The 115,343-nt window shown below is 42.3% G+C and carries 100 protein-coding genes, 1 pseudogene and 1 riboswitch (1 of these 102 running past the window's edge); of the genes and pseudogenes, 54 read left to right on the forward strand and 47 right to left on the reverse strand.

Annotated elements, in window-relative coordinates; translation table 11 throughout:
- Window positions 1-247: 247 nt before the first annotated feature.
- Window positions 248-553, reverse strand: a complete 306-nt coding sequence (locus ABMY41_RS01985) for a hypothetical protein (protein WP_062566667.1) — start codon at window positions 551-553, stop codon at window positions 248-250.
- Window positions 554-755: 202 nt separating this feature from the next.
- On the reverse strand, window positions 756-2,579 hold the full coding sequence (gene typA, locus ABMY41_RS01990; RefSeq protein ID WP_063529660.1) for a translational GTPase TypA: 1,824 nt from the start codon (window positions 2,577-2,579) through the stop codon (window positions 756-758).
- Between the two features lie 507 nt (window positions 2,580-3,086).
- Here typA and glnA point away from each other — a divergent pair.
- From glnA to ABMY41_RS02015, 5 genes are all read left to right on the forward strand, one after another.
- A complete protein-coding gene (gene glnA / locus ABMY41_RS01995; protein WP_175078879.1) occupies window positions 3,087-4,493 on the forward strand; it encodes a glutamate--ammonia ligase in 1,407 nt (468 codons plus the stop codon).
- Window positions 4,494-4,626: 133 nt separating this feature from the next.
- Window positions 4,627-5,148, forward strand: a complete 522-nt coding sequence (locus ABMY41_RS02000) for a DUF4124 domain-containing protein (RefSeq protein WP_287243217.1) — start codon at window positions 4,627-4,629, stop codon at window positions 5,146-5,148.
- A gap of 80 nt (window positions 5,149-5,228) precedes the next feature.
- Window positions 5,229-6,299, forward strand: coding sequence for a nitrogen regulation protein NR(II) (gene glnL / locus ABMY41_RS02005; protein WP_062566671.1), 1,071 nt, complete (start codon window positions 5,229-5,231; stop codon window positions 6,297-6,299).
- A gap of 18 nt (window positions 6,300-6,317) precedes the next feature.
- A complete protein-coding gene (ntrC, locus tag ABMY41_RS02010; RefSeq protein WP_062566672.1) occupies window positions 6,318-7,703 on the forward strand; it encodes a nitrogen regulation protein NR(I) in 1,386 nt (461 codons plus the stop codon).
- A gap of 25 nt (window positions 7,704-7,728) precedes the next feature.
- The gene (locus ABMY41_RS02015; protein WP_054563446.1) at window positions 7,729-8,187 is read left to right on the forward strand and encodes a cyclic nucleotide-binding domain-containing protein; all 459 of its coding nucleotides are present in this window, start codon (window positions 7,729-7,731) and stop codon (window positions 8,185-8,187) included.
- On the opposite strand, the gene ABMY41_RS02020 is transcribed toward ABMY41_RS02015, so the two are convergent.
- Window positions 8,184-8,846: a hypothetical protein gene (locus tag ABMY41_RS02020; protein ID WP_349274020.1), complete on the reverse strand. Its 663-nt coding sequence runs from the start codon at window positions 8,844-8,846 to the stop codon at window positions 8,184-8,186. The two genes, ABMY41_RS02015 and ABMY41_RS02020, sit on opposite strands and share 4 nt — an antisense overlap.
- 53 nt (window positions 8,847-8,899) lie before the next feature.
- Complete coding sequence (locus tag ABMY41_RS02025) at window positions 8,900-9,187, reverse strand: hypothetical protein (protein ID WP_062566674.1); 288 nt, start codon at window positions 9,185-9,187, stop codon at window positions 8,900-8,902.
- Window positions 9,188-9,422: 235 nt separating this feature from the next.
- On the opposite strand from ABMY41_RS02025, the gene ABMY41_RS02030 reads away from it, so the two are divergent.
- From ABMY41_RS02030 to ABMY41_RS02050, 5 genes are all read left to right on the forward strand, one after another.
- Window positions 9,423-9,797, forward strand: coding sequence for an RNA-binding S4 domain-containing protein (locus ABMY41_RS02030; RefSeq protein ID WP_054563502.1), 375 nt, complete (start codon window positions 9,423-9,425; stop codon window positions 9,795-9,797).
- Window positions 9,798-9,867: 70 nt separating this feature from the next.
- Window positions 9,868-10,287 (forward strand): hypothetical protein, encoded by a 420-nt coding sequence (locus tag ABMY41_RS02035; protein WP_054563443.1) that lies wholly within the window; start codon window positions 9,868-9,870, stop codon window positions 10,285-10,287.
- A 220-nt stretch (window positions 10,288-10,507) separates the two neighbouring features.
- Window positions 10,508-13,258 carry an aconitate hydratase AcnA gene (gene acnA, locus ABMY41_RS02040; protein WP_349274021.1) on the forward strand — a complete coding sequence of 917 codons (2,751 nt, stop codon included), beginning with the start codon at window positions 10,508-10,510 and terminating at the stop codon, window positions 13,256-13,258.
- 187 nt (window positions 13,259-13,445) lie between these two features.
- Window positions 13,446-14,333, forward strand: coding sequence for a hypothetical protein (locus tag ABMY41_RS02045; protein WP_349274022.1), 888 nt, complete (start codon window positions 13,446-13,448; stop codon window positions 14,331-14,333).
- Window positions 14,334-14,414: 81 nt separating this feature from the next.
- Window positions 14,415-14,660, forward strand: a complete 246-nt coding sequence (locus ABMY41_RS02050; protein WP_058584005.1) for a hypothetical protein — start codon at window positions 14,415-14,417, stop codon at window positions 14,658-14,660.
- Here the strand turns inward: ABMY41_RS02050 and ABMY41_RS02055 are convergent.
- The 5 genes from ABMY41_RS02055 to ABMY41_RS02075 all read right to left on the reverse strand — a co-directional run bounded on the left by ABMY41_RS02055 (window position 14,657) and on the right by ABMY41_RS02075 (window position 20,380).
- Window positions 14,657-15,199, reverse strand: coding sequence for a DUF4124 domain-containing protein (locus ABMY41_RS02055; protein WP_287243212.1), 543 nt, complete (start codon window positions 15,197-15,199; stop codon window positions 14,657-14,659). The genes ABMY41_RS02050 and ABMY41_RS02055 overlap by 4 nt on opposite strands.
- 12 nt (window positions 15,200-15,211) lie before the next feature.
- Complete coding sequence (locus ABMY41_RS02060) at window positions 15,212-15,940, reverse strand: transporter substrate-binding domain-containing protein (protein WP_289096881.1); 729 nt, start codon at window positions 15,938-15,940, stop codon at window positions 15,212-15,214.
- 100 nt (window positions 15,941-16,040) lie between these two features.
- Entirely contained in the window at window positions 16,041-16,781 is a 741-nt protein-coding gene (locus ABMY41_RS02065; protein WP_062566680.1) for a phosphoadenylyl-sulfate reductase, read from the reverse strand.
- 38 nt (window positions 16,782-16,819) lie between these two features.
- Window positions 16,820-18,517 carry an assimilatory sulfite reductase (NADPH) hemoprotein subunit gene (gene cysI, locus ABMY41_RS02070; RefSeq protein ID WP_289096882.1) on the reverse strand — a complete coding sequence of 566 codons (1,698 nt, stop codon included), beginning with the start codon at window positions 18,515-18,517 and terminating at the stop codon, window positions 16,820-16,822.
- Window positions 18,518-18,565: 48 nt separating this feature from the next.
- On the reverse strand, window positions 18,566-20,380 hold the full coding sequence (locus ABMY41_RS02075; RefSeq protein WP_349274024.1) for an assimilatory sulfite reductase (NADPH) flavoprotein subunit: 1,815 nt from the start codon (window positions 20,378-20,380) through the stop codon (window positions 18,566-18,568).
- A gap of 347 nt (window positions 20,381-20,727) precedes the next feature.
- On the opposite strand from ABMY41_RS02075, the gene ABMY41_RS02080 reads away from it, so the two are divergent.
- Window positions 20,728-22,368 carry an endonuclease gene (locus ABMY41_RS02080; protein ID WP_349274026.1) on the forward strand — a complete coding sequence of 547 codons (1,641 nt, stop codon included), beginning with the start codon at window positions 20,728-20,730 and terminating at the stop codon, window positions 22,366-22,368.
- Window positions 22,369-22,428: 60 nt separating this feature from the next.
- On the opposite strand, the gene ABMY41_RS02085 is transcribed toward ABMY41_RS02080, so the two are convergent.
- The 5 genes from ABMY41_RS02085 to ABMY41_RS02105 form a co-directional block, all read right to left on the reverse strand.
- A complete protein-coding gene (locus ABMY41_RS02085; protein ID WP_252950650.1) occupies window positions 22,429-22,743 on the reverse strand; it encodes a hypothetical protein in 315 nt (104 codons plus the stop codon).
- A 67-nt stretch (window positions 22,744-22,810) separates the two neighbouring features.
- Complete coding sequence (locus ABMY41_RS02090) at window positions 22,811-23,533, reverse strand: hypothetical protein (RefSeq protein WP_289096884.1); 723 nt, start codon at window positions 23,531-23,533, stop codon at window positions 22,811-22,813.
- A 269-nt stretch (window positions 23,534-23,802) separates the two neighbouring features.
- On the reverse strand, window positions 23,803-25,218 hold the full coding sequence (locus tag ABMY41_RS02095; protein WP_349274028.1) for a mannose-1-phosphate guanylyltransferase/mannose-6-phosphate isomerase: 1,416 nt from the start codon (window positions 25,216-25,218) through the stop codon (window positions 23,803-23,805).
- Between the two features lie 65 nt (window positions 25,219-25,283).
- Complete coding sequence (locus ABMY41_RS02100) at window positions 25,284-26,057, reverse strand: amidohydrolase (RefSeq protein ID WP_287245678.1); 774 nt, start codon at window positions 26,055-26,057, stop codon at window positions 25,284-25,286.
- Window positions 26,045-27,184 (reverse strand): methionine aminotransferase, encoded by a 1,140-nt coding sequence (locus ABMY41_RS02105; protein ID WP_349274030.1) that lies wholly within the window; start codon window positions 27,182-27,184, stop codon window positions 26,045-26,047. The genes ABMY41_RS02100 and ABMY41_RS02105 overlap by 13 nt, the downstream gene beginning before the upstream one ends.
- Before the next feature lie 99 nt (window positions 27,185-27,283).
- Between ABMY41_RS02105 and ABMY41_RS02110 the strand changes: the two genes are divergently transcribed.
- The 6 genes from ABMY41_RS02110 to ABMY41_RS02135 all read left to right on the forward strand — a co-directional run bounded on the left by ABMY41_RS02110 (window position 27,284) and on the right by ABMY41_RS02135 (window position 30,239).
- Entirely contained in the window at window positions 27,284-27,913 is a 630-nt protein-coding gene (locus ABMY41_RS02110) for a methylthioribulose 1-phosphate dehydratase (protein WP_349274031.1), read from the forward strand.
- Window positions 27,910-28,596: an acireductone synthase gene (gene mtnC / locus ABMY41_RS02115; RefSeq protein ID WP_289096888.1), complete on the forward strand. Its 687-nt coding sequence runs from the start codon at window positions 27,910-27,912 to the stop codon at window positions 28,594-28,596. Before ABMY41_RS02110 ends, mtnC begins: the two co-directional genes overlap by 4 nt.
- Window positions 28,593-29,135: an acireductone dioxygenase gene (locus ABMY41_RS02120; RefSeq protein ID WP_289096889.1), complete on the forward strand. Its 543-nt coding sequence runs from the start codon at window positions 28,593-28,595 to the stop codon at window positions 29,133-29,135. The genes mtnC and ABMY41_RS02120 overlap by 4 nt, the downstream gene beginning before the upstream one ends.
- A 1-nt stretch (window position 29,136) precedes the next feature.
- On the forward strand, window positions 29,137-29,478 hold the full coding sequence (locus ABMY41_RS02125; RefSeq protein ID WP_055020559.1) for a gamma-glutamylcyclotransferase family protein: 342 nt from the start codon (window positions 29,137-29,139) through the stop codon (window positions 29,476-29,478).
- 213 nt (window positions 29,479-29,691) lie between these two features.
- A complete protein-coding gene (locus tag ABMY41_RS02130) occupies window positions 29,692-29,856 on the forward strand; it encodes a hypothetical protein (protein ID WP_349274032.1) in 165 nt (54 codons plus the stop codon).
- Window positions 29,853-30,239 carry a hypothetical protein gene (locus tag ABMY41_RS02135; protein WP_289096890.1) on the forward strand — a complete coding sequence of 129 codons (387 nt, stop codon included), beginning with the start codon at window positions 29,853-29,855 and terminating at the stop codon, window positions 30,237-30,239. Before ABMY41_RS02130 ends, ABMY41_RS02135 begins: the two co-directional genes overlap by 4 nt.
- 1 nt (window position 30,240) lies before the next feature.
- Here the strand turns inward: ABMY41_RS02135 and mtnA are convergent, their stop codons facing one another.
- Window positions 30,241-31,269, reverse strand: coding sequence for an S-methyl-5-thioribose-1-phosphate isomerase (gene mtnA, locus ABMY41_RS02140; protein ID WP_349274033.1), 1,029 nt, complete (start codon window positions 31,267-31,269; stop codon window positions 30,241-30,243).
- Window positions 31,270-31,414: 145 nt separating this feature from the next.
- Here mtnA and mtnK point away from each other — a divergent pair, with 145 nt between their 5' ends.
- A complete protein-coding gene (gene mtnK / locus ABMY41_RS02145; RefSeq protein WP_175082604.1) occupies window positions 31,415-32,632 on the forward strand; it encodes an S-methyl-5-thioribose kinase in 1,218 nt (405 codons plus the stop codon).
- 51 nt (window positions 32,633-32,683) lie between these two features.
- On the opposite strand, the gene ABMY41_RS02150 is transcribed toward mtnK, so the two are convergent.
- Window positions 32,684-34,168: an FMN-binding glutamate synthase family protein gene (locus tag ABMY41_RS02150; protein ID WP_055020563.1), complete on the reverse strand. Its 1,485-nt coding sequence runs from the start codon at window positions 34,166-34,168 to the stop codon at window positions 32,684-32,686.
- A 112-nt stretch (window positions 34,169-34,280) separates the two neighbouring features.
- Entirely contained in the window at window positions 34,281-36,059 is a 1,779-nt protein-coding gene (locus tag ABMY41_RS02155) for a DUF885 domain-containing protein (RefSeq protein WP_349274034.1), read from the reverse strand.
- 366 nt (window positions 36,060-36,425) lie between these two features.
- Here ABMY41_RS02155 and ABMY41_RS02160 point away from each other — a divergent pair, with 366 nt between their 5' ends.
- From ABMY41_RS02160 to ABMY41_RS02215, 12 genes are all read left to right on the forward strand, one after another.
- Window positions 36,426-37,412, forward strand: a complete 987-nt coding sequence (locus ABMY41_RS02160; protein WP_269407842.1) for a GGDEF domain-containing protein — start codon at window positions 36,426-36,428, stop codon at window positions 37,410-37,412.
- Window positions 37,413-37,533: 121 nt separating this feature from the next.
- Entirely contained in the window at window positions 37,534-38,289 is a 756-nt protein-coding gene (gene ubiE / locus ABMY41_RS02165; RefSeq protein ID WP_349274035.1) for a bifunctional demethylmenaquinone methyltransferase/2-methoxy-6-polyprenyl-1,4-benzoquinol methylase UbiE, read from the forward strand.
- Between the two features lie 28 nt (window positions 38,290-38,317).
- Entirely contained in the window at window positions 38,318-38,923 is a 606-nt protein-coding gene (locus ABMY41_RS02170; protein ID WP_349274036.1) for an SCP2 sterol-binding domain-containing protein, read from the forward strand.
- A gap of 17 nt (window positions 38,924-38,940) precedes the next feature.
- Window positions 38,941-40,542: a ubiquinone biosynthesis regulatory protein kinase UbiB gene (gene ubiB / locus ABMY41_RS02175; RefSeq protein ID WP_349274037.1), complete on the forward strand. Its 1,602-nt coding sequence runs from the start codon at window positions 38,941-38,943 to the stop codon at window positions 40,540-40,542.
- A 78-nt stretch (window positions 40,543-40,620) separates the two neighbouring features.
- Window positions 40,621-40,860, forward strand: a complete 240-nt coding sequence (gene tatA / locus ABMY41_RS02180) for a Sec-independent protein translocase subunit TatA (protein WP_054562924.1) — start codon at window positions 40,621-40,623, stop codon at window positions 40,858-40,860.
- 5 nt (window positions 40,861-40,865) lie between these two features.
- Window positions 40,866-41,198, forward strand: coding sequence for a Sec-independent protein translocase protein TatB (tatB, locus tag ABMY41_RS02185; RefSeq protein ID WP_054562925.1), 333 nt, complete (start codon window positions 40,866-40,868; stop codon window positions 41,196-41,198).
- A gap of 50 nt (window positions 41,199-41,248) precedes the next feature.
- Window positions 41,249-41,989 carry a twin-arginine translocase subunit TatC gene (tatC, locus tag ABMY41_RS02190; protein WP_287242723.1) on the forward strand — a complete coding sequence of 247 codons (741 nt, stop codon included), beginning with the start codon at window positions 41,249-41,251 and terminating at the stop codon, window positions 41,987-41,989.
- Window positions 41,990-42,529: a hypothetical protein gene (locus tag ABMY41_RS02195; protein ID WP_287242720.1), complete on the forward strand. Its 540-nt coding sequence runs from the start codon at window positions 41,990-41,992 to the stop codon at window positions 42,527-42,529.
- The gene (locus ABMY41_RS02200; protein ID WP_349274039.1) at window positions 42,529-43,311 is read left to right on the forward strand and encodes a TatD family hydrolase; all 783 of its coding nucleotides are present in this window, start codon (window positions 42,529-42,531) and stop codon (window positions 43,309-43,311) included. The genes ABMY41_RS02195 and ABMY41_RS02200 overlap by 1 nt, the downstream gene beginning before the upstream one ends.
- Window position 43,312: 1 nt before the next feature.
- On the forward strand, window positions 43,313-45,169 hold the full coding sequence (locus ABMY41_RS02205; RefSeq protein ID WP_349274040.1) for a diguanylate cyclase: 1,857 nt from the start codon (window positions 43,313-43,315) through the stop codon (window positions 45,167-45,169).
- Window positions 45,170-45,182: 13 nt separating this feature from the next.
- Window positions 45,183-46,193, forward strand: coding sequence for a porphobilinogen synthase (gene hemB / locus ABMY41_RS02210; RefSeq protein ID WP_287243011.1), 1,011 nt, complete (start codon window positions 45,183-45,185; stop codon window positions 46,191-46,193).
- Between the two features lie 132 nt (window positions 46,194-46,325).
- A complete protein-coding gene (locus ABMY41_RS02215) occupies window positions 46,326-49,112 on the forward strand; it encodes an ExeM/NucH family extracellular endonuclease (RefSeq protein ID WP_349274043.1) in 2,787 nt (928 codons plus the stop codon).
- A gap of 85 nt (window positions 49,113-49,197) precedes the next feature.
- Here the strand turns inward: ABMY41_RS02215 and ABMY41_RS02220 are convergent, their stop codons facing one another.
- The 13 genes from ABMY41_RS02220 to ABMY41_RS02280 all read right to left on the reverse strand — a co-directional run bounded on the left by ABMY41_RS02220 (window position 49,198) and on the right by ABMY41_RS02280 (window position 63,863).
- Entirely contained in the window at window positions 49,198-49,614 is a 417-nt protein-coding gene (locus ABMY41_RS02220) for a hypothetical protein (RefSeq protein WP_349274044.1), read from the reverse strand.
- Between the two features lie 433 nt (window positions 49,615-50,047).
- On the reverse strand, window positions 50,048-52,135 hold the full coding sequence (fusA, locus tag ABMY41_RS02225; protein WP_349274045.1) for an elongation factor G: 2,088 nt from the start codon (window positions 52,133-52,135) through the stop codon (window positions 50,048-50,050).
- A 209-nt stretch (window positions 52,136-52,344) separates the two neighbouring features.
- A complete protein-coding gene (locus tag ABMY41_RS02230; protein WP_054552333.1) occupies window positions 52,345-53,073 on the reverse strand; it encodes a response regulator in 729 nt (242 codons plus the stop codon).
- Between the two features lie 37 nt (window positions 53,074-53,110).
- Complete coding sequence (locus tag ABMY41_RS02235; protein WP_349274046.1) at window positions 53,111-54,733, reverse strand: sensor histidine kinase; 1,623 nt, start codon at window positions 54,731-54,733, stop codon at window positions 53,111-53,113.
- 14 nt (window positions 54,734-54,747) lie between these two features.
- Entirely contained in the window at window positions 54,748-56,286 is a 1,539-nt protein-coding gene (locus ABMY41_RS02240) for a tripartite tricarboxylate transporter permease (protein ID WP_054552331.1), read from the reverse strand.
- Window positions 56,287-56,289: 3 nt separating this feature from the next.
- Entirely contained in the window at window positions 56,290-56,754 is a 465-nt protein-coding gene (locus tag ABMY41_RS02245; protein ID WP_054562934.1) for a tripartite tricarboxylate transporter TctB family protein, read from the reverse strand.
- A gap of 9 nt (window positions 56,755-56,763) precedes the next feature.
- Window positions 56,764-57,723, reverse strand: coding sequence for a tripartite tricarboxylate transporter substrate-binding protein (locus tag ABMY41_RS02250; RefSeq protein WP_349274098.1), 960 nt, complete (start codon window positions 57,721-57,723; stop codon window positions 56,764-56,766).
- 18 nt (window positions 57,724-57,741) lie between these two features.
- On the reverse strand, window positions 57,742-58,983 hold the full coding sequence (locus tag ABMY41_RS02255) for a porin (RefSeq protein ID WP_175079423.1): 1,242 nt from the start codon (window positions 58,981-58,983) through the stop codon (window positions 57,742-57,744).
- Between the two features lie 227 nt (window positions 58,984-59,210).
- The gene (locus tag ABMY41_RS02260; protein ID WP_054562936.1) at window positions 59,211-59,870 is read right to left on the reverse strand and encodes a 3-oxoacid CoA-transferase subunit B; all 660 of its coding nucleotides are present in this window, start codon (window positions 59,868-59,870) and stop codon (window positions 59,211-59,213) included.
- An 11-nt stretch (window positions 59,871-59,881) separates the two neighbouring features.
- Window positions 59,882-60,589, reverse strand: coding sequence for a CoA transferase subunit A (locus ABMY41_RS02265; protein WP_063527828.1), 708 nt, complete (start codon window positions 60,587-60,589; stop codon window positions 59,882-59,884).
- Between the two features lie 9 nt (window positions 60,590-60,598).
- The gene (locus ABMY41_RS02270) at window positions 60,599-61,360 is read right to left on the reverse strand and encodes a 3-hydroxybutyrate dehydrogenase (protein ID WP_349274047.1); all 762 of its coding nucleotides are present in this window, start codon (window positions 61,358-61,360) and stop codon (window positions 60,599-60,601) included.
- A gap of 4 nt (window positions 61,361-61,364) precedes the next feature.
- On the reverse strand, window positions 61,365-62,552 hold the full coding sequence (locus ABMY41_RS02275; protein WP_349274048.1) for a homoserine O-acetyltransferase: 1,188 nt from the start codon (window positions 62,550-62,552) through the stop codon (window positions 61,365-61,367).
- 9 nt (window positions 62,553-62,561) lie between these two features.
- Window positions 62,562-63,863 (reverse strand): GntP family permease, encoded by a 1,302-nt coding sequence (locus ABMY41_RS02280; RefSeq protein ID WP_054562937.1) that lies wholly within the window; start codon window positions 63,861-63,863, stop codon window positions 62,562-62,564.
- Window positions 63,864-64,158: 295 nt separating this feature from the next.
- Between ABMY41_RS02280 and ABMY41_RS02285 the strand changes: the two genes are divergently transcribed.
- The 7 genes from ABMY41_RS02285 to ABMY41_RS02315 all read left to right on the forward strand — a co-directional run bounded on the left by ABMY41_RS02285 (window position 64,159) and on the right by ABMY41_RS02315 (window position 74,576).
- Window positions 64,159-66,450, forward strand: a complete 2,292-nt coding sequence (locus ABMY41_RS02285) for a TonB-dependent receptor (RefSeq protein ID WP_349274049.1) — start codon at window positions 64,159-64,161, stop codon at window positions 66,448-66,450.
- A gap of 112 nt (window positions 66,451-66,562) precedes the next feature.
- The gene (locus ABMY41_RS02290) at window positions 66,563-67,225 is read left to right on the forward strand and encodes a response regulator transcription factor (RefSeq protein ID WP_054562939.1); all 663 of its coding nucleotides are present in this window, start codon (window positions 66,563-66,565) and stop codon (window positions 67,223-67,225) included.
- A 153-nt stretch (window positions 67,226-67,378) separates the two neighbouring features.
- A complete protein-coding gene (locus ABMY41_RS02295; RefSeq protein ID WP_349274050.1) occupies window positions 67,379-68,656 on the forward strand; it encodes an HlyD family efflux transporter periplasmic adaptor subunit in 1,278 nt (425 codons plus the stop codon).
- Entirely contained in the window at window positions 68,653-69,405 is a 753-nt protein-coding gene (locus tag ABMY41_RS02300) for an ABC transporter ATP-binding protein (RefSeq protein ID WP_130050224.1), read from the forward strand. Before ABMY41_RS02295 ends, ABMY41_RS02300 begins: the two co-directional genes overlap by 4 nt.
- Window positions 69,405-71,855: an ABC transporter permease gene (locus tag ABMY41_RS02305; RefSeq protein WP_349274051.1), complete on the forward strand. Its 2,451-nt coding sequence runs from the start codon at window positions 69,405-69,407 to the stop codon at window positions 71,853-71,855. Before ABMY41_RS02300 ends, ABMY41_RS02305 begins: the two co-directional genes overlap by 1 nt.
- A gap of 63 nt (window positions 71,856-71,918) precedes the next feature.
- Window positions 71,919-73,295, forward strand: coding sequence for a sigma-54 dependent transcriptional regulator (locus ABMY41_RS02310; protein WP_349274052.1), 1,377 nt, complete (start codon window positions 71,919-71,921; stop codon window positions 73,293-73,295).
- Window positions 73,296-74,576: a HAMP domain-containing sensor histidine kinase gene (locus ABMY41_RS02315; RefSeq protein WP_252950588.1), complete on the forward strand. Its 1,281-nt coding sequence runs from the start codon at window positions 73,296-73,298 to the stop codon at window positions 74,574-74,576. It abuts the gene before it with no gap.
- A gap of 1 nt (window position 74,577) precedes the next feature.
- On the opposite strand, the gene ABMY41_RS02320 is transcribed toward ABMY41_RS02315, so the two are convergent.
- Window positions 74,578-75,102, reverse strand: coding sequence for a DUF2569 domain-containing protein (locus ABMY41_RS02320; protein ID WP_349274054.1), 525 nt, complete (start codon window positions 75,100-75,102; stop codon window positions 74,578-74,580).
- 132 nt (window positions 75,103-75,234) lie between these two features.
- Here ABMY41_RS02320 and ABMY41_RS02325 point away from each other — a divergent pair, with 132 nt between their 5' ends.
- Complete coding sequence (locus ABMY41_RS02325; RefSeq protein ID WP_252950584.1) at window positions 75,235-76,404, forward strand: DUF547 domain-containing protein; 1,170 nt, start codon at window positions 75,235-75,237, stop codon at window positions 76,402-76,404.
- Window positions 76,405-76,549: 145 nt separating this feature from the next.
- A complete protein-coding gene (locus tag ABMY41_RS02330) occupies window positions 76,550-79,522 on the forward strand; it encodes a DUF3857 domain-containing protein (protein WP_349274055.1) in 2,973 nt (990 codons plus the stop codon).
- On the opposite strand, the gene ABMY41_RS02335 is transcribed toward ABMY41_RS02330, so the two are convergent.
- Both ABMY41_RS02335 and ylqF read right to left on the reverse strand, forming a co-directional pair.
- A complete protein-coding gene (locus tag ABMY41_RS02335) occupies window positions 79,519-82,968 on the reverse strand; it encodes a PAS-domain containing protein (RefSeq protein WP_349274056.1) in 3,450 nt (1,149 codons plus the stop codon). The two genes, ABMY41_RS02330 and ABMY41_RS02335, sit on opposite strands and share 4 nt — an antisense overlap.
- A 421-nt stretch (window positions 82,969-83,389) precedes the next feature.
- A complete protein-coding gene (ylqF, locus tag ABMY41_RS02340) occupies window positions 83,390-84,334 on the reverse strand; it encodes a ribosome biogenesis GTPase YlqF (protein ID WP_054562949.1) in 945 nt (314 codons plus the stop codon).
- A 91-nt stretch (window positions 84,335-84,425) separates the two neighbouring features.
- On the opposite strand from ylqF, the gene ABMY41_RS02345 reads away from it, so the two are divergent.
- Both ABMY41_RS02345 and ABMY41_RS02350 read left to right on the forward strand, forming a co-directional pair.
- Complete coding sequence (locus tag ABMY41_RS02345) at window positions 84,426-84,962, forward strand: YaeQ family protein (protein ID WP_054552313.1); 537 nt, start codon at window positions 84,426-84,428, stop codon at window positions 84,960-84,962.
- Window positions 84,963-84,970: 8 nt separating this feature from the next.
- Window positions 84,971-85,573 (forward strand): alpha/beta hydrolase, encoded by a 603-nt coding sequence (locus ABMY41_RS02350; protein WP_289096904.1) that lies wholly within the window; start codon window positions 84,971-84,973, stop codon window positions 85,571-85,573.
- A gap of 7 nt (window positions 85,574-85,580) precedes the next feature.
- Here ABMY41_RS02350 and ABMY41_RS02355 read toward each other — a convergent pair whose 3' ends face one another.
- The gene (locus ABMY41_RS02355) at window positions 85,581-85,790 is read right to left on the reverse strand and encodes a hypothetical protein (RefSeq protein WP_054562952.1); all 210 of its coding nucleotides are present in this window, start codon (window positions 85,788-85,790) and stop codon (window positions 85,581-85,583) included.
- A gap of 365 nt (window positions 85,791-86,155) precedes the next feature.
- Here ABMY41_RS02355 and ABMY41_RS02360 point away from each other — a divergent pair, with 365 nt between their 5' ends.
- Complete coding sequence (locus tag ABMY41_RS02360; protein WP_167658259.1) at window positions 86,156-86,629, forward strand: Dps family protein; 474 nt, start codon at window positions 86,156-86,158, stop codon at window positions 86,627-86,629.
- A 58-nt stretch (window positions 86,630-86,687) separates the two neighbouring features.
- On the opposite strand, the gene ABMY41_RS02365 is transcribed toward ABMY41_RS02360, so the two are convergent.
- From ABMY41_RS02365 to ABMY41_RS02385, 5 genes are all read right to left on the reverse strand, one after another.
- On the reverse strand, window positions 86,688-87,089 hold the full coding sequence (locus ABMY41_RS02365) for a hypothetical protein (RefSeq protein ID WP_175082623.1): 402 nt from the start codon (window positions 87,087-87,089) through the stop codon (window positions 86,688-86,690).
- A 66-nt stretch (window positions 87,090-87,155) separates the two neighbouring features.
- Window positions 87,156-89,234, reverse strand: a complete 2,079-nt coding sequence (locus ABMY41_RS02370; RefSeq protein ID WP_289096905.1) for a S9 family peptidase — start codon at window positions 89,232-89,234, stop codon at window positions 87,156-87,158.
- Between the two features lie 275 nt (window positions 89,235-89,509).
- Entirely contained in the window at window positions 89,510-90,079 is a 570-nt protein-coding gene (locus tag ABMY41_RS02375; protein ID WP_055020585.1) for a hypothetical protein, read from the reverse strand.
- A gap of 104 nt (window positions 90,080-90,183) precedes the next feature.
- Window positions 90,184-90,267, reverse strand: a riboswitch (cyclic di-GMP riboswitch).
- Window positions 90,268-90,402: 135 nt separating this feature from the next.
- Window positions 90,403-93,540, reverse strand: a complete 3,138-nt coding sequence (locus ABMY41_RS02380) for an efflux RND transporter permease subunit (protein ID WP_175080684.1) — start codon at window positions 93,538-93,540, stop codon at window positions 90,403-90,405.
- 9 nt (window positions 93,541-93,549) lie between these two features.
- A complete protein-coding gene (locus ABMY41_RS02385) occupies window positions 93,550-94,722 on the reverse strand; it encodes an efflux RND transporter periplasmic adaptor subunit (protein WP_054562957.1) in 1,173 nt (390 codons plus the stop codon).
- A gap of 265 nt (window positions 94,723-94,987) precedes the next feature.
- On the opposite strand from ABMY41_RS02385, the gene ABMY41_RS02390 reads away from it, so the two are divergent.
- The gene (locus ABMY41_RS02390; protein ID WP_349274060.1) at window positions 94,988-97,498 is read left to right on the forward strand and encodes a zinc-dependent metalloprotease; all 2,511 of its coding nucleotides are present in this window, start codon (window positions 94,988-94,990) and stop codon (window positions 97,496-97,498) included.
- 50 nt (window positions 97,499-97,548) lie between these two features.
- Here the strand turns inward: ABMY41_RS02390 and ABMY41_RS02395 are convergent, their stop codons facing one another.
- Window positions 97,549-98,163, reverse strand: a complete 615-nt coding sequence (locus ABMY41_RS02395; protein ID WP_062566326.1) for a PQ-loop domain-containing transporter — start codon at window positions 98,161-98,163, stop codon at window positions 97,549-97,551.
- Window positions 98,164-98,434: 271 nt separating this feature from the next.
- Between ABMY41_RS02395 and ABMY41_RS02400 the strand changes: the two genes are divergently transcribed.
- Window positions 98,435-99,574 (forward strand): hypothetical protein, encoded by a 1,140-nt coding sequence (locus tag ABMY41_RS02400; protein WP_287244367.1) that lies wholly within the window; start codon window positions 98,435-98,437, stop codon window positions 99,572-99,574.
- 1 nt (window position 99,575) lies between these two features.
- On the opposite strand, the gene ABMY41_RS02405 is transcribed toward ABMY41_RS02400, so the two are convergent.
- From ABMY41_RS02405 to ABMY41_RS02425, 5 genes are all read right to left on the reverse strand, one after another.
- Window positions 99,576-102,398 carry a hypothetical protein gene (locus ABMY41_RS02405; protein WP_349274062.1) on the reverse strand — a complete coding sequence of 941 codons (2,823 nt, stop codon included), beginning with the start codon at window positions 102,396-102,398 and terminating at the stop codon, window positions 99,576-99,578.
- Window positions 102,399-102,749: 351 nt separating this feature from the next.
- Window positions 102,750-102,989 carry a hypothetical protein gene (locus tag ABMY41_RS02410; RefSeq protein WP_158685563.1) on the reverse strand — a complete coding sequence of 80 codons (240 nt, stop codon included), beginning with the start codon at window positions 102,987-102,989 and terminating at the stop codon, window positions 102,750-102,752.
- A 79-nt stretch (window positions 102,990-103,068) separates the two neighbouring features.
- Window positions 103,069-104,601, reverse strand: coding sequence for a PH domain-containing protein (locus ABMY41_RS02415; RefSeq protein WP_349274064.1), 1,533 nt, complete (start codon window positions 104,599-104,601; stop codon window positions 103,069-103,071).
- Window positions 104,594-105,127 carry a PH domain-containing protein gene (locus ABMY41_RS02420; protein ID WP_175079641.1) on the reverse strand — a complete coding sequence of 178 codons (534 nt, stop codon included), beginning with the start codon at window positions 105,125-105,127 and terminating at the stop codon, window positions 104,594-104,596. Before ABMY41_RS02420 ends, ABMY41_RS02415 begins: the two co-directional genes overlap by 8 nt.
- A 68-nt stretch (window positions 105,128-105,195) precedes the next feature.
- Window positions 105,196-106,047 carry a D-hexose-6-phosphate mutarotase gene (locus ABMY41_RS02425; RefSeq protein ID WP_289096908.1) on the reverse strand — a complete coding sequence of 284 codons (852 nt, stop codon included), beginning with the start codon at window positions 106,045-106,047 and terminating at the stop codon, window positions 105,196-105,198.
- A gap of 329 nt (window positions 106,048-106,376) precedes the next feature.
- On the opposite strand from ABMY41_RS02425, the gene ABMY41_RS02430 reads away from it, so the two are divergent.
- The 7 genes and pseudogenes from ABMY41_RS02430 to ABMY41_RS02460 all read left to right on the forward strand — a co-directional run bounded on the left by ABMY41_RS02430 (window position 106,377) and on the right by ABMY41_RS02460 (window position 111,793).
- The gene (locus ABMY41_RS02430) at window positions 106,377-106,862 is read left to right on the forward strand and encodes a MarR family transcriptional regulator (RefSeq protein WP_054562966.1); all 486 of its coding nucleotides are present in this window, start codon (window positions 106,377-106,379) and stop codon (window positions 106,860-106,862) included.
- 105 nt (window positions 106,863-106,967) lie between these two features.
- Entirely contained in the window at window positions 106,968-108,287 is a 1,320-nt protein-coding gene (locus tag ABMY41_RS02435; protein WP_289096909.1) for a porin, read from the forward strand.
- Window positions 108,288-108,644: 357 nt separating this feature from the next.
- The gene (locus ABMY41_RS02440) at window positions 108,645-109,223 is read left to right on the forward strand and encodes a biliverdin-producing heme oxygenase (protein WP_063529003.1); all 579 of its coding nucleotides are present in this window, start codon (window positions 108,645-108,647) and stop codon (window positions 109,221-109,223) included.
- A pseudogene (locus ABMY41_RS02445) lies at window positions 109,223-109,612 on the forward strand (YbaN family protein); the annotation flags it as partial. The gene ABMY41_RS02440 and the pseudogene ABMY41_RS02445, both read left to right, overlap by 1 nt.
- Window positions 109,613-109,808: 196 nt before the next feature.
- Complete coding sequence (locus tag ABMY41_RS02450; RefSeq protein WP_058586042.1) at window positions 109,809-110,441, forward strand: PepSY-associated TM helix domain-containing protein; 633 nt, start codon at window positions 109,809-109,811, stop codon at window positions 110,439-110,441.
- Complete coding sequence (locus tag ABMY41_RS02455; protein WP_055198551.1) at window positions 110,441-110,941, forward strand: DUF2271 domain-containing protein; 501 nt, start codon at window positions 110,441-110,443, stop codon at window positions 110,939-110,941. Before ABMY41_RS02450 ends, ABMY41_RS02455 begins: the two co-directional genes overlap by 1 nt.
- 9 nt (window positions 110,942-110,950) lie before the next feature.
- Entirely contained in the window at window positions 110,951-111,793 is an 843-nt protein-coding gene (locus tag ABMY41_RS02460) for a DUF4198 domain-containing protein (protein WP_175079643.1), read from the forward strand.
- Window positions 111,794-111,819: 26 nt separating this feature from the next.
- On the opposite strand, the gene ABMY41_RS02465 is transcribed toward ABMY41_RS02460, so the two are convergent.
- Window positions 111,820-112,356 carry a hypothetical protein gene (locus ABMY41_RS02465; protein ID WP_287244359.1) on the reverse strand — a complete coding sequence of 179 codons (537 nt, stop codon included), beginning with the start codon at window positions 112,354-112,356 and terminating at the stop codon, window positions 111,820-111,822.
- A gap of 128 nt (window positions 112,357-112,484) precedes the next feature.
- On the opposite strand from ABMY41_RS02465, the gene ABMY41_RS02470 reads away from it, so the two are divergent.
- Genes ABMY41_RS02470 through ABMY41_RS02480 form a run of 3 tightly spaced genes read left to right on the forward strand, consistent with a single transcriptional unit; the run spans window position 112,485 to window position 114,779 of the window.
- Window positions 112,485-112,910: a DoxX family protein gene (locus ABMY41_RS02470; protein ID WP_054562973.1), complete on the forward strand. Its 426-nt coding sequence runs from the start codon at window positions 112,485-112,487 to the stop codon at window positions 112,908-112,910.
- A 60-nt stretch (window positions 112,911-112,970) separates the two neighbouring features.
- Window positions 112,971-113,837, forward strand: a complete 867-nt coding sequence (locus tag ABMY41_RS02475) for a pirin family protein (RefSeq protein WP_289096910.1) — start codon at window positions 112,971-112,973, stop codon at window positions 113,835-113,837.
- Window positions 113,838-113,891: 54 nt separating this feature from the next.
- A complete protein-coding gene (locus ABMY41_RS02480; RefSeq protein WP_054562975.1) occupies window positions 113,892-114,779 on the forward strand; it encodes a LysR family transcriptional regulator in 888 nt (295 codons plus the stop codon).
- Here the strand turns inward: ABMY41_RS02480 and ABMY41_RS02485 are convergent.
- A protein-coding gene (locus tag ABMY41_RS02485; protein ID WP_239962205.1) for an SMP-30/gluconolactonase/LRE family protein crosses the window boundary here: on the reverse strand, window positions 114,774-115,343 show its 3' portion. 315 nt of this gene lie beyond the right edge of the window; 570 of the gene's 885 nt are visible here — the last part of the coding sequence; its start codon lies beyond the right edge, outside the window; it ends in the stop codon at window positions 114,774-114,776. The genes ABMY41_RS02480 and ABMY41_RS02485 overlap by 6 nt on opposite strands.

The following is a 115,343-nucleotide window of genomic DNA, read 5'->3' on the forward strand; positions in this document are numbered from 1 at the left end:
ACTTGAAAGACTGTTTTGGCTAAATCAATCGTTATAGTGCTAGACTGTGTCATGGTATGGGCTCCTTTTTGTTTGTCACTTTCACCTTAGTCGATTTTGACAAAGGTGGGGAGTCCATACCATTGAGTTGCGAGTTGCGAGTTGCTCAATAAACTAATTAACTAGGTTAGAAATACAAACAAAATAAGTAAAGCTACAATTCTGATAGCAATGTTGGAACAATTTTTTCCTAGAAAATTAGCTTAGGCTAAATTCCAGTGGTATTAACTTTGTTATGGAAATATTTTCCTAAAATTCCTGTGGGTAGCAATAAAACATTAATCACTATAGTACGAAATATTACGCCAACGAGAAAAATAATATCAAGGTCAGGATTACCATCCCACTCAGGTTGGGACATTAGTTGCGACACATAGCGTAAGTCACTAGCAAATACACTCACAAAAATGATGCAATGCGCAATGAACAAGCCTAGATAGCCATATTTCTTTGCAGCAAGAACTGTTATCGCTAACCATCCGAGCCAGTAATAAAACTCATACCCAAAAAACATTTAATCTTCCATTCGATCTGACAGCTGAGAGCTAACGGCTGAGAGCTGACGGCTGAGAGCTGACGGCTGACGGCTGACGGCCGACGGCTAACGGCTAACGGCTAACGGCTAACGGCTAACGGCTAACGGCTAATCATTACAACAAAAAACCGCCGTATTTTTCAATACGGCGGTTTTAATTTTGTGAAACTAAAAGACCTTATTAGTCTTTAGCTTGACGGCTCGCACGCTTACGCTCACTTTCAGTTAAGTGACGCTTACGGATACGGATGTTTTCAGGTGTCACTTCCACTAACTCGTCATCATCGATGAACTCAATCGCTTGTTCAAGCGTGTAGTTTAGTGGTGGAACAAGCGTTTGTGCTTCATCTGTACCAGATGCACGAACGTTTGTAAGTTGCTTACCTTTAAGCGCGTTTACTGTTAGGTCATTGTCACGGCTGTGGATACCGATAACCATACCTTCGTAAACTTCAACACCGTGACCGATGAATAACTTACCACGGTCTTGTAAGTTGAATAATGCGTTAGTAAGTGCTTTACCTGTTGCGTTAGCAATCATTACACCATTCTTACGAGCACCGATAGTACCGCCTTTATGTGGACCGTAGTGATCGAATGTGTGGTAAAGAAGACCAGAACCAGACGTTAACGTCATGAATTCAGTTTGGAAACCAATTAAGCCACGGCTTGGGATCATAAAGTCCATACGTACACGGCCTTTACCATCTGGAGACATGTCTGTTAGTTCACCCTTACGAAGACCAATTTGTTCCATGATAGAACCTTGGTGCTCTTCTTGACAGTCGATTGTAAGTGTTTCGTATGGCTCTTCTTTTTGACCATCAACTTCACGAAGGATTACTTGTGGACGAGATACAGCAAGCTCGTAACCTTCACGACGCATGTTCTCGATTAAGATACCTAAGTGTAACTCACCACGACCAGAAACACGGAAGCTATCTGGGTTGTCAGTTTCTTCAACACGTAATGCAACGTTGTGAACAAGCTCAGCTTGTAAACGCTCAAGGATGTTACGTGAAGTTACGAATTTACCTTCTTTACCAGCAAATGGTGATGTATTTACAGAGAACGTCATTGTTACTGTAGGCTCATCAACACTTAGCGGTGGTAATGCTTCAACGGTATTTACATCACAGATAGTGTCTGAGATTTTCAGCTCACCAAGACCTGTGATAGCAATGATGTCACCCGCGCCTGCAGATTCTGCTTCATGACGCTCAAGACCTAAGTAGCTCATTACTTGGCCAACTTTACCGTTACGCTTAGTACCATCTGCACTAACAATTGTTACTTGTTGGTTAGGGCGAACAGTACCACGCTTGATACGACCTACACCGATAACACCGATGTACGAGTTGTAGTCAAGCTGAGAAATTTGCATTTGGAAAGCACCTTCAGGATCTGCATCCGGTGGAGATACTTCGTCAACGATCATCTGGAACATTGGTTCCATGTTATCTGATGGCTCGTCTAAATCCATTGTTGCCCAGCCGTTGATAGCTGATGCATAGATTACTTTAAAGTCTAACTGTTCGTCAGTTGCACCTAGGTTATCGAATAAATCGAAAACTTGGTCCATAACCCAATCAGGACGTGCACCAGGCTTGTCGATTTTGTTGATTACAACAATCGGCGTTAAACCTTGTGCGAATGCTTTTTGCGTTACGAAACGCGTTTGCGGCATTGGACCTTCTTGAGCATCAACAAGTAGTAATACTGAGTCAGCCATCGAAAGTACGCGTTCTACTTCACCACCGAAGTCGGCGTGTCCTGGGGTGTCTACGATATTGATATGGTAGTCGTTCCAAGAGATAGCTGTGTTCTTAGCTAAAATGGTAATACCACGCTCTTTCTCAATGTCGTTTGAGTCCATTACGCGCTCTTCGTTACCGCCGCGCGTTTCTAATGTGCCTGATTGCTCAAGCAGTTTATCAACCAAAGTTGTTTTACCGTGGTCAACGTGGGCGATAATCGCTATATTTCTTAACTTTTCGATGCTCATATTTTTTCTCAGAGAAATTGAATCTCATTGATCCTGCAAGATCTACGCACTCACCTGCGTTTTCACCAGATGTCCCAGCATAGGATTTAAAAGGGCGCATATTATCCCTTAATAATGGCATGGATGAAAGTTTATCCAATATAAATTTATAAACTTTCTTCAGGCTTTTTATAAGTATCTGTTTTATAAATGACAAATTTATGAAAATTAAAGTGAATCTGAGCTCAAAACTGGCGAAATTTTAGTTTTTGAACCATATTTTGGCACTAAATCGTGTTCATAACAGAAAAATTGGCACGCTCAATAATTGTGCAAAATAAGGTCGCACTTTTTACGCACCAGAATGATCCTTTTACGCACCAACTTAGTGCAATAGAAGTTAACAAAACAAAGCCTTGTTTGTTTTTTGCAAGTCTAAACAAGGTGTTAAAAACATGGCACGAAACCAGCTTATATAAGCGAAAAGCAATAATGCAGCAAAAATAAAACCCAACAATTGGAGGACACATGTCACAATCGGTTTTAGATTTTATCAAAGAAAATGACGTTAAGTTCATTGATTTACGCTTTACTGATACCAAAGGTAAAGAACAGCATGTTTCTATTCCTCATCATCAAATTGATGAAGATTTCTTCGAAGACGGCAAAATGTTTGACGGTTCTTCAATTGCTGGCTGGAAAGGTATCAACGAATCAGACATGGTACTTATGCCTGTTCCTGAGTCTGCGAAAATGGACCCATTTTCTGAAGAAGCTACACTAATCGTACGTTGTGACGTAGTTGAGCCTTCAACACTTCAAGGTTATGAGCGTGATCCACGTTCTGTTGCAAAACGCGCTGAAGAGTACATGCGCTCTACTGGTATTGCTGACACTGTATTATTCGGTCCAGAGCCAGAGTTCTTCCTTTTTGATGACGTTAAATACAAATCAGACATGTCTGGTTCTATGTACAAAATCGATTCTGTAGAAGCTGCTTGGAACTCTGATAAAGATTACGAAGGTGGCAACATGGGTCACCGTCCAGGTGTTAAAGGCGGTTACTTCCCGTGTTCACCTGTTGATTCATCACATGACTGGCGTTCAGCGACTTGTTTAGTTCTTGAAGAACTAGGTCAAGTAGTAGAAGCTCACCACCACGAAGTAGCAACTGCAGGTCAAAATGAGATCGCAACTCGCTTCAATACAATGGTATTAAAAGCTGACGAAATCCAAGAGATGAAATATGTTATCCATAACATGGCTCACCTATACGGAAAAACAGCGACATTCATGCCTAAGCCAATCGTAGGTGATAACGGTTCTGGTATGCACTGTCACCAATCTCTAGGTAAAGATGGCGTAAACATCTTCGCTGGTGACAAATATGCAGGTCTATCTGAAGAAGCACTTTACTACATCGGTGGTATCATCAAGCACGCTAAAGCAATCAACGCATTTGCTAACGCGTCTACTAACTCATATAAGCGTCTAGTACCAGGCTTCGAGGCGCCAGTAATGCTTGCATACTCTGCACGTAACCGTTCTGCTTCAATCCGTATCCCAGTAGTACCGTCTGCAAAAGCACGTCGTATCGAAGTACGTTTCCCTGATCCAACAGCGAATCCATATTTAGCATTCTCTGCAATGCTTATGGCTGGCCTTGACGGTATCAAAAACAAGATTCACCCTGGCGATGCAATGGACAAAGACTTATACGATCTACCTGCTGAAGAAGCAGCTGAGATCCCACAAGTTGCATCTTCTTTACAAGAAGCACTTGCATCACTAGATGCTGACCGTGAGTTCTTAACGCAAGGTGGTGTGTTCACTGATGACCTAATCGATGCATACATCGCGCTTAAAGGTCAAGAAGTTGAAAAACTTAACATGACAACTCACCCAGTTGAGTTCGAAATGTACTACAGCGTGTAACACACGCTGTACCAGAATTATCTGAAAGATAATAAATGTGTGTTCTCAAGCCCGCTCTGCGGGCTTTTTTAATGGTAATTGAGCGGGTTCTACTCTACAGTTTTATTTAGATTAAAAAATGCAGGGTTGCAGGGTGAAAAGCACAACTTTATTGGTACTATCGCTGATTTTTATAAGCTTTTTTGGCTATAGCGCAGCGCAGAAAGTGTATTCTTGGAAAGATAAAAACGGCGTTTTAGTATTTTCTGATACACCGCGCCCTGGCGCTACCGAAGTAAAGATGAATACCCAAAACCTGACCATGCCAGCTACCGACACCAGCATACTTGATAGCGCACCAAGTGCGACACCTGTCAAATTTAAAGTCAGTATTTCTTCTCCTGCTAATGAAGCGACAGTACGAGAAAACACGGGGTCAGTGTATGTCACTGCCCGTATTAGCCCACGCTTCGAAACCGGGTTTAAAGTACAGCTTTTATTTGATGGCACACCTCATGGTGCACCAAGTAATAGCACGACCTTTGCACTAAGAGAGGTCGAGCGTGGAGAACACACATTACAAGCTAAACTTTATGATGCTAATAATAAACTCGTTTCGGTTAGCCCAGTCAGCACCTTTTTCATGCACAGAACCTCAATTTATGGCGGAAACTAAGGTTTTTGACATGACTTCTCGCAAAGTAAAAAGAGTATGCTAAGCTGCACTAAATTGAAACGCACTAAAATGGTGCAACCATGCTCAGTGAAACACATTTTAACTCTGAACTGCTCGACAGTATTTGGAAAAATTTAAGTACTGCTGTCATTTTACTCGACCGAGATTTTAAACTGGTTTATGCAAACGATAGCGCCAGTGAGCTTTTAGGTTTAGGGCCCAAGCGCATTATCAACCAACCGTTCGATAACCTATTCAATTACCACTCGATAGACTTAAAACGCATTGCTCAGTATTCGTTGTTCGATGGTGTTGATTGCCACCAGCATAGAGCTGACGTGGTTTTCGTCGATTCACGCCATGCCAAACTGACCATTAGCACGCGCCGAATAAGCAGCCATGATGAAAATTATATTTTGTTTGAATGCCGCCAAATGGATGATGAAATTCGCCACGATCAAGCTTCGAATCAAATGCATCAGTACCAAGCAGCACGTAACCTAATTCGCGGTTTAGCACACGAAATTAAAAATCCTTTAGGGGGTATTCGCGGAGCGGCGCAATTATTGCAATATGAGGTTGATCAGCAAGAACGTGATCAATGTGCCGAATTAATCATTGAACAAGCAGACCGTTTACGCGAGCTTGTAGACCGCTTACTTGGTCCGAATCAATTGCCGCATAAATCTTATGGCAACATTCACCAAGCGTTAGAGTCTGTGATTAAACTGAGCATGTTAGATAACAATGCCAATATCACTTTAGTGAAAGACTATGATCCAAGTATACCGAGTGTGTACATTGACCAAAGTAAAATTCAACAAGTGGTACTGAATATTATTCGTAATGCACAACAGGCACTGGTTGATGGTGGCGAGATAAGAATAAAAACCCGCATCAATCATCAACACAGGCGCCCAGGTAAGGCGCCGAAAAAAACCTTGCTGATCCAAATTTCGGATAACGGCCCAGGTATAGACAAGAGCTTACGTGAAACCTTGTTCTACCCAATGATCACCAACAAAGAAAATGGATCAGGGCTTGGTTTATCGATAGCGCAAACCTTGGTTGACCAACATGACGGCCACATTGATTGTGACAGTTGGCCAGGCCATACAGAATTTAATATCTATTTGCCTTTTACGGATTAATGGTTTTTTGGAGTAGTCATGAAAACAGTCTGGTTAGTTGATGATGATGCCTCAATTCGCTTTGTACTAGAGAAAGCGTTGGCACGTGCAGGATTTGAAACTGAAAGCTATGCGAACGCACAAGATGTGCTTAATGCATTAAAGTTTAGCCAGCCAACGGTATTAGTATCTGATGTACGAATGCCGGGTATGGACGGTATGGCGTTACTTGAGACTATTGCTGAGCAAAACCCTGGCCTGCCAGTGATCATCATGACCGCTCACTCAGACTTAGATTCGGCGGTAAATGCTTTCCAAAAAGGGGCATTTGAGTATCTCGCTAAACCGTTCGATTTAGATGAAGCTGTCGCGCTGGTTGAAAGCGCATGCCGTGCTAATTCAACGAAAAAAACTAAACGTAAGCAAGCACCACAAACCAATGCGCATATCATAGGCGAAGCGCCTGCTATGCAAGAGGTGTTTAGGGCAATTGGTAAATTATCAGCATCAAGTATGAGCGTGCTGATTAATGGTGAGTCAGGGACAGGTAAAGAGCTAGTGGCAAGTGCCCTGCATAACCACAGCCCTCGTAAAGAAAACCAATTTATAGCTTTGAATATGGCTGCCATTCCAAAAGAATTGGTCGAGTCAGAGTTATTCGGTCACGAAAAAGGCGCGTTCACTGGAGCCGACAGTATTCGTAAAGGCCGTTTTGAACAAGCGAATGGCGGCACCTTATTTTTAGATGAAATAGGTGATATGCCACTCGATGTACAAACGCGTTTATTACGCGTGTTAGCCGATGGTGAGTTTTACCGTGTTGGTGGCCATCAAAGCATTAAAGTTGATGTACGTATTATTGCTGCAACACACCAAAACCTCGAAGACTTGGTAAAACAAGGTAAGTTTCGTGACGACTTATTCCATCGCTTAAACGTTGTGCGTTTACGCTTACCCGCGCTACGTGAGCGTACTGAAGATATTGAACGACTAGCACAACACTTTTTACATAAAAGTGCCAAAGAGCTGCAGGTTGAAAGCAAAATTTTAAGCCCTAAAGCTACTGAGCAACTGCGCTTATTCAATTGGCCAGGTAACGTGCGCCAATTAGAGAATACTTGCCGCTGGTTAACGGTTATGGCACCGGGTGAGCTGATCAGCGAGCAAGATTTACCACCAGAGATTGTTGCTGTTGCACCGACTGAGCAAGAAGGTGATTGGCTGGATGCATTTCAACAATGGCTTAACCTTGAACTTAAACAAGGCAAAGAAAATATTTGGCCTGCCATTCAAGCACAACTCGAAACTCGTTTGATTAAAACCGCCCTTGCCAACTGTGCTGGCCACAAGCAAGAAGCCGCAGTGAAGATTGGTTGGGGCCGCAATACATTGACCCGCAAGCTAAAAGAGCGCAATATTAGCTAATTTCGCGCTATACCTATGTGAGTCAATGAAGTTAATCGAGCACATTCCACTAATTAAACAAATGGAAATTATTAACAGATTGTCGTTCTTTAGAGAGTTTACTCTCAGTGAACGACAAGTGTTATTAGAGTCATTCAGTCATTTGTATTTGGTCAAACAAGGCCGTGCTGTTTTCAAACAGTATGATGCTGATAAACGACTTTATATCGTGCTTAGCGGCTCACTGATGGTATTCAAACAAAGTCATTTACTCGAACTTGGCACCATTGAGCCCGGTGAATTTATCGGGGAAGGCGCATTTATCAATAACCGAGAGCACAGTACCAGTGCACGCGCTAGAGTCGATACCATTTTGTTAGCTATTTCCCCTGAAGCACTCACCCGCTTACCTAATGTGATCCGTGAGAAAATTAAAGATCGCATAATCGAAGGCATGAGTGAGCGTATTACTAAGCTTAGTAATTACCTTGAGTCGCGAAGCTAGTCCATATAGACAATTTGTAATGAGCAATTTAACCAACTTGGGCTATTAACACGTGCCGTGTAACGGTAAGTATCTGATGGTTTCATACCAAAAGGAGTGCTCACTTCTGGCGTTAAATGACTGTATGTTTGCGAATAATTTTTATAATAAATGACTAGGTAGCCATATAAATAATCCCAATCTAGGGAGACTTTTCTACCACTTGTAAGGGTAAAGTGCGCCTGCTTATCATTAAATGTAACTGCAAGATCATTATACTTGTCTTCAACGCACCCAGTGGTGAGTACACGAGCCGGCATAGTAAAACTGGTGGTGGTATTTTTAGCTCTTAAGTAAAAGCCAATATTGCCATGATTGTAAAAGTGATTGGCATCTGTGGTGTACTTAATTTCAGCTTGATAACCCAGTCCCTGCATAATTTCAGCTAGTTGCTCGGCTTCATGAGTAAGAATTGTATCGCTCGATAGCATTAAGGTTGCATCAGTAAACTCTCTTGGCACAGGAAGCTGGGTATATTCATAGGGTAAGCTTTGTTTATTTAATGCTTGCTCTAATGATTGCAACTGAGACTGCTCAAGGTTTTCTGTGTATACGTAGACTGTTGCTTGCTGACAACCAGCCAAAATTAAAAATATGGCTGCTGAAATTATCCTTTTCATGTTCTTTCTCACTTTAGATTACATATGTAGTCTAAAGTGAGAAAAACAATAAATCAATTAAGATGTTTTTTTAGCCAACTATTAACACTTTGACGGGTATATAGAATATCTTTAAATAGACGGTGAGTTTGATGCTGAAGCAGCTTTTCTTTATTTGTTTCACCTGAACTTAACTGGCTATGGTTATCATTAAAGCGCGAAATTAACGCAAAACCTTGTTCTGATTTTTCAGGCTGAGACTTAATTGTTTGCGTTAACAAAGCTCGCACATCATCTGCAGCAAGCAATGACGAATCTTGCAAACCCATTAACTCTTTTCTTAGCGCTGATCTTACGCCCATTACAACTTCTCCTGAACGAATAAAAAATGAAACGGACATGCATTTAGCAATTTGTACACCAATTCCAAACGCGCGCAGTGTACCCAGTAAATACTGCAGTTTTTTTACTGTTTATAAAAATGTCAGATTATTTATTGCTGCAAATTTTAACCGCTTGAAGAGCTTAAAAATTTAATCTTGGTTCAATTGAGTGCTAGGCTTTATAATGGCTGCGATTGAATTAAGAGAGACCAACATGAACGAAGATTTCATCGAAATTGAACTAGAAGAAGAGCCAATAGAGTTATGTAACTTGCTAAAAGTGCTCGACCTAGTCGAAACAGGCGGCCAAGCAAAAGCCTTAATTGGTGAAGGTTATGTTGGGGTTAACTATGAAATTTGTACAATAAAACGGAAAAAATTATACAGTGGTGACGTGTTGGCATTCGATGGTGAGTTGTTCCAACTGACACTAAGCGAAGATGCAACACCAAATCCTCGCCCACCGGAACCTGTACAAAAAGCACAACCACAAAGCGCTGAAGAAGCGCCAAAAAAATCAAAGCGTAAACGTACTAAAAAGCCAAAAGTAGACGAAAAAACCGGTCGCCGCCCTATCTCGTTTGGTTAACTAGAGCTTGCTTAGTTAGCATAAATCACCTTTAATTGAATGCGATTATAACAACAATAAAAGGTGATTTATGAACCCTCCAGCTTGGCTCAAGCCACTTGCTTGGGCAGCCCTTGTATGGAATCTTTTAGGTGTCATTGCGTTCGTAATGCAACTGTTGATCACACCCGAAATGATTAACCAACTCCCCGAAGCACAACAAGCCGCATACCGCGACATACCGCTCTGGTCAACGGCTGCCTTTGCGATAGCCGTGTTTGCAGCAAGCTTCGCGAGCATCTTATTACTGGCAAAAAAAGCCCTTGCGCGCGAGTTATTTTTAATCTCGTTTATCGCCGTATTAGTCCAGCAATATTATAATTTTGTGGTGATAGATAGCCTTGCTATGTTTGGTACTAGCGCATTAGCAATGCCATTGTGTGTTATCGTTATTGGTTTACTATTACTGTTTATTAGTCATAAAGGTAAACAACAAAACTGGCTTAACTAAAAACACTTATTTCTGAGGGTAGTTTAAAGTGACTACCCTTTTTATCTGCCTCCTTCCCTTGAAATAAATCACATCAGCAGCAACTATATTAGGTAGCATATTTTTTCATCAGCTAGATGAATTTCTCAGCTGGTATTAAGTTTGCAATAACACTGTGTCTATTTCGAAAAGGAAACAACAAAGCAAGCCAAATTGCTTGCTCAAACCACAGGGGCAAATAATGAATAACAGTTTTGATACCCAAAAACAGCTTACGATTAATGGTGAGCAATACCATATTCACTCTTTACAAGGTTTAGGTGACAAAGCAAAACGTCTGCCATTCTCTCTAAAAATCTTACTTGAAAACCTGTTGCGCAATGAAGATGGCGTTAATATTAAAAAGCAAGATATCGATGCTTTACTAAACTGGGACCCTCAAGCGAAACCATCAGCAGAAGTAGCGTTTACGCCTGCTCGCGTTGTAATGCAAGATTTTACCGGCGTACCCGCCATTGTCGATTTAGCCGCGATGCGTGATGCCATGGAAAAACTTGGCGGCGACCCTGCAAAAATTAATCCGCTGTCACCTGCTGAGCTTGTTATTGACCACTCAGTGCAAGTTGACGGCTACGGTGAAGATGGCTCATTCGACTTAAATGCGAAACTTGAATATGAGCGCAACAAAGAGCGTTACGAATTTTTACGCTGGGGGCAAACTGCCTTCGATAACTTGAAAGTCGTGCCACCAGCAACTGGCATCGTACACCAAGTTAACTTAGAATATTTAGCCCGCGTGGTATTTAACGATAGTAAAAATGGTAAATCACTCGCCTACCCAGATACCCTAGTCGGAACCGATTCGCACACCACCATGATCAATGGTCTTGGGGTATTAGGCTGGGGTGTGGGTGGTATTGAAGCCGAAGCCGCAATGCTTGGTCAACCGATCAGTTTACTCATTCCACAGGTCATTGGCTTTAAGCTCAATGGTCGCCTGCCAGAAGGCACAACTGCAACCGACCTGGTACTAACCGTAACAGAAATGCTGCGTAACCATGGCGTAGTGGGTAAATTTGTTGAGTTTTATGGTGATGGTCTTGCTGATTTACCGCTTGCAGACCGTGCAACTATTGCAAACATGGCGCCTGAGTATGGTGCAACCTGCGGTATTTTCCCAATTGATGATGAAACCATTAACTACCTACGTTTAACAAACCGCGATGACAAGCAACTTAAACTCATCGAGGACTATGCAAAGCACCAAGGCTTATGGCGTAACCCTGGCGATGAAGCTCATTATACCGACACACTAGAGTTATCACTTGATGATGTTGTGCCAAGCCTTGCTGGACCTAAGCGCCCGCAAGATAGAATTGCCCTTGATAAAGCAGGTAGCATTATTGGTGAGCACTTAAAAGGCTTTCAAGAAGAGCGTATGCAACATCGCGATAAAAGCGATGTTCAAGAGGCGCGCATTGAAGATGAAGGCCCAACAACTAACCCTGATGAGCCAGTGAACGAAGCTCAGTTTATGGGCGCAGCTAAGGTTAACTTTAAAGGCGAAGAGTTTGAGCTTAATGATGGTGCCTGTGTCATTGCTGCAATTACAAGTTGTACAAACACGTCAAACCCAAGTGTTATTTTAGCTGCTGGCCTGGTGGCTAAAAAAGCTAAGCAACTGGGCTTAAAGGTTAAACCATGGGTTAAAACCTCACTTGCTCCAGGCTCACAAGTGGTGACTGATTACTTGAAAAAAGCCGACTTAATGGATGATTTAGATTCATTAGGCTTTAACCTTGTCGGTTATGGTTGTACAACCTGTATCGGTAACTCAGGCCCACTAGCTGATGAAATCACCGATGCAATTCAAAAGCATAAACTGGTTGTAAGCTCTATTTTATCGGGTAACCGTAACTTTGAAGGGCGTATTCACCAAGATGTGAAAATGAACTTCTTAGCGTCACCACCCCTTGTGGTTGCATACGCAATTGCGGGTCGTACAGATATCGACGTTTACAATGAGCCGCTTGCGCAAGACCCTAATGGTAATGACATTTATCTAAAAAATATCTGGCCAAGTGTTAGTGAAGTAAACGAGCTCGTCCGCGAAACTGTAACCAAAGAAATGTTCGCATCAAGCTATGGCAATGTGTATCAAGGTGATGATCGTTGGCAGAAAATTCAAATTCCTGATGGCAAACTTTATGATTGGGATGATGCGTCAACCTACATCAAAAAAGCACCTTTCTTTGATGGCATGGAGATTGAGCCTCCTGGTATTCCGAGCATTAGTGGTGCGCGCTGTTTAGCAAAATTAGGTGACTCAGTAACCACTGACCACATCTCGCCAGCAGGTGCAATTAAAGCAGATGCCCCAGCAGGTCTTTACTTGCAAGAGCACGGCGTGCAAAAAGCACAATTTAACTCGTATGGTTCGCGCCGTGGTAACCACGAAGTGATGATGCGTGGTACTTTTGCTAATGTGCGTTTACGTAATCTATTAGCACCGGGTACCGAAGGCGGTGTGACCCGTATGCAGCCAAGCGATGAGCTTGCCAGCATTTATGATGCTGCGATGCAATATCAGCAAGATGGCACGCCTCTGATTATTTTAGCGGGCGCCGAATATGGCACAGGCTCATCACGCGACTGGGCTGCTAAAGGTTCACTTTTACTTGGTGTTAAAGCCGTTATTGCACAAAGCTATGAGCGTATTCACCGTTCAAACCTGATTGGTATGGGTGTTTTACCCCTACAATTTAAAGAAGGTGAGAGCTATGAGTCATTGGGTCTAACCGGCCAAGAGTCATTCGACTTTGAAGGCTTATATGACAAAACCAATGAAGTCAGTGTGATTGCGACCAACAGTGAAGGCAAACAAATTAGCTTTAGTGTTGATGTGCGTATAGATACCCCGAAAGAGTGGGATTACTACAAACACGGCGGTATTTTACAGTATGTACTGCGTAATATGCTGGCTGAGCAGTAATTGCTGTTAAGTTAACTAAGGGGCTGAATTTTCAGCCCCTTTTTTGTTTAAAACACTAATAAATTGCAGTTTAGACCAACACACTTATTTACAAAAAATGAAAAGCACATAAAAATCAGCATGTTAAAATTGGATCATAGTTTGCAAATGCTGGCCAGATAAAAATCACAATAATTTTGGAATCCTTATGACTATTGCATCATTCAAACGCGCAATTTGCGCAACGGCCATCTCATCAAGTTTATTATTAACAGGCTGTGTTATTCATGTCTCTCCGGGTCAAATCGCAGAACAAAAACAACAAGACTTAAGCGTGTCGGCTGCAAATATCAACGAATTAAAAGTTGATGTCGAAGCCGGTTCACTGATCATCAAAGGCGACAGCAACGCCACGGCTATCACTGTGAATGCTAATATCTATGCGGCTAAAGGCGATGAGACCTATACATTAACCCTCGAAAAGCACGGCGACACCGCAGAGCTTATCAGTAAGCTCAATAATGGTAGCTTGTCGTTTTACAGTGGTTCATCACCTCATATTGATTTAATTGTCTCTGTGCCTAGCAACCTTAACCTGGATATCGATGATGACTCAGGTGATATCGTGATACGTGCAATGCAAAACGATATCAGCATTGATGATGATTCAGGATCAATTGTGATCGAAGGGGGTCGCACTATTAATATTAATGATGACTCGGGGGATATTCGCATTAGCAATGTCAGCGGCAATATTAGCATTGGTGACGATTCTGGCTCAATTATGATAGACCAAGGGCAAGGGCGTATTGATATTGAAGATGACTCTGGTGATATCCGCATCGAAAACAGCCAAGGACCTGCACGTATTATTGATGAATCAGGTAGTATCAGCATTAAAACATTGGCTGGTGCGCTTACTATTGAAGATGGCTCTGGCGATATCGATGTAAGACAAATCAAAGGGCCGGTTACCATAACCGATGGCTCTGGCAGTATTTATGTGGATGACACACTCGGCCTAACTATTATCGAAGCGGGTTCAGGTGATTTAAGCATCGATAACATCAACGGCCCAGTAAAATTGGATAGATAATCAACAATTGCTTGATTTAGAACAATCCCATTAATTACAACAGCACCTACACTTTAATTAAGGCTAAAGTGAGGTGCTTGTATGACTGAACAAACCATCATTCGAATCTTAAAAACCTTTATTATTTTAGGTATTTGCCTAATTATATTGGGGCACTCTTTATTAGCCGGCAATTACTTAAGTGATAGCATGGGTATACATGGCATTATGATCAGCGCAGCGTGTATTGCTGTTGGTGTGCTATTCTCTTTGCCCACTAAAATTTATCTCACTATTTTACTTATGAAAATGGAAAGCGATCTAAAAGCACATAACAAACAGAGCTAATTTCCACCTTGCTCTTTGAGCTGCTGTTCAAGTTGCTTGTTACGTTGCTCCATAAGCTGTTTTACTTGCTCAGCGTCTTGCATCATCTTTTGTACATTTTTAGGGTCGTATACGCCAAGCGCTGAAGGTGCTTCGTTAGCTTTAACGGTTGCTGGTTGCTCTTCATCAGCTTGAAATGTCTCTGCGGGTAACACTGTTATGTCGTTAGGATCTAAACTTACCGCAGTACTTACGTAATTAGGGTGAGGGGTATCAGCATAGTGCCACTGACCATGTTCATCTTGCCATTTATACACGACGACAGATGAGTTTGCGTCTTTGCTCAAGCTCAACTTCTCAGTGAGCTTTTTTGCTTGGCTGGTAAGTGTATCGGCACTTTGCGAAGCAAAATCACTCACATCACCACTTACTTTGTCTGAGTAACGCTCGAACATGCTCAGCTCTAGGTAAGGTTTACCGTCTGGCTTTTTAATATAAAACAGCAGGGCAACACTGGTCAGTAGCAACATAACCGCAAGATAACAAAAACGCTTAATCATTCGATTTACCGATTATTGGTAGTTACTCTCAATCTTAGCAAATTCACCGGATGATTTAAGATTTTTCATAAATTCGTTAAATTGCTCGCTCATACGCTTACCCTTTTCATTGTAAGCAAACTGTAATTGCATCGACGCCTTACCAACACTGTAATCACTCACCGTGAATTTTTTAAAAGCATTATTTTTTGAGGCATACCACTGCAGTGTGTTTTTTGCGATAACAGCAACACGTTGATTTTGCTGCATATCAACTAAAGCCTTCAGCATATCTATTTCAGAGTAAAAGTCTTCACGGTGCAACTTGCCAGCAGTAAACAATGCTTCAAATTGCGGGTAGGTATAACCAAAGCGGGCCATCAACACATAGCCACCTAGCTCATCAATAGCTGGAATATGACAACCTCTCGGCATAACTAAAATATCTTCAACAACTGCGATGCTATCACTCCAATAGTATTGATTACCTCCGCGATACCACTGCTCAGACTCTAAGCGCACATCAACCTTGCCTTCATCAAGTAAATGCTGTGAACGTACTTCAGGAACTAAAATATAGTCAGTTTTCAGCTTGTACTGTTCAGCAAATCGCTCAAGTAGCTCATCAACTAACCCCTTTTGTTTGCCACTAACTAAATGGTATGGAGGGTAATCTGTGTCATAAAGCGCAACCCTCAAAGTTTCTGCTCGCACTAAGGGCGCAATTAATAACAACAATAAAAAAACAACAGCACGACTCATGATTTTCTCTCATAGAATTAAGCCTGAGATTGTATATAAATAACACAAAAAAAGCGCAGGCTAAGCTGCGCTTTAAGAAAATTCTGATAGGAATTTAGGATTAGATACCATCACCGTCAATATGTAAGCCACATTCACGGTTTAAACCAAAGAAACGCGTCTCTTCTTCTGTCATGCCAGGCTCAAGTTTACGGGTTGTGTGTACATCACCCATAGACACATAACCTTGTTCCCAAAGTGGGTGATACGGTAAATCATGCTTAGTTAAATACTGATAAATATCGCGGTTGTTCCACTCAATAAGTGGATAGACTTTCACAGTACCACGGCTAATTTCAACAATTTGCTTGTCAGCACGGCTTGATGATTGATCACGGCGCAAACCACTAAACCAGGTGCCTGCACCCAGCTCGTTTAAGGCACGAGTCATTGGCTCAACTTTATTCAGTTGATTGTACTGCTTAATGCCTTCTTCACCTTGCTCCCAAAGCTTACCAAACTTCGCTTCTTGCCACGCAGGGCTAAGCTCAGCTTTATAAACTTTAAGATTAAGCGATAGTCGCTCCGTCATTTGCTCGATGAACTGATAAGTCTCAGGGAACAAATAACCAGTGTCAGTCAGTACCACAGGAATATCTGGCTGCTGCGATGTTACTAAGTGCAACATCACCGCCGCTTGAATACCAAAGCTCGACGACAAAAAGTGTGTGCTTGGTAAGTTTTCAAGTGCCCATGCAACACGCTCTTCTGCGCTTTTATCAGCCAGAAGACCATTTATATCAGCCAGCATGGCTGTTTGGTCTTCTTTGCTCATCGTTAAGATGTTTTTAAATTCACTCATGGTTAATTCCAAACCTTAAAGCGGTGTCGCTTATAAAATTATGCGTGAAAATCAGTTACTGAAACTTTAACTTCAGCAACAATGCCTTTGCGAATTACAAAATCACCAAAACACTCGCCTTCATTTCGCTCATTTGCCCATTGGCCAATTAGCTTATCGAATGCCTCTAGGTATACGTCTTCGCCAACATTTTCTAAATACAGTTTTGGAATACGCGTGCCTTCACGGTTACCACCTAAGTACACGTTGTATTTACCCGGACCTTTACCAACCAGACCCGCTTCTGCCAACATGGCGCGGCCACAGCCATTCGGACAACCCACAACACGCATAATGATGTTGTCATCGCCAATACCATGCTTCGCTAATAGCGCTTCAGTTTTCTCAATTAAGCTTGGTAAATAACGCTCTGCTTCAGCCATCGCTAACGGACACGTTGGTAATGCCACACACGCCATTGAGTTTTTACGCTGCTCTGTATGGCTGTCATCAATTAAGCCATGGTTGCGAGCAATTTCTTCGATTACCGCTTTTTGATCAGCTGGAACACCTGCGATGATCAAGTTTTGGTTTGCAGTCATGCGGAAATCACCTTTGTGAATTTCAGCAATTTTACGACAGCCTGTTTTAAGAGGTTGATTTGGGTAATCTAAAATACGGCCACTTTGGATAAACAGTGTTAAGTGGTGCTTACCATCAATACCTTCAACCCAACCGATACGGTCACCACGGTGAGTGAACTCATACGGGCGGCTTTGCTCAAATTGAACACCGGCACGTTTTTCAACTTCTGCTTTAAATACATCAGAACCTACACGGTCAAGTGTGTATTTAGTTTTTGCATTTTTACGGTTTGAGCGGTTACCCCAATCACGTTGTACAGACACCACGTGTTCAGCAATTTTTAAGGTGTGCTCAAGTGGGATAAAACCAAAGTCATCCGCTTTACGAGGATACGTTGCTGTATCACCGTGAGTCATCGCAAGACCACCACCCACTAACACGTTAAAACCAACTAACTTGCCGTTTTCTGCAATTGCCACAAAGTTTAAGTCGTTCGCATGCACATCCACCTCATTGTTCGGTGGAATTGTTACTGTGGTTTTAAACTTACGTGGTAAGTAAGTTGAACCTAAAATTGGCTCTTCTGTGGTTTCACTCTTTTCACCATCTAACCAAATTTCAGCGTATGCTTTAGTTTTTGGTAATAGGTGCTCAGAGATCTTCGCTGCCCACTCGTACGCTTCTTGGTGAAGCTCAGATTCAACTGGGTTCGTTGTACATAATACGTTTCGGTTTACATCGCCCGCCGTTGCAATTGAGTCAATGCCCACGCTATTGAGCATTTGATGCATGCCTTTAATATTTGGCTTAAGCACACCATGGAACTGGAACGTTTGACGCGTGGTTAAACGAATACTGCCATAGCTGGTTTTCTCTTCAGCAAACTTATCAATCGCTAACCATTGCTCTGGCTTGATGATACCGCCAGGCATACGAGCACGTAACATTACATTATGTAACGGCTCTAATTTTTGTTTAGCGCGCTCAGGGCGAATATCACGGTCATCTTGCTGGTACATGCCGTGGAAACGGATCAGTTGGAAGTTATCAGCAGTGAAACCACCGGTGATCTCGTCTTTTAAATCTTGCTCAATTGTGCCACGTAAAAAGTTACTTTCTCTTTTCAAACGCTCGTTATCAGAAAGCTTTACGTTTTTGTCTTGTTCGCTCATGGTATTTCCTAAATTTGTTACAGTGACGGCTGTTAGCTTTAAACGTGATTAGTACACGTCTTTCTGATAGCGGTTTGCGCTACGTAAATCTTTTAAATATTGCTCAGCTTGTTCATCATCTTTGCCGCTATTTTCTTTGATAATGTCTACAAGCGCCTGATGAACATCTTTCGCCATGCGGTTTGCATCACCACAAATATAGAAATGAGCACCCGCTTCTAACCAAGCAAATACTTCTTGGCTGTTTTTGCGAAGTTTGTCTTGAACATATACTTTTTCTGCTTGATCACGGCTAAACGCCACATCAACTTTAGTCAGTAAACCTGACTTCAAGTAACCTTGAATTTCTACTTGGTATAAGAAGTCTTGAGTAAAGTGTGGGTTACCAAAGAATAACCAGTTTTTACCGCTTGCTTCACGGGCATCACGCTCTTGTAAAAACGCACGGAATGGGGCAATCCCCGTACCCGGACCTACCATGATAATTGGCGTTTCATCATTAGCCGGTAAACGGAAGTTATCGTTATGCTCGCTGAATACTTTTACTTTACAGCCTTCTTCAGCACGACGTGCTAAATAGCCAGAACAACCACCTAAATGCTCGCTACCGAATGCATCAAACTCAACCAGACCCACAGTTAAGTGAACTTCTTCTTCAACTTCTGCTTGGCTAGATGCGATCGAATATAAACGTGCTTGTAGTTTACGTAAGCAGTCTACTAAGGTTTGTGCTTCAAGCTGAGCTGGGTTTTGACGAATAATATCGAAGATTTGGCGAGGTTCGATGTAATCACGCATTGCCGCTTTATCTTCAACTAACTTTAATAATTCAGGGTTGCCAGTTGCTGTTGCATATTTTTCAACAAAGCCTGGATATGACTGAGTTAATTCTAATTTTTCGATTAATGCATCACGAATAGTTAGCTCTTCGTCGCCGAGCTTAACCGTGCTAGATGCATCGATTTGTGTAAGCGTAAGTACTTCATCAACAAGCGCTTCGTCATTTAAGAAGTAAACGCCTAGCGAATCACCCGGTGTATAGGTGATGTCTGAACCTTCTAATGAGATTTCTACATGACGCACGTCTTTGGTTGAATCACGGCCCGTAATTTTTTGCACAACACTTAGCTCTGCAGCAAATGGGTTTTGCTTGGTGTATTGGCTTGCTACTGGTGCCGCTGCACCAAATGGCATCGCCACAACTTGACCACCACTTGCTTGCTGCTGCGCTTTAAGATCAGGTTCAAACGCATCAAGTGCACCATCAATCCACTTAGCTGCTTCATCATCGTAATCAACGTCTAAGTCAGCACGCTGGAAAATAGTTTCTGCGCCAAGCTTGTTAAAACGTTCTTCAAAACCTTTTGCTGTTTGGCAGAAGAACTCGTAGCTTGAATCACCTAAGCCGATCACAGCCACTTTAACACCATCTAGTTTTGGTGCTTTTTTAGTTGTTAAAAACTCATGCAGGCTTTCAGCGTCTTCTGGTGGCTCGCCCTCACCGTAAGTTGAAACAACAACCGTGATGAATTTTTCTTTTTTCAGGGCAGTTGGTTTGTAGTCAGCCATGTTTACTAGCTTAACAGTTAGACCGCGCGACTCTGCTTGCTCTTTTAACTTGCTCGCCACGCCTTTTGCGTTACCCGTTTGCGAGCCGTATAAAATAGTTAGCGGCGGTGCATCACCTGCAGCTGGAGTGGCAGCAACACCACCGGTTAATGCACCTGCGTTGGCATTAGCAGCTAAGTAACCACTTACCCACGCTTGCTGAATTGGATTAAGTTCAGCCACTAAGCCTTGCAGCTTTTGTACTTGCTCTTGCGATAGCGGGCTCGCCGCTGCATTTAGTTGACTTAACAACATGAATTTATTCCTCGTAACCCTGAAAAGTTAACTGCGAAACGAACTTGCTACTGTCATTTCGCGAACAATTTTTTCGACTTTAAAGACTCAATAGAAATGCTTTAAAGGTTTATCTGAGCGTGAAGAATAACGAGGTCTGAGGCGATTAAAAAAGAATAGAATCTGCTTTGATATTCCATTTAGTTATTAATTTAGTATTTATCCAAAAAAAACATATTAAAAGCAAAAATTCCCAAATAAGAAACTTTTATTAATTAACATTATTGCAACATAAGCCAATTAGCCTATACTCGCTGTGTTCATTTTGAGAACAGCAAAAACTATTAAAATATAAAAAGGAAAATACAATGTCACACGGGACATGTAAAAAATATATGCTAGCCAGTAGCTTACTTTGTTTAGCAAGTTCAGCATTGGCAAATGTTAGTAACGCCGACTTCGAAAGCTGGTCAGCAAATACCCCTGCAAGCTGGAGCACTATTGATAGCGGTATTAGTCTTAGCGCTAATACTAATGTGGTTTACTCAGGTAATTACTCAGCACAAGTCGTGGTTAATACTGGCACCCAAAGTAATACCGATTTACAACAATTAGTAGAGGTAGTGGCGGGTGAAAGTTATGAGTTTTCTGCTTGGGTTTACCATACAGAAGGTGGCGTAAAAGCTCGCTTAGTAGTTGATGGCTATCAAGGCTATTCTAACTCAGCATTAACGAATCAATGGCAACAAATCAGTTATCAGTACACAGCCTCTGCGACCACATCAATTAATGTTGGCCTGCGCTTTTACGATGTAACTGGTTTTGATGGCAGCGAAGTCGTTTATGTAGATAACTTTGCACCAAACACAGGCTCAACCCCACCACCTACGGGCAGCTGCGCCGATAACCAAGTATCTTTGACCCTCACTACCGATAATTATGGGGAAGAAACCAGTTGGCAAATCACCAATAGCCAAGGTAGTGCAGTAGCATCAGGCGGCAGCTATGCAGCAAATACTCAATACAGTGAGCAAGCATGTTTAACTGATGGTGACTATACCTTTACTATTTTTGATAGCTATGGTGATGGCATATGCTGCTCTTACGGTAACGGTAGCTATAGCCTTTCATTCGGTCAAACAGTACTTGCCAGTGGTGCAAGCTTCCAAAGCTCAGACGCTACGTCGTTTAGTTTAGGTGATAGCTCAGGTGGCGGTAACGGCGGTGGTACAACCCCAACAGAGCCAACGGGGTACTATGTAACAACCCAAGGCCTTAGTGGTTATGCACTGAAAACAGAACTATACAACATTATCAAAGGTCACAACTCGCAGGGCTATTCAGCTATTTGGAGTTTTTATGATGTTGCTTCACGCGATAAGTATTTTGAAAACGACAACTCTATTTTAGACCGTTATTCAGAAAACCCTGCAGGCCAAGACAGCTACAACTATGTTGCTGTGAGCGACCAATGTGGTACATACAACAGCGAAGCAGATTGCTACAACCGTGAGCATTCTTTCCCAAAAAGTTGGTTTGGTGGAACAGTTGAGCCAATGAATTCAGACGTACATCACATTTTTGCCACTGATGGTTATGTCAATTCAAAACGCAGTAACTACCCATTTGGTGAAGTAGCTAGTGCAAGCTATACCTCTAGTAACGGCAGCAAATTAGGCAGCGCTGCTAGCTCATTAAATTACTCAGGAACGGTTTTTGAACCTATTGATGAATTTAAAGGTGACTTTGCAAGAGCCTATTTCTATATGGCAACACGCTATGAAAACGTGATTGGCTCATGGCAAAACAACACAACTTACAGTAACGCAGTACTGAATGGTTCATCTGATCAGGTCTTTGAGAGCTGGGTCGTTACTATGTTATTAAAGTGGCATAACGAGGATCCAGTGAGCCAATTAGAGCTTGACCGTAACCAAGCTGCTTATGAACATCAAGGTAACCGCAACCCATTTGTGGATCACCCAGAATTTGTAGAAATGATTTGGTAACTTCGTTAAGCCAAGGCACTTAGTTTCGGCTAAGTGCCTTTTTATACGGTAAAGCATGACTTAAGCCTCATTAGAGTTTAACTGCTCGACAAGACGAATGTCATGTAACAAATGGTTATGCCTTACCGACAAAGTATTTTCTTCTGTTGGCTTTATTTTATAACCGAGCTGCTGTAAAACCAGCGTAAATAGGGCGGCATGTTGATAACTAAGAGGTTGTCCGCTTAATTCAAATTCTTCGATTACGCTATTTGCATAACTAGAACTATTTTGTAATGACTGCCAAATACGCATTTGTACTTGAGAAACCTGTATCACTGATGTGTGATAGCAATTGATTTGTAGGCTTAATAAATAGTTTTCTAGTGAGTTCATAGCGATATCCATTACAAAAAACGCTACTTTAAAAGCTCAAGTTAAGTTGAGGTAAAGTGTTTTGTTATTACTTTTTACTCCACTTATTCATTATTTCTTTAAATAGTTTTGCTTCTTTATCTTCACAGGGTCTGGGCGATCCACTTGGCACTCCAGATTTACCAAACACCGAATTAAAATCTATGCCGTAACACATGCCATTTAGCACCTCGATACGCTTGCTGCCATCGCCATTTTGCCAAACGACAGTTGCTTTATCAGAGACGGTTAATTGTGCAGGCACTGTAACCCTACCTGTAGGCGATTTATCATTAGCGGCTTCATCCTGCCCAAATAAAGACGCATTAGCAGAACCATTTTCAAAATTAAGCTGTGGGATTGGCGCATAAGGGTTGAGCTTTTTAAAAGGCTCTTCGGCTATTTTTAAATTCTCAGCTGTCTGAATAGGCTTTACTATCTCAGTGATAACTTTTTTCGTCCCATTTATTGTGGGATTAATTACTTTAGTATCACTTATCTGCTGAGAGCTATTATGCGAAGTTTCTTCTTTTTTCGGCAAAGAATTAACCTCATCAGGCATTCCTTCTGTTTGCTCAGGTGAAGGTTTTTCTTGGATTTTTTGCAAGCTAGGTAATGAAGTTAAATCAACACTCACATACGCGTTGATTACTTTTGGCGGTTCAGCGACTGCGGGGAGTTTCACAAGCTTTCCATATCGAGCAAATAGCAATAAAAGCACAGCATGTAGCGCAATCGAGATGATCCATGCTTTGTAATTCCCTTTTAACACCCAAGCGCCTCGTTTTATTTTTAAGAGTATTAGATGCGTGAATTAGTTCATAGGAAAGTTAGCGAGGGTAAAGGCTCTAGATCAGGCGTAATCTTTGGAGTGCTTTATGGTGGTTTGGATTTACCAAAGAAAAGGTTTACATGGATTGTGTTGGGTTTCGCTACGCTCAAACCAACCTACCCGAAGAATGAACAGGGCAAAGTTGAGTGAGACACCGCACTAAACAACCCCACCAATCTAATCTGACGTCTGACAGCTGATAGCTATGTCTACTCCCTCCCATACCTATCATCAAATCGCTCGATGTCAGTTTCATCAAGTATCGCTCCGGTTTGTACTTCGATAACGATCAGAGGTGTAGTTTGTTGATTAGCAAGACTGTGCAATTGCTTAGCCGCAATATAACAAGATTGATCAGCTGTTAATTCAAATTCATCATCGCCAACTCGCACGCTTGCCACGCCAGATACGACGACCCAATGCTCTGCACGGTGCTGATGGCGTTGAGTTGAGAGTTTTGCACCGCTGTTTACGATTATTTTCTTTACTTTAAAGCCTGTACTTTCAATTAAAGTTCGATAGTTGCCCCAAGGTCTAAATACGGCTTGATGGTGGGTTAGTTTATCGCTATCAATAACAGCAAGCTGTTTAATTAAATCTGGGAGCTTATCGAGCGCACTTTTGTCTGCCACTAAGGTGGCATCATGAGTATGTATAATTGCCTGATTACTCACGCCGAGCGCTGCAATAGTGTGGTCAGCTTCGCTTATAAGTAGATTATTTTCACTATCTAAACTCACCCCTTGTGAAGCTAAATAATTGCCATGCTGGTCTTTTTCTGCGATTTTCGACAATGCTGAAAAGCTGCCAACATCGCTCCAATTTAAATCAACAGGAATAACAGCAACGTTAGCGCTACGCTCCAAAATAGCATAATCAATAGAATCACTTGGGCATGCTGTGAGCGCATCCGCAACGGGTCTTTGAAAACCTAAATCTGCGGTGAAGCTAGCCGCCTTTGCGATACTGTCAGCAATCTTTGGGGCAAAACGATTAAGCTCACTTAAATACACATCCGGCAAAAATAAGAACATGCCGCTATTCCAGCCATACTCACCACTGGCAAGGTATTTTTCGGCTAATTGCAGGGCTGGTTTTTCTTTGAACTCAGCCGCCTTAAAACAACCTTCATGAGCTAACTGCTCGCCTTGGCGAATATAACCATAACCGGTATGTGGCTCAGTGGGAGTAATGGCAAAGGTTACTAATTGTTGTTGCTGACAAAGCGCTATCGCATTATCTAAGCAGGCAATAAGCTTATCAAAATCACTTATGTGGTGATCAGCAGGCATGACTAGTAAGGGGTCGGTTAGACCATTTTGCAATGCAAATTCAGCGGCCAAGGCAATCGCTGGCGCGGTATTTTTACCTTCAGGCTCAAGCAATAAAGTATAGTTATCTGTGATTTCTGCAATTTGCGTTTTAGCAATAAAACGATGCTCTTCATTACACACTAAAATTGGCGCATTAAATCGTGAGTCAGCCACTCGTAACAACGTGTTCTGTAAGAGTGATTTTTCGCTAAGTAAAGATAAAAACTGCTTAGGCATCGCTTTACGCGACAAAGGCCATAAACGAGAACCTATGCCACCAGCAAGAATAACGGGGGTGATTTTGCGACTCATGATTGCTTAAAGTAAATAATCCAACCATGAGTTTAACAAATTTTTGAGTATGCGGCTTCGAGCAATTACAGTAACTGAAATTGATCAGCATCTAAGTGAGCAGGAAACGCTCTTCGAAAGTCATCAAGCGGTGATTTTTCTAAGCGCTGAATAATGATACCCGATTGGTCATCTTCAAGCTTCGCCAAGGTGTCGCCTTTAAAATCATAAACGGCAGTACCACCACTGTGGGCAACATCATTACCATCAGCACCAATGCGATTCACACCCACGACATAACACAGGTTTTCCATCGCGCGTGCTTTTAGAAGAGTATCCCAGACATGGCGACGAGCTGCTGGCCAATTAGCTACGTTGATCATCACATCGTAGTCGTTGCAATTACGCTGAAACACAGGAAAGCGTAAGTCGTAACACACTTGCGGCAAAATGCGAAAATCATTGATAGCGAATATCTCGCGCTGCTCGCCTGCTGCAACGAAATTGCCTTCGTTACCTAAACAGAATAAATGGCGTTTGTCGTAATACTTCACTTCACCATTTGGCCAAACCCAATAAAAGCGATTAGCCTTTTTGTCGCCTTTTGCAACTAAAACAGAGCCTGCAACCACAGCATTTTTTTGCTTAGCTGTGGCTTCTAACCAGCTAAGTACCTCGCCTTGTTCTGGTTCGCTGCAATCTAGATTAATCGCAAAACCGGTGGCAAATGTTTCTGGCAAGACAATTATATCAACTTGCTCGTTTAAACTGTTAAGCTGCTCTGTAAAGTGCGCAAGGTTGGCGCTTTTATCAAGCCAATGCAGTGATGACTGCACTAAAGCTAAGGTTAAAGTTGGCATAAAATCTCCGCGGCACATTTTAATGTGTCATCATTTTTAGCAAAACATAAACGAATCACTTTGTCGCAGCTTGCACTGTTATAAAACACACTGAGTGGTACAGCTGCAACACCCGCTTGCTCAACCAACCATTGGCAAAACTCAACATCATCAAGATCAGACACATCACTGTAATCGAGTAATAAAAAGTAGGTGCCTTCACTTGGTAATATTTTAAAGCGGCTTTGTGCTAATGCTTCGCTGAGCAAGTCGCGTTTTTGTTGATAAAAACCACTAAGTTCATCAACATGTTCTGGCTCTAACTCGAGCATATCGGCTAGTGCATGCTGGGCAGGCGTAAAGCTTGAAAAAGTCACATATTGGTGAATTTTACGAAACTCCACCATGAGCTGAGCGGGTGCAGCACAATAACCCATCTTCCAGCCGGTGCTATGAAAAGTTTTGCCAAAGCTTGAGATCACAAAACTGCGTGCAAATAACTCAGGGTCGGTCAGCGCACTTAAATGCAAAGCGCCATCAAAGGTAATGTGCTCATACACTTCATCGCTAATTACATATAAATCATGCTTAGTAACAAGCGCTTTAAGGGCATTAATATCTTCTGTTTTAAAGATTTTACCGCTTGGGTTATGTGGCGTGTTGATGATGACACGTGTTTTGTCTGTTATAACATCAGCTACAGCTTGCCAATCGATTTTGTAGTCTGGCGCATGCAAAGCAACATGAACTGAGCGACCGCCAGCAAGCTCAATTGCCGGTTGATACGAGTCATACGCGGGGTCAAATACCACAACTTCATCACCCTCTTTAACAAGCGCTTGAATTGCTACGAATAATGCCTCTGTTGCCCCTGAGGTGACGGTAACTTGTTGCTCGTAATTTATGTTGTTATGGTATTTTCTAGCAATCAAAGCCGCTATTTGCTGTTGTAGCTTTGTAACCCCACTTGAAGGCGCATATTGATTTACCCCCTCAAGTACATAATGATTGAGCTGTTTTTTTAGTAATTCTGGTGCATCAAATTCAGGAAAACCCTGAGATAAATTAAGCGCTTGGTGCTTATTTGCTAGAGCGGTCATTTGACTAAAAATACTGGTGCCTAAATTCGGCAATTTACTTTCAAACACAGAGGTTCCTTAAAGATGGTTTTGCGCCCGAAGCGATGCTATCATTGCTTAAAACAGATGTATAGCCGTCTAAATAACTTTTAGAATGTCGAGGAATATATGCATAACAATACCGCTATTTCAGAACTAATTGAAGCTGGTAAATGGGTAAGCCAACGTGGCTGGGTCCCTGCTACTGGTGGTAACTTTTCAGCCCGCACTGCAAGCGGTTATGTCGTCACAGCAAGTGGCTTCGATAAAGGTCAACTCGGCACTCATGCATTTATTGAATTTGATCATGAAGGCAATCGTACTAAAGGCTCTGGCAATCCATCAGCTGAAACTGAGCTACATTTGAATATGTATAAGCTGATCCCATCAGCTAAATTTGTTTTGCATACCCATTCTGTTGCAGCAACCGTGTTATCGCGAGTGATCAAAGGCCACGCTATCAATTTACATGGCTACGAAATGCAAAAATCTTTAAGTGGTGTTAAATCGCATTTAGATACGCTAAGTATTCCAATTTTTGATAATGACCAAGACATTGACCGCTTAACCTTACTGGTCAGTGATCATCACCTTCACACCCCTATTGAGCATGCCGTATTAATTCGTGGCCATGGTTTATATGTCGTTGGCCGAGATATCAAAGAAGTACTTCGCCATTTAGAAGGATTAGAGTTCCTATTTAGCTGTGAGCTTGAGCGCCTAAAACTAGAAGGTATTCAAGCTGGAGTTCAGCCATGATCAAAGCAATTTTAACCGATATTGAAGGCACAATTACCCGCATTTCTTTTGTTAAAGACGTATTATTTCCTTACGCGGCAGGGCAATTACCTGAGTTTGTAAAGTCACATCAAAGTGACCCAGAAGTAGCAGCCCAAATTGAGGCTGTTAAGGCACATATAGAGCAACCAGAAGCCGATATCGACACGGTTATTAGCCATTTAATTCATTGGATTGAAACGGATCAAAAAATTACCCCACTTAAGCAGTTACAAGGGTTAATTTGGCAAACAGGCTACGAAAATGGTGATTTTACTGGCCACCTTTACCCAGATGCTTATGACTTTTTACAACTCCAAAAACAAGCTGGTAAAAGTTTATATGTCTACTCATCAGGCTCAGTAAAAGCCCAACACCTGATTTTTGAATTTTCTGACTACGGTGATGTTAGACCTTTATTTAGTGATTACTTCGACACCAAAGTCGGTGCAAAACAACAGCAAAGCTCTTATGAGAATATTATCGCCGAGCTGCCATTTGACGCTGCCGAAGTATTGTTTTTAAGCGATGTGGTGGCAGAGCTTGATGCTGCCAAAGCTGCTGGTCTTGGTACTTTGCACCTTGTTCGCGATGGCCAAGCAGTAAGCGACGCTCACCCATACATTAACGATTTCACAGCATTTAGTGCGGAGCTTTTAGCATGAGCCAATTAACTATTTATAACGATAACAACGCAAACGACATACTGTTTCACAGTGAAGACTTAAACGCGATTGCCAATGAACTAAAAACAGTTGGCGTTCGCTTTGAGCAATGGCAAGCAACAGCACAGATTGACCAAGAGACCAGTCATGACGCAATTTTAACAGCTTATGCTAAAGATATAGAGCGCTTAAAAGCTGAAGGGGGCTATCAAACAGTGGACGTTATTTCGCTTGCTAAAGGTAATCCAAATGCAAGCGAATTACGCAGCAAGTTCTTATTTGAACATACACATAGCGAAGATGAAGTTCGTTTTTTTGTGAAAGGCCAAGGTTTATTTTGTTTACACTTAGGCGATAAAGTGTATCAAGTGCTGTGCCAACAGGGCGACCTAATTTCAGTACCAGAACTCACACCACATTGGTTTGATATGGGCAACGACCCTGAATTCACAGCAATTCGCTTATTCAATAATACCGAAGGTTGGGTCGCTAAAAGCACTGGGTCAACTATTGCTACCAACTTCCCACTGCTGGACTAACATGGAAAAGCTATTCTCTTACGGTACTTTACAGTACCCGCAGGTTCAGCTTGATACCTTCGGGCGTTTGCTCGAAGGTCAACCTGCTACGCTAACTGGGTATGTCATTGGTGAAGTCGAGATCACCGACGAAGCCGTACTTAAAAGTAGTGGTCAACGCTTTCACCCGGCTTTAATCAAAACAGGCAAACAAACTGATATTGTTAATGGCACTATTTATTTAATCACCGAACAAGAGCTTGCTCAGGCAGATACTTACGAAGTAGATGATTATCAGCGAATTGCAGAAACATTCCAATGTAACAACCAAGCTTGGCTATATGTTGCAAAAAACAGCCTTTAATTTACAAATATAAAAAACCCGAGCCGCATCATCTTTGAGCGCCATAATGTTGGCCAAGTAGAGATATACATGGCCAATTTAGATGGCAGCTCGTTAAAGCTTTTAACTACCAACGATTACCGTGCATAGGTAGCCACATATGATGAGCAGACCAACTCACTAATTTGGTATAGCCGCGGCACCTCAACTATTGAATCATTCTCTTTTGATAGTATGAGTCGACAACCCGCTATAACAGCGCCAGTAAAACGAGCAAATTATGCTTACCCTTTAAGCAAAGAAAGTGTGTTGATCAGTACTGACCTTCACGATAAAGATGCCGCAGTCTTTGACCTTAATTCAAAAACAATGAGTTACATCGCCACAGCGATGAAGTGATTAAAAGCACTATAGATACACCCCTAGCTATTGCATGGTATGACGATACACAGCTGATTGTGCATTCTAAATACGATAAATACCTGCTTTTAGACAGCGATAACAACACCTATAGTGAGCTGACTACACCAGACAAACTAACTGAGTTAAAGCCTTCTATTGTGTCGATGGCAAGTAACCTACATAGTTTGTATATCGCCACTGATACTGAAGTTTTCAGCATTAATTTAGCCACAATGCAGGGCGTTGAGTCAGTACTTCAAATGAAGCCTTCTCACTATATATCGCGCCTTGATGCTAAAAACGACAAGCTGGCAGTGACCTTCTTAACTGCCAACAATCAAAATAGCATTGAGCTCTACACTAAAAAAAGCGCAGAGTAATTTACGACTTTAACTGTTTTAGAATACCTTGCTCGATATCGGACTGGTTATAAACGCCGCTATCGAGCACCCAGCCTGTGACTAGGCTCGCCGGTGTCACATCAAATGCCGGGTTATAAACCTTCGCGTTAGTCGGTGCCCACATCGCTTCACCAAAACTACCACTAACACCGCGCACTTCATTAGGACTGCGTTGCTCAATTTCGATATCTGCACCACACAACGTTTGTGTATCAAGTGTCGTAAGTGGCGCAACGACATAAAATGGAATGTTATGGAAATGCGCTAACACAGCGAGATTATAAGTGCCGACTTTATTGGCGAAATCACCGTTTGCAGCAATACGGTCTGCCCCTACAAATATTTTATCTACTTTGCCCGCAGCCATTAAAATCGCCGCCATGTTATCGCAAATCAAGGTATAAGGAATTTGCCAGCGCTCAAGCTCAAAAGCCGTTAAGCGGCCGCCTTGCAGTAACGGCCTTGTTTCATCAACCCAAACATGAATGTCACCATGGCGTTGCTGAGCTTTATAAATAACCCCTAATGCAGTGCCGACACCCGCAGTCGCTAAAGCACCGGTATTACAGTGGGTTAAAATGTTATCGCCTTTATCAACCAAAGCAGCACCACGTTCTGCCATGCTATCGCAAAGGGCAATATCTTCTTTAAATAACTGCTCAGCAGTCGCGACAACAGCAGTTACAAAGTCAGTCTCTGCAAGCGCTACGCGTAACTTGGCCATGCAGTGCATAAGGTTTACCGCTGTTGGGCGTGTTGCTTCAAGCTCACCTATAGCAACCGCAAGTGCTGATTGACTTATGCCTTGCTCAGCTAGGTGTGCAACCAATAAGCTCGCACCTAAGCCGATTAAAGGCGCTCCCCGGATTTTCAAAGTCAAAATCAAATCTTTCATCGTTTCAACATCGTTACATACATGCCAATGCTGTTGATGTGGCAACAAATACTGATCAAGCACGGTTAGCGTACCTTGCTGATATTTAATACTGCTGGCGATGAGATCTTGCATACTGAATCCGAATAACTAATGAATAACTAATTTATGTGAATAGTTATTTTACATCAGTTTTGACAACTAACAAGCTAGATGTATGGACATCTAAACGGTTACAGGTATAGAATGCTCAAAGTTAATTGTATTACGAGATAGAGCCATGGCTAAATACACTGCCTTTAATGCAGTTCATGCTGTTGATTACATTAAAGAACTTGTTAAAAGTGAACTAATTTCAGTCTTCCCTGCTGATGCAGCACTGACTGCATACGAGTTTGGAGACGGAAACTTAAACTTAGTTTTTCGGGTTGCTGATCAGCACAACAACAGTGTAATTCTAAAGCAAGCACTGCCTTATGCCCGCTGCGTAGGTGAGTCATGGCCATTATCGTTAGACCGCGCCAGAATCGAAGCTGAAGTATTGATTAATCATGGTAAGTTATGCCCAGAGCATACCGTGGCGATATTGCATCACAATGTAGAGCTGGCATTAACGGTGTTAGAAGATTTAGGTGAGTTACAAATTTTACGTGGCGCACAAATCAACGCAGAGCAATTTCCATTATTGGCCAGCCATGTTGCGCTCTACTTAAGCCGAACAGGCTTTTATAACTCAGACTTTTACTTATCTGCTGAAGATAAAAAAGCCAAAGTCAGTCAATTTATTAATCCTGATTTATGTAAGATCACAGAAGACTTATTCTTTACTGATCCGTACATTGAGCATGAGCGCAATAATTTCCCAACTGAGCTTAATGAGCACGTCGAAAGTATTCGTAATAATGATGCTTTAAAACTGGCCGCAGCGAAATTAAAAGCTAAATTTTTATCTTGCCCACAAACTTTATTGCATGGCGATATGCATAGTGGCAGCATTTTTGTTGATAGCAAAACCACTAAAATGATCGACCCAGAGTTCGGCTTTTTTGGCCCTGTTGGCTTTGATATCGGCTCATTTATGGGTAACTTGCTTCTAAATTACTGTGCCCAAAACGCCCGTATTACAGAGCAAGCAAAGCGCCGTCAGTATCAAACTCATTTATTAACCTGCTTACAAGACTGTTATAGCCAATTTGAGCAACATTGGTTAAACCTAGCAAGCAGCGAAGCAACTGATATTAGCTTTGCAAACCGCACCTTTAGCGAAGATTACTTACAACACGTATTGCGTGATGCGATTGGCTACTGTGGCGCTGAACTTATTCGCCGTACTATTGGTTTAGCCCATGTTGCAGATATAGACGGTATTGAAGATGCACAAGCTCGTTTAGCAGTACAACAGCAAACACTCGTACTTGGCGAGCAACTGATGCTTAATGCCACAAGCTGTAACAATAAAGACGAGTTCTTTTCGTTGTTAATCAGTTTATTAAATTAACTAGCAAAAAGTAAAAAGGCGCTTAACGCGCCTTTTAATTATTCAACTAGATTATTTATTGTAGTGCTCATACATTTTATCGAGCGGCTCTGATAAACCATTTTCTTGTACCACTCGCACATGCTGGCGAGCTAACTCGCGGGCACTTGATACACCACATGAGTGAGCAATCAGCCCTGCACCATAATGAATAAACTTATTATAATTGGCGACACGTTGTGCCTTATCGGTCACATCGAGGCCTCGCTGTAAGCGTTCATTATGAGTCGTAATACCGGTCGGGCAGGTATCTTTATTACATTGTAGAGCCTGAATACAACCAAGCGAAAACATATGACCACGCGCCGACACAATAAAATCAGCACCCAATGCAAGTGCCCAAGCCACTTTTGACGGTACGATTAGCTTACCCGACGCAATCACTTTCACTCGTTCTCTGAGACCATGTTTTTTTAGCAGATCAACAACCAAAGGCAGGCTCTCTCGTAGCGGTAAACCAACTGAATCCATCAAGGGTTGAGGGGCAGCGCCCGTTCCACCGTCGGCACTATCTATAGTGATAAAGTCAGGAGCAGATTCAATGCCTCGGTTATTGATTTCACTGAACAAGGTTTCGAGCCAAGTGTATTCACCAATCACCGCTTTAAAACCGGTTGGTTTACCTGTGGTACTGCGTACCGTTTCAATCATATCGAGTAAATCTGCTGGGCATTTAATCTCTGGATGACCATTTGGACTAATAGAGTCATGCCCTTCAGGAATACCCCGAATTTTTGCAATTTCAGCAGTCACTTTGCGCCCTGGTAACATACCTCCTTTACCGGGTTTAGCACCTTGACTCATTTTAATTTCGAACATTTTAACTTGTTCGTGCTCAGCAATCGCTTTGAGTTTTTCGGTGCTTAATTTACCGTGCTCATCTCGTACACCATATTTTGCCGTGCCAATCTGAAACACAATATCAGCGCCACCTTCAAGATGGTAAGGGCTGAGCCCTCCTTCACCGGTATTCATCCAACAACCCGCTAACTTTGCACCTCGCGATAGTGCGCGAACAGCGGGCTTAGATAAGGCACCAAAGCTCATGCCAGAAATATTAAATAACGAGTTTGTTGTATAAGGAGCTTGGCAATAAGGCCCTAACGTAACTTCGCTCGGATCGAGTGCATCTTCATCTAAAGTTGGGAACGCACAGTTCATAAACATCACCGTTCCCGTTGCTTCAAGACTTTGGGTTGAACCAAAGGCCGTAGTACGGTCAACATTTTTTGCAGCGCGGTAAACCCAGCTTCGCTCAGCACGATTAAATGGTAGCTCTTCCCTATCCATGGCAAAAAAGTATTGTCTGAAGAATTCACCTTGGCGTTCAAAAAAATAACGAAAGCGGCCGATCACCGGGTAATTACGGCGAATCGCCTGCTTAGATTGCGTCACATCACTAATGTAAAAGCACACAATCACCAGCAAACCTATGCCGAGTGCAAAAATAAACAAGCTGGCAAAAACATCGATACTAAAAATTATAAAATCACTCATCCAAGGCCCCTTTGTGAAATGACATCCTTCAAAGCATATAAGGTGTTTATATTACGTGCAATAAACAAAAAAGGCGTGATGTAAGTCACGCCTTTTCGTTTCTTTTATGCCGCTATGCTGCTCGTTTGGCTAATTCAGCTTTAATATAAAGTTGAATTTGCTCTTCAAGCACTGACATTGGCACTGAGCCATGACGTAATATTTGATGGTGGAATTCGCGAATATCGAAATCTTGACCAAGTGCTTGCTCAGCTTCGTGGCGTAAACGTTTAATTGTTAGCTCACCAATTTTGTATGACAACGCTTGTGCAGGCCATGAAATATAACGGTCAGTTTCGGTCTTCACGTTATGTAATGAAAGCGCGGTGTTTTCGCTCATGAATTTCATTGCCCGTTCGCGGCTCCAGCCATACATATGCATACCTGTATCAACCACTAAACGCGCGGCTCGCCACATTTCATAGGTTAAACGACCAAAATCACTGTATGGGTCTTGATAAAAGCCCGCCTCGATACCTAAAAACTCCGAATATAAGCCCCAACCTTCACCAAATGCCGACAAATATGCATTACGGCGATAACTTGGTAATGACTCAAGTTCTGCATTAAGTGAAATTTGTAAATGATGCCCTGGTACAGCTTCGTGCAAAGTTAATGCTTCAAGAACATACAACGGGCGCTTATCTAGCGCATAGGTATTAACCCAGTAATAACCTGCTTGGTCATCACGGCGAGAACCTGAGTAACGGCCGGTTGTATATTTAGGGGCAATACTCTCTGGCACTGGCGCAACACCATACGGCATTCTTGGCAAGGTGTGGAATAACTTAGGTAACTGCGCATCCATTTTCTTGGCGATGTAAGACGCTTCTTTTAGCAAATCTTTTGGTGTTTTTGCGTAAAATTGCGGATCAGTACGTAAAAAGTGCACAAAATCAGCAAACGAGCCTTCAAAGCCTACTTTCTCGATAATTTTTTCCATTTCTGCACGAATACGCGCAACTTCTTGTAAACCCAGTTCATGGATTTCTTTTGGCGTCATATCTGTGGTGGTGTAGTACTTAGCGCGATTTTCGTAAAACGCTTTGCCATTCGGCGTACTTGAAATACCAATATCTGTACGTGCACCCGGTTGATACTCATTGTTAAAGAAAGTTAAGTAACCTTGATATGCCGGAATAACTTGTTCTTTGATAATGGTTTGCGCTTGCTTTTGTATCGCTGCAAACTCGCTATCACTTAAACCTGCCGTGTTATTTAAAAATGGTTTGTAAAATTCAGACTGTGTCGCATCATCAACAATATAAGCCGTGATTGAGTCTTGATAGCCTTCTAAAACAGCCTTTGGTTGGGTTAAACCTACTTCAAGACCTTTACGCATCCAGCCGATATTTTGCGAAAAATAGCGGGGAATTTGCTGTAATTTAGCAAGATATAGCTGGTAATCTTGTGGTTTTGTGTAATCTGAACTTGATATCATAAATGATAGGCTAGAATGGAAGCCATACTCAGATGTCAGCGGCATATAGTGCGCATTAAACACATATTCATCGACACTATTTTGCACTTGGCCACGCAAAATAGTCAGGTTAATGCGATTTTCTTCCGATAACTTATCACGGTCGATAGCGTCTAGCTCGGCAAGTAGCTCAGTATTCTTCTTGTATTTTTGTTCTAAAAATTCAGCCGATAGATTTTCTAATAAATAACCATCAACGCCATTTTCTTTACCATAAGGGCTGATGCTTTGGCGGTAATTAACAATATTTTCGGCTACTTGAGTAAATTGCTGATCAGCATCAATATTTGTTACTTGGCAAGCGCTTAAAGTACAAGCTAAAGCAACCGCAATAACAGAACGGTTTAAAGTTCGCGACAGTGTTTGTTTCATAGCATTCTTTTTAGTTTTAATCAGTATCGCTAAAGTAGCGCAGCACTGGCTAAAACCCAAGCAAATGCGACCAAGCTCAGGTTAAATACGCTCAAATTAACAGCGTTGTGTAAATAAGAATGAGCAAGGTTTAAGCAATTTTTAATTACACTTGTTAAAGTTGTTGAGAAAATCAGCTAATAGACACAAACGAAACAAATTTAAGTTCCAAAATTAGCGATTTTGCTTTTAAATAGACTGATTACTGATTACTGATTACTGTAGACTCGGTATTTATGCTTGGAAGCAAATAAACTTTACGGAAGAGATGATTAATTGGTTGATATGCGTATTTAGTGGTATTGAAAAATGATGTTCCATGATCCCATGGCTATTGCTCAAGAAAAAATGACAAAGGTATGTATCTTTTTAGAACATCATGCATTACCGCCGTCACCACTTAACTACCAAGTTGTTTACACCTACGTCAGTCAGTCTAACCCAAAACTTAACGCCGCTATTGACCGTGCCATCGCACAAAGAAAAACCATCGATTGTGTCTATGTAGAACAGCTTTATTTCGATTTTATTGAGCAAGGCCATAAAATGAAAACCGCCATTGTTCGCAACGTTGACTCAGTAATTAACACTCTTTCGCGTAATGCTAGCAATAACGAACAAAATATTGTCCGCTTTGCTGATCAAGTTAGTGACTGTGTGCATTCAATCGATGAAAACAATATTGAGCAAACGCGTCACGCATTAAAAATGCTCAGTAAACAATCAGAAGTACTGCTCAGCCAGCATCGTCAATTTAAGCAAGAAATAGCAAAAGCCAAATCGCTGCAAGAAAAAACTCAAAAACAACTCACTCAATTACGCAAACAACACATTACCGACCAACAAACTGGCTTATATAAGCGCCACTATTTGAATCAACAAACCCAACTCTGGGTCGGTCAAAATAAAGCGGTTTGTGCTATCTCCATTCACATTGAGAACTTAAACCATTTTATTGAAAACTATGGCGATGTAATTGGTGAAGTCATTTTAAGTAAAGTCGCCAAGCAAGTGCAAAAATACGTACAAGAAAGCGGTTTACCTGGGCGCACAAGTAAAGATGAATTTACCATCTTACTTGCTGATATAGAGCCTGAAACTGCAAACTTAATTGCCGAAAAAGTACGAAATGGCGTAGAAAAACTGCGCTTTGTCAGCTCAAAAAATGGCACCAAACTTCCTGCTATCACCTTGGCCCTAGGTATCGCTAAACATGAAGGCGATGGTGACTTTAACAGTTTAGCTCGTAAAGCCTCTTTAGCAGCCGCTAAAGCCAAGTCACTTGGACAAAGTAGTTTTATTGCCGGCCAATAAAGTTCAAAACTGCGCTAAGTCATGAAAAGCCATGCTAATCTGATGATTTAGTTATAATCAAATTGCACCCCACAGCTACAATCAAGTACACTAGTCTTTATTGCCACGATAGAGATTAATCATGAACGAGAATCAAGAAAAGACCACGCATTTTGGCTATAAAACCGTTGCTGAAAACGACAAAGCATCAATGGTTGCAGATGTATTCCACTCAGTCGCTGCAAAGTATGACGTAATGAATGATCTTATGTCGTTCGGTATTCATCGTTTATGGAAACGCCAAACTATTGCAAGTTCTGGTGTTCGTAAAGGTCACTATGTATTAGACCTTGCTGGCGGTACAGGTGATTTGACCGCTAAATTTAGTCAGTTAGTTGGTGAAACAGGTCAAGTTATCTTAGGCGATATCAACTCTTCAATGCTGAAAGTTGGCCGCGAGAAACTGCGTAATCTTGGTCGTGTTGGCAATATTGAATATGTACAAATGAATGCCGAAGCATTGCCATTTCCTGACAACAGCTTTGATTTAATTACGATTGCCTTTGGTCTTCGTAACGTGACCGATAAAGATAAAGCTCTGCGTTCAATGTATCGTATTCTTAAACCAGGTGGCCGCTTACTTGTACTTGAGTTCTCGAAACCAGAACACGAAGCGCTAAGCAAAGCCTACGACTTCTATTCATTCAATATCTTACCTAAGATGGGTCAGTTAGTGGCAAATGACAGCGAGTCTTACCAATACCTTGCTGAATCAATCCGTATGCATCCAGACCAAGAAACATTGAAAGGGATGATGGATGATGCCGGTTTTGAACAAACGAGCTATCAAAATCTAACTGGCGGTATTGTTGCCCTTCACCGTGGTTTTAAATACTAGAAATTCTGTAAAGTAAGTAGGTAACGCGATGTTAGCAAACGCTCTGTTATCACTCGTCGAACGAATCATTAATCAATTGCTGCCGCTAGACACCCAGTTAAAGGGCAAGCTTGCAGCAATTGCTGATAAACAGCTGCTGATTGAAGTTCGTGATTGGCAACAATCCATTTTGTGCGTTTACAGCGACGAGCAAATTCACTTATACAGCACGCAAGAGCGCAGTTTTGACTGCATGATCAGCGCCGATATTAACACCTTGTTGGCCCTTAAAGATCCATCAATGCTGACGCAACTCATTCGCCAAGATAAGCTTGACCTACAAGGCGATTTAAATCTTGCGCAAGGTTTCAGTAATGCCTTTGCTGAGCTTGATATTGATTGGCCAGAACATTTTTCTCGGTACATTGGCGATGCGCCAGCCCAGCAGTTATGGCTTTCTTTCCAAGCCCTAAAACGTCGTGGTTCACAAACAAAAAGTAAGTTAGAAAATACCCTAACAACACTTTGCCAAGATGAGCTATCAGTGACCATTCACCCATTAGAACTTGCTGAATTTAAACAGCAAAATCGCCAATTAAAAAGCCAAGTATCTCAGTTAGAGATGCGAATTAACGCGCTGTTACAGTCTCGCTAATGCGCTAAGGAACTTGTGTGTCGTCTGCTCGCCTTTATTACATCACTAAAACACTCCTGAGCTATGGCTTAGACGAATTAATTCCACGTAAACGAGTGCCTTGGTTTGCCAAACTCGCCCGTGGCAGCTTATTTTGGTTACGTAACCAACATAAAGATAAACCTGCAGGTATGCGCTTACGACTTGCTCTGCAAGAGCTTGGCCCTGTATGGATCAAGTTTGGCCAAATGCTTTCAACACGCCGTGATTTACTCCCTCATGATGTCGCTTTAGAGCTTGCACTACTACAAGATCAGGTTGAACCTTTTGAAGGTGAACTTGCCCAGCAGCTTATTGAAAAGGCGCTGGGTATTAATGATATTAGTGAATTGTTTAGTGATTTTTCGCAAACACCTTTAGCATCAGCCTCGATTGCACAAGTCCACACGGCAACCTTAATTGATGAGCATGGCGCACCACAAGATGCAGTGATTAAGGTCATTCGCCCTAACATTAAAGAGCAAATTGATGCCGACTTAATGCTAATGCAAAAAGTCGCACGCTTAGTGGCTAAGTTATTAAAAGAAGCGAAACGTTTACGCCCTATTGAGGTAGTAAACGAGTACAAAAAAACCTTGCTCGATGAGCTCGACTTAATGCGCGAAGGGGCGAATGCAATTCAGCTACGCCGTAACTTTGAAGACTCAGATTCGCTCTACATTCCTTTTGTTTACAGCGACTACAGCCGCAGTAACGTATTAGTAATGGAGCGAATTTACGGTATTCCAGTATCTGATACCGAAGCATTGCTGGCACAAAATACCAATATGCAGCTGCTAGCTGAGCGCGGTGTCGAAGTGTTTTTCACGCAAGTATTCCGCGATAGTTTCTTCCACGCTGATATGCACCCGGGTAATATCTTCGTGTCTCGTGAAAACCCTCATAATCCAAAATACATCGGCATTGATTGCGGCATTGTCGGCACCCTTAACCGTGAAGATAAACGCTATTTAGCAGAGAACTTTATTGCCTTCTTCAACCGTGATTACCGCCAAGTAGCACAGCTACACGTAGATTCTGGCTGGGTGCCAGCCGATACCAGTATTGAAGAGTTTGAGTTTGCGATTCGTACGGTTTGCGAACCCATTTTCAATAAACCGCTTGCCGAAATCTCGTTTGGCCATGTGTTAGTAAACCTGTTTAATACGGCTCGTCGCTTTAATATGCAAGTTCAACCGCAATTAGTGTTACTGCAAAAGACGCTGTTGTATGTTGAAGGCCTTGGCAGACAACTGTATCCGCAGCTTGATTTATGGAAAACCGCTAAACCTTTTCTAGAAGATTGGGTCAAAGAACAAGTTGGTCCGCTTGCAGTAATGAAAAAAATGTATGCGAACTTGCCATTTTGGGCAGAAAAAATGCCTGAATTACCTGATTTAATTTATCAAAACTTAAAACGTCAGCAACAACCTGTAAAATTGCCAGCGCCGCAATCAGCTAAACCTTTGTTACTTAGCATCTTTGCGGGTAGCTGTTTGATTGTTTCAGGCTTATGTTATTTACAGCATGACTTAGTCGCCAGTGCAATTACCGCAGGCTTTGCTGTAGCAGGCTTTATCGCAGCATGGCGTAGCGCATAAACTAAGTGCTATTTATGTTTTGGTGAGTATAATCGAGACAAGTCTATTCAAAAAATTTGATAAAAAACGGAGTAACCCATGGGTTTTGGTGGTATCAGTATTTGGCAATTAATCATTATTTTAGCAATCATCGTTTTGTTATTTGGCACAAAAAAACTTCGTGGCATCGGCGGTGATTTAGGTAGCGCAGTAAAAGGCTTTAAAAAAGCCGTGTCTGATGATGACCAAGCTAGCGCTAAAAGCGAGCAAATAGAACAAGCTTCTAACACGCAAAACAAAGAAACCGTAGAGAAAAGCAAAGACGACCATAAGGCTTAATCAACATGGGGATGTGGGAACTTGTTGTCGTACTGATCGTGGGTCTAATTGTATTAGGTCCAGAGCGCTTGCCTGTGGCAATTCGCACGGTTAGCCGCTGGGTAAAAACCTTAAAGTCAGTCGCCAACTCAGTGAAAGCAGAAGTGAACGAAGAACTCCGTATCCATGAGCTTCACGAAAACTTAAAAAAAGCAGAGCAACAAAACTTGCAAGAACTATCTCCAGATCTGCAAGACTCTGTAAACGAACTTCAAAAGGCTGCTCAGTCAGTCACCCACAGTTACAAAAAAGACACGCCTGAAAAAGCAGAAAGTAACAATAATGACGAAAAAAAGTGAATTTAATCTCTGCTTTTGTGGTCAATAACAATGATGATGAATAGTAAACTATGACCGAGCAAGCTCACACAGGCTTTGTTGGCCACTTAATTGAGTTACGAAATCGACTCATGAAAGCTTTGTTAAGCATTTTGCTAATATTTATCGCCTTGGTGTACTTTGCCAACGATATATATAGCTTTGTTGCAGCACCACTTATTGCAAACTTGCCTAGCACTGCCACCATGATCGCAACGGATGTAACGGCACCTTTTTTTGCACCGTTTAAACTCACCTTATTTGTGGCGTTATTTGCTGCTATTCCTATGATACTGCACCAAGTTTGGAGCTTTATAGCACCTGGCTTGTATCAACATGAAAAGCGTATGCTAATGCCAATTTTGGCCTCTAGCATTTTGCTATTTTATAGTGGTATCGCATTTTGCTACTTTGTGGTGCTACCCATTATTTTAGGGTTTTTCACTAACACCGGCCCTGATATGATGACATTAGCGCCTGATATTAGTAGCTACTTAAGTTTTGCTTTAAAGCTATTTTTTGCTTTTGGTATTGCCTTTGAAATACCAGTTGCCATCATGCTGTTATGCTGGAGTGGCGCAACAACAACAAAAAGTTTAAAAGAAAAACGACCTTATATCGTGGTTGGTGTATTTGTGGTTGCCATGCTCTTAACACCTCCTGATGTACTGTCACAAACATTACTAGCATTACCCATGCTGTTATTATTTGAATTAGGTTTAATTTTGGCTGCATTTTATACCGCCAAACCTCAACAGGAATCAGAGGAATAAATGAAAAAACAACTCATTCCATTCGTTACACTGTTAACGATTACTGGCACTGCACAAGCAAACGAAGTTAACTTACAAGCACTACAAGCGTGTACTTTTGTTGAAAATGATTTTAACCGCTTACTTTGTTACGACAACGTGATGGCAGGTAAATCACTATCAAAGCCTGCGACAAAAAAACAAATAGAACAACCTGTTGCAAGCTCAGCTACAGCTGCTTCCTCAGCACCTGTTGCCGCAGCAGGAGCAACAAATGAACAAATCGTAAGAACAAAAAATGAGAACTTTGGTCTAGAGCACCAAGAAGCTACAAAATTAAACGATGACCAAATTAGCGCTATTGTAAAAAGCGTGAAAAAAGCCCCTTACGGTGAACTCATCATCGAACTTGAAAATGGTCAGCAGTGGCGTCAAGTTGGTTCTGATAGCTTGCGTCTAAAAGAACAAGATGTTGTCGTTATTGAACGTGGCGTTTTCAATTCTTTCCTTTTAAAAATTGAAGGTCAAAACCGTTCGATCCGTGTAAAGCGCACTAACTAATGAGCATTTCGCTGGTTGATGCTGGCGTCAACTTAAGCAATCATCAATTTGATGATATTCATGAAGCTGTGTTACAACGTGCCGCTGAGGCAAATGTAACGCAGCTGCTTCTTATCGGCTGCGATCTACAAAGTAGCCAAGCCTCTCTTAACCTCGCCAAACAATTTAAGCAATTTTGCACTGCGGGGGTTCACCCTCATGATGCAAAAACCGCAGATGACCACCTTGAAAAACACTTAACAGTGCTTAGCCAAAACCATGAAGTAGTTGCTATTGGTGAATGTGGCCTCGATTACAATCGTGACTTTTCTCCTCGGGACGTTCAGCGCAGCGTTTTTAGACGCCAACTGCAGCTAGCTGAGCAGCTGAATATGCCAGTGTATTTGCATGAGCGAGATGCTAGTGAAGATATGCTCGCAATTTTAAGTGACTTCAAAGTACGAGGCGTATTGCACTGTTTTACGGGGGATGAAAAAGCGCTCAAAAGTTACCTAGCAATGGGGCTTTATATCGGTGTTACGGGCTGGGTCTGCGATGAGCGCCGCGGTGAGCAATTACAAGCCTTAGTGCCATCCATCCCTTTAAATCGCTTGTTAATCGAGACTGATGCGCCTTTTTTAATGCCAAGAAATATTAGACCAAGACCGAAATCTCGTCGCAATGAACCTCAGAACCTTCCTTATGTGTGTCAGCAAATTGCTGATTTAAAAGGCTGCGAATTTACTGAAGTAGCAAAACAAACTACACTAAACTTTCAGCAATTATTTTCCATAAAGGGTTAAGATGAAGCGCCTATGGTCACTTTGTGGCGTACTCTTCGTTTTTTTATTTACTCCTTATTTATTGGCTAACCCACTTATTGTTAGCTCACAATTTAAGTCTCAACATACGCTAAATGTTGAGTACACCCTTGATCCTATTACTCAACAACAAGCTTTTAACAATGCTAATGTAAAATGGCTTAAAAACCGAGGTGAAACCTTAAATCTAGGCATGACTTTAAAGCCTCTGTGGCTCAAGCTATCGATAAAAAACACCTCATTAAATGATGTCCCCCTGATATTATCGATAGATAACCCTTTACTCGATGAAGTGAGCGTCTTTCATCTGCAAGGTGGGCATGTGTTATTTAACACCAAAATAGGTGATGCCGTTCCTTTAGCTAGTCGGCAAATTAAAAATGAATCGCTGCTAGCCTCATTAACTATTCCAAAAGCCAGCCATTCCGAAATCTTCCTCAAAGTTAAAAACAATGGTGGTTTAAGAGTGCCCCTAAGCCTTTGGAGCCCCTCTGAATATCTAAAACATAAAAGTAAGTTCAATTTATTGTACGGCTTATTAGTCGGTTTTATTTTATCGCTGGCACTCACTAATTTAGTACTTTATGGCTTTTCTAGACGCCGCTATTTCGCCTACACAGGGTTATTACTTACCTTACTTTGGTTGTCGCTAGCCTACCTTTATGGCTATGGTTATCGTTACTTACAACCGAGCGGTTCATCGTTTCAACAATTGACTATTCCGACTCTATTTTTTATCTGTGGTGCGTTATTTGTGCCCTTGCAAGGCTATATATTCGGCTTTGCCAAATCTCGCTTAAATCGTTTTCAGTATTGGTTAGCGTGGGTCGTAGTGCTTGTCACCCTAATAATGTGGTTCTTACCAATTCATATTGCAATTACACTTTGCTTATTAAGTTTACCTGTGGTGCTTATCATCTTTGCAGGCATTGCTCTAAAGCAGTTTAACGGTGAGTATAAACAGCCTTGTAGCGCTTTTCTAATCGCCCTATTCGCTTTCTTCTGCGCCATTATTTACAGCGCACTTGGGGTATTTAACCCGTTTAATTTAAATATCGGGGTGCTTTCACTTACCTTTATTTGCTTTTTGGTTTGTAGCTTAAGTTTAAGCTATGCAGTTATAAAACTGTTTTTGATGCAGCGCGATGCTGAAGTTGCAGCACAACAAAATGCCTTAGCTGAGAGCAAAGCTAAAGATACTTTAATGCGCGAGCGCCTTGAACTGCAAGAACAAGCTCGCCAAGACCTTGAAGCGAATATCGAAGAGCGAACTTTTGAGTTACAAGTGACATTACGCGAGCTTGAAGAGAAAAACCGAGAGCTTGAACAACTCAATATGGAAGACGCGCTGACAAAAACCAAGAACCGCCGTTACTTCGATAAAAAGCTACTAATGGATATTCGTCGCTCGCGACGTGAACAAACACCTTTAGCCATCATCATGTTAGATATTGACCATTTCAAAGCAATTAATGACACCTACGGTCATTTAACCGGTGATCAAACCATTCAATCAGCTGCCGATGTCATTAAACAGCACCTGAAACGACCTCTCGATGAAGTGGCGCGCTACGGCGGCGAAGAATTTGTCGTGCTGTTGCCTAATACGCCACTAGCAGGTGCATTAGAAATTGCCGAACAAATACGCAAAGCAGCCCAAAATACTGATATAATAGTTGCCGGAACAACGATTAAATTTACTTTGAGTGCAGGTGTTTACAGCGCAATTGCTGAAGACATTAATAACCCAAGTTTATTCACTGACTATGCCGACAAAGCCTTATATCATGCCAAGCAAACAGGTCGAAATCGCGTAGTGAGTTATCCTCTACCAGACTAGGAGTATACAAAGCATGGCCCAATCAGGACTCGACCTTTTCCCTTATACACGTATGCGCCGCATGCGTCGTGATGACTTCTCTCGTCGCCTAATGGCTGAAAACCAACTAACTGTTAATGATCTTATTTTTCCTGTATTTGTGTTAGAAGGTAAAAATCGCCGCGAAGCTATTGAGTCTATGCCTGGCATTGAGCGTCTTTCTATCGATTTACTACTTGAAGAAGCAAAAGAGCTTGTTGAATTAGGTGTCCCTGCTGTGGCAATTTTCCCGGTAACACCGAGCGACAAAAAATCTCTACTTGCTGAAGAAGCCTATAACCCAGATGCATTAGCACAACGCACTGTCCGCGCACTTAAAGAAGCTTTTCCTACATTAGGTGTGATCACAGATGTTGCACTTGACCCATTCACCGTTCATGGCCAAGACGGCATTATCGATGAAGACGGTTATGTGATTAACGATGTAACAACTGAAATTTTAGTTAAACAAGCGCTATCGCATGCCGAAGCGGGTGCGGATGTAGTTGCACCATCAGACATGATGGATGGACGTATTGGTGCAATTCGTGAAGCACTCGAAGCCGAAGGCCATATCCACACTCGTATCATGGCTTACTCTGCTAAATACGCCTCTAGCTATTATGGCCCATTCCGTGATGCGGTAGGTTCTGCAGGCAACTTAAAAGGTGCCGACAAAAAGACCTATCAAATGGACCCTGCGAACTCTGATGAAGCAATTCGTGAAGTAGCCCTCGATCTGCAAGAAGGTGCAGACATGGTGATGGTAAAACCAGGTATGCCTTATTTAGATGTAGTACGCCGCGTAAAAGATGAGTTTGGTATACCCACTTTTGCTTATCAAGTAAGTGGTGAATATGCCATGCATAAAGCAGCCATTGATAACGGCTGGCTTGCAGAAGAAGCAATAATCATGGAATCATTACTAGCATTTAAACGTGCTGGCGCCGATGGCATCCTGACTTATTTTGCAAAACAAGCAGCTATTTGGTTAAAAAACAACTAATCTAAAGTAAATGTTCTAAAAACTGGTAATTATTCCTATTTTATTAACATTTTGTATTTAATTTGTCATAGATTTTTCCTAAAGTACTGTGTCCCATTTTGGGACTTTTATAATACATACACGGGAAAAATAATGATAAACACAAAATTAACGCCGCTCGCGCTTGTTATTGCAAGCCTGAGCGCACCTGCTTCTGCCAATCTAATCATCTCTGAATACGTTGAAGGAAGCTCTAACAATAAAGCGGTAGAGCTTTACAACACTTCTGGTGCTGAGCTATCGCTTGACGGTTACACCATCTCTTTATACTCAAATGGTAACGGCGATCTAGCAGACCCTAATTACAGCTTAGCTTTAACCGGTACTCTTGCAGCAAACGCAACTTACGTTATTGTTAATGCAGGCTCTGCAGATGAGTTAAAAGCCAACGCGGACACTGAATCAACAATCACTTATTTCAACGGTGATGACGCATTAGTGCTAACTAAAGACGGTGCAATTGTTGATAGCTTTGGTCAACTGGGCGTAGATCCAGGCTCAGCATGGGATGAAGGCGGCGTATCAACACAAAATAAAACACTTCGCCGTAAAGCTACAATCACTTCAGGCCGTACTGATGCAACCTCAGCGTTTAACCCAAGCGATGAGTGGGAGCAATTCGACCAAGACGATTTCAGCAATATAGGTCAATATGGTGAGAGCACTGAGCCAACACCTGAACCAGAGCCAGTTACTCCTCTTGAGTGTGGTGCAGAAAAAACCTTAATCAGCGCAATTCAAGGTGAAGGCGGCGACAGCCCGCTTATAGACACTGAAGTAGAAGTTGAAGGTGTTGTTACAGCTGACTTCCAAGGTGATGACCAACTAAAAGGTTTCTTCATTAGCTCACTTGCTGCTGATATTGATGAAAACCCACTTACTTCTGAAGGTGTATTCGTTTATTTCGCAGATACCGACGTTGCTGTTGGTGACCATGTGCGTGTTAAAGGTAGCGTGGCTGAATACTACAGCGCAACACAACTAGGTGATGTTAGCCAGGTTGAGATCTGTGCGACAGGTTTATCTACTGACGCAACCGCTATTTCTTTACCAGTTACTGACGTGGCAGACCTTGAAGCTTACGAAGGTATGTTAGTGACCATAGATCAACCTTTAGTCGTTAATAACAACTACGGTCTTGGTCGCTATGGTGAAGTTGACTTAGGTACTGAGCGTTTATACCAAGGTACTCAAGTTGCACTACCAGGTGATGCAGCAAATGCTGTTGAAGCTGAAAACCTGAAAAAACAAATCTTAATCGACGATGGTTCAACAAAGCAAAACCTTGATCCTATTGCCTACCCAGGTACCGGCCTTGATGCCTATAACACGTTACGTTTAGGCGATACTGTTAATACAATTACTGGTGTAATGGGTTACAGCTTCGACCGTTACCGTATTCACCCTACAGTACAGCCTGAGTTCACTGCCACTAACCCTCGTACAGATGCACCAGAGCTTAACGAAGGTGCAGACCTACGTGTAGCAAGCTTCAACGTATTAAACTATTTCAATGGTGATGGCCAAGGCGCAGGCTTCCCTACTAGCCGTGGTGCAGATAGCGAAGAAGAGCTGATTCGCCAAGAAGCTAAATTAGTTAGTGCAATTACAGCTATTAACGCTGATGTTATTGGCTTAATGGAAATCGAAAATGACGGTTTCGGTGAAAATAGCGCTATTGCTAGTCTAGTATCTGCACTTAATGATGAAGATGCAGAAAATACCTACGCATTTGTTGATTTCGGTGTTGACCAAATTGGTACTGATGCAATCACAACAGCACTGATTTATCGCTCAAATAAAGTATCTGAAGTTGGTAAGGCTGCTCATACTACAGTAGAACCTTTCGATTACAGTAATCGCCCGCCAATTGCACAAAGCTTCCAATCTCTTGAAAGCGAAGAAATCTTCACTGTTGCCGTTGCCCACCTAAAATCTAAAGGCGGCTGTGGTAGCGCTGAAGGTAATAATGCTGACTTAGGCGATGGTCAAGCATGTTGGAATGAAATCCGTGTTGCGGGTGCAAATGCATATGCTGATTGGTTAGCAACTTACCCAACTGAAGTTGAAGATGAAGATATCATCCTAGTCGGTGATATGAACTCTTATGCGATGGAAGATCCTATCCGTGCATTCGCAGATAAAGGTCTGAAGAGTGCGGTTGCTGAACTAGACGGCGACACATTAGGTTACTCTTATAGCTTCTCTGGCCGCATTGGTAGCCTTGACCACGCACTAGTCTCTGAATCTATGCTTGCTAAAGTTGTCGCTGCTACGGATTGGCATATCAATGCCGATGAACCAATTAGCCTAGACTACAACCTTGAGTATAAGTCATCGACACAACAAGCTAGCCTATACGCTGACAATGCATACCGCGCATCTGATCACGACCCAGTGATTGTTGATATTCAATCTGCAGAGCCTATTCCTGCAGAGCAGGCACCAGTAATCGAAGCGAGTCAATCATTCGAAATCGTAGAAAATAGTGAAATTGGCGCTGTGATTGGCCAACTGCTTTTCTCTGATGGTGATGCTGATTACACCCCAGTAGTAAGCTTTAGCATTGAAGGTGAGCATGCTGATGCGATTGCAATCAGTGCTGCAGGTGAAATCACAGTGGCTAAAGAGCTAGACTTCGAAGAAGAAGACAAGCTTACGCTGATGATCCGTGCAGAAGATAGCGCTGGTAACCTATCAGAAGCACAACTGCTATACATCAACATCACAAACGATGAAGCTGATGATGAAGCAGAAGATGTAGCTGAAGAAGTTGAAGAAGAAACAGAAGAAGAGCCAAAAGACGATGATTCTGGTTCATTTGCTTGGTTAAGCTTACTTGCTTTACCATTTGCACTTCGTCGTCGAATGAAAAAATAAACGACACAGCATATGAATAAGGCCGCATTTCGCGGCCTTTTTTATTTCAGTTCACTTTATTTAGCAATATTGAGACTTGCTAGTATTAAGCTTTACATTGCAGATTAGGCTTTATGGCACAACCTGCTTTTGACTTATAGAGCTTAGCAATGTCACTCTGTTGCTGCTCATCAATCTGCCAGTTCATAAACTGGTGTGTTTTACTATTCGCTAAAATAATTTTAAATACTGTGATGAATGCTACTTGGTTAAATTCAACAGAGACAATATCTTCAGCGTTGATGTAACGTTTTCCAAATCCTCGCGAGTAACAAACACCCGCCTTGTAGCAATGTAAGAAGCGCAGCTCTAAAAAGTTTAATAGAGTAATAAATAGCAGAACAGGTAACAATAGCATCCAAATTGATGCACCTAGTAAAGTAACGCTTAATGCAACAAGAATAGCTAGCACTATCTTGCTTCCCTGTAGAGTCCAATTAGGACTTAACTTAATCGTTTTCATGAGTATATTTCTATAGTTGTAAAGTTTAATGAGCAGACGTTTAATACAAAATAATTAAAAAAATCATTCGGGCACCATTTTACATGGAGCAAAAAGGGTACACAAGGTACAGGAAAGCACTTTTTTACTAGCACAAAGAGACTAGCTTGCAACTTGCTAATAATGTTATATATTTATGAAAAATGAAATTTGTATTAAAATCGTACAAATCAATACTCAGCAATATTAATGACTAATCATTAGTTAAAAGCACTTTAAAATTTCGATACTTGTACCGATACATTAATCATTTAAGACTGAATGATGGGTTAATCTATAAAGATAAGAAGTGATTATTTTGCAATCGAAAAGATTACGACAATACATTTACGATTTTTAGGCAATAAAAAACCCGCAACAAGTGCGGGTTTTTTAAAAGAAGTTAAAAGGCTAATTACTTAGCAGCTTTTTTCTCTTTTTCTGCAGCGATTACTGTTTCAGCAACGTTTGCAGGACATGGTGCGTAGTGTGAGAACTCCATAGAGAACTGACCACGACCAGAAGTGATAGTACGTAAGTGGCCGATGTAACCGAACATTTCAGAAAGTGGTACATCACCCTTGATGCGAACGCCCATTGCGCCAGCTTCTTGGTCTTTGATCATACCACGACGACGGTTAAGGTCACCGATTACATCACCTACGTTGTCTTCCGGAGTGAATACGTCAACTTTCATGATTGGCTCAAGAAGTTGTGCACCCGCTTTAGGGATAGACTGACGGAAAGCGCCTTTAGCAGCGATTTCGAACGCGATTGCTGATGAGTCAACTGCGTGGAAAGCACCGTCGAAAAGTTCAACTTCAACGTCTAATACTGGGAAGCCAGCTAGAACACCTTCTTGCATCATTGATGCGAAGCCTTTCTCAACTGCAGGCCAGAATTCTTTAGGTACGTTACCACCAACAACTGATGAAGAGAACGTGAAGCCTGAGTTTTGCTCGCCTGGCTTGATGCGGTAATCGATCTTACCGAATTGACCAGAACCACCAGATTGTTTCTTATGCGTGTAGCTATCTTCGATTTCTTTCGTGATAGTTTCACGGTAAGCAACCTGAGGTTGACCAACAATTAGGTCTACGCCGTAAGTACGCTTAAGGATATCTACTTTGATATCTAAGTGAAGCTCACCCATACCTTTAAGGATGGTTTCGCCTGAATCTTCGTCAGTTTCAACTTGGAATGAAGGATCTTCTGCAACCATCTTACCGATCGCGATACCCATCTTCTCGTTACCGCCTTTGTCTTTAGGAGCAACAGCGATTGAGATTACTGGATCAGGGAAGATCATCGCTTCAAGTGTACATTCGTGCTTAGGATCACAAAGAGTGTGACCAGTTTGAACGTTCTTCATACCAATAACAGCGATGATGTCACCCGCTTGTGCTTCAGTAAGCTCAGTACGCTCGTCAGCTTGCATCTCAACCATACGGCCGATACGCTCTGTTTTACCAGTTGCTGAGTTAAGGATTGTGTCACCTTTCTTCATGCGACCAGAATAGATACGGATGAACGTAAGTGCACCGAAACGGTCGTCCATGATTTTGAACGCTAACGCTTTAAGTGGCTCATCTGCAGAAACAGTTGCTACTTCACCAGTAGGCTCACCTGTTTCAGGATCAGTTAGAGGTTGTGGGTCAACTTCTGTAGGCGAAGGTAGGTAATCTACAACCGCATCTAGTACTAGTTGCATACCTTTGTTTTTGAATGCAGAACCACAGTATGTTGGGAAGAACGCAAGGTCACGAGTACCTTTACGGATACAACGTTTGATGTCTTCTAAAGAAGGCTCTTCACCTTCCATATAAGCCATCATTAAGTCTTCGTCTTGCTCAACAGCAGACTCAACAAGCATCTCATGGTATTCGTCAACTTTGTCTACCATGTCAGCTGGAACGTCTTGTACTTCGTAGTTTTCAGGAAGACCTGTCTCATCCCAAACGTATGCTTTTTTCTCAAGTACGTCTACTACACCAGTGAATTGGTCTTCGATACCGATTGGTAAAGTCATCACTAATGGAGTTGCGCCTAGTACTTTTTTAACTTGATCAACTACACGGTAGAAGTCAGCACCCATACGGTCTAGTTTGTTTACGAAGATTACACGTGCAACTTCTGATTCGTTCGCATAACGCCAGTTAGTTTCTGACTGCGGCTCAACACCACCAGAACCACAGAATACACCAATACCACCGTCTAGTACTTTAAGTGAACGGTATACTTCTACTGTGAAGTCAACGTGCCCCGGAGTATCGATAACGTTTAAGCGGTGGCCTTTCCATTCACAAGTTACAGCTGCTGATTGGATTGTAATACCGCGCTCAGCTTCTTGTTCCATGAAGTCAGTAGTAGACTCACCGTCATGCGTTTCACCACTTTTGTGAATTTTACCCGTAAGCTTAAGGATACGCTCGGTGGTAGTAGTTTTACCCGCGTCAACGTGGGCGAAAATACCTATATTTCTGTACTTCGATAAATCTGCCATTATTTTACTCTTAATAAAGTCGAAAAATTATTCGGCGGGAGTATAGCATTACTTAAAGCGAACATCACCATCGAAGTCGCTTAAAATGCAATCAATTTTATAAAATTTTTCTATGCTCAGGATAAGCGGCACTTTTTAACGTGCCGAACAGTGAGTTTATGCTACTAAAATCGCTAATTTAGCGCTGATTTGGCATTTAAATGATGTGATTAGCTACTTGTCATTTTATAACAACGCTCGGGTCGCCCGATACTTCCGTAGCTCTGATCAGCACTGACTTGCTCAGCTTCAAGCAAGTATTCAAGGTAACGACGGGCTGTTGAGCGGCTTACGCCGACTAAATCACCCATTTGCTGAGCAGTAAAAGCCGTGCCAATATTCGCTTTAAAAGCTTTTAAGATCTTTTGCAAAGTAAGCTGATCCACCCCTTTTGGCAACCTGACCGGGGCTTTTAACTGTTCTTGCGATCCAAATAAAGTATCGACCATAGATTGGGTTACTTCATCGGCATCTGACAAACATTGTTGCCTTGCTTCGAATCGCGCCAGCGCTTGATCTAAACGATTTAGCATTAATGGTTTTACTAAGAAGTCACAGGCACCAAGTTGCATGGCTTTTTCCAGTGTTTCTACTTCTTTTGCTGCGGTTAATAGCATTACTTCGCTTTTCATTTCTTCGCGGCGTAATTCATTAAGTAAATCAAGACCATTGCCATCGGGTAAATGAATATCGAGCAAAATTAAATCGGCATTAATCGCCGATAATAGCGCTTTCGCAGTGGCAAGATTGCCTGCAATACCAACAACCTGATATTGCCCCTGACGTAGAGTTTGCCGTGCCCCTTGTTGGCCAGCAACGCCATGAGGAAGTAATAAGTATTGCGCCAATAATTGGGCTACTTCTACTTCGTCTTCAACAATGACAACTGAGTAAGTCATGTTCTTTACCTTTTATTTATAGGCTGATCATTTTTTATTATTTTGGAATGTAGACACTTAAGCGTGCCCCCATCAGATCAGACTCACCTATTTCTAAACTACCACGACACGAATCTAAGTTGGTTTTAACTAAATATAGGCCAATACCATGCTCTGCCCCTGACTTAGAACTGTATTGTGGTGTGAATATCACATCCTTGTCATCACCTAAACCAAAGCCGCTGTCTTCAACATCAAACAATAATGTTTTACTGGTTTCGTCAACCGTAACACGAACCTTAGGGGTACGTGTATCACTAGCTCGAATAGCAGCTTCAATTGCGTTATCAATCAAATTGCCAAGTATCGAGACAACCCGTTCAAGCATATCTTTACGAGTGATCGGTCCTAATAAGCTATCTGGATTAAGCTCAAGTATCACGTTTAATTCACGGGCTTTATGGTATTTACCAACCAATAAACCTGCTAGTACCGGATCTTGGATCCTTTCGAGCAAATGATGGATCTGCGCTTGCGAGCCTTTACTTTCTTGACCAATTAGCTCAATCGCCTGATCCGTTTGCCCCATCTGAATTAACGCACCAATTAAGTTTAGCTTGTTCGAGTAATCATGCGTTTGCACTCGTAATAACTCAGCAAAGGCTTGCACTTTGGTTAATTGCTGCGATAAATATTCAAGTTCATCCGCAGGGCGCATACTCAGCAAAATGCCATCAGCCTGACCTTGCACTTGCAATGCATATCGCGACAACACAATGCGTTTATCGGCGGCAAATAATTCAAAACCAACAATCGGACGCTGTTGGTTATGCATTAAAAACTCGCTATGTTCTGGAAGTAAGTCTGCAAGCTTAAGTGGCTGATGAATACAGCTGGTCGGTTTACCGAGGATTTCGCAGGCACGCTGGTTTAAGTTACGTACATTACCCTCAGGATCGAGGGCGATAATGCCGCTACGAACAGTATTCAAAATAGCATCTTGCTCAGAGAACAACCGTGCTATTTCGTCAGGCTGTAACCCAAAAATAGCATTACGAACCCGTTGACCAATATACACCGCGGCCAAAATACTTAAACCTACTAACAACAAACCCCAAAGCATAATTTCAGCACTGCGAGCACGAATAAGCGGTTCAATTGATTGCACTAAAAAGCCAACCGAAACTAAGCCAATAACTTCGCCCTGCTCTGAAAGCACGGGGACTTTGCCACGAATAGACTCGCCCAAACTCCCTTTTGCAATCGACACATAACGCTCACCACGCAGTGCCGCTTTACTGTCACCACCCACCATCGGCTTACCTAGCTTGTCGGGGTCTGGGTGAACAATGCGGCGGGTATTGTTATCACCAATCACGATAAAGCTAGCTGCGGTGAGTTCACGAATATGCTCTATTTGCGTATTTAGCTCATCAAGCCCTTGCTTGGTTTGCAATGCGCTTTGCACGTCATCCCGTGAGGCAATACTGGTTGCGAGCGCAAGCGCTTTATCACCCATGTGGTTATGTAAGCTTTCTGCAGTGATCTGATACACCAAAGCGCCAAACAATACAGCCTGTAAAACACATAGACCGGTAACCCAAATAATGAGCCGCGTTTCTAAGCGCTTAGGTTTTTTAACCACATGCTGAAATGGGTTTAGCTTATTGGTGTATCTCATATCAGTGCCTTGTTCTACGCATGTTGCTCTGCTTGCGTAGCTGCTTTTTCTTTACGACGTTGGACAATATAGTCTTTCAGTGGGAACAACAACACTAAGATCGAAATCACAAAAATACTCAGTGTTAATGGGCGGTCCCATAAAAAGCTCAGCGAGCCATCTGAAATCATCATGGCACGACGGAAGTTTCGCTCAATCATATCACCGAGTATAAAGCCCAGTAATAAAGGCGCCATCGGGAAAGCTAATAATCGAAGCACCAAAGCCACCAGCGCAAAGCCCACCATCATAAATAAATCAAAGGTGTTAAATGACACTAAGTACACACCAATCAGGCTGAAGAATAAAATCATTACTGTCAGCACAGATTTAGGCATTGCCAACACTTTAGCGAAATATGGGATCAACGGCAGATTCAAAATCAGCAGTACAATATTGCCAAAGTACATACTAACAATAACTGCCCAAAACACGCTTGGGTTTTCTTGCATTAACATAGGGCCCGGCTGAATACCGTAGGCAATTAATGCACCTAGCATGATCGCTGTTGTACCAGAGCCCGGAATACCTAAAGTCAGTAATGGTACAAATGAGCCAGTACAGGCAGCATTATTAGCTGACTCAGGTGCCGCTAAGCCACGCATTGAGCCCTTACCAAATTTATCTTTCAGCGCCTTTGGAGCAAGGTTACGCTCAGTAGCATAGGCCATAAAGCTGGCAATGGTTGCCCCTGCGCCCGGTAAAACACCGACAATAAAGCCAAGTAAAGATGAGCGCCCAACTACAGGAGCCATGTCTTTTACTTCTTCTTTAGTCAGTTTTGTTGAGCCAATTTTTGGCGTATCAGGATCATCAATTTTTTTATCTGGTTCAGCTTCAGGGCGTGCCACATTAATCAGCGCCTCAGCCAACGCAAACGTTGCCATTGCTACTAATAAAAAGCTAATACCATCTAATAAATCAGCTTGGCCAAAAGTAAAGCGCTCGGTACCTGAAGAGGGATCAATACCTACCGTTGCCAGCATCAAACCAAATACCGTCATCATCATAGCTTTTAAAAATTGCCCTTTATTAGAGAACGCAGCGATAGCCGTTAAGCCTAAAAACATCAGTACAACATAATCAGGCGATTGGAAACTTAATGACACTTTCGCTAATAATGGCGCAGCCACCATCAGTAAAATGGCGCCAATGGTCCCGCCTATAAAGGATGAATAAGCTGCAATCGCAAGGGCTTTACCTGCCTTACCCTGCTTTGCTAGCGGGTAGCCATCAAACGATGACGCTACCGTACCCGCCACACCCGGCGCATTAATCAAAATAGAAGAAGTAGAGCCACCGAATATAGCCCCGTAGTAAACACCGGCCATTAAAATCATGCCCGAATCAGCACCGATGCTGTAAGTGATCGGTATCATCAACGCAATCGCGGTAATTGGGCCAAGGCCAGGTAGCATACCGATGAACGTGCCAACAAAGCAGCCTACGATCACATATAACAAGTTGTTCCAGTCGAGTACGGTCGACAAACCTAACATAATTCCATCAAGCATAACTTAACTCCACAGATTGCCAGGTACTAAGTAAATGCCCAGTACTTGTGTCATTAAAAACCAAAAAACCACGGCCACAGGCACAGAAGCAAACAACAACACTGCCTTACGGCGTTCGCCCATGATAAAAAAGCCCGTAATTAAAAATGCACTGGTGGCAATTAAAAAGCCGAACGGTTCAAGCATGGCGCTATAAGCCACCATTAAAACCAGCAGTGCAAAGGTACGTAGTAAGTTGCCCTTACTGAGTAGCTCTGCTTTTTCTGCTGGCGCTTGCTTTAATAAGTTGGCACCAATCGAAAGTACACACACCACGATACCAAATACTGCATACACTTTTGGTAAGGTTGCAGAAGTAACGCTTTCGTACTCTTCAAATGGCATAAGTGGAATTTGCCAAGCCACAAGGGCGTAGAGGGTAAAGAGGACCAAGAATAAACTCGGTCCAATTAGTTCACGGTTTAACATCGTCTAACCTTAGCCTCGGATAAAACCAAGTTCTTTCATTACAACGCGTAATTGCGCTTCTTGCTGCTCAAGCGATTTAATAAACGCTTCTTTTTCTTGAAATAGATTTAGCCAACCATTGCGGGCACGAACCGCTTCCCATTCAGGGGTTTGTTGCAACTTACGTAGCTTTTCTGTGTACTCGGCAAGTTTGTCTGCTGGTAAATCTGGGGTTGCAAAAAAGCCGCGCCAGTTTACGAACTCCATGTCGTAACCTAGCGACTTTAAGGTTGGAATTGCTGGGTAATCTGGCAATTTATCTGCAGAAGTCACCGCTAAAATACGTGCCTGACCACCATTAGCGACTTCGAGTGCTTCACTTAAGCCTGTTGAAAGTAAGTTGACCTCACCCGACAATAAACCAGCTTTCGCTTTACCACCGGCATCGTATGGAATGTAACGTAATCGACGACCATCAAGACCCGCCGCTTTAACCGCTTGTGCAGCCACTAAGTGATCCATGCTGCCGCGCGCAGAGCCACCTGCTACTTTTACAGAGCCTGGGTCTTTTTTCATTGCATCAATAACGTCTTGCCATGTTTTAAATGGCGAGTCATTACGCACCACAAATGCACCATAATCAGCAATCATGCTGGCAACGGGTGTTAAATCGCGATAGCTGTAAGGAATTTTGCCTGATAATGCGCGCAGTACGATAGGCGTTGAGTTAACCATCAACATATCGCCTTTTTTAGTGCCCGATTCAATCAAGTAAGCAATTGCACGGCCACCGCCGCCGCCCGACATATTCTGAAACGATGCATTTTCTTCAATGCCCGCTTTTACCATTGCTTCACCGACACCACGCGCGGTGGTATCCCAACCGCCGCCTGGGCCACCCGGTACCAAAAAGTGTAAGTTTGCTAAAGCCAGTGGGCTGGCTACTAATAATGAAGCTGCTAAAACAGATCTTTTTAATGATTTAAACATAGTCATAATGCACGACTCCTAAAATAAGTACTGCATACGAGCACTGATGCCCATACCTGAATCTTCATCACCTACCAGCGTAGAAGCACCGGCACCATCAACATCGCTGTAAATCAGGTTGCCCATAAATTTGATATCGCTGCTTAGGTAATATGATGTGCCTAACGTATAAGTGGTTACGTCGGTACCTTGCTGTTTGCTGCTAGCGTTCATTTGTGACACACGGGCAACAAGCTCCCATGCATCTTTAATCCCTTTCGGTTGTACAAATAATGCTGAGCCTGCTTTGTAACGGCGCTGCTCACCACCTAAGAAGTAACTTGCCGATACATGAAAGCCATCAAAACGTTCACCATCAAGTTCGTTGCTACTATCAACCGTATCGAGGTAGCGGCTGGCATATTCAGCCTCTAGAGTGAATGCATTAGCTTGGTAGGCAAACTCAAGACCGCTTTGCGACATGCTATTTAGCGCTGCGGCTTCACCACCGACTGCGTAATCCACTAAGCGAACATTGGTTTCACGCACTTCACCACGGGCAAAACGAGCGCTCAAATCATTGTCGCCCATATCACGATAAGAGTGCCAAGCACCTAAATGAATCACATCACCCGGCGCTGCACTTGACCAGGTTAAGCGACCTGTTACAGCCAATGTCAGTTTGTCATCTTCGTCATGGCCCGATGCACCAAACGCATCGTTTTTGTAAACACCCACGGCGTAACGTAAGCCTGAATCTTTAAAGTATTGATAAGCCGAGATACCCCAGCGGAAGAAAGGCGAGAAGGTGTTAGCAAGGGTGCTACGCTCAATAGTATTAATGTGTTTAGAACTGGTTAGCGCATTGAGCGACATGTCTTCACGGATTTTACCGGCTTTTACTTTTAAGCCGTTGTCGAATGCATAACGTACCCGCGCTAACACGATTTCAGCCGTGCCTTCAGAAAATTCGAGTAGTAATTTGTGATCCCAGTTGCCATGTTCACTTTCAACATAAGTACGGATACGACGTGGGAAGAAGTCGCTGCCTCCAGCGCCATCATTGTCGGCATTGTAAGCACCGTCGAAATAGTTGTAATCAAGTTGCACGCGACCACCAAATTCTAGGTTGAAGCCGCTAGATGTTTTTAATGAATCCACTTCTTTTTGAAGTGCATCGAGTTGTTGCTGTAGTTGTTCAGTGTCGCTTTGTGCGAATGCTGATGTACTTGCTAACGCCGCTGCAACGGCTAAAGCGAGCTGTGTGTTACTTGCTTTCATGAATTACTCCACACCAGATTATAGTTATTTGTTGTCGTTGATCGGCCTACTGCAAATGGCGATCTGGTTTGGAGCATAGTGTTAACGATAGATTAACGAAATGTTTAGGGGGTAAGTTGCATTGATGGTGATAAATGGCTTTTTGTTCATAAAACTCATGAACAAAAAGCACATTACTGGGGGTTAGTATAAAATCTAGGCAAATTAGCTGCTTAAAAGTCGCAAAACTAGCTAAAAGTCATCTCAGGAACGTCACCAGAGACAATAAGTTTGCCCTGTGTCTTAGCAATAATCTCATCAACCGAGACACCTGGGGCACGCTCTAATAAATGAAATGCACCGTCTTTTATTTCTAAAAGAGCCAAATCAGTGATCACTTTATTGATACAACCAACACCCGTTAACGGCAAACTACATTCGGTCAGCAGTTTTGATTCACCATGCTTGTTGGCATGGGTCATGGTACAAATAATGTTTTTAGCACCGGCTACTAAATCCATCGCACCGCCCATCCCTTTAACCAACTTTTTCGGGATCATCCAACTGGCAATGTTGCCGTTTTGGTCCACTTCAAACGCACCCAGCACGGTTAAATCAACGTGGCCGCCGCGGATCATGGCAAAGCTTTCTGCGGAGCTAAATATAGCCGCCCCCGTTGCAGCGGTGACCGTTTCTTTACCTGCGTTGATCATATCGGCATCAACTTGGTCTGCACTTGGGTATGGCCCCATACCGAGTAAACCATTTTCAGATTGCAGCATCACTTCGATGCCATCAGGGACATAATTAGCGACCAAGGTTGGAATACCTATGCCTAAGTTAACGTAGTAACCATCCTGTAGTTCCATCGCCACGCGTTTAGCGATTTGTTCTCGTGATAATGCCATCAGCGTGCTCCTTATTGATTCTCTTGCTTAGTGGTAACTTTCTCGATGCGTTTTTCAAATTCACCTTTAATCACTCGGTCAATATAGATACCCGGCGTATGAATTTGGCTTGGCTCTAGCTCCCCTGGCTCAACAATTTCTTCAACTTCAAGAACCGTAATTTTGCCTGCGGTTGCTGCCATCGGATTAAAGTTCATCGCCGTATGACGATAAATACAGTTACCGTAGCGATCTGCTTTCCACGCTTTAACTATCGCAAAGTCGCCAGTAATGCTTGGCTCTAATAAATAATCGCGACCATTAATATTGCGGGTTTCTTTACCGTCAGCCACCGGTGTACCGACACCCGTTGCGGTATAAAATGCAGGAATACCCGCACCACCAGCACGCATTTTTTCAGCTAAAGTGCCTTGCGGTGTGAGCTCAACTTCAAGTTCACCATTTAATAGTTGCTGCTCAAATAGCGCGTTTTCACCAACGTAAGAGGCAACCATCTTACTGATTTGCTTGTCTTCAAGTAGCACTCCTAGACCAAAACCATCAACGCCACAGTTATTCGATACCACGGTTAAATCTCGGGTGCCTTGACGTTTAATTTGCGCAATCAGTCCTTCAGGAATACCACATAAACCAAAACCACCGGCTATCACTGTCATGCCATCTTCAAGACCAGCCATCGCTTCGCTGTAACTTGTAACTACTTTATCAAAACCTGCCATTGGCTCCTCCTACTGTGCAGTCCAACCGCCATCAATGGCGATTGCTTGGGCGGTAATATTGCGTGCTGCATCGGCCATTAAAAAGCTAACGGTATGCAGGATCTCATCTAAGCCGATAAATGCTTTTTTCGGCATCGGTGCTAGCATAATCGTGTCGATCACTTGTTGCTCCGAAATGCCATGTTCTTTAGCTTGCGAGGCAATTTGTTGCTCCACAAGCGGTGTTTTTACATAGGCTGGGCACACGGTATTAATCGTGATATTGGCATCGCCCGTTTCAAGTGCCATGGTTTTAGCAAAGCCGATTAAGCCATGTTTTGCAGCGATATAAGCCGACTTATATTTAGAAGCCACCATGGCATGAATTGAGCCAATATTAATGATGCGACCAAAATCTTGCTTACGCATGCGAGGGAGTACCGCCTTGGTCATCATCGCCGGGCCAACGAGCATAACTTGCTGTAAGAACTGCCATTTATCAGCCGGAAAATCTTCAAGCTTTGCAACATGCTGAATACCTGCATTATTAATAAGTACATCAATTGGCTGATTAAGCTCAGTGAAAAACTGCTCTATTGCATCACTATCAGCCACATTAAGTGCATACCCTTCGGCGCTACCACCTTGCTCAACAATGCCTGCTGCCGCTTGTTGTGCTGCTTGCTGATTTAAATCAGTCACAATAATAGTGTGACCTTGCATCGCCAGTTGCTGGGCAACATATAGACCAATACCACTGGCTGCACCGGTAATTAAAACTGTTTTGCTCATCGGGCTACTCCTCTAAAAACTCACTGATAAGCTGCGCTTTAGGGGTGATTGAGAAAATACCATCAAGGTGTCCCCAGCCCCCTTCAATTTCTGAAATCTCAACGTCTTTACCTGCCGCTTTCATGGTGTCAAACACAGTACGCATGTTTTCAGGGCGAAGCAGTAAGTCGTTCGTTGCGGGTAGTAATAATGTTTTGGCAGAGACATTTTTAAGTGCCGTTGTTAAATCACTTTGCATGCCAGCGGTAAATAACTGTGATGCCCGGACCAAATAAAGTACATGGTTGGCATCTTGCGTTTTCGCTCGTGCCATTGCGCGCTGAGCAAGTACTTGGTTTAACTTAGGCAAGGTGCGAATATCTTTTAATGCACCTTCATCCAATACATTAAAGTCAGGGAAGCTCGCGTTATAAATAATAGGATGCATCGCATCTTGCGTAATATTAAGCATGGTTGCCGCTAAGCCATCTAACGGGCGCTCTTTGCCGTAGTAATTACCTTGCTGCCAGTTTTTATCTAAACGAATTGGTAACGCCCATTTTTCAAGTGCCGCGACTGTCCATGCATCCATCGTTGCAGCGCCAATCACATGAATTAAACGCTCTACTTTATCTGGATAACGTGTTGCCCACTCAAGTGCTTGAAACGATCCCATTGATGCGCCCATCACAGCATGTAATTTAGTGATACCTAGGCTGTCGAGTAAGCGCTTTTGCACATTCACAAAGTCAGTAATCGTAACCACAGGAAAATCTAAACCATAAGGTTTGCCTGTTTTTGGATTAGTTGACGCAGGGCCTGTGGTGATGACATTCGGATCATGCCAGTTGGCATTCACTAAGGTATCTGAGCTAATCACATAATATTTATTGGTATCGATAGCTTTACCTGGGCCGATAATCGCATCCCAATAACCCGGTAGGGCATCATCTGCTTTATATTTACCTGCGGCATGAGAAGTACCAGAGAAGTAATGAGTGATTAAAATCACGTTATCTTTATTGGCGTTTAGTTTTCCGTAGCTTTCCCAGCCAATATCCACTTGCTCTAACGTCACACCAGACACGGTGGTAAAATCTTTTGTCGTAAAATGCTGTTTTTCCACCAGCATGGTGTCGGCTTTATTTGCAGCGCCAAACGCAGTGCTACTAAATACAACCAGCCATAGCAAAATTATTAATTTGGTTTTCATTGCTGTTCCTTAAAAGATAATAAAGAGTCCAAGTGCCAATGCGACACCGATAAGCGGAATAACCGCAGTGAGTGCTGCCATTGACCAATACGCTCGTTGATGCGTTTCTTTACAGATCGCGCGTATTGTTGTGACCACATAACCATTATGCGGCAAGGTATCTAGGGCTCCAGAGCTAATCGCCACTACTCGGTGCAGTTGTTCAGGGTTTACGCCCATATCTAAATAACCTGGTGCGACAAGTGGTAATGCGATGGCTTGTCCGCCAGAAGCAGAGCCAGTTAAACCAGCAATCACACTGACCGCAACCGCAGCACCAACCAACTCATTCCCCGGCATATGGGTCATCACATCGACAGCGGCGGTAAATGCTGGTGATACTTTCGCCACAGCGCCAAAGCCAACCACAGCAGCGGTATTACCGATTGCCACTAAAGCGCCAGTTGTACCAACATTAATGGCGTTACCCATATCGTGAAAATGCTTGAAGTTAATAATCACAATACTCAGTACACCACCAAGTAAGGCAACAATAAGCGCTGTTTGCTGTAGTACATCATGTAGCGTAAATGATAAAAGTAGCACCACGATCAGCGGGATCACACCCGTAATTGGATGCGGACGACGACGCTCAATAATGACAGGATCATCATCGCGCGCTTCAAAGGTTTCGCCGTTAGCAACGGCCTTTTTGATCATCTTGTTTAACCAAAAGTAACCTGCTGTCGCCATGAAAATAGCCACCACTAAGCTCACTTCCCATGCTGCATAAGGTGACGTACCAAGGTGTTTAACCGGGATCCAGTTTTGAATTTCTGGCGAGCCTGCTGAGGTCATGGTAAAGGTCACCGAACCAAATGCCAGCGTTGCTGGAATAAAGCGGCGCGGTAAATTTGCATCTTTAAACAGACTCAATGCCATTGGGTAAACAGAAAACGCAACAATAAAGACGCTCACGCCACCATAGGTTAAAACTGCACAGGCAATCACAACCGCAAGAACGGCGTGTTTCATACCAAGTTTACCCACAATGTAGCTTGCAACACTGTCTGCAGCACCGGTGTCTTCCATGAACTTACCGAATAACGACCCCAGTAAGAACATAAAGAACCACGCACTTAAGAAGCCTGCAAAGCCATCCATATAGGCGTTAATAAAGTTTGTATCTGCCGATACAGGGAAAATGGCCATGCCACTACTAAGTGCAACTAACAGTGCACAGATTGGCGCAGCGATAAATAAATTTACCCCACGCAGCGTTAAAATGATCAGCAGTATTAAACCGCCTAACAGTCCTATCATGCTCAGCATAGACATTCCTATAATTATTGTTATTACACAGATGAGGTGACATCGGAATAATGCTTTCAGTCTTACCCTAAGCGTTCAAAAAATACATAACACTAAGGTACTATCTGCTTTAAAAATAGCTTAATTGCTTGATAAATAAAGGGCTGTGGCGGGTATAGCACTATGGTACTAATTCAATTTCTGCAACTATCTTCTACATTAATTGACAGGTGACACGGGCAAATCTTATTAAGTCTTCGGCAACATCAATGTGAGTGGCCATAAGACTAATGACAACAATAACAAGGAATACAACATGATAAAGCTTAACCCAAAAGTCGCGCCACTTACTCTGGCTGTATCACTTGCTTTGGCAGGTGTCAGTGCTCAAGCGGCAGAACAAGCCGAACCTGCAGCAAAAAAAGGTGAACTTGAACGTATTCAGGTAACAGCACGTAAAACTGTTGAAAACCTGCAAGAAGTTCCTGTTGCTGTAACCTCAGTGGGTGCTGAGGAACTGGCAGAAAATGGCATCGTCGTTATGACCGAAGTTCAACAGTTCTCGCCAAATACCACCCTGCAAGCAAGCCGTGGTACTAACTCTACAATTACCGCGTTTATTCGTGGTGTAGGTCAGCAAGATCCTCTTTGGGGGTATGAGCCAGGCGTAGGTATTTATATCGATGATGTCTACCTTGCTCGTCCACAGGGTGCCGTGCTTGACCTTCTTGATGTGCAACAAATCGAAGTATTACGTGGTCCACAAGGGACGCTTTACGGTAAAAATACCATCGGTGGTGCGATTAAATACGTCACCAAAGAAATGAGCGGTGATGCAACCTTAAATATTCAAGGCACTGTAGGTAGCTATAACCAAAAAGATTTAAAAATTACTGGCCAATTACCAATTGTTGACGAAAAGCTTTACGTGGGCTTTGGTTTTGCAACACTTAACCGTGATGGCTTTGGCGAATTTTTAACGTCTTCTCTTGATAACCAAGACCGCGAAAACTACAACAAAGACGTAACCGCAGCTCGCGTTACACTCGAATACACTCCGACTGACGACTTATTCTTCCGTTTCGCGTGGGATAAAACAGAAGACAAATCAAACGCAAAAGGTGGTTACCGTTTACTACCAAGTATTCTTACTGATGCGCCAGTTCCAGACAGCGTGTATGACTCTTACACCAGCTTACCAACATGGAACAAGGTTGAACTAGAAGGCTATAGCCTAACTGCTCGTTGGGATATGACTGACCGTACTAGCATTAAATATATTGGTTCAAGCCGTGAGAGCTACTCACCGACTAATATCGACTTTGATAACACGTCAATTCAAATTTTCGATGTACCTGCTATTTACGATGATGAGCAAACCACTCATGAGTTACAGCTAAATCATCAAGGCGATAACTATAAACTGGTTTCGGGCCTTTACTACTATGATGGTGAATCTTGCGGTCAATTCCAAGCTATCTTAAAAGTATTAGGTCAGGCACTAGGTGGTCCAAGCCTAACTCGTGAAACAGGTGGCTGTAGTAACTCAAACAGTAAAGCAGCGTATATCCAAAGCTCGATTGACTTAACCGATAAATGGTCAATGACACTCGGCGCACGTTACACTAAGGACAAAAAAGAGGCGAATGTTTATAACGGTTTAATTTTTGATACAGTCTACCCTGAATCAGATTGGATCCCTGGTTACACTCGCCCAGAAGGTCAACTTGTACCAACGGTACTCGATGATGAGGAAGAATGGTCACGCTTCACACCGCGCGCAGGTGTTGAATATCAGTATTCAAACGACATCATGTTCTTTGCAAGTTATGCGCAAGGCTTTAAATCAGGTACTTTCAACCCACGAGCAAGCACGGCTGAGCCTGCTGCAAAACCAGAAATTGTTGATTCATTCGAAATCGGTATGAAGAGTGAGTGGAACAACAACTTACGTGCAAACGTTACCTTATTCTCACTTGACCATAAAGATCGCCAATATATTTCCGTCTTACCTGGTGAAACAGATGCAGATCTAAACCAGCGTTTAGGTAACATTGGTGAGTCAACATCAGATGGTATTGAGCTTGAGCTTAACTATGTTGCAACAGAATCACTCAGCTTCGATGCATCAGTAGGTTACATCGATAGTAACTTCGATAACGTAATTGATTACGACCCAGAAACCGGTGAAGCATTCGATAAATCAGACCGCTTTACGGTATCAAACACACCTGATTTAACCTTTAATCTGGGTGCAACGTACCGTATGTACACAGAAATGGGTGACTTCGTCATCAATGGTAACTACTACCACAGAGGCGACTACGCGCTATTCGAAGAAGATAGCCTATTAACGCAAGATGCTTACGGTATCTTTAATATGGGTATCACTTGGTACAGCACAGATGGTCACTGGACTGCAGGTCTATACGGTAAAAACTTAACGGATGAAGAGTACATGATTGGTGGTTACCAATTCGTGGCACCTGATCCAACAGACCCAACAGATATCAGCAAATACACTCCAGGTTTAGGTGGTGATAATACCCTGATTGGTTACTACGGCGACCCTCGCACTGTAGCCTTCACTGTTGGTTACCGTTTCTAAAATAGAATCTAAATCCTTGTGTGAGAAAGGTTTGTCTGGAACTTCCCTTCAGGCAAACCTTGTTTCAAAGCGCAAAATCACTTATAACATAACGCATTGGAGAATCGAGGGAATGTCTTTAGCTGTGAACACCATAATCGCCGATGATCACCCGTTATTTAGAAGTGCGCTGCGTCAAGCTGCCGCGACATCAGTGCCTGAAGAACATATTAAAGAGACCAGTGACATTGATGGTTTGTTTACACTGTTAAGCGCTCACCCTGAGATTGAACTAATATTTTTAGACCTTACGATCCCAGGTGCAAATGGCCTACAAGCCCTTTCGCAACTGCGTAACCACTACCCTGATATCTTAGTGATCATGGTCTCTGCCAATGAGACACCCGCCATAATCAAACAAGCTATGAGCCTTGGCGCTGCAGGCTACATTCCAAAGTCATCTTCTTTAGATGTCATCAGTGAAGCAATTAGTCATGTACTCAATGGCGACACTTGGTTACCACCTGAAGTAGATTTAACTGATGTGGTGATCAATGACGAACAAAGCGAATTTGCTCGTAACCTTGAAAAACTAACCCCCCAGCAATACCGCGTACTAGCGATGATTGCCGACGGTTTATTGAATAAACAAATCGCCTTTGAAATGTCGATTCAAGAAACCACAATCAAACAACATGTGTCAGCGATTTTACGCAAACTCAATGTTTATAACCGTACTCAAGCGGGCATTTTGTTTAATCAGCTTTCGCAGGTTGGCAAAATCGAAGAAAGCTAATTTAAGCATTCACTCCCAGTTTTAAAACTCGCTTTCCCAGTAGTGGGAAAAGCTCACGTTCCAAAAAACAAAAAGTTATTACTTTTCAACACCTTAATTTTTGGCACAAAACTCGCCTTAGCTACTCCATGATTATTTATATTTCTCAGTATCATGGATTTAGACAGCACACTAAAACGCAAACCTCAGCAATCAAAAGCTAAAAAATGGCTGGCTGGTGCAGCTATTGGCGTATCGGCTCTTGGCGCTTTAATGGTATATCAATGGGCGACACCCACTGTGGTTGCTGCAAGCCAACTGCAAATAGCAACCGTAGAACAAGCCGATTTTGTGGTAAAAATTCGTGGCTTTGGTCGTTTAAAGCCAAAGTATCAACGTTATTTAACCAATACCGACACCGCAATGGTCGAAGCTATCCATGTTTACCCCGGCACTATCGTTAAAAAAGACACGGTGATTTTAAGCCTCGTCAACCCACAGCAAGCGCAGCGTTTATCGGTCGCTCGGCTAGAACTTGCCCGCCAAAAAGCCAGTGTTAATGAGCAAAAAATTAACCAGCAAAGTGAACTACTTGAGCGCCAAGCAAATCTCGCCATATTAAAAAGTGAGCTGCAAAGTGCAGAGCTTAGAGTCGATGCTGAAAGCAAACTGATCGAGCAAGGGATTGTTTCAAGTCTCGATTACAAACGAAGCATGCTAAACGTTGCACAGCTTACAGAGCGCGTAAGTATCGAGCAGCAACGCCTTGCACAGCTTAAAGAAATGCACTTACAACGTAGCAAAATACAGCAAGAACTATTAAGCCAATTTGAGCTTAATTATCAAGTTGAGCAACAGGCTTTTGATCAGCTGCAAATAACGGCAGGTATCGATGGCATGCTGCAAGAGTTGAATGTTGAACTTGGCCAAAATCTCGTGCCGGGTACCCGCCTTGCGGTGGTTGGATCAAACAAAGCACTCAAAGCAGAGCTAAGCGTTAAGCAAGCAGATGCCGAAAAAGTGGCACTCAATATGGCAGCGAAAGTAAACACCTTTAGCCAAGCAGATCACGGTGAAGTTGATGCCAAAGTCACCCGAATTGACCCTATTGTTACCGATGGTCGAGTTATTATCGAACTTGATTTACAAGGCACACTGCCTGCTAATGCTCGACCCGATTTAAGCATTGAAGGCTATGTGGTTAGCAACATTATTCCCGATGCGTTAACCATTAACGTGCCGCAAAAAGCACAAGCAAATAGCGAAGCCACGCTATTTAAACTTAATCCAAATACCCAGTTAGCAACGCCAACCAATATCGAATTTGGTACACTCAGTGACAATCAAATTCAACTTTTGAGCGGTGCCACCGTGGGCGAACAGCTGATCATTTCAGACCTTTCTAAATGGCAGCATTTGGCAACAATAAAAATCGAACAGGACAGTTTATGAAAACCAATACGCTTATCTCATTAAACAAAATCGCCAAAGTTTATCGCGGCCAAAATGTTGAAACCTATGCATTAAAAGACATCAGCCTGAATATTAACCAAGGTGACTATATCTGCATTAGCGGCCCATCTGGCTGTGGTAAATCGACGCTGCTGTCATTATTAGGCTTACTCGATAGCCCAACTGCTGGCGACTATTTCATTAAAGAAGTCGACACAAAAACCCTTGATATGGATCAGCAAGCTGAACTTAGAAACCTTCACATTGGTTTTATATTTCAGTCGTTTAACCTAATTGATGAATTATCGGTGTTTGACAACGTAGCACTGCCGCTCACTTATCGAGAGCCAGCCATGAGCCCGAGCGAAATTGAGCTTGCGGTAAAACAGGCCCTTGATGAAGTTGAGATGGGCCACCGCGCTCAGCACAAACCAAATCAATTATCTGGTGGTCAGCAACAGCGTATTGCTATTGCCCGCGCACTGGCTGGCAAGCCAAGCATTTTATTGGTGGATGAGCCAACTGGTAACTTAGATTCAAAAAATGGTGATGCCGTCATGGACTTGCTTGATGAGCTGAATAAAAAAGGCACCACGATTTGTATGGTAACCCATGATTTACGTTATGCCGGACGTGCAAAGACGCAACTTAAATTGCTAGATGGTGAAATTGTTTCCTACTCTGAAGCACGCCAAGCACCTAGCAGCGACACTGCTGAGCAAGTACTCGAAAGCGCTGAGGTGATGTAATGAAATTAACCAAAACACGCGCCCAATTAAGCTTAGCGTGGGCATCATTAATGAATGCTCCGGGCTTTGTCACTGCGGTTATCGCAACGCTTGCTTTAACATTGGCCACCTTGTTTGTGGTGCTTAGCCTTGTTAACAGCTACTTTTTAAAGCCCCTTGATGTGTACGATGAAAGCCGCATGGTGGTGGTTGAGCAATCACTTACTTATGATGACTACGATGCTACTGGCTTTCAAAGCTATCAATCGATGGTGCATTGGCTTAAGCATAATCAAAGCTTTGAACAAAGTATGATGATCAATGCAGGTGAGCAAATCTTTGCAAACCTAGATGGCGAACCGAAAGAACCAGTGCTGTATGTTGGCGGCAACTATTTTGACTTATTAAACACACCATTTTTAATGGGACAGGGTTTTGACCTTGGAGAAACGCTGGAAACTCCTGATGACCGCGTTGTTATATCTGCCAATTTTTGGCGCAAGCATTACAACAGCGACCCGAACATTATTGGTAAAACACTTTCAGTCATGGCGGGTGAAACCGATTATGTTCACCGTATCGTCGGTGTTGTTGATGACTCATTCAGCCCCCCTTACATGTTTAAAGCAAGCGATGTTGAAGTATGGTTTCCATCAAGTGCTGACCGCCGTTTCTTTCACAATGATGATTGGCAAAGCCCATGGACAAACACTTTTAAAAACCTAAAACTGATTGCAGTTTTAAAGCCTGGGGTCACCATAGATCAAGTTAAAGTCGATTTAAAACAGCAAATTGATACGGTTAAATCAGAGTGGCTAAACAATGGTGGTATCACCGATGTAAAACCTGAAGTAACCCCGTATCGTGACGTTGAGCTGGGTAATAACGATGACTTAAGCTTAATGATGTTAGCCGGTGCAGTAGGGCTACTGATTATTGCGGTACTTAATGTAAGCACTTTGTTTTTCTCACGCGCTCTTGCTCAACATAAAACTCTCGCCTTACAGGCGGTATTAGGTGCAAAACGCAGCACGTTATTTAAAAGTATCTTTTTACAGTCACTAATTTTAATGACCTTATCGGTAAGCATTGCGCTGTTTTTATCGGTATGGGGCATACGTTTATTTAAAGTATTGGCAGAAGGCCGATTACCACTGGTTAATAGCTTGGCCGTGGATAGCACGTTAGTTATTGTTGCCATCATACTTTGTATTGCTCTTGCTTATATTTTCTCTGTAATTACAGCGCGTTTGGTAAATTACAAAACCCTAAATACGCAAATGCAGAACAGTGGTAAAGGCGGAGTTTCGCAGGTATCTGGCCGCACAGTGCGTATTTTAATTGGCTCACAAATGTTTGTTGCCGCGCTGCTTGTGAGTTTTTCGGTGATGGTAGTGAGTAAAGCCATGGGCACGATTAACCGCCCACTCGGCAGTGATACCGAAAACCTATATTTTGCTAACCTGTTCCAGCCAAATAATCAGATGTCATTGGCGGAGCGCTACGAACATATGCTGCAATACAAGCAGGTTTTGCTTGATAGCCAAGGTATTGATGATGTTGCCCTGGGTCACAGCCCAGTTTCGCAAAGACAAAATGCCAACACCCTGACTGATGTAAACGGTAAAAGCTCAATTTTCTTCCCTAGTCAGTGGGTAGGGCCTGATTACTTTGCGTTAGTTAACACCAAAATTCTCGCTGGCCGCACCTTTACTGAACAAGCAATACGCGGTGAAACCAACGAGATACTGGTATCAGTCAGCGTGGCAGAGAACTTATTACCAGGCCAAGACTATCGAAATATCATCGGCAAAAGCTACCAAGGCTTAGAAGAAAAGATGTATGAAGTGGTGGGTGTAACCGAAGATTTTAATCACCCTAAATACTACGATGAGTCGTTTGGTCGTCACATTTGGTGGCCAGCAACACCGTATAGCTACATGTTTACTATCAAAGCTTCTGATGGCGTTAAGCTGACTAATAAACAAATACTTAATACGCTAAAAGAAAAGAACAGCGACCTAACCATGTGGCAGTTTAATGACCTGCAACAAGAGTACGACAATTTACTGTATATGAGCCGTCTGACTGTGGTTCTGTGTAGTACCTTAGCGCTATTTACTCTATTATTAGCAGCAATCGGTATTTTTGGGGTACTGAGCTACAACCTGGGTCTGCGCCGCTATGAGTTTGGTATTCGTATGGCATTAGGTGCGAAAAAAGCGCGCTTATTTAAGCTGATGAGTGTTGAAGCTATTATCCCTGTGCTCATTGGCTTTGCGGTTGCTCTCGCCGCGGTAATGGTGGGTTTTTACATGTTACAAGGACAGCTAATGTCTTGGCTGATACTTGATGTAAGACTGCAATTACTCGCTTGGAGTATTACCTTATGTATTGCGCTATTCGCTTGCTTTAGACCTTTGGTTTTACTGCTTAAAGCAAAACCTATGGCCGCACTACGTAACGATTAACAGCACAAAATGGTGGCTTAAGTTTTAGCTTAAGCTACCTCAACAGGATAATAAGAAAACATCATGGACAAAATCTTAGTCATAGACGATCAAGCTGATGTGCGTCTGGCTGCTACTGTTGCATTACAACAACTGGGCTTACATTGCCTTGAGGCCGAAGGCCCTCAACATGCCCTTGAATTATTAAAATCGGAGCACATTAGCCTGATTTTGCTTGATATGAACTACAAGCTCGACACCACCTCAGGTGAAGAAGGGTTACGCTTTTTAAAGCAACTAAATCAATTAGGTTCGACCATACCTGTCATTGTGATGACCGCATGGGCCAGCATTGATGTCGCTGTTAAAGCCATGCAATTAGGAGCAGTCGACTTTGTTGAAAAGCCATGGAATAACTTGCGCTTAACCGCCGTTGTACAACAACAACTCAAGCTCAAGCAAAGTAATCACGACAACGCGTGCTTAAAGGCGCTTACCAGTGACTCACAAGCACATTACATAGCTCAATCAGAAATCATGCAGCTGTTGCTTGCCAAAGCTGAGCGCGCAGCTAAAACCGATGCCAGCATTTTAATTACCGGCGAAAATGGCACTGGCAAAAGCTTATTGGCACATTATATTCACCAGCACTCACTCAGAGCTGATAAACGCTATGTAAGCGTGAATGTTGGCGCCATTGCGCCGACGCTATTCGAAAGCGAATTATTTGGCCACAAGAAAGGCTCTTTTACTGACGCCAAAGAAGACCGCCTAGGGCGTTTTGAAATTGCCGAAGGCGGCACCTTATTTTTAGATGAAATTGCGACTTTAAGCCTTGAGCTACAAAGTAAAATGCTCCGTGTGCTAGAAAGCAAAGAATTTGAAGTGCTAGGCTCAAGCCAAACCAAAACCGCCGATGTCCGAATTATTTCTGCCACCAATAGCGAATTAGCTACAGCTATTGAGCAGGGTGAGTTCCGCCGTGACTTATTATTTAGACTCAATACTATTGAACTGCACATTCCACCGCTTCGCGACAGAAAAGACGATATCGCCCCCTTAGCAGAACACTTATTATTGGTGCATGGTAAAAAATATCAACGCGCGAATATGGCGCTGAGTGATGACGCTCTAAAGGCGCTAAAAAAATACAGTTGGCCTGGTAATATTCGTGAGCTAAGCCATTGTATTGAACGCGCGGTGATCATGAGCGATAACAACAATATTCAAGCCAATGACCTCATTTTAGATCAACCAAGTTGCGAGCAAACAAATAGCAATGCCGAACAAGCTTTGCCACTATTGCCCCTTGAAGAGCTTGAAAAACAGATGATTCAAAAAGCGCTGCTGCAATTTAATGGCAATGTTATCGCCGCAGGAGAGTTTTTAGGGTTAAGCAAATCGGCGATTTATCGTCGCATTGATAAACATCAGCTCGATTTAAAAGAAGTAGAACGCTAAATGAGTAGTAAGTTGTCGTTAGAGCAGCGTATTCGACGCTATTTTTATATGGTTATAGCGGTGCTATTAACGCTTGGCATTGCCCTTTCGCTCAGCTTAAAACTAGATTGGTTTGCCAGTATCAGCCTATTATTGCCGTTTATCGGGATAAGCGCTTTTGCTTTAATTAAAAGCTACCGTGCGATCACCGATGTGGTTGAACGCTTTGGCCTGCAACTAGATGCATTGGCAAATGACGAAAGTAATAGTTGGCATTTAGCGTCTTACCAAAGCGGACGAGTCGCAGCGCTTAAGCAAGATTTTGCCAAGCTCAGCAATAAAATAGCCAAGAACAAACGCCATTATATGCAAACAGAAGAGTTTGTTTTTGAGTTTGCCAGCATGCTGGACTTACCCATCGTTATACTAGACCCCCATGGCTTGATTTACTTTAGTAATAAGGCGTTTATAAACAGTATTAGTCATCGCCAAATTGAAGGTAAATCGGCCAGCGACTTAGGCATTGCTCTGCATGATGGCGAATGGCAACAAAATAGTGACTCGCTGTTTAAACAACGCTTTCAAATCTCATCGCAGACTTTTTGGCGCACCGGCAGAAACTTTGAATTACTAACCTTCTTTTCAATTGAGCAACAGCTTCGCGATAACGAACAACTTGTTTGGCAACGGTTAATTCGAGTGTTAAATCATGAAGTGCGTAACTCACTCACGCCGATTTATTCAATGAGTCAATCATTGCAAACCCTTAAGCGCCAAGGACAAATTAGCAGTCACGATGATCTCGCCCAAGATATGCTGCAAGTTATAGAAAAACGCGCTCAACACTTGCTTGATTTTGTAGCCAGTTACAGTGCGTTTGCCAAGCTGCCACCCGCACAAAAACAAGCAATTAGTAGCGAGCAATTAAACACACGTTTAAGCGCTATCTTTCCTGAACTAGTAATAAATAGCAGCGAAGAGTTACATGTTAATGCCGATTTCGGTCAGCTAGAACAAGCGTTGATCAACCTGATAAAAAATGCTTTTGAAGCTGGCAGCAATTCTGCCCCAACCCTCACTTGGTCAAGGCAAGGTGATAGCTTAAATATTGCAATTAGCGACCAAGGTTGTGGCATTCAAAACCCCGATAACTTGTTTGTGCCATTTTACTCAACCAAAGCAAATGGCACAGGTATAGGACTTGTGATCACCCGAGAACTTGTACGCAACCAAGGCTTTGAGTTATCAATAAACTCAAAACCCCAGCAAGGCACAGAAGCTACAATTACGGTGCCCAGCTAACTTATTTTACAAATGTGGCTTTCACACGCTTAGATAACAGCATGTAAGGTCCCCAGATCACAGCTTGAATAAGCCCTCTGATAATCATAGTTCTAACTTCATCGTCGAACACATCGACATCGGGCACAATTAAACTAACCGCATAGGCATCGAGAGCAATAAAGGCTAATCCACCAAATAATATCGCTAAGTACCAACTTACAAATGCTTTCTTATGCTTAAAAAACAACACAATTAAATAAAGCGAAGCTAAAAATAGTGCTGCATTAAACACCATTTCAATGATCAGTAAAGGCTCCCAAAGTGGATGATACATATCACCAAATTGCGATGTTAAGCGTTGCCACATCTCGGTCGTGAAAATGGGTCTAAAGGTATTTATTGATTCGATAAATACTCTAAAAGGGCTGAGTACCACACCTATCGCCACAAGAATAAGCCAACCTTTTATGCCAACTAAGTCATCATTTTCGGGGCTTTTAGCTTCTGGTGTTTCGATTTGATTTTGTTGTTTTGCTTCTTCCATGAGTTGTCCTTTTTATTTTTATTTCTTCTACTATACGCTTATTTTTTAATAAAATTCACAAAAACAACAGATTGTTGCGCTTTCAGAAAAACCACGCTATGTTTATTTTTTAAACTACGGAAGGTAATAAAAATGAAAAACGCTATAAAACCCATCGTATTAGCAACATCACTTATTCTAGTTACAGCCTGTAATTCAACGACTCCTATTAATAAAACAGCAACGACAGCCATAAACCAAGAAAAATTTAGCCAATTTCATCAGTATGATGAAAAATCAAATATCACCCTTGAGTACACTGACTACGGGCAAATATTAAATGCCTCGGTGATTGATTTAGGTATGTCTGACCGCTATCGCATTTCACAAAACACAACCAAAATTGGCACCCGGTTGTCGTCGAATCCAAAACCGTCGACTGCAACAGAAGCAAACCGCTTTTATTATGATTCGTACAAAAAGAATCCTCAGATGAAGCAAGACTTGCAAATAGTGCAAGAAAATATGGCCGACCTGCCAAACAAAATTAATTTAAGTAACTTACCAAAATCAGAGTTACTCGCTTACTGGCTCAATCTTTATAACGTGACGGTACTCAATGAGTTAGTGCAGCAGTACCCTGTTAAGAACCTGACCAAGTTATTAAATGAAGAGCCAAGTTTTTTTGATAAGCCACGCTTTAACTTTAACGGTAACCAGTATTCATTAAACGACATTGAGTACAACATTGTTGCACCGCTATTTAACAATGACCCGCTATTAATATATGGCTACTACCGTGGCTACATTGGCAGCCCAAATTTGCTTGACCACCCATATACAGCAAAAAATGTGTTTACCGCCCTGACCACCAACGCAGTGCAATTTGTAAATTCAAACCGCGGTAGTGTGATAGGTAACCATAGCACTCGTGTTTCTTCTTTATACCTTGAAAAGAAAAACTATTTTCCTAACTTTGAAGAAGATTTAGCTGACCACCTTCAATCGTTAGTAATTCAAGAGCCAGATAAAGACCAAGTTGTACAAAACCTCTCTTTTAGTATCGATAACTACGATATTACCGACATTCTAGGTACCGATGTTGAATATGGTGGAGGTAACGCGACTGTCGCCGATCCGAGTATAGTAGCAGATGGCTTTGATACTAACTTTGTTGCTTATGGTGAAAACTTAACCAAAGAAGTCGGCCATGTAAGCCCGTTACGTCGCGAAATTTTGCAAAAAATCACGCAAAAATACTATGAAGTAAATACTCGCGTTGAAATAAAAGACTTACCAGCTAAAGAGTCTGAAGATAAATAATATAACCCTAAAGCGGCTCATCATGAGCCGCTTAGACTCACCACTTCCTTACGAGACCTACCCTATAAAAATTAATTTTTATTTGGCTCATGCCGTGAAATTCAGTAATTTGTCATATAAAGCTAAACGTAATTAGAAAATAACAATGAAATGGATGCACTTACAACTTAAGGTACTGGCTGTTTTTTTATTCTTTGTGAGCTGTTTTACAGCCGCTGAAGAGTATCAGGTTGCGCCCGCAGCTAACTGGGTAAAACAACATAAGTTACTCACCCCTGAGATTCCTCGAGACCAAATACGAGACGGGACTTTCTACCTGATGCTCGACACTCAGCTTCAGGTATCTGAGCAAGCCCCACAGCAACGCTTTAATCGTACTGTAATGCAAGCGGTCAATCAGTCTGGGGTTGATTACATAAGCCAGCTGAATATTGATTTTGACCCAAATTATCAATCTCTTACGCTCAATAGTTTAGGTATTATTCGTGACGGCCAATATATAGATAAACTAAATAGTGCCGAGCTACAGGTGTTACAGCGCGAGACTGACTTAGCAAGTCGTATATACAATGGCACCTTAAGCCTAAATGTCATTATTGATGATATGCGGGTAATGGATATTTTAGATTACAGCTATACGGTTTCGGGAAGTAATCCGGTTTATCAGCACTTCAGCACCAAGCGTACACTGAACTGGTCGGTGCCGATAGTGCAGCAATTTATGCGGGTAAAGTGGCAAAAGCCTTCGCCCTTATATATCAACTTTATGAATGGCGAGTCACCAGTTACTAAAACCAAGCTCGATACGGGTTTTGACTACCAAATTAGCCAACACAATGAGCCGACCATTCGCTCTGCAAGCGAAGTACCGCATTGGTATTCACCTTACAAGGAAGTGTATTTTTCTGAAGTAAATAATTGGCAAGAGGTAGTCAATTGGTCGTTACCTTTGTACCAATCAGCCATAGAAGTAAGCCCTGCTATTGAAACAATTGCCCGTCAAATTAAGTTTCAACATGCCGACTTAGAGTCTCAAATTGTGGCTGCCCTGCGCTTTAGCCAAGACGAAGTACGTTATTTGGGCCTAGAAATGGGCACCAACTCGCACCAGCCAACTCCTGCATCAGAAACCTTGGCACTGCGCTATGGCGACTGTAAGGACAAAACCGTCTTGCTCATTTCTTTACTTAAAGCGCTCGGCGTGGAAGCTCACCCTGCTTTAGTTAACACTGAAGACAGAAAGCGTACTGCTAGCTTACCTGTATCTCCTAGCTTATTTGACCATGTCATTGTCACCTTAGAGCACCAAGGTAAACGCTATTGGCTTGATCCAACCATTTCGTATCAGCGCGGCGATTTAGCACATTTAGCTCAACCGAACTACGATGTCGCGTTAATAATAAAGCAAGGTGAAACAGGCTTTACAGATATGTTCACAGAACCTGCCCTAAAACGCGTTCAGGTTTTTGATAATTATCAGATCCCAGAAGGTATTAATGAGCCAGTTAGTTTTTCAACTCAATATAAATACGGCGACTTTGAAGCAATTAACCGCCGCAATTCAATCGCTAAAAACAGCTTAAAAAGCGTAGAAGATGATTACCGAGAATATTATCAAGATACCTACAAAGGCTTACAAACAGCCAAACCTATGCTGGTTGAATCTCCAAAGGACACCGGTCAGCTAATTACCAATGAGCACTATACTATTGATAACTTTTGGCGACCTAAGGGTAATGATTTTCAAAACGACTTTTACGCTAGTGAAATTCAAAACTCAGTTTATAAGCCGGAACAGCGAGAACGTAACAATGCACCAATATGGTTTCGTTACCCAAATAATATCGAAACAACCATAAAGGTTACGTTTACGGATACTAATTGGCAGTTTGATGATGAGCAGGTCACAGTCGACAACCCATTTTTTCATCTCGAAAAACGCGTAACATTTAAAGATTCTGTGTTGACCTTATACTTTGATTACAGTGCTAAGCAGGATCATATTCCAGCCGATCAAATAGACCTTTACCTAAGCGAGCGTAAAAAACTCAATAACGCGACCCATTACGGCATCATTAAATACGGCACAAATAGCGCCACAACCACACCAGCGGATGACGAAACCAACTGGTATAGCGTTTTTATTTTAAGTTACTTGGCGGCAATCATCTTTTTCATCGCGGCTTGGCGTATAGAAGCAAGTAACCGCCCAGTTTTTGCTGAGCAACAGTTCTACCCTGTCAGTAACAGTAAGTTTGTTATTTACAGCTTATTGAGCTTAGGAATATTCATTCACTACTGGAGCTATCGCAACTGGAAAGCGATAAAAGAGCAACAACAAAGCCATATTATGCCGATTGCCCGAGGGATATTTGCACCACTGTTTTTTATTCCGTTGTTACTTGAACTTTGCAAGCACAGCGAGCAAACCTTTGGCAAAAATAAGATCATGCCTGTTGCGGTTGGGTTCGTGTTATGGCTGGCGATTATCATTTCTGAAGTCGTAAGCTATAACTGGGAATATGGCACTTGGCTGTTTTTAGTTACACCTATTCTATGGTTGCCACTGGTTAATTACATTCAAAACCTCAAGCAACCCGAACAGGCTCTTGAGTACCACTCTCAATGGCGAGCTAGGCAGGTTATCATTTCGATATTCATGTTGCCTTGGTTATTTTATGGCTTAATTTATGAGCTATATTTGTTGCCAAGCTCAACCATAGTAACCGGCGATAAGCTTTGGTCCTATCAAGTTAACTTTCTAAAAAGAAAAGAAATTATTCCTGCCAACGAGAATGTGCACTATTTTTATAGTGACGCATTTTTCGATTTTAAAACTGATGGAAACGGCATCACAGAAAACACCATTTTTAGTTACTGGGAAAATGAGCAAGGTGTGCTCGAAAAAGATCAACGCCGCTTTAGTGACATTAAAGAACTCAACGTTGATTATGCTAAAAGCGCCCTACTAACCACCACAGTAACAGTAATCGACCACAATGGTGATGAAATGCTGTTATTTTTGAGCCATGAAGATGACTTAGATAAGAAGTTTGTCGCTGAGGTAGAGCGCTTGATTAAAGCCAATACCCCAGCAACTGAGCAAAACGCAGATTAAGTCAGTCGCTTAATCATGCGTTTTAAGGCGGGCGCTTTCAGAGGCTTATAAAGCAATGGATAGCCCGCATCGAGCACTAACTCGCGTATGCCTTCATCATGATTCGCGGTATTCACTATGGCAGGTAAGCGTGTTAATGCCGCTTGTTCAATCACTTCAAGTCCTGTTACCCCATCATCAAGCTGATAGTCAATAATCAACAATTGCGGCAGGGCTTGGCTTGCCTTTAACTGCTCAAGCTCCGCTAAGTTAGTGGCTGTTGAGATTTCGCAGCCCCAATTCTCGAGTAGCTGCTTTAATGCCTCTAACACGTTGCGGTCGTTATCAAGCAACCAAATACGCAATTGCCCCAGCTCTGTTTCTTGTGATGCCTCAGCACCTTTCGCTTGCGCTGGCGCAGCACTCACTTTACAAGGCAGAGTTAGGGTAAATTGCGTGCCTTTACCAAGCTCAGACCCCATCACTAGAGGGATTTTAAGTAAGTCACATATACGTTTAGTGATTGCCAACCCTAAGCCTAACCCCTCGGCGCTTGGCTTTGCACCAAGCTGTTTAAACTCTTGGAAAATAGTTTGTTGATCGCTCGATGCAATACCAATCCCTGTGTCTTCAACAATAAAGGATACATGGTCATCGTCGTACTGCATTTTTAAGCGCACTTCACCTTGCTCGGTATAACGAATCGCATTACTCAAAAGGTTACGTAGTACTCGGCGTAACAGCGCTTTGTCGGTATGCAAGCGCACATCACAGGTTTCAATAATAAACTTTAAGCCTTTTTCGCGGGCAAGGGCTTCGTAGTCATTACGCAGTGGCTCAACCAACGAGCTGGCAGCAAACTCGCTCATTTGTACTTTAAACGAGCCTGAATCGAGCTTAGTTAACTCTAAAATACTCGATAACAACTCTTCGGCGCTGCCCAATGAATTCTTAATATTCATCGCTAGTTCTTTAAGTTCGGTGTCTTGGGCTTTTTCATTCATTAAAGAACAAAACAAACTCGCAGCATTGAAAGGTTGCAGTAAATCATGGCTGGCAGCGGCAAAAAAGCGCGTTTTACTGACCGTTGCTTGCTCCGCCACTTGCTTTGCCATCGATAATTCTTGGTTTGCTTGAGTCAATGCCAAGGTGCGTGCTGCGACTTTTTCTTCAAGGCTAACATTTGCTTCGGTTAACGCTTTTTGTTGTTTTACGAACTCGGTGATGTCGGTATAGGTTGTTACAAAGCCGCCACCTGGCAGTGGGTTACCTTGCATTTCAAACACCCGGCCATCATTGTGCGAGCGCTGGTATTTATAAGCGCTGCCTTGGCGTAAATAGGCTAAGCGTTTTTCAACTTCACTGGTCATGCTCTCGCCGCTAAATAAGCCGCGCTCGGCATTAAAACGAATAATGTCGGCAACCGGGCGGCCTATGTAAAGCGCATCATCTGGGTAGGCGAACATGTTTTTGTAGCCTTGGTTCCAAGCTACCAAGCGCAGCTCACTATCAACTACACTGATCCCTTGTTGAATGTTTTCGATTGTTGATTGCAGTAAATCACGATTAAATTTAAGTACTTGGCTTGCTTCATCAACAAACTCGGCAACCTGCTCTAGAGGCTGGCGCTGCTCATTTTTCGCCACATCTAAAATAAGCCGTGCCGATGCGCCGCCGATCACCGCAGACATCTCGCGCTCAACTAATAGCTCTAACTCAACATTGGCAGGACGTTTCCACTTACTTTTATCATCAGGAAAGTAATGATTTACCAAAGACTGTGCCGCTTCTTTTTCGGCAAATCGTTGCATTAGCGCACCTAGGTCATGGTAGCTCAAAGGCTGTAGATGATTGCTTACCTTCGAATCATTCAGCTGCGAAACAAACTTATTACTCTGTAAGCGTTCAGCCAAGGTTGCACGACTAAATAACGGCACTAAGAAATACACTAAACAGTTCGCACCTAACGATAGCAATAGAGCTTGGCTAATGCTTTCCATGCCTAATGAGAATAAATCGGTTGGTGCTAACCAGCTTATTCCCCACGGTCCATTCACAAGCCATAAGCTATCGCTTCCTAAACCTCCGGCGATATTCGGCAGTAAAAGTGTATAACCCCAAATAATAAAACCGCTTAAAATCCCTAATTGCGCACCGCGACACGATGCTTGTCGCCACCATAAGCCTATGATCATGGCCGGCGAAAATTGCGCGACTAAGGTGAACGACATCAAACCCACATTGGCAAGGGTTGTACTTTCGCCCAGCACTCGGTGAGTGAAGTAACTAAGCAATAAAATCAATACGATAACGATTTTACGCGCATGTAAAAGGTTATTTTTATCAAGCCCGCGACTACTCGATGTAAGTTGCGAGCGGCGTAAAATAAACTGGTTAATAAAGTCATTAGTGATCATCACTGAAAGCACAATTGATGACACAATCACCATACTGGTTGCCGCTGAAAAGCCACCTAAAAAGGCTAATAACGCCACAAAGGCATCATCAGCCGCCATGGGTAAAGCCAATACAAAGGTGTCGTAGCCGACTTCTTGACCTTGAAAGTAAATTAATCCGGCGTATGCAATCGGTAAAATAAACAGGTTAATAAGTAAGAGGTAAATCGGAAATAGCCAACGCGCCGAGGCCAGCTCTTTATCGTTATTTTTTTCGATAAAGCTCATGTGGAATTGTCTTGGCAAACATAAGGTCGCCAAAATACCAAGCAAAGTATGAGCAACATACACATAGGTTGGACTTTGCGTTGCAGCCACTTGCTGATCAATATTTAGGTCATGCGCTTTTTCAAATAGAGCCACTGGGCTGTCGAATAAAGCAAAGCACACATACAAACCCACCGCTAAAAACGCCAATAATTTAACCACAGATTCAAAGGCAATACTGGCAATCAATCCTGGGTTATGTTCGCTGGGTTTTAACCGCCTCGCGCCGAATAAAATAGCAAACAGTGCCAATACAATCGTGATGTAAAAAGTACTATCGGCCCATACCTCATGGCTTTGTGTGGCAGCACGATCGGTAAGTAAGTTGATACTTTGTGCAGTTGCACTCAGCTGTAAAGAGATATAGGGCACAATGGCAATCACTGAAATCAATGAAATGAGCCCAGACAAACTCGACGATTGACCATACCGAGTCGCAATAAAATCTGCCATTGAGGTTATTTTTTGCTGCCGACAAATATGCGCTATGCGGCAATAGACTTGCCAGCCAAAAATGAATAACAAAATAGTACCGGCATAGGTCGGAGCCAACCACCAGCCGTTGTAAGCAGCTTGTGCTGTGGTACCAAAAAACGCCCAAGAGGTGCAATACACCCCAAGTGATAAACCATAGGTTAAGCCTTTAAAAGGCAATACTTTTCTTTTATCAGCCCAGCCTGCAACCGCAAACAAAATTGCCAAGTATACAATTGCAAGAAGGCTTATTGACCAAATTGAGAACATCGCATGTGATTATTTTAATTGTTATAGCCCCAGCATAGTTTTTATTGCACGTAATTTACAGCCTAACTTTAGTGCTAATGTATTGTATTACGGAAGTTTAAAAAACAAACACAAAGAAATGAGAATTATTTTCAATCGAGTATTGACAGACACGTAAATCTAATTGATAATCACTATCAACAAGACAATAAAGTGTTATGACTTGTTCGGAATAAACTGATTTGTTTCTCGACCCTGAAACACGTGTGGCCCACGATAAAGCTAAGATCGCCTGTTGCTAATCGCAACGCCCCTTGATATTGGCAACAGGTGATCGCCCTACTATTTTACTTGCTACATTGCTCATATCGGTGACGGTAGATATGAAACTAAAAAAGCCCTTGCAGGGCTTTTTTTATGTCTAGAAGAAAATGCGTTAATTTTATCGACGGTTCTTACGTGCACGTGCTCGGCGTTGCTTTTTCTCTTCTTCTTTAGCGGCTTTTTTCGCCTCTGCAGCAGCGCGAAGCTCAGCAACCATTTGCTCTTCTTCTTCACGCATAGCCGGTGTTTCCATGGTAATACGACCAATAATGCCATCGCGTAATTCGTTAATAAGAATTTCAGACATTTTGTAAGTATCAATTTGATTACCACCGCGGATACAACCACGCTTTTTACCTGCCATTTCAACAAACTCCCAGTCAGACTCTGGTAGCTCATCAATTTTATAGCGGCTTTTTAAAAGTTCTGGGTATGCTTGCAATAAATATTCAGCGGTGTAACTTGCCACTTCTTCGTAGTCGATAGCGGTATCACGAATAGCGCCAGTTGCCCCTAAACGATAACCAGAGTTTTCGTTCTCTACTTTAGGCCATAACATACCCGGTGTGTCGTAAAGCATAATGCCATCGTCAAGCTTAATACGTTGTTGCGCTTTGGTTACCGCAGGTTCATTACCTGTTTTTGCCACGATACGGCCAGCTAAGGTATTAATAAGAGTTGATTTACCAACGTTTGGAATACCCATGATCATGGCTTTAATTTGTTTATCAGCGCCTACTTTATGGGGCACTAATTTTTTACAAAGCTCATTAATACGATGTACTTCACCCGCTTTATCATTACCAAAATCAATCGCTTTCACGCCACTTTGCTGCTCAAAGTAGTCTTTCCACGCTTGCGTTAACTTAGGATCAGCCAAGTCCGCCTTGTTCATGATTTTGATCACCGGCTTGTCGCCACGCAGCGCAGTAACCATTGGGTTTTCACTACTATAAGGAATACGGGCATCAAGTACCTCAATGATCACATCCATCTGTGGCATGATTTCTTTAATTTCGTTTCGGGCTTTGTTCATGTGACCCGGGAACCACTGGATGGCCATTTTTAACTCCTACAAGATAATTTCACGGTATTTTAACTGGCTCGGCAACGAATTGCGCTATAATGACGCAAATTTTTTCAAGTAAGCAGTTATGGCTCTTAAATCAACCATTATTAAAGCGCAATTATCGTTAAGCGATATGGATCGCCACATTTATCAAGATTTTAATTTAACACTGGCACAACACCCATCAGAAACCGAACAACGCTTGATGATCCGCTTGTTGGCTTTTGCGCTAAATGCCCGTGAAGGCTTAGAGTTTACAAAAGGTTTATGCGCTGATGATGAGCCTGAGCTTTGGCACATTAACTATAGCGAAGAAATTGAATTATGGGTTGAGCTTGGGCTACCAGACGAAAAACGCCTGAAAAAAGCCTGCAATAAGTCGAAGCAAGTTGTTTTATATACCTACGGCGAAAATAACCAAGCGATTTGGTGGCAAAAACATCAACCTAAGTTGTATGATTTTAAAAACTTAAGTATTTTTAGTCTCGATTATGCCGCGACTCAGGCATTAGCCGACTTAGCTGATCGCAATATTAAGCTCACTATTACCATTCAAGATGGTGAAGTATGGGTTAGCTCAGATACAGCAAATATCGAAATTAAACCGCAACAGTTAATGTAAGGAATGCGATGGCAATTAGGCAAGTTGTAGTATTACACGGACTTTATATGTCAGGCTTTGTGATGCGCCCACTGTGCGCGCGCCTTGAAAAGTCAGGTCTAAAAATACTCAATTTGACCTATAACACGCTCTCTCCCGATAGAGCGGCAATTTTCGATAAGATTGATCGCTTTATCGGTGGTAAACCTACCGCCTTAGTTTGCCATTCTATGGGCGGCTTGGTTGCTCGCGCTTACTTAGAGGCCAATTCTCTTCAAAGTCGCCATGTCGAAAAGGTGATCACCTTAGGCACCCCGCATAAAGGCAGTCATATTGCTAAGCAAATGCAGCAAAAGGGCTTTGAAATGCTGTTAAAAAATAGCGTGGAGTTTTTATTATCTGAGAATGGCGATTGGCCGTTTAATGCCAAGCTTTATAGTATTGCCGGTGACTTACCAATAGGGCTAATGCCACTGATTGCTAAAGGCAGTGTCTCTGATGGTACAGTTTTGATAGATGAAACCAAACTCAATGGCATGGCAGAACATAAGGTGTTTCATTTGAGTCACACCAGTATGATCTACTCACGCCAAGTGATGGATTACATTATTAAGCTTATAAATCAAAGTTAGTGATACTTTAATCTTCAGCACTTGCAGCCACTTTATATGAGATTAAAACAATGATCCCTAAGATCAATGGTACAGGTGCAGCAATATAGCCAAAGGTATCAAAGTTTGCGAAGCTAGCACCTGCTAGATGACCTACCAAACCGATAACAAATGCAAGTAATGCAATCACTACAACAACTATTTCAGCTTTGCTTTCTTTAACTGTTTTACCGTCCATTTTTCTTCTCCTGGTTAAATGCGGTAAAGTCATTATGCGCTTCTGGTTCGTTGTTTTTTTGACCTAAATCAAGTTCTAAATCGGCCAATTTATCAGCGAGTACAAACCTTGTTTTAGATCATACTTTCTGCCTAATTTTTGAATATTTGCAAAATAAGGTAGATTTTTTGCTCAGTTGCCCCAAGTCTATATAAAAGTAATTCAAAGTTATATTGATAGTGCACAAATGGACAAAACCAACCTTTGATAGCTAAAACCTATCACAGTGTTCGAATTAAACCATTTTACAGATTAACCAAGATGGCTAATACTTAATACCAAGCACTAGCAAGTAAACACTTAACGGTTTTTTTAAGGAGCAATCTATGTCACAGGTAAATGCAATTGGTTTAAACAGCGCAAAAAGTGAAGATATCGTAAATTCACTAAACTCTTTACTAAGCTGCTACCAAATCCAATACATGAACGCGCGCGGCTTTCATTGGAATATTAAAGGTCGTAACTTTTTTGAATTACACCTTAAGTTTGAAGAAATTTATAACTTACTACTTGAGAAAGTAGACGAGATTGCAGAGCGTATTTTAACGTTAGGCGGTACACCGGTACATGCATTCTCTGAGTACATCGAAGATAGCAAGATCAGTGAAGCTAAAAATATCACTGAAGGTACTGCTGCAGTAGAAAACCTTTTAGCAGGTTACAGCACGCTTATTCAAATGCAGCGTGAAATCCTTGCACAAGCAGGTGATGCAGATGACGAAGGTACAGCATCGCTAATGGGCGACTACATTAAAGAACAAGAGAAACTTGTTTGGATGTTAAAAGCCTACCTTGATTAATATTTAGAATTGACACGAAAAAGCCCTCAAATGAGGGCTTTTTTATATTCAGAAAGTATTACCTTAACCACTTTCTTAAATTATCGTACTCGGGTCTTGCTTGAAAAAAGCTTTCAGCATCTGGGTGAAAGTTAATATCCATTTCAACACCAGACCAAACTGTCTCTAATAAATTGCGAGCAATGATATTCGCTTTAATATAATCAACGCGTTTGTAACCCCGCGCTTTTACAGCCTGAAAGTAAGCCTTTGCAATCTCAATACTATCGGCAGTTGCTAATTCAAATTGTTCCAAATTAACCACAGCATACTGAATTGAATTTTCAGGGTACTTCATGATTTCTTGACCGACTTCAATACTAAATGAAGCAACGGCTTCTTTATTAAAGCTGCCACTAACTTCCACATAAATCACTGGCGGCTCAACAAAATAACGCCAATCACCATGGGCTTTAAACATGCTCACCCCTTTGAAATACAACTTAAGTTTACGCTTATAAAATTAATTTACTTATTTATCTAAGCCTTAATTCGGTAATAAAGCAATAAAAAACGCCATTTCTAATGCCTTTTCCTCAAGGCTTTTAAAGCGACCCGATGCGCCGCCATGGCCTGCATCCATGTCGGTTTTAAACACCAAAATGTTGTCATCGGTTTTAAGTTCACGCAGCTTAGCAACCCATTTCATTGGCTCCCAGTATTGCACTTGAGAGTCATGGAACCCGGTGGTAACAAGAATATTAGGGTAAGCCTGCGACTTGATATTATCGTACGGCGAGTAAGCCTGAATCACATCATAAAACGCAGGATCATTTGGGTTACCCCACTCGTCGTATTCATTGGTCGTCAGTGGAATACTCTCATCAAGCATGGTGGTAAGCACATCTAAAAATGGCACATGACAGCCGATACCTAAATAAAGCTCAGGTGCTTGGTTAACCACAGCGCCCATTAATAAGCCACCAGCACTGCCACCAGACGCAAATACTTTTTCTGGGTGTGCATAGCCTTGCTTGGTAAGCGCTTGCGTAACATCAATAAAATCGCTAAAGCTATTTTGCTTAAATTGCTTTTTGCCTTGTTCATACCAGTGACGACCTAGCATTTCACCGCCACGAATATGTGCAATTGCATAAACAAAGCCGCGGTCAAGCAAGCTTAGTGAGCTGCTTGAAAAGCTAGGATCGATGGTAATACCGTACGCGCCATAGCCATATTGCAACAGCGGGTTAGTACCATCTTTATTAAATTTATCAATACGATAAACCAAAGAAACCGGCACTTGCTCACCATCTCTTGCGGTAACCATTAAGCGTTCTGAGCGATAATGCTCTGGATTAAAATCTCCGAGCACTTGCTGTTGTTTTAATAAGGTTTTGTTACCCGTTTTTAAATCAACATCATACAAAGAACCTGGCGTCGTTAAGCTTGAATAGTAAATACGCGCAGAGCTCACATTCGGCTCTGGATTCATTGCAATAGCAGCATAATAACAAGGGTCATCAAACTCTAAAGTAAGACGCTCTGCTTGCTGATCCACCACCACAAAACGTGTTTGACCAAGCTCTCGCTCGGTGAGGATAAGGTAGTCATTGAAAATTTCGACCCCTTCTAGCAACACGTTCTCGCGATGCGGTGTATGCTCCTGCCAAAGACTTTTATCGGCAATGGTGCTTTGCGTCGCGGTCATTAAACGAAAGTTTTTCGCTTGCCAGTTGGTAACAATGAAAAAGGTATCACCTAGCTTATCGACATCAAACTCATGGCCTTCTTCGCGTGGCATTAAGGCGCTAAATTCACCCCCAGGGTTATTGGCATCAAGCACCCAAGTATCGTTTGTTTCTGTAGTCGCAAGGTCAATAATAATAAGGCTTTCATCGCGGCTTTTGCCAAGCCCCATAAAGAAGCTTTTATCTTGCTCTTCATAAACAAGTACGTCATCGGCTTGCGGGGTGCCTAAAACATGGCGGTAAACCTGAAAACCCAATAAGGTTTGCAGGTCTTTTTTCACATAAAACACCGTTTTGTTATCATTAGCCCACACCACTTGACCTTCGGTGTATTCCAGCACATCACTAAACATCTCACCGCTGGCGATATTTTTAAAACGCACGGTATAAATACGGCGACCTTCGGTGTCTTCAGAGTAAGCAAGTAACTGCTCATCAGGGCTAATAGCCACTTCGCCTAATTCATAAAACTCGTAATCGCCGGCTAATTGATTTACATCTAACAACAAGGTCTTATCGCGCGCTTCTATTGAGCTGCTGCGATAATGGCGTGCATATTCATCATCACCACGTACTTCTGAGTGATACCAATATTGGCCATCTTTCACAGGTACCGTGTTGTCGTCTTTTACAATACGGTCTTTTAACTCATTAAATAGCTGTTCGCGCAGTGGTTTTATGTCGGCAAGTTGTTTATCGCAATAATCGTTTTCGGCATTTAAGTGCGCTAATACATCCTCATTTTCGCGCTCATCATCACGCATCCAATAATAGTTATCGGTGCGAGTCTGTTGGTGAGTAGTTAATTGCTGAGGCTGTTTTTTTGCAACAGGAGGATGCGCTAATAAAGACAAAGAATACGAATTTGACGACACAAGAAAAAACCAAAATAAAAAACGAATTGCTAGCAGTTTATCACAGAATTATACCAATCAGCTTAATTAAGTAGTCTATTTTGAGGCAATAAAACCTCGTTGATAACAAGGCAAACATTTCGTTATTTAGTTGTTCTAAATGAGAAATTTTTAACGCAGTTAGCGACAGGTTTAATCCCTCAAAATGATTAAGTATTATTGCGGGTTGGTATTAAAAAAGCCCACTCAAATTGAGTGGGCTAAGCAATGCTAAAATAGCATTTAGGGGGAAACTGTTAATGCGATACTTGCTGCCAAGCCATAGCCCAGCTTTTTCCTACACCTGGCTCAAACAGCGGGTTGTGTGAATCTTTAACACGACAAAACTCGCTAAATGGCCACGGTTTGCACATATAAATATGGCCCGTTTTTGGCTGCAGTACTTTAACACCTGCACTGTAATCGCTGCATGCTTGTGGGTAGACATAGTCATAATCTTGCAAACTATCTTGCACTCGCTCTTTACATTTTGCGATGCAATTAAACGCCACTTTTACATGCGTAATGCCCGAGCCTTCAAGGGCATAAATTTGGTTTGAACGGTACGCAACCACTAAACCTTGTTCAGTCATTTTGCCCGCTTTTACCAGCGGAACATGCACGTTTATATGCTCGGCAACAGAACGTGGCCAATTATGAGGCTCACCCTGATCGGAACTGCTGATCGGGTATTCGAATGATAAATCGACTAGCTCTCCTTGCATGTCATAAAAGGTTACAATCACCCTATCTCCAACAAACAGTTGGGTATGATGATTTAAGCAACCAATCGGCAACCACTTCCCGGAGGCCATTGACGTATGCATAAACAAAATATCACCCTAAGAACAACTAATAGGCATTTAACAACCGAACAAAATAAATACTTTTAGTTTGAGGCAAGTGAACCAAAGCACTAGATTATGTGCTTATCAGCGGTCCCGCTATCATAGTTTAAAACCTTAGACCGGAAACTTTGCGTCCTAACCTTTCAGTTAGTTTGCCAAAAACAAAACTGAGTATAATCGTGACCGAATCACAAATCAAACAAAAGAATGTAACCAAACGTCTTATATAGCAAATAGTTACTAGCAAATGCGTTAGGTACAAAAAAGCCAACCTCTTGGCTGGCTTTTTCGCAAATGGGCTGTTAATCCCTTGCTAGCTTTCTTCTGGTCGCGACTCGGTGCCCTGCACGGAATACATTCAAGAAGCCATTACCCACATCACTCATTACAATATACAAACAAGGTACTAGTACTAAAGTGATTAGAGTTGCAAACATAACCGCAAAACCAAGTGCTACTGCCATTGGAATTACAAACTTAGCTTGCAAGCTGGTTTCGAACATAATCGGTAGTACACCGGCAAAGGTTGTAATTGATGTCAGGGTGATTGCTCTAAAGCGCGCACAACCTGCTTCAATAACTGCGTCGCGAGTTGAAATACCTTCGCGGCGTGCTTGGTTTACAAAGTCGGTCATAACTAACGAGTCATTAATTACAACACCCGCTGCAGCAATCAAGCCAAAGCCCGACATCAAGCTAATATCTAGACCAAACCAGAAGTGACCCCAAATTGCACCGGTTAAGCTAAATGGAATAACCGACATAACAATTAGAGGCTGCGAATAGCTCTTAAGCGGCACTGCAAGCAAGATATACACTAAAATCATACCGCCGATGAAGAACATGATTTGCTCATTAGCTTGCGCTTGTTGTTCTTCAATAGAACCACCTAGCTCAGTTTTAACTGATGGGTATTCCTCTTTTAACTGCGGTAATAAGTTCTCGTCCACTTGCTTAACCACTTCACCCGGTTCAATCGCTTCTTCATCGATACTGCCGTAGATATACACAGTACGATAGCCACCTTCACGGCGAATATAGCTAATACCTGGTTTTTCGTTCAGTTCAACAACATCACCCAGCATCACCTCTTGGCCTGCAGGCGTTGTGATAACAGCGTGCTTTAATGATGCAAACGCTTCACGTGTTAGTTTCGGGTAACGAACCATAACACGCACTTCTTCACCGCGACGAATAACACGCTGAGCTTCACCACCGTAGAAGCTTGCGCCTACTTGGTTAGCAATGTTGGCAAGGTCTAAACCTAGATCATATGCCACAGGTTTTAAGCTTAATTGCACCTCTTTGCTCGCCGGATCGATAGTCGAACTAATATCAAATAAGCCTTTTTGCTGTTGTAGTAGTTGGATAAAACGACGACCTGCCTCATTTAAGGTATCGATATCTGGGCCGTAAAGTAAGTAACCAAACTCACCATCCATACCACCGCCATTTACATCATCGTAAATTTGCAGCGATTTCACACCTGGGATACTTGGCATTTGTTCACGCCAACGACGAGATAATTCGAATGCGTTATACGGGCGAAGCTCTTCATCTACCAGCGGAGCAAGTAATTGTGCTTCAGTACGACCTTGGTTGAACACTAAGATATCGCGAATTAGCTTTTGGCCAAATTCTCGTTCTGTCTCTTGGTCTACCTTGTTAACCATGGCTTCGATTTCACGAATAGCATTAATCGTTTGCATATCCGAGGCATTTTCATTCATTTCTAAACGAATTTGCGGAAAGTCATGAGGTACTTTTGGTGTTGGTACCACACGCACTTGATTTGATGAAATTAAGCCAAATGTCAAAATCAATAAACCGATAAACGCAAATAGCACAAACCAACGCCACTCCACACACAGCTCAATAAAACGCTTATATGGGCCATTTACAAAGTTAAAGAAACGTTTGTTAAAACGCGCTCGCCAACTATTTTGATTAATTGGCGGAAACTTAGTATGGGCAATGTGTGCCGGTAAAATAAGTTTCGATTCAATCAAACTGAATATCAGACACAGAATAACCACCACGGCGATACCGAAGAAAAATGCACTCTCTGGGCCACTTGATAGTGTAAATGGTGCAAATACAGCAATCGTTGTTAAAACACCAAATGTTGCTGGGGTAGCAACGCGTTTTGCGCCATTTACTACGTTTACAACACCACCGCCTTTTTTCTCAATTTCGGTGTAGGCACTTTCCCCTATGACGATGGCATCATCGACCACGATCCCGAGTACCATAATAAAGGCAAATAACGACACGATATTAATACTGATACCAAATAATGGCATCATCATCATTGCACCTAAGAAACACACAGGTAAACCAATCATTACCCAAAGTGCCAACTTAAAGCGTAAGAAGATAGACAACATAATGGCAACCAAGATAGCCCCTTGGAAAAGGTTGCTTTTCATCATGTCTAAACGGGCATTTAGGTAGTAAGTCATGTCCATTAATGGCTCAAGACGCAGGCCCGCCGGTAGCTCTTTATTCTTTTGCTCAATGAACGCTTTAACTGAATCAGCAACCGGGATCATGTTTTGTTCTTTGGTTGCTTTTACTGATAAATAAACGGCATTTTCACCATTAAATTTAAAGTAGCGCTCACCTTCTGTGAATTGGTCTTTAATCACAGCGATGTCGTTTAGCAGCACTTTCGCGCCATTAGCACCAATTTTTACTGGGATCTGGCGGAACTCATCACCGCTGTAGTATTGATTTTCAACACGTACCGAGATAATACCTGCGTCAGTACGTAGTTGACCTGCCGAGATATTCGCAGAGTAACGACGTACTGCACTTGCCACCTCACTTAAAGTAAGGTTGTATTGACGTAGTGAATCAGGGTCAATTTCAATTGCAATTTCATCAAGTGGTACATCGTTTTGCACCAGTGACACATTGGATAATTGCAGTAATTCATCTTCAATTTTATTTGCAACTGGCTTTAACTCAGTAAGTGGAATATCACCTACTAGCGTCATACCAATCACATCTTGGCGAAACTCAACCTGACTAATCGTCACCGGCTCCATTCCCGCAGGGAAAGTCGCAATACTGTCTACCCGTAGCTTCACTTTATCGAGTACATCAGTAAGTTCTGCATCAGTGTTGATCTCTAAACTTGCACGGCCACTATTTCGAAATGAGCGATATACACCACGTTTAATCTCGGTTACATCTTTTAGTGACTCTTCAATTTTAATCAGAATACTTTCTTCGATTTCCTGTGGTGAGGCCCCCGGATAATTGGCTTGTACTTCAATATAGTTAATTTCAACATTTGGGAACATCTGGCGCTGAATAGTGAAATAACTAATGATCCCCATGATGATGATAAACACCATCATTAAGTTAGCAGCGACCGAGTTATTGGCAAAATAAGCTATAAGGCCAGACTGTTTTTCTGTGTTTGTATCAGTCATAGTGCTACCTTAAAGCTTTTCAACCGCTGCAGTTTCTGCATCGCTTGTCATTTCTTTCATTCCAGCAACCTTCACTTCCATACCCTCTTGCGGGTACTCAGGCAGCGTCAGAACCAACTGGTCATTCACTTCAAGGCCATCACTAATGTAGAAGTACTCACCTTCTTCACGCACTACGGTTACTTTACGTGGTTCAAGTTTATTCTCGTCGTTCACAATCCACACCGTTTGGTTATTCACTAAAGACTGTGGTAAACGGTAGATGTTTTGTAGTGTTGCACCGGCAAAGCTCACTTGTACGTAAGCACCAAATTTAATAGGTTGTACGTCGTGCTTTAAGCCGTATGGGTCATCAACACGAACAACTAAATTGCTCATACGCGTCGCGTTGTCAACAACGCCTAGGTCACGGTCAATTTCGGCTTCACGAGTAAAGCTGTTTAAGCCTTTATTGATAATGGTCGCCTTTACGCCTTTTAAGCGTTTTGGCAAAAATACACTATCGAAACCAGCAATTGGTACAATGATTTCCGCACTTTCAATATTATTAATTTCAGCAACTTGGCTGCCTACATTAATGTATTGGCCGACACCAATTTCACGGCTGATCACCAGCGCATCGTAAGGTGCTTTTACCTCACAGCGAGCAAGGTCACGCTCGGCACGTTTTAATGCCGCTTGCGCTGATTTAACAGCAGCTTGTGCACTTAAAACTTGAGGTTTACGTAGGAATAAGTCGGTGCGCTCACGTTCTGGGTAACGTCTTGCTTCATCCTCTGCCACTTTAGCTTGTGCTTGCTCTTCGATCAGTGCCGCTTGAGCACTAGCAAGTGACGCCTCAGCTTGTAGTACAGCTGCTTCGTAGTTGTCTTTTTCGATGGTAAATAACACTTCACCACGAGCTACAATCCCACCAGCAACAAAGTTTGGATGCCAGCTTGTAACTTCACCGGCCACTTGCGAGGCAAGTAAGGTACTTTCAAGCGGTTTCACTTCGCCGTAACTATTAATAATCACTTGATGATCATCACTTGCTACTGGCTCAACCTGTACTAAAGGACGCACATCAACTACATCCTTGTCTTTAGGCTCTTGAGCAATCGCGTTGATTGCCTTAAATCCAGCAACACCAACGATTAATGCAACAAACGGTAATATCCATTTTAATAAACTTGTGCGCATAACTTACACCTATAAAATTTTCACTGGCCCTATCATACCAAAGCTGACAGAAACATTAATGTGACATTTGTAAGGAACTGTTACAAAAACAGATAAATTGGCAACACAAAAACCAAAACTTATCTAAGAACAATTTGTTACAAACAAAAGTCACCTAATATCAAAAACTTACAAAAACACCTTCACACTTGTTAACAAACAGCCTTTTATCAAGGGGTTAATTCATTAAACTTGATTGAGAAATAATTAAAGGAACGAGTTAACAATGAAAATAACAAACATTGCGCTGGCACTAAGCTTAGCGTTTGCCATGAATGGCCACGCCGCCGAAACAAAGAAAGAAGAAAAGAAGCCAAAAACACTGGCTGAAATGATCAAAGATAAAAGCGAGTTTGCCGGTGTTTTCAGTATTTACCAAGATGCGAAGACGGGCGACAACTTAATGGTGATCGACCAATCTCAACTTGATACACCATTTGTGTACTTTGCTCACACCGTCGATGGTGTGACTGACGCAGGCCACTTCAGAGGGGCATATCGCGAGACAAAGCTAATTGAGTTTCGTAAATACTTTGACCGCATTGATATTATTAGCAAAACACCGCGCTATAAATTTGATGAAAACTCAGCCTTAGCACGCTCTGCCGATGCCAACATCAGCGAAGCTGTCCTTGCGAGTATTAAAATCGAAAAAGAAGAAGACGGTAAAATTGCTTTTAAAGTTGATAAGCTCTTTTTAAGTGAAGCACTGCATAAAGTGTCACCTTGGGCAAACCCAAAAGATAAAAATGCCAGCAAGCGCTTTAAACTTGGTAAATTAAACGACAAAAAATCGCGAATCGTTAAACAGCGCCCTTACCCAAATAACCTAGATGTTGTGGTGGATTATGTATTTTCTAATGCTAACCCAACAGTACGAGGTTCAAAAGCCGTAAGCGATCCTCGTAACGTTTCAATTAAAGTACAGCATTCATTTGTCGCGCTACCTAAAAATGATTATCAAGCTCGCCAAGATGACGCGCGTATTGGTTATTTCACTAACGAATTCGACAATATGACATCAGCGGATTGGGCACCTTATGAAGATGTCATCAAGCGCTGGGACTTGCAAAAGAAAGACCCGTCAGCGGCACTGTCTGAGCCAGTTAAACCGATTACTTGGTGGATTGAAAATACCACACCGGTTGAGTGGCGTGACACTATTCGTGATGCAGTACTAGCATGGAATAGCTCATTTGAAAAAGCAGGCTTTAAAAATGCCATCGAAGTAAAAGTACAACCTGATGACGCTGATTGGGATGCGGGCGATATTAACTACAACGTATTACGTTGGACTGCATCACCACGCCCTCCATTTGGCGGTTATGGTCCTGCCCTTGCAAACCCATTAACAGGTGAGATCTTAGGCTCTGACATCATGTTAGAGTACGTTTTCATGAAAAACCGTTGGATGTACGACACCTTATACACTCAAGGTGCAGCCACGCTTGAAACTAGCCAAAGCAGCACAGATTTACATTGCTCACTGGGCCACAGCATTCAAGAAAACATGCTACTTACTAAAAGCTTAGGCACAGGTGCGAGCATTGAAGACAAAGAGATTTTACGCCAAGGCTTAACTCAGCTAGTTTTACACGAAGTGGGCCATACCCTAGGTCTTAACCACAATATGAAATCATCTATTTTGTGGGATGAAAAAGAAGTTCACGATAAGAGTAAAACGCAAGGTATCGTAACGGGCTCAGTTATGGACTATGCACCAGCAAACATTGCCCCTATTGGCATGCAACAAGGTGATATCTTCCAAACAAAACCTGGCCCTTACGATGATTGGGCGATTGAGTACGGCTACAGCCAAGCATTGGCTGATAAAGCAGCTGAGCAGCAGCGCCTTGAAAAAATTCTCGCTCGCTCATCTGAGCATGCTTTAGCTTTTGGTAATGATGCTGATGATATGCGTGCCCCAGGCCGCCATATCGACCCACGTGTAATGATTGGTGATATGTCATCTAACCCTGCCGCATATGCTGATGATCGTATGGAACTTATCAATAAGCTGTTTACTGAACTTAAAGACAATGCCACGGTTAATGGTGAGTCATACCAGCAGCTAGTTATCTCAGCGAACATTTTATTTAGAAGCTACAGAACACAAGCAGGCGTGGTATCTCGTCAAATTGGTGGTGTTTATGTAGAACGTAATGTGGTGGGCGATGACAAAAATGATGCACCATTTACGCCAGTGCCACTTGAGCGCCAGCAACATGCAATGCAAGTGTTAGCCGACAAAGTATTCTCGCCAAATGTGCTTGCTAGCATGCAGCCACTGTATAACTACCTGCTACAGCAGCGTCGTGGTTTTAATCATTATGGTAAGAACGAAGACCCTAAACCACATGGCATGATTTTAGGTATGCAAAAGTTGGTACTTGCTCAGTTGTTGCACCCAGCAGTTATGCTACGTATTTCAGACAGTGCAATGTATGGCAACGAGTATTCACTTAACCAATTTATGAATGACTTAACAGCAAGCATTTTTGTAGACAGTAAAAAAGCAAATACCCTAAGTCACAATCTACAAGTTGAATATGTGAATCAGCTAATCGCGATTGCTGGTTTAGGCAAACCGAGCAAGCACGATAACCTAGCCAAAGCTGCCGCGCTTTATCAGTTAAATCAAATTGCTGATATGAGCGTACCATGGGGTGCAGACACCGCAGCTAAAGCCCATAAGCAATATATCGATCGCTTAATTAGTAAAGCCCTCGAAGCATAAGTAAAACAACACAAAAAAGGCTGCCACTTGGCAGCCTTTTGTTTTTTAGTTTAAGCCATTGCAGGGCGCGATTTATAATACTGAATACACCCTAGTTGAGCGGCATTAGTCAGTAGAATCATTACAAAGGTCAGTATGTGAGACACACTCGGTGTCGCCATAGCAAGCTCGGCAGCGAGGCCGCAGCTTCCAGCAACAAACTGTAGGCTAAAGTAGCGCGCACTTAAATTACTAATATCACCACTTTTAATGGTTTTATAAGTCTGCGGCATAACACGAATAGAGCTCATGACTAAACCTACATAGGTTAGCCAGTTAAGCACCGTTGCTGTTTCATAATGAGGGTTAAGCAACAAACCAAAAGGCACGACCGACATGGCTAATAACCCAGCTAGCTGCATGCGTTGCTTTCGCGCAGCGTTGTAACGAACAAAGTAGTAAAGAATCACACCACTTAGCATGCCGGTAACAACAAACGGCAAAACCATGTAAAAACGCTGAAAAAACAGGTTAAAGGTGATGAAATATAAACTTTGCGCGACACCAAAGCTCATCATCAACAGCGAAACGCCCGACACACTGCGATTTTTACGGATCTTATTTAAAAGCGGATAAAAGCTAAACGCTAAAATAAAGCATGAAATAATCGGCAAAAAGTGCGCCAAAACAGACCTCTCTCGTTACAATTTAGTTAATAAGTTAGCAGTTTATAAATCACCCATAAAATTACAGTAAACACCTGTTTTTAAAGCAATTTAAAAGAGCGCGGCATTGTAATGAGAGCGCTTTAGAATGCAATAAAGAATAAAAAATAAACAACAGTCTATTGGCAAGATATCCGTACAAGCTGTTTACAGCTGATGACACTAACGACTAACTTGAATAATTAATGTGATCTGGGTACATTGATGAAATAGTGCTCAGGAGGGTTAAGCCATGAAATCAATTTTATATGCGATTGTTTTAATTGCTTTTTTAGTTGGATGCAAGAGTACAAAACAACAAGCAACGCCCCCACCGAGTGTGGCCAGCTTACTCAATGCAGCACATTTTAAACACGTTGAACTTAGCGACCCTGAACTATTTACGCTCCCTGCAGATGAGCAGAAACGTTTTCTTAATTATTTTACCAAACGTCAAGGTGGCGATTTAAGAGATGACCAAATCCTATATCACTATTTAGAAAATAAGCTCACCAATTTTAATTACTTTAGCGCCACACTCAATGCCCAGCAGACTCTTCAAGGTCGCCAAGGTAACTGTATTAGCTTGGCAATTTTAACCCATGCCTATGCTCAACTGGCAGGACTTCAAACAGGCTTTCAGGCAGTGTCGAGTGAGCCTGTTTATAGTAAACAAAGTAACATAGTGTATGTATCGGGCCATTTTCGCACCAAAGTCTACGCTCCTTTGAGTGAAGGCGATAATTACTTGGTGCCACCAGGCACAATAATTGATTACTTCCCTGCTCGTGGAAGTTTTTACTCAGGCCGTGCTAAATTAAAAGACTTAATTAGCCGTTATTACAGCAACTTGGCAAGCGAGGCCTTAACTAAAAAGCAATTCAATTTGAGTTACAGCTACATTTTGAAAGCCAATGAATACACACCACATGCACCCTTACTTTATAATCTAGCTGCCGTATTACATCGCCAAGCGGGTGATTTAGCTGGAGCAAAACATATTTATCAAACAGCAATGCAGCATGGCTTGAGCGATACAAATTTACTACAAAATTACGCAGTGCTGGCCGAGCAACTTAATGATCAGGTTTTGGCAGAGCAGCTCAATTCACAGTTAGCGATGCTAGAGCAGGATCCATTCGAGTTACTAGCAACGGCAATTAACGCCCGTAACAATGGCAAGCTTTACAAGGCAAAGCAACAACTTGAAGATGCTATTGCATTAGCCCCTTATTTATCTGAACCCTATATAGAATTAGCGATTATTAGTTTTCAGCAAGGTAATGAACAAAGCAGTAAGGAATGGCTAGAAAAAGCCATTGAGATAGAAAATAAAGACGAAAAACTGGCGCTATATCACGCCAAGCTTTTCGCCTTAAAAGACCAACACTAGGCTATAACGAGTAATAGAAGCTTAGCCAAGCCCGTAAATCATTTTCGAAGTCGTCGCCTTCTACCCGGGCGACGCCAAAATCAAGGTTTACATCGTTCAAACCTGCGGGCCCCATACCAAAGCTAAAGTCTCCCCGCCATTTTAGCCCGTAACTTTGTGCATAAACTCGGTTATCGACCTGATGCTGTTGGTAATAAAGCCAAGGTAATGAATCTTTGTAACTAATACCTCCGCCATAACCTTTATAGCGGTTACCTGATTGACTGATAAACGGCAACTCAGGGGCAACAACAAAGCCGCTTTGCGTGTCATTATTAATTAAGTTTGACTCATAACCGCCAAGCGCAAGGCTACTGTCATCGCGATATTGCTGTGCAAAATTAACATAAACAGGAATATCAAAAGCATAACCGCTCAATACGGTGGCAAAGTTATAGCCTTGCCAATTATTCGAGTTAGCATCACCGGATAACCACTGGGCACTTATAGACTGAGCAAAACCATATCGCTGTCTATCATATTGCCACTTTTGTTCAAGGCCAAGGGTTAACCATTGATCATCCCCCTTACTAAAATCACTGTAGTTATAGCTCAAACTCGGTGTAATACTAAGCTGCTGAAACTGCAAAGGGTAGCTCATGGCTAAATGCGCCCCAGTATTACTTACCTTCACCGGTATTTGTGAATGGTACTGTTTTGCCGATTCAAGGTCGTAATTAAATAACAGCGCTTTAAATTTTAAATCAAACGCTGAGTACTTAGCGGCCGCGAACACCCCTTCCAATGCTTTGTCATGTAAATCAGCACTGTAGCCTGCTTGTAAATCGAGCTGCTTTAAAAAGTCGTTACTTTTGACCCCAAGGGTAAGCAGCGAAGATGAGGCCGAATAATACTGAGATGCCAGCGAAAAAGTCGGCTTTTGCTGCCAAATATCATAATCGGCTGGCTCAGTTGGGCTTTGCGGGTAGATTTTCGCCTCAGGTAATACTTCGCTCGTTACCTGACCTCGTGGTGGCGCTGCACTTTTAGCAAATTCAACAACCTCTAACCCTTGTGGTTGCTCAATAAAATGCTTGATATTCGGCCCTTCTGCAGTGATCGATAAATACAAAAGTTCACCATTATTCATTGCCATTGGATGTGCAACAGCTTCTTGACCTTGCGTTAATTGGCGTAGTGAATTGCTTTGTAGATCATAATGATATAAATCGAGAGCGGCATTTTTACCGGCAACAAAATAAAGCCCTTTGCCATTGGCTTGCCAATTAGGTTGTGACGCATACTGATAGCCCTCTGGCATTGGTACAGTAAGTGATTTTTGGGATCTTAAATCTTGTATATACAACTGCCAATTAGCATTCAATGTCGCTTTTAAATAGGCAAGTTGCGTTTTATTAGGGCTTAGTGATGGATAGTCATAAACCGTTTCTAGGCTTTTCTCAAATAAAGGCGTAGCGACACCAGTATTGAGATCAAAACGCACTAGCTCCGAGAAACCATGCTTCGTTTGCTCAGCATAAACCGTTTGCCCGTTATCACTGATACTAAAGCGGCGCAGCCCTGCATGATGGCTTAATGCAGTTACTTTACCTGTATCAATATCATAGCGGTATAGATCAGAAATACCTTGAATTGAGCCTTTAGCAACAGTTGTTGTGGCGGTGAAAAACAATGTATTTTCGTCTAACCACTGCGGGTTTTTTATACCCTGCCTATTAATTTGGTGAAGCACATGTTTTTGCTTACGCTTAAAAACACTGGGGGCTTTATCTGCAATATCAGCAGGGTCATCATCGAGTAACGCTTGTTGCTGCTTCGCAAAATCATCAGCAGCCTGTTGATTGTCATCAGTGCTATAAATGACTAAGCGGGTTTCGTCATCTTTGTTGCGCTCAACAATGGCAAGCTTACTGTTATCTAAACTTAAAACAGGGTTCGAGGCGTATAGATCAAGATCCAACCAAAGCTTACTTGTAAGTGTTTGCTCACTTACCTCTTTAGCCATTGCTTTATAAGTATATTCTGCAATAAAACGGCGGTAGAGGCGTTCAGGTGAATCGCCAAATACTCCGCTAAAGGCCTCATTAAAATCACGCGCTTTAACCGCTTGCATGCGCGTCCAAACTGCATCAAGGGTTTGCGCTGAATAGTTCTCTTCGAGCCAAGCAAGAAAGCGAGATCCCATTAAATACGCCATTGAGCCAGCTAAATAGCCCCCTTCGGTACTACTTAATTGGCTATATTGTGGCAATGCACCTTGCTGGGCAAATTCAACCAGTATTGCCTCTGAAAGGTTATCGTATAAACGACCCCGCCCTGTCATTTTCGACTCCAGCAGCGTTGCATACCCTTCAGCAGCCCAGCGCGGCATTTCGCCTTCAACTAAGTCGTAAATATCCCAACTATTACGAATAGCTTGGCGCACGTCACTTCGAGTAGGCTGAGCAAGGTGCACCAAATGAATATATTCGTGCAAAATTAATAACTGCTGCCAACCATCGGTGTTAGAAATCACCGTGTCGGATTGTGGAGGCGTGGTAAACAAAGCCATTAGAGGTTTGTTAGTCACCGGCAAAGCAAAGCCATTGGAGGCGTTAAATGGGTCAAAAACCAGAACATCGACCACTTCATCAAGAGCACGGTTTTGCTGTTTTAGTACCTTATCGCGAACAATTTCAAGCTCTGTTGCCGCTGAACGGGCCCATTGCTGATTCTCAGTACTAAAATGCACATTAAAGTGCTCGGTATGAATAGTTTGCCAAGTCTCTTGGCTTGAAGCGTGGCTAGCAGCAAGTAATGCCACAGTTAACAGGGCTTTTTTCATCACAATCCTTGATTAGCAAGTTGCTTAATTTAAGAATTAGTATGCGATGCTTTTTTAAAAGGCTGAAGTTAAAAAGTGTAAGAAATTACTCCAGTTTGAGCGGTTGTAGGGCGTGTTGACCCTTGTTGATTGAAATTTGTTCACTCTAGGGGCGATTTAATCGCGGCGCGAGATTTGTAACCTAGTGGGCTAAGTAAAAATCGAGCAACAAAGAGTTAATCGCCCCTAGGAAGAACCCGGAGGGCAGCGCGTGTTTGGCATTAATGCTGCGTTATCGCCTATTTATGTGGAACAACCACACTGCATAGGCTCTGCCTTGCCTAAATACCAAACACACTGCTGCAAAATTAATCATAAAGGGTCAGCACGCCCTAGACCGAGTAATTGATAAATAATAAAAATAGTCACGGCAAACATCAGGCTACTTCTTAATGCACCGAGTCCCGCAATGACTAAAGCTGCGGTTACGAGTAAAGCAATTGCTGTAACGGCAACACTCACACATAAGCCCTTACACTCCTGCTGCGAACGTGCATAACAAAGTAAGGCAACAACACCTGAAATAGCTAAAATAGGTAGTAAATAAATCATTGCGCACCCGTGATTATTGACGTTGCGCTAGTATACCTCAATATTAAAACGAATCAATGGTATTGAGAACTATTTTCATTTAAAACCAGTTCCGCTCAACGCCTTCTATTTCATGTAGGGCGAAATCAGCAAACTGCTCAGCCAGTTCCGCTTTTAAGTAAGGCATTGATACATAACCAGAAGCCAGTTGTATATACAAGCTTTTAAGCTGTGATCGGCGCATTAAATAAGTGCTTATTGTGGTGACGCTTTGTGCTTTATAGATTTCAAAAACACGATACTGCACACCTAGCATGCCGGTTTTAAATACGGCAAAAAAACGGCCGTCATGTTGATACATAGCCAAACCCGTTTTTTGATAATTCAAAAACACACCGATCATCAAAACTAAGCCCACGACAATGCTCCACAGCATCGTAGCAGTATCAAATAAAGCGTTGAAAATTAAAGCAGAGAATACAGTAGGTAGGATCACATAGAAAAACGTATTTTTATAAAGTAAAGCTCGCTCAGGCTTAATAAAGTTAAGCTCTGTTAAATCAACAAACCATGGAAATAACCAGCCACACACGGCTTGCACTTGCTCTTTAGTGATTACTGGCATCACTAACGTTTGTTTATTTTTATGTGCCGCAACCCCAGCAGCCATACCACCACTACTCACTTGTGGGCAAATTAAGGTATAGCGATTAAGGAGCCTAGCAATAATATTTTGTTTGATTTGCACACTTTGAATTTTCGACACGCTGATCGAGAGTTGCTGGCGCTCAAATAAACCTGCCACACGCTTAAACTTATCGTCCTGAAAATACAGCTGAAAGTTAAAAAAGCGCACTAAGGCCATGACAACAGAAAGTAAAATGGCACATAAAACAATGGCAACAACCATAATTAACACAGCGATTGCAGCTGCGCTGCCAACAAAAGCAGCTTGCTCATTCAGTATGGCCTCTAGGCGGTTTATGATAGTTTTTTCGAGGTACTCAAAAATCACATTCATAAATGGAGCAAGTGCGGCCAATGCCAATATTGCCATGTTCGACATCAAACCAAACTTAGCAATTTCAGCATTGCTGATCGTTAAGGTTTTCAACGTATCTGCTGCTTCGCTCTGCTCAACAGGTAGCTGCTCTTGCTGTTGTAACTGAGCCTTAAATTCCATAACTTGTTCACGAACTTGCTCAGCATAGCTAAGCTTTACTCCCGGGATAACAGCTTCTTGAGCACTACTACCGGCAGCATCGAAAATACAATTAACCAAATTAACCGGCTGAAAATAAAAAGGCTCGGCAATGTTTACGTTCTGTACTCGAGCAAATTTTAGGGTTAGCCGCTCTTTTTTGAATACCCCTTTATTGAGCAGTATTTCGTGACCATCTGTTATGCGGTATTTAAAATTACGATAATAAGCAAAGGCATACAGCACTAAAACTAAAGAGGCTACGGCAACAGCTATTTGCCCCCAAAACAGCTTTTGCTCAACTTGCGTAACAAATAACACCAAAATTGGCAGTAAATTAAGTAGCCCATCTTTTATGAAACGCAGTGCAAAGTGAACAATAAAATACAGTAGCGCCCATGGCGACACGCGTTGCCATTGTTGATCACTCATCGGCAAGCTCATTTTCTTGAGTTGCTGCATTATCACCATAACTTTGCACGAACTGGCGAACATCATTGCATTGTTCGTCAGTTAACCCACTGATATGTAAATCAGCACTCATGCCACCCGCACTGTAAAGCCTGAGTGTTGCGAGTCCTAACTTTCGCTCAATTGGGCCGCGATGAATTTCGGTGTGTTGCACGCGAGAAATAGGCAATAAAGTGATTTGTTGCCAAATTAAACCTCGCTTAAAGGCAATATCATGCTCTCTTACTGCCACCCCTTTAGCGCGAACGCTGTAAAGGTTGAAAACCATCGACAGTATTACCAACAATGGCAAAACCAAAAGCCAAGGTGTAGTAATGGCTTCGCTAATGGCTGGATTAAAGTGCCGTACTGCAATGATCACGGCCATTAAAGGCACGTAAAATAACAACCAATTTAGTTGTACATGCCATATCGCATTATCAGCAAGTGGTTGGAATTGAATAGTTTGATGCTTTGGAAGGGTTTCTATTTGTTGATTACTAAACACGGTAATTCCTTGTAAAGGCCAGCGGTGCCGGCCTTACGTGCTAACACTGAGTTATTATATGTTATAAATTATACCCAGCGTAGTTTTGTTGCAAGTGTGTGGCTTGCTCCTGGTGCAAGTTCAACACTATCATCAAGGACATTAGCCGCTTCTAAGCACAGCATGACGTGGTATTCGTCATCAGCAAAATTAGAAAGACGTTTTGATTTATCAATCCATGGGTTCCAAAGTACACAGGATGTTGAATTTTCGCGACCTACTTCAATAATGCCATCAGGTGTAATGATACGTTGAGTGTCTTTTGCTTCGGTATAAACCATGTCTGTTTCACGTGCAAACGACACTAACTCATTTTGCTCAAATGGACCTTCAGCAAATTCAATGTATTTGGCGCCTTGTAGACCATCTACTTTTGTTTCTTCAATTGCTGGTGTTGGGAAGTACGTGTGCAGTGCTTGAGTAAACTGTACAGTTTGGTTATCTAAGTTCGTGGTTGTTAAACGCATCTCTAAGCTAGAGGTTAAAATAAACTCAGCCAATAACTTAGTTTTATAAGGCCAATACTTTTCATCAACTTGCGTCATCGGCAAAGACAAGCTGATATAAATAGAATCGTCTTGTTCTTTCACTTCTTCTGCTCGCCATAAACTTGTGCGAGCAATACCATGAGCAGGCCAGCCTTCATGTTGGCTTACTCCGAACCATGGCCAACAAATCGGAATACCGCCTCGCACACCTTTGCCTTCTTGGTAATCTTCTAATTCTGAGACCCATAATAGTGGCTTTTTATCGGTTGGCGTGAACTCAGTGATCTGCGCACCTTGCAGAAAAATAGTTGCGCTACAAAACTCACTCGCAACTTTAATAAATTCAAGCCCGGTTTCACTTTGCTCAATCGTAACTGATGGCGATAACTTCATAATACGTCCCATTTAATGAAAGAAAAATCCACCTTACCCAATGCAGTGGCTTTTAGTAAATAATATTTAGTTATTTGTATAAATTGTTTTACTACAAAGTGATGGTGTCACCTCGTAGTTGCATTTTAAGTGTTAACAACAATTACTCCATCTAAATTTTAACTTTTGCTTTTTAATTTCTGCTCTAATTATTTTAAAAGCACAAAAACAACCTTTATGGCCATAAATTATAAGCAATATAGTCATTATTTATTTGAACTCAATTTATTAGATGTGTAAAATTTTTTGATTGCGGTTGCTCCACGCCGCCTTATTTAAGAGACAGAAACATGCAAAAGTATGACGAGCTACTAGTTTCGCTGCGTAAAGTGATCAGAGCCATCGACCTTCATTCAAAACAGCTCAATAAAACCTCTGGCTTAACAGGCCCACAATTACTGATTATGAACGAGGTTGCACAAACCGATGGCATAACCGCTAGTCGCATTGCACAAAATGTAAATCTAAGCCCAGCGACGGTTACCAATATCTTAGACCGTATAGAAAACCGTAACCTGATCACTCGTGTACGTAGCCAATTAGATAAACGCCGAGTTAGTTTGCATCTCACAGAAGCGGGTAAACAGCTACTAGATCAAGCACCTCAGCCTCTGCAAGAACACTTCATTGAAAAGTTCTCAGCACTCGATGAGTGGGAGCAAAGCTTACTACTTTCATCAATGCAACGTATTGCCGCAATGATGGATGCAGATCAGCTTGATGCTTCACCTCTGCTTGAAGTTGGCGCAATCACCAAGACATTAGAACCACAGTAAAAATTAAAACTGATTGATTAATATTAATTTTCTGTGTCTAGTCTTGGGTTCAGCATGATTATCAACTATGCTTGGTAGTACCCATTCCAACACTAGCGAAAATTCATGCTTAAACTATCAAAGTTAGCCCTCGCAATAGCCTTGGGCACAACTTCAAGTCTTAGTCAGGCATCTGAAATTGATGACCTTCAAAAGCAGCTGCAATTGCTGAAACAGCAAATGCAGCAACTGCAAAGCAAACTTGATGCTGCCGAAGAAAAATCGCAGCAACAAGCCGAAAAACAAGCGCAAATTGATGCACAAGTAGCAAAACAGCAAAAGCAACTTGAGCAACAAACAGCAGCTATTGAAGCTCCTAAAAAAGAATCTGGCATTAAGGTCGGGGGTGCAGTACGTACCAACTTCAGCCATACATCTTATAACGATGGTAATAAAAACCGCGGTGGCGACTTCGATTTTGACATCTTCAGGCTAAATTTTGCAGGCGATGTCGGTGATGTACAGCTTAACGCTGAGATCCGTTTTTTCGATTACATGACTGCTGTTAAGTATGCCTACGCAGCTTATGACTTTGCCGAAGACTGGCAAGTGCAGGCAGGTATTACCAAAGTGCCTTTTGGTAACTGGCCTTATAATTCACACAACTACTTCTTTGGCACCACTTACTATATTGGTCTTGAAGATGATCACGATCTGGGTGTGCTATTCAAGCGCAAAATTGCTGACAACTGGCAAATTGATCTGGGCTTTTTCAAAAATGATGAGCTAGGTGGTGTTGATGGTTACGTAAGCGACAGAAGCGACCGCTACTCATATGATGTTGTTGGTTTCCGCTCTGCTGATGAAGGTGTTTATGCCGAACCAACCAATGCGATTGGTGAGTACAACACCTTCTCTGGTCGTTATGGTTATCACTTTGAGCATGACGGCGGCACCACCGAGCTCGGTGTTTCTGCGTTATCGGGTGGCTTGCATGACGGTGAAGATAAAGCCGGCGATTACTACGCTTGGGCTGTGCACTTAAACAGTACTATTGGTCCATGGAATTTCCAGCTCCAGCACGGTGAATATAACTACGATATCGACAACGTCGACCGTATGGCCGTGGGTGCTTATGCGTTTTACGATAGTATTGCCGCAGAAGCGACCATGACTAATGCTAATATAGCTTACAGCCTGCCTGTAGAGTGGGGCCCGGTCACTAACCTGCAATTTTATAATGACTACGGCATCATTTATGACAAGTCAGATAACAGCGAAGATACATGGATGAATGTAACCGGTGTATCTGTTGCCGCAGGTGGCTTATTCACTTACTTTGATTTTGTACAAGCGAAAAACCAACCATTTGTTGGTGGTTCAATTGCTGGCGACAGCGACGAGACTGAAACCCGCTTCAATATCAATATAGGTTATTACTTCTAAGATACGCTTAATTAAGTGAAAGCAAGGAGCTGGCCTCCTTGCTTTTTTATTTACTCGAAACCACACAACAACCTCACGATACCCTTAACGTTCATTCATTACTAGCAAACTACTTACTTCACTCCCAAGTAGTCCACTATGCTTAAGGCTAAGGTCCGATCTGTCCCTTTAGTAAAAACAATTTCTGGCTATACAAATGAAAATCATTATTATATAGCACCATTCTAAGCCCGATTTATTGTTAAAAGCTGTATAGCAGCTTTGCTTGATTATCACTTAGAAATTATGAGTATAGCCCTATGACAACATCAACTACCCCGTGCATTTACTCTAAAGACGTTGCTGAGGAACATATTCATGCCAATACTCGAGCTACTTTCTCGAGCTGAAAAGCTAAAACAAGCGATAAGCATCATAACAGATGATATTGATCATCATTTATTAGCGCTAGCGCCTAGTGCTGATTTAGATAACTATAAAAAGTTTTTAACCTTACAGTATGCTTACCAGTTAGAATTAAAAGGCCTCTACGAGCATGCTGGTTTACATCAATATATAGATAACTTACATGATCGTACGCGATTATCTTTAATCAAGCAGGACTTAGACGATTTAAAGCACCCATTACCAAATCATCAACAGTACCCCTGCCGCTTTCAAAATGCCGACTTTGCCTATGTACTTGGTTGGCTGTATGTAATTGAAGGAGCGCAATTTTCTGCAGCTACATTAGGCAAACAGGTAGAAGCTGAGCTAAAGTTAAATAATCAACGTGGTGCACGCTACCTTGCTAAAGCAAGTGAATACTCTAAAGACTGTCAACTAAATCATCTTATTGATAACCTTGAGCTCTGTGAACAGCAACAAGCCACCTTGATAGAGGGTGCCGAGCAAGCACTGCAACGATTTAAGTTTTATCAGGCCCAACTTTATTGATGAATGTGAGAGCGGCGTTTACCGCCTATAAAAATGGCTGCTATCAGTTACTCGGATTATTGATGGTGGGTTTAGGTATCATAGGTATTGCATTACCTGTGATGCCGACGACTATCTTTTTTATACTAGCATTGGCGTGCTTTACCCGCTCATCACCCAAGCTTTCTGCCTGGCTGCTAAACCACCCCAGATACGGCCAACCGTTAAGGTTTTGGCAAGAGCATAAGGTTGTCCCTACCCGTGCTAAGTTATTAGCAGGTTTTGGTATGGCTATCGGATATGCTTTTTTACTACTAAGTGCCGCGCCAATTTGGGTGATGTATTTAGTAGCAGTGATTGAATTGAGCGTATTAGCCTATTTAATTAACCGCCCATCTGAGCCAAATAAACCAACCCTAATTCAAGTTAATATAACCACACAGATGCGCTTGATGTTGCTTGCTTGTTTTCTCAGTTCGCAACTAGCAGTTATGGCTTACCTCGCTATTCATTTCTAGCACAAAGAAATGTAAAGAACGTAAACCTGCTTGTTATCAGTAATACAAATCATTATCATATTTGTATCTTTAACGAATAAACCGCATTATGTTCTCATTTAACAAACGCAGCTTTTATAGCGTTAGCCGCGCCTTACACATATACCTTTCAACGGCCTTATTCTTTTTGCTTATTTTATTTTGTGTCAGTGGCATCATTCTTAACCACGTTAGTTGGCTCGAAAATGATAAACATAATGGTCAGAACCAACTACTTGTTTCTGCAGAGCTATTCGAAAAAGCACAAGCAAACCTCGACACATTACCAAGCCTTTACCCTGAAATAGAGCAATACATGCAACAGCAGTTTTCACTCAGCAATGTAAAGAGTATTGAGTGGGAAAAAGAAGATGCCTTGGTAATGCTCGACTACCCGCTTCCGGCTGGCTTTGCCTATGCCGAAATCGATTTTCAAACCGGTGAACTTAATATTGATTATCAAACTGGTGGCTTTATGAGTCTGATTGGTGACTTACACAAGGGCCGCCATACAGGCGAAGCATGGAGCTGGGTGATTGATATCTCAGCTGTTTTGATGATTCTGTTTGCTATTACCGGATTATTTATTCTCTTTCAAAACCGTAAAAAACGTGCCGCTGGCCTTTGGTTAACGCTGCTTGGTGTTGCCACGCCTTTGGTTATTTATCTAGTTTGGGTGCCTCAACTTAAAGGAGTATCTTAATGAAAAAAGCCCACTTACTCGTTGCTCTACTAATTGGCTGTTTATTCAGCCCACTGAGCTTTGCAAAAGATCCCAACCTAACCGTTGAATTTACCTTACCTGAGCTAGATGTTTCTCCATATCATCGCCCTTACGTGGCGTTATGGCTAGAAACACCTGAACGTAAACACGTTACCACTATTGCACTTTGGGTCGAAAAAGCTGAATGGTTTAAAGACTTACGTCAGTGGTGGCGAAAAGCAGGTCGTAGCAACGACAGCTTTGATGGTGTAACAGGTGCAACAAAACGCCCAGGCACTTACACCATTGAGTGGCAAGGTAAAGATTTAAAGGGGAACCCAGTTAAACCTGGTAGCTACCTACTAAATGTTGAAGTTGTACGTGAAGAAGGTGGCCGAGATTACACCCGCGTTGAAATCGACTTAACGAAAGACGGCAAAGTCACAATTAAAGGCGAAAAAGAGTTCGCGACTAGCTTTGTTACCATTACCAGTAATTAAGGACAAACAATGAAATTAAAATTATTAAAAACGGCGCTGATCGGCGCCGTGACCTTCACAGCAATTGCATCTGGCTATGCACAAGCACATGCCCGTTGGTTAATGCCATCTCACACTTCTTTATCTGGTGAGAAAACTCACTATGTGATGATCGATGCCAGTATTTCTAATGAGTTATTTAGCCCAGATAAAGCATACCGCCCAAAACAAAAAGGCGCAGAGTATGACGACAACTTATTAATTGCCCTTGCTCCAAATGGCAAGCCGGTTGAAGAAACGATTCGTGCATACTATTTAAAACGCAAAAACTCAGCGGCAGTGAGCTTAACGCAAGACGGTACTTACCATATTGCTATGCAGCAAAAGCCAATGCTAATGACTTTCTATAAAGATAAAGACGGCAATCGCGGCCGTGTTTTCGCAGGTAAAAAAGAAGCAGACCTACCAGCAGGCGCAACAGACGTGCGCACTGTAAAATCAATCGCAACTGTTGATACTTTTGTTAGCCGTAATGGTACTTCTAAGCCAACATTGCTTGGTCAGGGCTTAGAAATTTCAGGCCCTACTCACCCGAACGATCTATTTGCTGGTGAAGAAGCTAAGTTCCAATTACTAATGGATGGCAAACCAGCTGCTGACGTTGAGCTTGCTATTGTTCGTGGTAGTGCTCGCTACCGTAATGAGCGTGACGAAGTTAAAGTAACAACCGATAAAAAAGGTTTCTTTACTGTGACATTCGCTCACGCCGATATGTATTTGATTGAAGCATCTGTTGATCAAAAACCAGCAGAAGCAGATATCGATAACGTTCGTTACTCATTATTCACAACGCTTGAAGTAGCGCCTGAATAATATGCTGATTAGGCCTTAGCAAAGGCCTAATTCGACTTTCGAGGAAGGCTGTAGTCAACCGTGTGATCGCAGCTACCGTCTTTCTCGCAATCATTTACCCCATCACCATCGACATCCCAGCTTGGGTGCATGCCTTTTAATGTATTTTTTAATACCGTGATATCGGCTGTAAATTCACTTTGCTCATCACGGCGCGCAGCATTGCGCATTAGAAACACTCGAATCACATAATCGCCATTATCAGGAATTTTAATCTCGGCATGATCACCTTTTGCCGGGCCAACAAACAAAGCAGTTGGGTTGCCTTTTGGTAAAATATTAAAGTAGTTGCTTAAATTTGATGGAGAAAAATCAACCTTTAAAGTAGTGCCTTTATTAAGGTTAATTTGATATTCCAGCATCTCATAACCTTTAATTGTGTCTTTAACTTGCCAGCTTTGCTGCACCGCAATATCTGAAGCTAGCAACTCATAATGACGACTATTTGGTAAATTTTGTTCGGCAAACACTAAGCTACTTGTAGCCACCGAAAAACAAAACCCTATTAATAACAACAACTTCATATTCAACCTCCTTTTAAATTCTTTTTTAAAGAATGATAAACACTAATTTTACAATTTTTAATTCTTTTAAAGTGAACTTATAGTTACTCCATCGCAGACACACTGCTTAACTAAACAGGATACCTACTATGAAACTTTTTACTTTAATCTCAGCTCAACCACACTTACAAAATATTAGCACTTTATTGGCACGTATTGGTTTATCGGCCATCTTTTTACTAACCGGCTTTAGCAAAATAGAATTCTTTGATGCAACTGCACAGTACATGGCATCAGTAGGCTTACCAGAGTTCTTACTGCCATTTGTGATTGCTTTTGAAATTGTTGGCGGGTTATTTATTTTACTGGGCTTTTTAACACAACTTACCGCTGTCGCTTTTGCTGGTTTCAGCCTAGTTAGTGCTTTGTTATTCCACTTTCAGCTTGATGATCAAATGCAATTTTTAATGTTCTACAAAAACATTGCAATGGCAGGCGGCTTTTTAGCATTAGCCAGTGTTGGTGCAGGCAAAATCAGCCTAGATCAACTAGTGTTAAAACGTAGTCAGGCATAACATTTATCCCAGCCAATAACCTAGGTTGTTGGCTGAGTTTGTTTTTAAGAGGGCGCGAATATGGCAACGTTATTAACAGCAACCAGCCATGATATTGGTGGGCTCGATGTAAAGCGCATCTTGCCTCATTTTGACAAAAAAATGGTTGGCCCATTTATCTTTTTTGACCACATGGGGCCAAATCACTTTCCTCGCGGTGAAGGCATAAATGTGAGGCCTCACCCTCATATTGGCCTATCAACGCTCACTTATTTATTTACTGGCAGTATTTACCATCGCGATTCGCTAGGTAATAGCCTGCAAATAGAACCCGGCGATGTTAACTGGATGACCGCAGGTCGCGGTATAGTGCACTCAGAAAGAGAAAGCCTTGAAGTGCGGGCGAGCGAGCACGACATTAATGGTCTGCAATGCTGGGTTGCTTTACCTGAGAGCATGACCGAAATAGCACCACGCTTTGAGCATATCAAAAAACAGCAGCTGCCTGAGAGAATCGAAAAAGGCGTGCTGATGCGACTCATTGTCGGTGATGCCTATGGCTTAAGCTCACCGGTGAAAAACTACTCACCGATGTTTTATGTCGATACAGTAGCAGAGCAAGGTAGCCATATTACTAAACCGCATCCTCATCATGAAACCGCCGTGTATGTTATTTATGGTGAAATTAGTGTGGGTGATACTCGCTATACCCAAGGCGACTTTGTGCTACTTGATGACAGCGAACACGAAATAACGACACTGGTGCACAGCCGCTTTATTTTACTTGGTGGCAGTAAATTTAATAAAGTCCCGTATTTACATTGGAATTTTGTCGCTTACAGCAAAGAGCGCATCGAGCAAGCAAAACAAGATTGGCAAGCACAGCGCTTTGCTAAAATCCCCGGTGATGAGCTTGAGTATATTGAGTTGCCCTCACTTAAAAAGTAAACTTTTTCAGCATTTACAGGTACTATTAGGTAGTTAAGTAAGCAAAGGAACATCATGCTAAGAATTACGCTAGAACAGTGGCGCATGTTTCGTGCTGTTGTTGAGTTTGGAGGCTTTAACCAAGCCTCACAAGGTATTCATAAAAGCCAGTCGAGTATTCATAATGCAGTTGGCAAAATTGAATCTGCACTCGATGTAAAGTTATTCAGCATTCAAGGCCGTAAAACCGTGCTCACTGAAGCCGGCGAAATGATGCTGCGCCGTGCTAATTACTTACTTGATGAAGCAGCTAAAGTTGAGGCCATTGGGCAAACCTTGGGTGAAGGTATCGAAAGTAAGTTACGCATTGCTGTTGATGCTATTTTCCCACAGCAACTGCTTTATAAAGTACTTAACGACACGTCATCGCAATACCCGCAACTGCGTATTGAGCTGCATGAATCTGTGCTAATGGGGGGCAATGAGCTGCTCGAAAACGATCAGGTTGATATTGCCATTACCGGCTTTCCAATTGCAGCAAACTTTCACGAAGAGTTATGTGATATCGAGTTTATTGCTGTAGCACACCCAGATCACCCCTTGCATGAGATAGAGCGTGAAATCACCCTCGAAGATTTAAAATCACACCGCCAAATTGTAGTTCGCGATTCAGCGAATAAGCACAAACAAGATGGTGGCTGGTTAGGTGCCGATCAACGCTGGACTGTTACTCATTTACGCACTTCAATTGATATGATCAGTAATGGACTGGGCTTTGCGTGGTTACCAAAAGTCGCGATAGAAAAACAACTTGCGGCAGGGCAAATGAAAGCACTTAATTTAACCCATAACAGCAGTCGCAGCGCTAAGTTACATTTACTCTTTAAAGACGGTGACAAACTGGGTCCTGCAGCACGCTCGTTTATTGGCGAGTTGCGTTATCAAGTAATGGAAAATCTATAGCTTCAAGGGCGTTTCAGCAATACCTTTAACGCCCGGCTCGAGAATAAACACGCCACCACTGTGAGGGTAATCAGCGAGCACTGAGTCTTCTAGCCCTACTGCCGCAGTTGTCACTGCCAGATGCGTGAGCTCTTCACCTACAAATGCGACACTCGTAACACGCGGTGCGGGTAAGCGAATAAACTGTACTTGCTCACCGTTTGGGGCAAAACGATACACGCCATAACCATTCCATGCAGCAACCCACAGATGATCTTCGCTATCAACTGTCATGCCATCAGGAAAACCCATATTGTCAGTAAAGCGAATAAACTCTTGTTTATCTGCAAGCTCGCCATGCTCATTCAGAGTGAAGCGGTAGATTGTTTGTTTATCTGAGTCTGTAGAATATAGAAACTGGCCATTTTTACTTACCGCAGGCCCATTGCTAATGGTGTAGTCATGATCAACTGCTGTCGGAGCCTGACCATGACCAAAACGGTATAACTTGCCACTATTGGTTTGCTCTTGAGAGTCCATTGAGCCAAAAAAACCAAAGCCTTGGCGAGACGTTTTACCATCGTT

The sequence above is a fragment of the Pseudoalteromonas sp. BZA4 genome (assembly GCF_040104395.1).
In the GTDB taxonomy this organism is placed as follows: domain Bacteria; phylum Pseudomonadota; class Gammaproteobacteria; order Enterobacterales; family Alteromonadaceae; genus Pseudoalteromonas.

Bases quoted from the DNA above. Each gene is read 5' to 3' on its own strand.
- ABMY41_RS02470 (WP_054562973.1), top strand. From the start codon at position 112,485: ATGAAACTTTTTACTTTAATCTCAGCTCAACCACACTTACAAAATATT.
- ABMY41_RS02220 (WP_349274044.1), bottom strand. From the start codon at position 49,614: ATGAAAACGATTAAGTTAAGTCCTAATTGGACTCTACAGGGAAGCAAG.
- ABMY41_RS02405 (WP_349274062.1), bottom strand. From the start codon at position 102,398: ATGAAAAAAGCCCTGTTAACTGTGGCATTACTTGCTGCTAGCCACGCT.
- ABMY41_RS02170 (WP_349274036.1), top strand. From the start codon at position 38,318: ATGTTAGCAAACGCTCTGTTATCACTCGTCGAACGAATCATTAATCAA.
- ABMY41_RS02045 (WP_349274022.1), top strand. From the start codon at position 13,446: ATGACTATTGCATCATTCAAACGCGCAATTTGCGCAACGGCCATCTCA.
- glnL (WP_062566671.1), top strand. From the start codon at position 5,229: ATGCTCAGTGAAACACATTTTAACTCTGAACTGCTCGACAGTATTTGG.
- ABMY41_RS02320 (WP_349274054.1), bottom strand. From the start codon at position 75,102: ATGGAAGAAGCAAAACAACAAAATCAAATCGAAACACCAGAAGCTAAA.
- ABMY41_RS02195 (WP_287242720.1), top strand. From the start codon at position 41,990: ATGAAAAAACAACTCATTCCATTCGTTACACTGTTAACGATTACTGGC.
- ABMY41_RS02435 (WP_289096909.1), top strand. From the start codon at position 106,968: ATGCTTAAACTATCAAAGTTAGCCCTCGCAATAGCCTTGGGCACAACT.
- tatC (WP_287242723.1), top strand. From the start codon at position 41,249: ATGACCGAGCAAGCTCACACAGGCTTTGTTGGCCACTTAATTGAGTTA.
- ABMY41_RS02265 (WP_063527828.1), bottom strand. From the start codon at position 60,589: ATGGCAGGTTTTGATAAAGTAGTTACAAGTTACAGCGAAGCGATGGCT.
- ABMY41_RS02215 (WP_349274043.1), top strand. From the start codon at position 46,326: ATGATAAACACAAAATTAACGCCGCTCGCGCTTGTTATTGCAAGCCTG.
- ABMY41_RS02075 (WP_349274024.1), bottom strand. From the start codon at position 20,380: ATGTTGTTAAGTCAACTAAATGCAGCGGCGAGCCCGCTATCGCAAGAG.
- ABMY41_RS02245 (WP_054562934.1), bottom strand. From the start codon at position 56,754: ATGTTAAACCGTGAACTAATTGGACCGAGTTTATTCTTGGTCCTCTTT.
- ABMY41_RS02125 (WP_055020559.1), top strand. From the start codon at position 29,137: ATGGAAAAGCTATTCTCTTACGGTACTTTACAGTACCCGCAGGTTCAG.
- ABMY41_RS02385 (WP_054562957.1), bottom strand. From the start codon at position 94,722: ATGCGCACAAGTTTATTAAAATGGATATTACCGTTTGTTGCATTAATC.
- ABMY41_RS02205 (WP_349274040.1), top strand. From the start codon at position 43,313: ATGAAGCGCCTATGGTCACTTTGTGGCGTACTCTTCGTTTTTTTATTT.
- ABMY41_RS02410 (WP_158685563.1), bottom strand. From the start codon at position 102,989: ATGATTTATTTACTACCTATTTTAGCTATTTCAGGTGTTGTTGCCTTA.
- hemB (WP_287243011.1), top strand. From the start codon at position 45,183: ATGGCCCAATCAGGACTCGACCTTTTCCCTTATACACGTATGCGCCGC.
- ABMY41_RS02480 (WP_054562975.1), top strand. From the start codon at position 113,892: ATGCTAAGAATTACGCTAGAACAGTGGCGCATGTTTCGTGCTGTTGTT.
- typA (WP_063529660.1), bottom strand. From the start codon at position 2,579: ATGAGCATCGAAAAGTTAAGAAATATAGCGATTATCGCCCACGTTGAC.
- ABMY41_RS02355 (WP_054562952.1), bottom strand. From the start codon at position 85,790: ATGGACGGTAAAACAGTTAAAGAAAGCAAAGCTGAAATAGTTGTTGTA.
- ABMY41_RS02025 (WP_062566674.1), bottom strand. From the start codon at position 9,187: ATGGGCGTAAGATCAGCGCTAAGAAAAGAGTTAATGGGTTTGCAAGAT.
- ABMY41_RS02330 (WP_349274055.1), top strand. From the start codon at position 76,550: ATGAAATGGATGCACTTACAACTTAAGGTACTGGCTGTTTTTTTATTC.
- ABMY41_RS02475 (WP_289096910.1), top strand. From the start codon at position 112,971: ATGGCAACGTTATTAACAGCAACCAGCCATGATATTGGTGGGCTCGAT.
- ABMY41_RS02375 (WP_055020585.1), bottom strand. From the start codon at position 90,079: ATGCATACGTCAATGGCCTCCGGGAAGTGGTTGCCGATTGGTTGCTTA.
- mtnC (WP_289096888.1), top strand. From the start codon at position 27,910: ATGATCAAAGCAATTTTAACCGATATTGAAGGCACAATTACCCGCATT.
- ylqF (WP_054562949.1), bottom strand. From the start codon at position 84,334: ATGGCCATCCAGTGGTTCCCGGGTCACATGAACAAAGCCCGAAACGAA.
- ABMY41_RS02015 (WP_054563446.1), top strand. From the start codon at position 7,729: ATGAAGTTAATCGAGCACATTCCACTAATTAAACAAATGGAAATTATT.
- ABMY41_RS02250 (WP_349274098.1), bottom strand. From the start codon at position 57,723: ATGTTTAAATCATTAAAAAGATCTGTTTTAGCAGCTTCATTATTAGTA.
- ABMY41_RS02255 (WP_175079423.1), bottom strand. From the start codon at position 58,983: ATGAAAGCAAGTAACACACAGCTCGCTTTAGCCGTTGCAGCGGCGTTA.
- ABMY41_RS02200 (WP_349274039.1), top strand. From the start codon at position 42,529: ATGAGCATTTCGCTGGTTGATGCTGGCGTCAACTTAAGCAATCATCAA.
- ABMY41_RS02450 (WP_058586042.1), top strand. From the start codon at position 109,809: ATGTTCTCATTTAACAAACGCAGCTTTTATAGCGTTAGCCGCGCCTTA.
- ABMY41_RS02460 (WP_175079643.1), top strand. From the start codon at position 110,951: ATGAAATTAAAATTATTAAAAACGGCGCTGATCGGCGCCGTGACCTTC.
- ABMY41_RS02325 (WP_252950584.1), top strand. From the start codon at position 75,235: ATGAAAAACGCTATAAAACCCATCGTATTAGCAACATCACTTATTCTA.
- ABMY41_RS02020 (WP_349274020.1), bottom strand. From the start codon at position 8,846: ATGAAAAGGATAATTTCAGCAGCCATATTTTTAATTTTGGCTGGTTGT.
- ABMY41_RS02120 (WP_289096889.1), top strand. From the start codon at position 28,593: ATGAGCCAATTAACTATTTATAACGATAACAACGCAAACGACATACTG.
- ABMY41_RS02260 (WP_054562936.1), bottom strand. From the start codon at position 59,870: ATGGCATTATCACGAGAACAAATCGCTAAACGCGTGGCGATGGAACTA.
- ABMY41_RS02060 (WP_289096881.1), bottom strand. From the start codon at position 15,940: ATGAGTCGTGCTGTTGTTTTTTTATTGTTGTTATTAATTGCGCCCTTA.
- ABMY41_RS02295 (WP_349274050.1), top strand. From the start codon at position 67,379: ATGGATTTAGACAGCACACTAAAACGCAAACCTCAGCAATCAAAAGCT.
- ABMY41_RS02030 (WP_054563502.1), top strand. From the start codon at position 9,423: ATGAACGAAGATTTCATCGAAATTGAACTAGAAGAAGAGCCAATAGAG.
- ABMY41_RS02360 (WP_167658259.1), top strand. From the start codon at position 86,156: ATGTCACAGGTAAATGCAATTGGTTTAAACAGCGCAAAAAGTGAAGAT.
- ABMY41_RS02380 (WP_175080684.1), bottom strand. From the start codon at position 93,540: ATGACTGATACAAACACAGAAAAACAGTCTGGCCTTATAGCTTATTTT.
- ABMY41_RS02155 (WP_349274034.1), bottom strand. From the start codon at position 36,059: ATGAAACAAACACTGTCGCGAACTTTAAACCGTTCTGTTATTGCGGTT.
- ABMY41_RS02440 (WP_063529003.1), top strand. From the start codon at position 108,645: ATGCCAATACTCGAGCTACTTTCTCGAGCTGAAAAGCTAAAACAAGCG.
- mtnK (WP_175082604.1), top strand. From the start codon at position 31,415: ATGGCTAAATACACTGCCTTTAATGCAGTTCATGCTGTTGATTACATT.
- ABMY41_RS02240 (WP_054552331.1), bottom strand. From the start codon at position 56,286: ATGCTTGATGGAATTATGTTAGGTTTGTCGACCGTACTCGACTGGAAC.
- tatB (WP_054562925.1), top strand. From the start codon at position 40,866: ATGGGGATGTGGGAACTTGTTGTCGTACTGATCGTGGGTCTAATTGTA.
- ABMY41_RS02300 (WP_130050224.1), top strand. From the start codon at position 68,653: ATGAAAACCAATACGCTTATCTCATTAAACAAAATCGCCAAAGTTTAT.
- ABMY41_RS02305 (WP_349274051.1), top strand. From the start codon at position 69,405: ATGAAATTAACCAAAACACGCGCCCAATTAAGCTTAGCGTGGGCATCA.
- ABMY41_RS02050 (WP_058584005.1), top strand. From the start codon at position 14,415: ATGACTGAACAAACCATCATTCGAATCTTAAAAACCTTTATTATTTTA.
- ubiE (WP_349274035.1), top strand. From the start codon at position 37,534: ATGAACGAGAATCAAGAAAAGACCACGCATTTTGGCTATAAAACCGTT.
- ABMY41_RS02080 (WP_349274026.1), top strand. From the start codon at position 20,728: ATGTCACACGGGACATGTAAAAAATATATGCTAGCCAGTAGCTTACTT.
- ABMY41_RS02065 (WP_062566680.1), bottom strand. From the start codon at position 16,781: ATGAGTGAATTTAAAAACATCTTAACGATGAGCAAAGAAGACCAAACA.
- ABMY41_RS02290 (WP_054562939.1), top strand. From the start codon at position 66,563: ATGTCTTTAGCTGTGAACACCATAATCGCCGATGATCACCCGTTATTT.
- fusA (WP_349274045.1), bottom strand. From the start codon at position 52,135: ATGGCAGATTTATCGAAGTACAGAAATATAGGTATTTTCGCCCACGTT.
- ABMY41_RS02035 (WP_054563443.1), top strand. From the start codon at position 9,868: ATGAACCCTCCAGCTTGGCTCAAGCCACTTGCTTGGGCAGCCCTTGTA.
- ABMY41_RS02270 (WP_349274047.1), bottom strand. From the start codon at position 61,360: ATGAGCAAAACAGTTTTAATTACCGGTGCAGCCAGTGGTATTGGTCTA.
- ABMY41_RS01985 (WP_062566667.1), bottom strand. From the start codon at position 553: ATGTTTTTTGGGTATGAGTTTTATTACTGGCTCGGATGGTTAGCGATA.
- ABMY41_RS02100 (WP_287245678.1), bottom strand. From the start codon at position 26,057: ATGCCAACTTTAACCTTAGCTTTAGTGCAGTCATCACTGCATTGGCTT.
- tatA (WP_054562924.1), top strand. From the start codon at position 40,621: ATGGGTTTTGGTGGTATCAGTATTTGGCAATTAATCATTATTTTAGCA.
- cysI (WP_289096882.1), bottom strand. From the start codon at position 18,517: ATGAGCGAACAAGACAAAAACGTAAAGCTTTCTGATAACGAGCGTTTG.
- ABMY41_RS02310 (WP_349274052.1), top strand. From the start codon at position 71,919: ATGGACAAAATCTTAGTCATAGACGATCAAGCTGATGTGCGTCTGGCT.
- ABMY41_RS02055 (WP_287243212.1), bottom strand. From the start codon at position 15,199: ATGATTAAGCGTTTTTGTTATCTTGCGGTTATGTTGCTACTGACCAGT.
- ABMY41_RS02110 (WP_349274031.1), top strand. From the start codon at position 27,284: ATGCATAACAATACCGCTATTTCAGAACTAATTGAAGCTGGTAAATGG.
- ABMY41_RS02235 (WP_349274046.1), bottom strand. From the start codon at position 54,733: ATGAGATACACCAATAAGCTAAACCCATTTCAGCATGTGGTTAAAAAA.
- ntrC (WP_062566672.1), top strand. From the start codon at position 6,318: ATGAAAACAGTCTGGTTAGTTGATGATGATGCCTCAATTCGCTTTGTA.
- glnA (WP_175078879.1), top strand. From the start codon at position 3,087: ATGTCACAATCGGTTTTAGATTTTATCAAAGAAAATGACGTTAAGTTC.
- ABMY41_RS02285 (WP_349274049.1), top strand. From the start codon at position 64,159: ATGATAAAGCTTAACCCAAAAGTCGCGCCACTTACTCTGGCTGTATCA.
- ABMY41_RS02400 (WP_287244367.1), top strand. From the start codon at position 98,435: ATGAAATCAATTTTATATGCGATTGTTTTAATTGCTTTTTTAGTTGGA.
- ABMY41_RS02230 (WP_054552333.1), bottom strand. From the start codon at position 53,073: ATGACTTACTCAGTTGTCATTGTTGAAGACGAAGTAGAAGTAGCCCAA.
- ABMY41_RS02130 (WP_349274032.1), top strand. From the start codon at position 29,692: ATGAGTCGACAACCCGCTATAACAGCGCCAGTAAAACGAGCAAATTAT.
- ABMY41_RS02160 (WP_269407842.1), top strand. From the start codon at position 36,426: ATGGCTATTGCTCAAGAAAAAATGACAAAGGTATGTATCTTTTTAGAA.
- ABMY41_RS02315 (WP_252950588.1), top strand. From the start codon at position 73,296: ATGAGTAGTAAGTTGTCGTTAGAGCAGCGTATTCGACGCTATTTTTAT.
- ABMY41_RS02390 (WP_349274060.1), top strand. From the start codon at position 94,988: ATGAAAATAACAAACATTGCGCTGGCACTAAGCTTAGCGTTTGCCATG.
- ABMY41_RS02415 (WP_349274064.1), bottom strand. From the start codon at position 104,601: ATGAGTGATCAACAATGGCAACGCGTGTCGCCATGGGCGCTACTGTAT.
- ABMY41_RS02345 (WP_054552313.1), top strand. From the start codon at position 84,426: ATGGCTCTTAAATCAACCATTATTAAAGCGCAATTATCGTTAAGCGAT.
- ABMY41_RS02455 (WP_055198551.1), top strand. From the start codon at position 110,441: ATGAAAAAAGCCCACTTACTCGTTGCTCTACTAATTGGCTGTTTATTC.
- mtnA (WP_349274033.1), bottom strand. From the start codon at position 31,269: ATGCAAGATCTCATCGCCAGCAGTATTAAATATCAGCAAGGTACGCTA.
- ABMY41_RS02335 (WP_349274056.1), bottom strand. From the start codon at position 82,968: ATGTTCTCAATTTGGTCAATAAGCCTTCTTGCAATTGTATACTTGGCA.
- ABMY41_RS02430 (WP_054562966.1), top strand. From the start codon at position 106,377: ATGCAAAAGTATGACGAGCTACTAGTTTCGCTGCGTAAAGTGATCAGA.
- ABMY41_RS02425 (WP_289096908.1), bottom strand. From the start codon at position 106,047: ATGAAGTTATCGCCATCAGTTACGATTGAGCAAAGTGAAACCGGGCTT.
- ABMY41_RS02280 (WP_054562937.1), bottom strand. From the start codon at position 63,863: ATGCTGAGCATGATAGGACTGTTAGGCGGTTTAATACTGCTGATCATT.
- ABMY41_RS02095 (WP_349274028.1), bottom strand. From the start codon at position 25,218: ATGAGTCGCAAAATCACCCCCGTTATTCTTGCTGGTGGCATAGGTTCT.
- acnA (WP_349274021.1), top strand. From the start codon at position 10,508: ATGAATAACAGTTTTGATACCCAAAAACAGCTTACGATTAATGGTGAG.
- ABMY41_RS02350 (WP_289096904.1), top strand. From the start codon at position 84,971: ATGGCAATTAGGCAAGTTGTAGTATTACACGGACTTTATATGTCAGGC.
- ABMY41_RS02275 (WP_349274048.1), bottom strand. From the start codon at position 62,552: ATGAAAACCAAATTAATAATTTTGCTATGGCTGGTTGTATTTAGTAGC.
- ABMY41_RS02085 (WP_252950650.1), bottom strand. From the start codon at position 22,743: ATGAACTCACTAGAAAACTATTTATTAAGCCTACAAATCAATTGCTAT.
- ABMY41_RS02150 (WP_055020563.1), bottom strand. From the start codon at position 34,168: ATGAGTGATTTTATAATTTTTAGTATCGATGTTTTTGCCAGCTTGTTT.
- ABMY41_RS02465 (WP_287244359.1), bottom strand. From the start codon at position 112,356: ATGAAGTTGTTGTTATTAATAGGGTTTTGTTTTTCGGTGGCTACAAGT.
- ABMY41_RS02365 (WP_175082623.1), bottom strand. From the start codon at position 87,089: ATGTTTAAAGCCCATGGTGATTGGCGTTATTTTGTTGAGCCGCCAGTG.